This is a genomic window from Duganella qianjiadongensis (assembly GCF_009857915.1).
Classification (GTDB): domain Bacteria; phylum Pseudomonadota; class Gammaproteobacteria; order Burkholderiales; family Burkholderiaceae_D; genus Rugamonas; species Rugamonas qianjiadongensis.
Genome location: NZ_WWCM01000009.1, coordinates 1 through 115343 on the forward strand (window position 1 = coordinate 1; position 115343 = coordinate 115343).

Annotated in this window: 97 protein-coding genes and 2 rRNA genes (1 of these 99 running past the window's edge); 63 read left to right on the forward strand and 36 right to left on the reverse strand. The window is 61.7% G+C overall.

Translation table 11 applies throughout. From position 1 onward, the window contains the following. From GTP27_RS13730 to GTP27_RS13745, 4 genes are all read left to right on the forward strand, one after another. A 23S ribosomal RNA gene (locus GTP27_RS13730) occupies positions 1-192 on the forward strand; the annotation flags it as partial. 138 nt (positions 193-330) lie between these two features. Then, positions 331-443 (forward strand): 5S ribosomal RNA (rrf, locus tag GTP27_RS13735). Between the two features lie 167 nt (positions 444-610). Then, a complete protein-coding gene (locus GTP27_RS13740) occupies positions 611-1900 on the forward strand; it encodes a L,D-transpeptidase Cds6 family protein (RefSeq protein ID WP_161039748.1) in 1290 nt (429 codons plus the stop codon). Then, a complete protein-coding gene (locus tag GTP27_RS13745; RefSeq protein WP_161039749.1) occupies positions 1900-3147 on the forward strand; it encodes a L,D-transpeptidase family protein in 1248 nt (415 codons plus the stop codon). Before GTP27_RS13740 ends, GTP27_RS13745 begins: the two co-directional genes overlap by 1 nt. Before the next feature lie 51 nt (positions 3148-3198). On the opposite strand, the gene GTP27_RS13750 is transcribed toward GTP27_RS13745, so the two are convergent. Then, positions 3199-3714, reverse strand: coding sequence for an acyloxyacyl hydrolase (locus GTP27_RS13750; RefSeq protein WP_229633875.1), 516 nt, complete (start codon positions 3712-3714; stop codon positions 3199-3201). Positions 3715-3860: 146 nt separating this feature from the next. Here GTP27_RS13750 and GTP27_RS13755 point away from each other — a divergent pair, with 146 nt between their 5' ends. Next, positions 3861-4757: an NAD(P)-dependent oxidoreductase gene (locus GTP27_RS13755; protein ID WP_286173223.1), complete on the forward strand. Its 897-nt coding sequence runs from the start codon at positions 3861-3863 to the stop codon at positions 4755-4757. A 3-nt stretch (positions 4758-4760) separates the two neighbouring features. Here the strand turns inward: GTP27_RS13755 and GTP27_RS13760 are convergent, their stop codons facing one another. After that, entirely contained in the window at positions 4761-5954 is a 1194-nt protein-coding gene (locus tag GTP27_RS13760) for a M20 aminoacylase family protein (RefSeq protein WP_161039751.1), read from the reverse strand. A gap of 137 nt (positions 5955-6091) precedes the next feature. Here GTP27_RS13760 and GTP27_RS13765 point away from each other — a divergent pair, with 137 nt between their 5' ends. From GTP27_RS13765 to GTP27_RS13780, 4 genes are all read left to right on the forward strand, one after another. Next, complete coding sequence (locus GTP27_RS13765) at positions 6092-8173, forward strand: molybdopterin-containing oxidoreductase family protein (protein ID WP_161039752.1); 2082 nt, start codon at positions 6092-6094, stop codon at positions 8171-8173. Positions 8174-8182: 9 nt separating this feature from the next. After that, on the forward strand, positions 8183-9319 hold the full coding sequence (locus tag GTP27_RS13770; RefSeq protein ID WP_161039753.1) for an aminopeptidase: 1137 nt from the start codon (positions 8183-8185) through the stop codon (positions 9317-9319). A gap of 189 nt (positions 9320-9508) precedes the next feature. Then, entirely contained in the window at positions 9509-11200 is a 1692-nt protein-coding gene (locus tag GTP27_RS13775; RefSeq protein ID WP_161039754.1) for a long-chain-fatty-acid--CoA ligase, read from the forward strand. Between the two features lie 3 nt (positions 11201-11203). After that, positions 11204-12874: a long-chain fatty acid--CoA ligase gene (locus tag GTP27_RS13780; protein WP_161039755.1), complete on the forward strand. Its 1671-nt coding sequence runs from the start codon at positions 11204-11206 to the stop codon at positions 12872-12874. A gap of 58 nt (positions 12875-12932) precedes the next feature. Here GTP27_RS13780 and GTP27_RS13785 read toward each other — a convergent pair whose 3' ends face one another. Then, positions 12933-14504, reverse strand: a complete 1572-nt coding sequence (locus GTP27_RS13785) for an alkaline phosphatase D family protein (RefSeq protein ID WP_161039756.1) — start codon at positions 14502-14504, stop codon at positions 12933-12935. A 28-nt stretch (positions 14505-14532) separates the two neighbouring features. Next, positions 14533-14982, reverse strand: a complete 450-nt coding sequence (locus tag GTP27_RS13790; protein ID WP_155436619.1) for an acyl-CoA thioesterase — start codon at positions 14980-14982, stop codon at positions 14533-14535. A 61-nt stretch (positions 14983-15043) separates the two neighbouring features. Between GTP27_RS13790 and GTP27_RS13795 the strand changes: the two genes are divergently transcribed. Together GTP27_RS13795 and GTP27_RS13800 are read left to right on the forward strand one after the other, a co-directional pair. Continuing rightward, on the forward strand, positions 15044-16909 hold the full coding sequence (locus GTP27_RS13795) for an ABCB family ABC transporter ATP-binding protein/permease (RefSeq protein ID WP_161039757.1): 1866 nt from the start codon (positions 15044-15046) through the stop codon (positions 16907-16909). Positions 16910-16919: 10 nt separating this feature from the next. Then, positions 16920-18347, forward strand: a complete 1428-nt coding sequence (locus GTP27_RS13800; protein WP_161039758.1) for a M20/M25/M40 family metallo-hydrolase — start codon at positions 16920-16922, stop codon at positions 18345-18347. Positions 18348-18416: 69 nt separating this feature from the next. Here GTP27_RS13800 and GTP27_RS13805 read toward each other — a convergent pair whose 3' ends face one another. Further along, the gene (locus GTP27_RS13805; protein WP_161039759.1) at positions 18417-19670 is read right to left on the reverse strand and encodes a dicarboxylate/amino acid:cation symporter; all 1254 of its coding nucleotides are present in this window, start codon (positions 19668-19670) and stop codon (positions 18417-18419) included. A gap of 216 nt (positions 19671-19886) precedes the next feature. Here GTP27_RS13805 and GTP27_RS13810 point away from each other — a divergent pair, with 216 nt between their 5' ends. From GTP27_RS13810 to GTP27_RS13835, 7 genes are all read left to right on the forward strand, one after another. Next, positions 19887-20612, forward strand: coding sequence for an amino acid ABC transporter ATP-binding protein (locus GTP27_RS13810; protein WP_161039760.1), 726 nt, complete (start codon positions 19887-19889; stop codon positions 20610-20612). A gap of 82 nt (positions 20613-20694) precedes the next feature. Then, entirely contained in the window at positions 20695-21747 is a 1053-nt protein-coding gene (pyrC, locus tag GTP27_RS13815) for a dihydroorotase (RefSeq protein ID WP_161039761.1), read from the forward strand. Positions 21748-21750: 3 nt separating this feature from the next. Then, positions 21751-22551, forward strand: coding sequence for a DUF3025 domain-containing protein (locus tag GTP27_RS13820; protein WP_161039762.1), 801 nt, complete (start codon positions 21751-21753; stop codon positions 22549-22551). A gap of 33 nt (positions 22552-22584) precedes the next feature. Beyond that, complete coding sequence (locus GTP27_RS13825; RefSeq protein ID WP_161039763.1) at positions 22585-23601, forward strand: Gfo/Idh/MocA family protein; 1017 nt, start codon at positions 22585-22587, stop codon at positions 23599-23601. A 68-nt stretch (positions 23602-23669) separates the two neighbouring features. Next, complete coding sequence (locus tag GTP27_RS13830) at positions 23670-24887, forward strand: MFS transporter (protein ID WP_161039764.1); 1218 nt, start codon at positions 23670-23672, stop codon at positions 24885-24887. Further along, positions 24884-25006 (forward strand): hypothetical protein, encoded by a 123-nt coding sequence (locus GTP27_RS24060; protein ID WP_267874321.1) that lies wholly within the window; start codon positions 24884-24886, stop codon positions 25004-25006. Before GTP27_RS13830 ends, GTP27_RS24060 begins: the two co-directional genes overlap by 4 nt. Positions 25007-25127: 121 nt before the next feature. After that, complete coding sequence (locus GTP27_RS13835) at positions 25128-25586, forward strand: cache domain-containing protein (protein WP_161039765.1); 459 nt, start codon at positions 25128-25130, stop codon at positions 25584-25586. Between the two features lie 3 nt (positions 25587-25589). Here the strand turns inward: GTP27_RS13835 and recG are convergent, their stop codons facing one another. Then, positions 25590-27680 (reverse strand): ATP-dependent DNA helicase RecG, encoded by a 2091-nt coding sequence (gene recG / locus GTP27_RS13840; protein WP_161039766.1) that lies wholly within the window; start codon positions 27678-27680, stop codon positions 25590-25592. Between the two features lie 116 nt (positions 27681-27796). On the opposite strand from recG, the gene queA reads away from it, so the two are divergent. From queA to GTP27_RS13870, 6 genes are all read left to right on the forward strand, one after another. Beyond that, positions 27797-28831, forward strand: coding sequence for a tRNA preQ1(34) S-adenosylmethionine ribosyltransferase-isomerase QueA (gene queA / locus GTP27_RS13845; RefSeq protein WP_161039767.1), 1035 nt, complete (start codon positions 27797-27799; stop codon positions 28829-28831). 2 nt (positions 28832-28833) lie between these two features. Beyond that, on the forward strand, positions 28834-29973 hold the full coding sequence (tgt, locus tag GTP27_RS13850; protein ID WP_161039768.1) for a tRNA guanosine(34) transglycosylase Tgt: 1140 nt from the start codon (positions 28834-28836) through the stop codon (positions 29971-29973). Between the two features lie 126 nt (positions 29974-30099). Further along, complete coding sequence (yajC, locus tag GTP27_RS13855) at positions 30100-30435, forward strand: preprotein translocase subunit YajC (protein WP_161039769.1); 336 nt, start codon at positions 30100-30102, stop codon at positions 30433-30435. A 63-nt stretch (positions 30436-30498) separates the two neighbouring features. Beyond that, positions 30499-32361, forward strand: a complete 1863-nt coding sequence (gene secD, locus GTP27_RS13860) for a protein translocase subunit SecD (protein WP_161039770.1) — start codon at positions 30499-30501, stop codon at positions 32359-32361. A 15-nt stretch (positions 32362-32376) separates the two neighbouring features. Continuing rightward, the gene (gene secF, locus GTP27_RS13865; RefSeq protein WP_161039771.1) at positions 32377-33399 is read left to right on the forward strand and encodes a protein translocase subunit SecF; all 1023 of its coding nucleotides are present in this window, start codon (positions 32377-32379) and stop codon (positions 33397-33399) included. A gap of 69 nt (positions 33400-33468) precedes the next feature. Continuing rightward, positions 33469-34164, forward strand: coding sequence for a helix-turn-helix transcriptional regulator (locus tag GTP27_RS13870; protein WP_202416789.1), 696 nt, complete (start codon positions 33469-33471; stop codon positions 34162-34164). 6 nt (positions 34165-34170) lie between these two features. On the opposite strand, the gene GTP27_RS13875 is transcribed toward GTP27_RS13870, so the two are convergent. Both GTP27_RS13875 and GTP27_RS13880 read right to left on the reverse strand, forming a co-directional pair. Then, the gene (locus GTP27_RS13875; protein WP_161039772.1) at positions 34171-34452 is read right to left on the reverse strand and encodes a hypothetical protein; all 282 of its coding nucleotides are present in this window, start codon (positions 34450-34452) and stop codon (positions 34171-34173) included. After that, positions 34449-34922: a MarR family winged helix-turn-helix transcriptional regulator gene (locus tag GTP27_RS13880; RefSeq protein ID WP_161039773.1), complete on the reverse strand. Its 474-nt coding sequence runs from the start codon at positions 34920-34922 to the stop codon at positions 34449-34451. Before GTP27_RS13880 ends, GTP27_RS13875 begins: the two co-directional genes overlap by 4 nt. A gap of 78 nt (positions 34923-35000) precedes the next feature. Here GTP27_RS13880 and GTP27_RS13885 point away from each other — a divergent pair, with 78 nt between their 5' ends. From GTP27_RS13885 to GTP27_RS13925, 9 genes are all read left to right on the forward strand, one after another. Beyond that, positions 35001-35915 (forward strand): DMT family transporter, encoded by a 915-nt coding sequence (locus GTP27_RS13885; RefSeq protein WP_161039774.1) that lies wholly within the window; start codon positions 35001-35003, stop codon positions 35913-35915. 11 nt (positions 35916-35926) lie between these two features. Continuing rightward, a complete protein-coding gene (locus tag GTP27_RS13890) occupies positions 35927-36871 on the forward strand; it encodes a GlxA family transcriptional regulator (protein WP_161039775.1) in 945 nt (314 codons plus the stop codon). Between the two features lie 152 nt (positions 36872-37023). Next, positions 37024-38271 carry an acetylornithine/succinylornithine family transaminase gene (gene astC, locus GTP27_RS13895; RefSeq protein WP_161039776.1) on the forward strand — a complete coding sequence of 416 codons (1248 nt, stop codon included), beginning with the start codon at positions 37024-37026 and terminating at the stop codon, positions 38269-38271. Positions 38272-38380: 109 nt separating this feature from the next. Beyond that, entirely contained in the window at positions 38381-39418 is a 1038-nt protein-coding gene (locus GTP27_RS13900) for an arginine N-succinyltransferase (RefSeq protein ID WP_161039777.1), read from the forward strand. Between the two features lie 12 nt (positions 39419-39430). Next, positions 39431-40480: an arginine N-succinyltransferase gene (gene astA / locus GTP27_RS13905; RefSeq protein ID WP_161039778.1), complete on the forward strand. Its 1050-nt coding sequence runs from the start codon at positions 39431-39433 to the stop codon at positions 40478-40480. Position 40481: 1 nt separating this feature from the next. Further along, positions 40482-41945, forward strand: coding sequence for a succinylglutamate-semialdehyde dehydrogenase (astD, locus tag GTP27_RS13910; RefSeq protein WP_371865933.1), 1464 nt, complete (start codon positions 40482-40484; stop codon positions 41943-41945). Between the two features lie 9 nt (positions 41946-41954). Continuing rightward, the gene (gene astB / locus GTP27_RS13915) at positions 41955-43292 is read left to right on the forward strand and encodes an N-succinylarginine dihydrolase (RefSeq protein WP_161039780.1); all 1338 of its coding nucleotides are present in this window, start codon (positions 41955-41957) and stop codon (positions 43290-43292) included. 130 nt (positions 43293-43422) lie between these two features. After that, positions 43423-48126 (forward strand): NAD-glutamate dehydrogenase domain-containing protein, encoded by a 4704-nt coding sequence (locus GTP27_RS13920; RefSeq protein WP_161039781.1) that lies wholly within the window; start codon positions 43423-43425, stop codon positions 48124-48126. Positions 48127-48136: 10 nt separating this feature from the next. Beyond that, positions 48137-49150, forward strand: coding sequence for a succinylglutamate desuccinylase (locus GTP27_RS13925; protein ID WP_161039782.1), 1014 nt, complete (start codon positions 48137-48139; stop codon positions 49148-49150). 7 nt (positions 49151-49157) lie between these two features. Here GTP27_RS13925 and GTP27_RS13930 read toward each other — a convergent pair whose 3' ends face one another. Further along, positions 49158-50108, reverse strand: a complete 951-nt coding sequence (locus tag GTP27_RS13930) for a LysR family transcriptional regulator (protein ID WP_161039783.1) — start codon at positions 50106-50108, stop codon at positions 49158-49160. A gap of 109 nt (positions 50109-50217) precedes the next feature. Here GTP27_RS13930 and GTP27_RS13935 point away from each other — a divergent pair, with 109 nt between their 5' ends. The 10 genes from GTP27_RS13935 to GTP27_RS13980 all read left to right on the forward strand — a co-directional run bounded on the left by GTP27_RS13935 (position 50218) and on the right by GTP27_RS13980 (position 62484). Further along, positions 50218-51756 carry a class I adenylate-forming enzyme family protein gene (locus GTP27_RS13935; RefSeq protein WP_161039784.1) on the forward strand — a complete coding sequence of 513 codons (1539 nt, stop codon included), beginning with the start codon at positions 50218-50220 and terminating at the stop codon, positions 51754-51756. 162 nt (positions 51757-51918) lie between these two features. Next, the gene (locus GTP27_RS13940; protein WP_161039785.1) at positions 51919-54303 is read left to right on the forward strand and encodes a TonB-dependent receptor; all 2385 of its coding nucleotides are present in this window, start codon (positions 51919-51921) and stop codon (positions 54301-54303) included. 63 nt (positions 54304-54366) lie between these two features. Beyond that, positions 54367-55251, forward strand: a complete 885-nt coding sequence (locus GTP27_RS13945) for an alpha/beta fold hydrolase (protein ID WP_161039786.1) — start codon at positions 54367-54369, stop codon at positions 55249-55251. Positions 55252-55262: 11 nt separating this feature from the next. Continuing rightward, positions 55263-55763, forward strand: a complete 501-nt coding sequence (locus GTP27_RS13950; RefSeq protein WP_161039787.1) for a MaoC family dehydratase — start codon at positions 55263-55265, stop codon at positions 55761-55763. Next, positions 55744-56949 carry a substrate-binding domain-containing protein gene (locus GTP27_RS13955; RefSeq protein WP_229633878.1) on the forward strand — a complete coding sequence of 402 codons (1206 nt, stop codon included), beginning with the start codon at positions 55744-55746 and terminating at the stop codon, positions 56947-56949. Before GTP27_RS13950 ends, GTP27_RS13955 begins: the two co-directional genes overlap by 20 nt. Positions 56950-56961: 12 nt before the next feature. Then, positions 56962-57738, forward strand: coding sequence for an ABC transporter ATP-binding protein (locus tag GTP27_RS13960; protein ID WP_161039788.1), 777 nt, complete (start codon positions 56962-56964; stop codon positions 57736-57738). Beyond that, positions 57731-58456: an ABC transporter ATP-binding protein gene (locus GTP27_RS13965; protein ID WP_161039789.1), complete on the forward strand. Its 726-nt coding sequence runs from the start codon at positions 57731-57733 to the stop codon at positions 58454-58456. The genes GTP27_RS13960 and GTP27_RS13965 overlap by 8 nt, the downstream gene beginning before the upstream one ends. A gap of 20 nt (positions 58457-58476) precedes the next feature. Continuing rightward, complete coding sequence (locus GTP27_RS13970; protein ID WP_202416798.1) at positions 58477-59499, forward strand: branched-chain amino acid ABC transporter permease; 1023 nt, start codon at positions 58477-58479, stop codon at positions 59497-59499. A gap of 36 nt (positions 59500-59535) precedes the next feature. Continuing rightward, positions 59536-60639 (forward strand): branched-chain amino acid ABC transporter permease, encoded by a 1104-nt coding sequence (locus GTP27_RS13975; protein WP_161039791.1) that lies wholly within the window; start codon positions 59536-59538, stop codon positions 60637-60639. Between the two features lie 369 nt (positions 60640-61008). Beyond that, a complete protein-coding gene (locus GTP27_RS13980; RefSeq protein ID WP_161039792.1) occupies positions 61009-62484 on the forward strand; it encodes an APC family permease in 1476 nt (491 codons plus the stop codon). Positions 62485-63020: 536 nt separating this feature from the next. On the opposite strand, the gene GTP27_RS13985 is transcribed toward GTP27_RS13980, so the two are convergent. Then, a complete protein-coding gene (locus GTP27_RS13985; protein ID WP_229633880.1) occupies positions 63021-63260 on the reverse strand; it encodes a hypothetical protein in 240 nt (79 codons plus the stop codon). 224 nt (positions 63261-63484) lie between these two features. On the opposite strand from GTP27_RS13985, the gene GTP27_RS13990 reads away from it, so the two are divergent. Beyond that, positions 63485-64774, forward strand: a complete 1290-nt coding sequence (locus tag GTP27_RS13990; protein ID WP_161039793.1) for a GGDEF domain-containing protein — start codon at positions 63485-63487, stop codon at positions 64772-64774. A 14-nt stretch (positions 64775-64788) separates the two neighbouring features. Here GTP27_RS13990 and GTP27_RS13995 read toward each other — a convergent pair whose 3' ends face one another. From GTP27_RS13995 to GTP27_RS14005, 3 genes are all read right to left on the reverse strand, one after another. After that, positions 64789-65703 (reverse strand): EamA family transporter, encoded by a 915-nt coding sequence (locus tag GTP27_RS13995; RefSeq protein WP_161039794.1) that lies wholly within the window; start codon positions 65701-65703, stop codon positions 64789-64791. A gap of 45 nt (positions 65704-65748) precedes the next feature. Next, positions 65749-67938: an FUSC family protein gene (locus GTP27_RS14000; RefSeq protein ID WP_161039922.1), complete on the reverse strand. Its 2190-nt coding sequence runs from the start codon at positions 67936-67938 to the stop codon at positions 65749-65751. Positions 67939-68114: 176 nt separating this feature from the next. After that, complete coding sequence (locus GTP27_RS14005) at positions 68115-69803, reverse strand: M14 family zinc carboxypeptidase (RefSeq protein ID WP_161039795.1); 1689 nt, start codon at positions 69801-69803, stop codon at positions 68115-68117. 205 nt (positions 69804-70008) lie between these two features. On the opposite strand from GTP27_RS14005, the gene GTP27_RS14010 reads away from it, so the two are divergent. Then, positions 70009-70791 (forward strand): hypothetical protein, encoded by a 783-nt coding sequence (locus tag GTP27_RS14010; RefSeq protein ID WP_229633882.1) that lies wholly within the window; start codon positions 70009-70011, stop codon positions 70789-70791. Positions 70792-70854: 63 nt separating this feature from the next. On the opposite strand, the gene GTP27_RS14015 is transcribed toward GTP27_RS14010, so the two are convergent. From GTP27_RS14015 to purB, 6 genes are all read right to left on the reverse strand, one after another. Next, positions 70855-71421: an NADPH-dependent FMN reductase gene (locus GTP27_RS14015; protein WP_161039796.1), complete on the reverse strand. Its 567-nt coding sequence runs from the start codon at positions 71419-71421 to the stop codon at positions 70855-70857. 118 nt (positions 71422-71539) lie between these two features. Then, positions 71540-73696: a S46 family peptidase gene (locus tag GTP27_RS14020; RefSeq protein WP_161039797.1), complete on the reverse strand. Its 2157-nt coding sequence runs from the start codon at positions 73694-73696 to the stop codon at positions 71540-71542. A gap of 166 nt (positions 73697-73862) precedes the next feature. Further along, a complete protein-coding gene (locus tag GTP27_RS14025) occupies positions 73863-74429 on the reverse strand; it encodes a YceI family protein (RefSeq protein WP_161039798.1) in 567 nt (188 codons plus the stop codon). A 21-nt stretch (positions 74430-74450) separates the two neighbouring features. Further along, positions 74451-75002 (reverse strand): YceI family protein, encoded by a 552-nt coding sequence (locus GTP27_RS14030; protein WP_161039799.1) that lies wholly within the window; start codon positions 75000-75002, stop codon positions 74451-74453. A gap of 27 nt (positions 75003-75029) precedes the next feature. Then, on the reverse strand, positions 75030-75551 hold the full coding sequence (locus GTP27_RS14035) for a cytochrome b (RefSeq protein ID WP_161039800.1): 522 nt from the start codon (positions 75549-75551) through the stop codon (positions 75030-75032). A 159-nt stretch (positions 75552-75710) separates the two neighbouring features. Continuing rightward, on the reverse strand, positions 75711-77087 hold the full coding sequence (gene purB / locus GTP27_RS14040) for an adenylosuccinate lyase (RefSeq protein ID WP_161039801.1): 1377 nt from the start codon (positions 77085-77087) through the stop codon (positions 75711-75713). Positions 77088-77231: 144 nt separating this feature from the next. Here purB and GTP27_RS14045 point away from each other — a divergent pair, with 144 nt between their 5' ends. From GTP27_RS14045 to GTP27_RS14070, 6 genes are all read left to right on the forward strand, one after another. Continuing rightward, positions 77232-77843 (forward strand): glutathione S-transferase N-terminal domain-containing protein, encoded by a 612-nt coding sequence (locus tag GTP27_RS14045; RefSeq protein WP_161039802.1) that lies wholly within the window; start codon positions 77232-77234, stop codon positions 77841-77843. A 1-nt stretch (position 77844) separates the two neighbouring features. Continuing rightward, positions 77845-78897, forward strand: a complete 1053-nt coding sequence (locus tag GTP27_RS14050; RefSeq protein ID WP_161039803.1) for a LacI family DNA-binding transcriptional regulator — start codon at positions 77845-77847, stop codon at positions 78895-78897. A gap of 289 nt (positions 78898-79186) precedes the next feature. Next, positions 79187-81040: an alpha-amylase family glycosyl hydrolase gene (locus GTP27_RS14055; protein WP_161039804.1), complete on the forward strand. Its 1854-nt coding sequence runs from the start codon at positions 79187-79189 to the stop codon at positions 81038-81040. A 5-nt stretch (positions 81041-81045) separates the two neighbouring features. Further along, a complete protein-coding gene (locus GTP27_RS14060; RefSeq protein ID WP_161039805.1) occupies positions 81046-81987 on the forward strand; it encodes a PfkB family carbohydrate kinase in 942 nt (313 codons plus the stop codon). Further along, entirely contained in the window at positions 81984-83291 is a 1308-nt protein-coding gene (locus GTP27_RS14065) for an MFS transporter (RefSeq protein WP_161039806.1), read from the forward strand. Before GTP27_RS14060 ends, GTP27_RS14065 begins: the two co-directional genes overlap by 4 nt. Before the next feature lie 493 nt (positions 83292-83784). Next, positions 83785-86301: a TonB-dependent receptor domain-containing protein gene (locus tag GTP27_RS14070; protein WP_161039807.1), complete on the forward strand. Its 2517-nt coding sequence runs from the start codon at positions 83785-83787 to the stop codon at positions 86299-86301. Between the two features lie 192 nt (positions 86302-86493). Here GTP27_RS14070 and GTP27_RS14075 read toward each other — a convergent pair whose 3' ends face one another. The 7 genes from GTP27_RS14075 to GTP27_RS14105 all read right to left on the reverse strand — a co-directional run bounded on the left by GTP27_RS14075 (position 86494) and on the right by GTP27_RS14105 (position 95767). Next, positions 86494-87999: a tryptophan halogenase family protein gene (locus tag GTP27_RS14075; protein ID WP_161039808.1), complete on the reverse strand. Its 1506-nt coding sequence runs from the start codon at positions 87997-87999 to the stop codon at positions 86494-86496. A 66-nt stretch (positions 88000-88065) separates the two neighbouring features. After that, complete coding sequence (gene galE / locus GTP27_RS14080) at positions 88066-89079, reverse strand: UDP-glucose 4-epimerase GalE (RefSeq protein ID WP_161039809.1); 1014 nt, start codon at positions 89077-89079, stop codon at positions 88066-88068. 37 nt (positions 89080-89116) lie between these two features. Further along, a complete protein-coding gene (locus GTP27_RS14085; RefSeq protein WP_229633884.1) occupies positions 89117-90148 on the reverse strand; it encodes a LacI family DNA-binding transcriptional regulator in 1032 nt (343 codons plus the stop codon). After that, on the reverse strand, positions 90145-91308 hold the full coding sequence (galK, locus tag GTP27_RS14090) for a galactokinase (protein WP_161039810.1): 1164 nt from the start codon (positions 91306-91308) through the stop codon (positions 90145-90147). The genes GTP27_RS14085 and galK overlap by 4 nt, the downstream gene beginning before the upstream one ends. A 4-nt stretch (positions 91309-91312) precedes the next feature. Continuing rightward, positions 91313-92371 carry a UDP-glucose--hexose-1-phosphate uridylyltransferase gene (locus tag GTP27_RS14095; RefSeq protein ID WP_161039811.1) on the reverse strand — a complete coding sequence of 353 codons (1059 nt, stop codon included), beginning with the start codon at positions 92369-92371 and terminating at the stop codon, positions 91313-91315. Beyond that, positions 92368-94554 carry an alpha-galactosidase gene (locus tag GTP27_RS14100; protein WP_161039812.1) on the reverse strand — a complete coding sequence of 729 codons (2187 nt, stop codon included), beginning with the start codon at positions 94552-94554 and terminating at the stop codon, positions 92368-92370. The genes GTP27_RS14095 and GTP27_RS14100 overlap by 4 nt, the downstream gene beginning before the upstream one ends. Positions 94555-94615: 61 nt before the next feature. Next, positions 94616-95767, reverse strand: a complete 1152-nt coding sequence (locus GTP27_RS14105; RefSeq protein ID WP_161039813.1) for an ABC transporter ATP-binding protein — start codon at positions 95765-95767, stop codon at positions 94616-94618. 319 nt (positions 95768-96086) lie between these two features. Here GTP27_RS14105 and GTP27_RS14110 point away from each other — a divergent pair, with 319 nt between their 5' ends. From GTP27_RS14110 to GTP27_RS14120, 3 genes are read left to right on the forward strand one after another with little or no spacing between them, the layout of a single operon-like run. Continuing rightward, complete coding sequence (locus tag GTP27_RS14110; RefSeq protein WP_161039814.1) at positions 96087-96995, forward strand: carbohydrate ABC transporter permease; 909 nt, start codon at positions 96087-96089, stop codon at positions 96993-96995. Positions 96996-97022: 27 nt separating this feature from the next. Continuing rightward, entirely contained in the window at positions 97023-97940 is a 918-nt protein-coding gene (locus GTP27_RS14115; protein ID WP_161039815.1) for a carbohydrate ABC transporter permease, read from the forward strand. Next, on the forward strand, positions 97940-99307 hold the full coding sequence (locus GTP27_RS14120) for an ABC transporter substrate-binding protein (protein WP_229633886.1): 1368 nt from the start codon (positions 97940-97942) through the stop codon (positions 99305-99307). Before GTP27_RS14115 ends, GTP27_RS14120 begins: the two co-directional genes overlap by 1 nt. 50 nt (positions 99308-99357) lie before the next feature. On the opposite strand, the gene bfr is transcribed toward GTP27_RS14120, so the two are convergent. From bfr to GTP27_RS14135, 3 genes are all read right to left on the reverse strand, one after another. After that, positions 99358-99831: a bacterioferritin gene (gene bfr / locus GTP27_RS14125; RefSeq protein WP_161039816.1), complete on the reverse strand. Its 474-nt coding sequence runs from the start codon at positions 99829-99831 to the stop codon at positions 99358-99360. Between the two features lie 141 nt (positions 99832-99972). After that, positions 99973-100653, reverse strand: a complete 681-nt coding sequence (locus GTP27_RS14130; RefSeq protein WP_161039817.1) for an energy transducer TonB — start codon at positions 100651-100653, stop codon at positions 99973-99975. 10 nt (positions 100654-100663) lie between these two features. Continuing rightward, entirely contained in the window at positions 100664-100882 is a 219-nt protein-coding gene (locus GTP27_RS14135) for a (2Fe-2S)-binding protein (protein WP_161039818.1), read from the reverse strand. A gap of 275 nt (positions 100883-101157) precedes the next feature. Here GTP27_RS14135 and GTP27_RS14140 point away from each other — a divergent pair, with 275 nt between their 5' ends. From GTP27_RS14140 to GTP27_RS14150, 3 genes are read left to right on the forward strand one after another with little or no spacing between them, the layout of a single operon-like run. Then, on the forward strand, positions 101158-101424 hold the full coding sequence (locus tag GTP27_RS14140) for a FeoA family protein (protein WP_161039819.1): 267 nt from the start codon (positions 101158-101160) through the stop codon (positions 101422-101424). Between the two features lie 3 nt (positions 101425-101427). Then, positions 101428-103329, forward strand: a complete 1902-nt coding sequence (gene feoB / locus GTP27_RS14145) for a ferrous iron transporter B (protein WP_161039820.1) — start codon at positions 101428-101430, stop codon at positions 103327-103329. A 1-nt stretch (position 103330) separates the two neighbouring features. After that, on the forward strand, positions 103331-103630 hold the full coding sequence (locus tag GTP27_RS14150; RefSeq protein ID WP_161039821.1) for a DUF6587 family protein: 300 nt from the start codon (positions 103331-103333) through the stop codon (positions 103628-103630). On the opposite strand, the gene GTP27_RS14155 is transcribed toward GTP27_RS14150, so the two are convergent. Continuing rightward, positions 103608-105257: an FMN-binding glutamate synthase family protein gene (locus GTP27_RS14155; RefSeq protein ID WP_161039822.1), complete on the reverse strand. Its 1650-nt coding sequence runs from the start codon at positions 105255-105257 to the stop codon at positions 103608-103610. The two genes, GTP27_RS14150 and GTP27_RS14155, sit on opposite strands and share 23 nt — an antisense overlap. A 115-nt stretch (positions 105258-105372) precedes the next feature. Here GTP27_RS14155 and GTP27_RS14160 point away from each other — a divergent pair, with 115 nt between their 5' ends. The 3 genes from GTP27_RS14160 to GTP27_RS14170 all read left to right on the forward strand — a co-directional run bounded on the left by GTP27_RS14160 (position 105373) and on the right by GTP27_RS14170 (position 107365). Beyond that, entirely contained in the window at positions 105373-106044 is a 672-nt protein-coding gene (locus GTP27_RS14160; RefSeq protein ID WP_161039823.1) for a glutathione S-transferase family protein, read from the forward strand. Positions 106045-106123: 79 nt separating this feature from the next. Then, entirely contained in the window at positions 106124-106909 is a 786-nt protein-coding gene (locus GTP27_RS14165; protein ID WP_161039824.1) for a 5'-3' exonuclease, read from the forward strand. 15 nt (positions 106910-106924) lie between these two features. Continuing rightward, the gene (locus GTP27_RS14170) at positions 106925-107365 is read left to right on the forward strand and encodes a response regulator (RefSeq protein ID WP_161039825.1); all 441 of its coding nucleotides are present in this window, start codon (positions 106925-106927) and stop codon (positions 107363-107365) included. A gap of 27 nt (positions 107366-107392) precedes the next feature. On the opposite strand, the gene mnmA is transcribed toward GTP27_RS14170, so the two are convergent. Together mnmA and GTP27_RS14180 are read right to left on the reverse strand one after the other, a co-directional pair. Further along, positions 107393-108499: a tRNA 2-thiouridine(34) synthase MnmA gene (mnmA, locus tag GTP27_RS14175; RefSeq protein WP_161039826.1), complete on the reverse strand. Its 1107-nt coding sequence runs from the start codon at positions 108497-108499 to the stop codon at positions 107393-107395. Positions 108500-108619: 120 nt separating this feature from the next. Then, positions 108620-109117: an NUDIX hydrolase gene (locus GTP27_RS14180; protein WP_161039827.1), complete on the reverse strand. Its 498-nt coding sequence runs from the start codon at positions 109115-109117 to the stop codon at positions 108620-108622. Between the two features lie 315 nt (positions 109118-109432). Between GTP27_RS14180 and GTP27_RS14185 the strand changes: the two genes are divergently transcribed. From GTP27_RS14185 to GTP27_RS14195, 3 genes are read left to right on the forward strand one after another with little or no spacing between them, the layout of a single operon-like run. After that, positions 109433-110545: a Re/Si-specific NAD(P)(+) transhydrogenase subunit alpha gene (locus GTP27_RS14185; RefSeq protein WP_161039828.1), complete on the forward strand. Its 1113-nt coding sequence runs from the start codon at positions 109433-109435 to the stop codon at positions 110543-110545. A gap of 11 nt (positions 110546-110556) precedes the next feature. Then, a complete protein-coding gene (locus GTP27_RS14190) occupies positions 110557-110877 on the forward strand; it encodes an NAD(P) transhydrogenase subunit alpha part 2 (protein ID WP_161039829.1) in 321 nt (106 codons plus the stop codon). Then, a complete protein-coding gene (locus GTP27_RS14195; protein WP_161039830.1) occupies positions 110874-112352 on the forward strand; it encodes an NAD(P)(+) transhydrogenase (Re/Si-specific) subunit beta in 1479 nt (492 codons plus the stop codon). Before GTP27_RS14190 ends, GTP27_RS14195 begins: the two co-directional genes overlap by 4 nt. 62 nt (positions 112353-112414) lie before the next feature. On the opposite strand, the gene GTP27_RS14200 is transcribed toward GTP27_RS14195, so the two are convergent. The 4 genes from GTP27_RS14200 to GTP27_RS14215 all read right to left on the reverse strand — a co-directional run. Then, positions 112415-113044, reverse strand: a complete 630-nt coding sequence (locus GTP27_RS14200) for a dihydrofolate reductase family protein (RefSeq protein ID WP_161039831.1) — start codon at positions 113042-113044, stop codon at positions 112415-112417. A gap of 87 nt (positions 113045-113131) precedes the next feature. After that, positions 113132-113560, reverse strand: a complete 429-nt coding sequence (locus GTP27_RS14205) for a hypothetical protein (protein ID WP_161039832.1) — start codon at positions 113558-113560, stop codon at positions 113132-113134. Between the two features lie 369 nt (positions 113561-113929). Beyond that, positions 113930-114442 (reverse strand): arsinothricin resistance N-acetyltransferase ArsN1 family B, encoded by a 513-nt coding sequence (locus GTP27_RS14210; protein WP_161039833.1) that lies wholly within the window; start codon positions 114440-114442, stop codon positions 113930-113932. 12 nt (positions 114443-114454) lie between these two features. Next, positions 114455-115343: the 3' portion of an FAD-dependent monooxygenase gene (locus GTP27_RS14215; RefSeq protein ID WP_229633909.1), read on the reverse strand. The gene runs 209 nt beyond the window's last position; the window shows 889 of its 1098 coding nt (coding positions 210-1098); its start codon lies beyond the right edge, outside the window; the stop codon is at positions 114455-114457.

The window sequence follows — 115343 nt, forward strand, 5'->3', positions numbered from 1 at the left end:
TTGCCGGGTAGCTAAGTCTGGAAGAGATAACCGCTGAAAGCATCTAAGCGGGAAACTTGCCTTAAGATGAGATTTCCCAGAGCCTTGAGCTCTTTGAAGGGTCGTTCGAGACCAGGACGTTGATAGGCTGGGTGTGGAAGTGCAGTAATGCATTAAGCTAACCAGTACTAATTGCCCGTACGGCTTGTCCCTATAACCTTAGCAGGATATAGGTAAGAAGACCGTTAAACGTTGTTGAGACAACTTCATTACCCCAGCATTAAATGCTGATTACTTACTATTCCAGATTCTGAGCAACGTTCGTGTGAACGCGGCTCGTACAAGTCAAAGCTTGATGACCATAGCAAGTTGGTCCCACCCCTTCCCATCCCGAACAGGACCGTGAAACAACTCTGCGCCGATGATAGTGCTGCAACCAGTGTGAAAGTAGGTTATCGTCAAGCTAGTTATTAAGAGAACCCCCACCGCCATATGCGAATTGATCGCGTACAGTGCAGGTGGGGGTTTTTGCATTTGTGTAGCAAAAAACACATGGTGTTTACACTCTAGATTTTGAGTTAGAGAAACTAAGGGTGTACCATGTGGACTTTCGTGCTTGCTTTCTATCCTGATGAAAAATAAGACAGCGCTGTACCGTGCTCTCAGTGCCGCTGGCATGGTGGCATCCCTCTGTATGTTTGCGCCGGCCTACGCCGACGAGATTGCCGATGTAGGTAAGCTGGCCAAGGCTGGCAAGGTGGTAGAAGCGCTCAGTAAAGCCAACGAATACCTCGCGAAACATCCTGCCGATCCGCAAATGCGCTTCATGAAAGGCGTGCTGCTGACGGAGCAGAACAAGTCTGAAGAGGCGATTGCTGTCTTCACGAAACTAACCGAAGATTACAAGGATCTGCCGGAACCGTATAACAATCTGGCAGTGCTGTATGCCGCTAGCGGCCAGTACGATAAGGCCCGGATTGCGCTGGAAAAAGCTATCCGCACCAATCCCAGCTATATGACGGCCTACGAGAATCTGGGCGACGTGTATGGCAAGATGGCCAGCCAGGCTTACGATAAAGCGCTGGCACTGGGTGCCAATAATACGCCGGCGAAATCGCGCCTGACTTTGCTGCGCAGTTTCTCCAGCACTACCGGCGTGAAAGGTAGTGTGCCGGAACTGCCGCCAGCCGCACCGGCACCGGCTCCGGCCGCTGCACCAGCGCCGGCACCGGCCACGCAGGTTGCCCAGGCCGGCCGCCCAGCTGCGCCACCGCTGATTTCCCAGATTCCTGCTGATAGCGGCAAGAACACCATGCTGGCGCGTATTCCTGCGCTGTCGGTGACACCGCCACCAGCTGCCGCCGCTGCCAAACCGGCGCCTGCACCAGTACCGCTTCCCGTGCCTGCGCCAGCGCCGGCTGCCGCCAAGCCGGCTGTTCCGGTGCCGCTGCCTGTGCCGGTTCCGGCGAAACAGGAGCCTGCCAAGCCTGCCCCTGCGCCCGCCAAGCCTGAACCGGCGAAAGTTGAGCCGCCCAAGCCAGCCAAGCCTGAAGCTCCTAAGCCTGCTAAACCGGACACCAGCGATCGTGATGCGGTGCTGGCACAGGTTAATGGATGGGCTAAAGCCTGGGCTGCCCAGAATGTGGATTCCTACCTCGGTTACTATAGCCGTGATTTCGAACCACCTAAGGGTATGACCCACAAGGCATGGGCGGAAGAGCGCCGTAGCCGCATCGAAGGCAAAGGACGTATCCGGGTGGAAGTGGCTTCGCCGGAAGTGGTCATCACCGGAAATACGGCGAAAGTCAGCTTCCGCCAGACCTACGAATCGGATCGGCTGACGGCAAGAAGCCGTAAAGTGCTCGTGCTCACCAAAAATGGTGGAAAATGGCAGATCAAGCAGGAGTCTTCGGGTAGCTGATGTCATATTCAAGATTTAAAACTTCGTGGCGGACGCGCATTGCGCTGTCCGTCGTTTTTTTCGGCCTGCTGGCTGGCGAGTTCAGCTACGCCGCCAGAAAGCCCGTGCGGGCCGTTGCGCCCGCCAAAGCGAATCCGGAAACCATGCTGGCCGAGATACACAAGGATCTGGCCCAGCATAATCTGCGTGCTGCACAGCAGAAGGCCGATGCGCTGGTGGAGGCGTATCCCACCTTCCGCCTCGGCCATCTGATCCGTGGCGATATCCTGCTCATGCATACCCGTCCCGTTGCGGCGCTAGGGGCGGCCGCGATGGTGCCGACGGCGCCAGTCGGCACGGATGCCAAACTGGCTGACCTGCGCCGTGAAGCCACGGTGCGCATGCAGGCCGAGCCGGGCCGTCCGTCGCCCACGCTGCTGCCGCGTGCGCTGCTGCAGTTGCGCAAGGACCAGCGCCACGCGCTGATCGTCGATGCTAAGCATTCGCGCCTGTACCTGTACGAGAACCGTAACGACCAGATCCGCTTGCTGCAGGACTTTTATGTGAGCCAGGGCAAGCTGGGCATTAACAAGCTCAAGGAAGGCGATATGCGCACGCCTGTCGGCGTGTATAACATCGTAGGTCGTCTGCCCGGTGTGAAGCTGCCTGATCTGTATGGCAAGGGCGCGCTGCCGCTCGATTATCCGAATGACTGGGACAAGGTGCAGGGCCGCGGCGGCTCGGGTATCTGGGTACACGGGGTGCCGAACGAAACCTTCAGCCGTCCTCCGCTGTCCACCGACGGTTGCGTGGTGGTGAGTAATGATGATCTGAATCTGCTGACCCGTATCGTGGAAGTGGGTAAGACACCGGTGCTGATCGGCGATCAGGTGGAGTTTGTCAGCAAGGAGCAGCTGGAGCGCGATCTGCGGGTGGCCAGTTCGCTGGTGGAGAACTGGCGCCGTGATGTGGAGAACCGCGACGAGACTGCTCTGCGTTCGCTCTATTCGGTGCGCTTCAAGTCCAGCAATGATGGCGACCTGAATACGTGGCTGGATAAGAACCGTTATCTGCCCGGGGTCAAGAATATCAGCGTGACGGTGACCGATTCCGCATTCTTCCGCCAGCCTAGTCAGGAAGAAATGATCGTGAGCAGTTTTACCCAGCAGATAGTGGCCGGTAAATTCCGCCATGCCGTGCGCAAGAAGCAGTACTGGGCGCGCGAAGGCAAGAACTGGAAAATTGTCGCCGAGTCGAATCTGTCCTGATAAAAAAAATCCCCTTGAGACCAAGGGGATTTTTGTTTGTGGCGGCTGCGCTTAGAAGTGGTATGCAGCTTTCACTTCGAGGAAGTTCACGCCCGTATTCGGCTTCTTGTAGCCGCCGTTGGAGAAGTGCTGGATTTTGCCGGCGACTTCCCAGTTGTTGTCGAACACATAGCCTACACCGATGTGGTCACCGAACTGGAAGTGGGTGGACAGACGGTAGGTATCGTTGTCGTACAGCTTGGATAGGCGGTGCACGCCGATGCCGCCTTCGTAGTACAGGCCCTTCTTGTTGTCATTCTCGAAGCGGAACACAGGCGTGAAACCGACATCCCATAGGTGGGCGGTATTGCCCGAGATATTCTTGTACTGGCTTTCCTTCCATGCGCCGGCGCTCAGTTCCCAGTAACCGCTCAGGTGGGTGCCGTTCGACTGGAACCAGCGTACATCCCAGTCTTTGGCGGCGCTCAGGCGCACCATCTGTACTTTGGCAGCACTGCCATAGTCAATCGAAACGGAATCGACCAGCTGGTCATTGGCGGCGTATGCACCCTGCATAGCCAACAGCATGGCGACAGACGCCAAAACTTTTTTCGTGAACATAGTATCCTTACTGAAGTGATGCTGTATCTAAAATTTATACGGCTACGAAGATTGTACCGGTGTTTGCAGAATAATTCCGGTGCCTCCGCAATTGTTGATTTCAGGAGTAGGTTTTGGCGACAGATATTGCCTTCCTAGGCATAGGTTTGATGGGGGATCCCATGGTGCGGCGGCTGCTGGCCGCCGGTCATGCGGTGACGGTCTGGAACCGCACGGCGGCCAAGGCACAGCCGCTGGCGGCGGCAGGAGCTACAGTGGCGCCGGATCTGGCCAGCGCCGTGCGTGGTGCTGGCATGGTGATCTCGATGCTGGAAGCCGGACCCATCGTCGGCACGGTGATGCGTGATGCCTTGCCGGCACTGGCACCGCACGCGCTGTGGGTGGATATGAGTTCGACCCGTCAGGACGAAGCGCAGGCCTTCCATGCACTGCTGTCGGCACAGGGACGACGCTTTATCGATGCGCCGGTTTCGGGCGGCGTAGGCGGCGCCGCGGCCGGTACGCTGGCCATCATGGCGGGCGGCACGCTGGCTGACTTTGACGAGGCCACGCCGGTCTTGCAGGCGATGGGACGTCCTACGCTGGTGGGGCCGGCCGGAAGCGGGCAGGTGGCCAAGCTGTGCAACCAGCTGATCGTGGGCGCCACCATCAACGTGGTGGCGGAAGCTTTGCTGCTGGCACAGGCGGCGGGGGCCGATCCGGCGGCCATGCGCGCGGCCATACGCGGCGGCTTTGCCGAGAGCAAAATTCTTGATGTACATGGCCAGCGTATGCTGGAACGGAATTTTGTCGCCGGTGGTCAGGTCAAGACCCAGCTGAAAGACCAGCAGAACATTCTGGCCGCCGCCCAGGCGGCGGGCTTGCAGTTGCCGATAACCGAACTGGTGACGCAGCGCTACCAGTCGCTGGTGCAGACCGTACCGCAGGCCGACCATGCGGCCGGGCTGCTGGGGCTGGAAGCGATCAATCCCGGCGTGCGTCTGGGCGACGCAGCGGACCGCTTAGCCTAAGGTTCAGACTGGCGCCAGCGCTTTTTCCACCAGCTTGACCCAGAAACTGGCGCCTATCGGCAGCAGGTTGTCGTTGAAGTCGTAGCTGGCGTTATGCAGCACGCAGGGGCCGAGGCCGTGACCACCGTCGCGGTGCTCGCCCTCGCCATTGCCGATGAAAACGTAGCAGCCCGGTTTGGCCTGCAGGAAGAAGGCGAAGTCTTCCGCGCCCATGGTCGGTTCGACCTGATCGTCGACATTTTCCGCGCCCACCACTTCCTTCATCACTTCCACCGCAAAGCGGGTCTGCTCGGCGTGGTTGACCAGCGGCGGGTAATTGCGGCGGAACTTGAAGTCCACTTCGGCGCCAAAGGCGGCCGCCGTGTGCCGGGCTACTTCGCCCATGCGCTGCTCTATCATGTCCAGCACGGGCTGGGTGAAGGTGCGCACCGTGCCGACCAGATTGGCTTCATCGGGGATAACGTTGGTGGCGCTGCCAGCGTGAATCTGGGTAATCGACAGCACGGCCGTATCAAGCGGGCTCTTCTGCCGGCTGATGATGGTCTGCCAGCTTTGCGCGATCTGCACGGCGATCATCACGGGATCGATGCCTTTGTGCGGCTGGGCCGCGTGGGCGCCTTTGCCTTTGACGGTGACGTAGAACTCGTTACTGGACGCCATCATCGGGCCTGCCGTCACGCTCATGGTACCGGCGGCGGCGCCGGGCCAGTTGTGCATGCCATAAATCGCATCCATCGGGCATTGTTCGAACAGGCCGTCTTCTATCATGCGGCGCGCACCGGCCCCGCCTTCTTCGGCCGGCTGGAACACCAGATACACGGTGCCGTCGAAATTGCGGTGCTCGGCCAGATATTTGGCAGCACCGAGCAGCATGGCGGTATGGCCATCGTGGCCGCAGGCGTGCATCTTGCCTGCATGGCGCGAGGCGTGGGCGAAGGTGTTGATTTCCTGCATAGGCAGTGCATCCATATCGGCGCGCAGGCCGATGGCGCGGCTGGATGTGCCGTGCTGGATGATGCCCACCACGCCCGTCTTGCCCAGACCACGGATGACGGGTATGCCCCAGGCCGTCAGCTGGGCGGCGACGATGTCGGAAGTGCGCTGCTCTTCGTAGCAGAGCTCGGGATGGGCGTGCAGGTCACGGCGGATCTGCTGTATTTCCGCTTGAAATGCAATGATGGGATCAACTAATTTCATCTGCGTCTCCAGTGTTGGGTTCGCCTGCCTCGTGGGCAGCGAGAACAGCCATTGTAGCCCTTGTCAGGCAAACAAATCCAGCAAGCCCAGAATCGGCTACGATACGGGTTTCGCATGCTGTAATCCGGATGAAAGACATGACAAGCACACAAGTTGTTCGCGCCACCTGCCCACACGATTGCCCTGACACCTGCGCCCTGCTGGTGACGGTGGAAGACGGCGTGGCCACGGCCGTCAAAGGCGACCCCGACCACCCAACCACGGCCGGTGTGCTGTGTACGAAGGTATCGCGCTACACCGAGCGCACCTATCACGAAGAGCGTTTGCTGTACCCGCTGCGCCGGGTGGGCAAAAAAGGCGAGGGCAAATTCGAGCGCATCAGCTGGGACGAGGCGCTGGACACCATCGCCAGCCGCCTCGGCAGCATCGCCGCACGCGATCCGCAAGCCATCCTGCCGTACAGCTATTGCGGCACCATGGGGCTGGTGCAGGGCGAATCGATGTCGGCCCGTTTCTTCCACCAGCTGGGCGCCTCGCTGCTGGACCGCACCATCTGCGCCACGGCAGGCTTTACCGGCTACAAATACACCATAGGCGCCACCATAGGCACCGATCTCGAACAGTTCCAGAATGCCAAGCTGATCCTGATCTGGGGCGGCAATCCTATCGCTTCGAATCTGCACTTCTGGACCCGTGCGCAGGAAGCCAAGCGGCGCGGCGCCAAGCTGATCGCCATCGATCCCTACCGTTCGCTGACGGCTGAGAAATGCCACCAGCACATTGCGCTGCTGCCGGGTACGGATGCAGCGCTGGCACTGGGGCTGATGCATGTGCTGATCGCCGAAGACCTGCTCGATCATGATTACATCGCCCGTTACACCGTGGGCTTTGAAGAACTCAAGCAGCGCGTGGCGGAATGGACGCCCGAGCGTACCGCCGAGACCTGTGGCATCACGGTTGCCGAAGTGGTAGAACTGGCGCGCCTGTATGGCGGCATGGCCAAAGCGGGCGAACCGGTGGCGATCCGCACCAACTACGGCGTGCAGCGCGTGCATGGCGGCGGCATGGCGGTGCGTAACCTGACCTGTCTGCCAGCTCTGGTGGGGGCATGGCGCCATGCAGCCGGTGGCGTGCAGCTGTCGGCCAGCGGCGGCTTCCCGACCAATAAAGGGGCGCTGCAGCGGCCCGACTTGCTGGCAAAACAGCCGCGCACCATCAATATGACCACCATAGGCGACGACCTGCTGCGTCCAGGTTCGGCGGAGTTCGGTCCGGCAGTGGAGGCGGTGATCGTGTATAACGCCAATCCGCTGGCGATTGCGCCGGATTCGTCCAAGGTGATGGCAGGCTTTGCCCGCGAGGACCTGTTCACCGTGGTGCTCGAACACTTCCAGACCGATACGGTGGACTACGCCGATATCGTGCTGCCCGCCACCACCCAGCTGGAGCACGTGGATGCGCACAGCGCCTACGGCCACTTGTACATGATGGCCAATAACGCGGCGATTGCTCCGCTGGGCGAAGCCAAGCCGAATACGGAAGTGTTCCGTCTGCTGGCGGCGCGCATGGGCTTTACCGATCCCTGCTTCAAGGACAGCGACGACGAGCTGGCGGCCATGGCCTTCAACCGTCAGGATGCGCGTGCCATCCACTTCGACTGGGATGCGCTCAAGCAGAAGGGCTGGCAGAAGCTGAATATGCCCGATGCGCCGTTCGCCGAAGGCGGCTTCCCTACGCCATCCGGCAAATGCGAGTTCTATTCGGCCAGCATGGCGGCCGACGGGCTCGATCCGCTGCCTGCTTACATCGCACCGTATGAATCGGTGGCCAGCAATCCGGAGCTGGCCCAGCGCTATCCGCTGGCGATGATTTCTCCGCCAGCCCGTAACTTCCTCAACTCGACCTTTGTGAACGTGAAGAGCCTGCGTGCGGCCGAAGGCGAGCCGCATCTGGACATCCATCCGGACGATAGCGCGGCACGCGGCATCAGCGATGGCGAGATGGTGCGCATCTTCAATGACCGCGGCAGTTTCATCGCCAAGGCCCGCGTCACGGATAAAGCCCGTGCCGGTCTGGTGGTAGGGCTGTCCGTGTGGTGGAAGAAGCTGGCGCGTGACGGCAAGAACGCGAATGAAGTGACCAGCCAGCGCTTGACCGACATGGGCCGTGCGCCGACGTTCTACGATACACTGGTCGAAGTCGAAAGAGTCGCCACCTGAAGGTGAAGTATGTGCCAGCCTGCCCACCGCCCAGTCCGCGCCAGACCATGGCTGGCAAGGTGGCGGCTGGGGCTGTTACTGCTGGGGCTGGCTGGATGCGCCCAGTTGCAGTACTACGTGCAGGCGGCGCAGGGCCAGTATGCGCTGTGGTCCGACGCCCGCCCCATCGAGGACTGGCTTGGTGATCCCGCCACTGATCCCAAACTCAAGGCAAGGCTGGAAAAAGCCCTGCTGATACGCCGCTTCGCCGTGCAGGAACTGGGCTTGCCGGACAATGCCAGTTACCGTAATTACGCCGCACTGAGCCGCCCGTTTGTATTGTGGAATGTGGTGGCCACCCCCGAGTTTTCGCTGCAACCCTTGCGCTGGTGTTTTCCCATTGCCGGCTGCGTCAGCTATCGCGGCTATTACAGCAAGGACGATGCTCAGGCGTTTGCGGCCACCTTGCGTCAGGAAGGCAACGATGTGCAGGTAGGCGGCGTGCCCGCTTATTCCACGCTGGGCTGGTTCAGCGATCCGCTGCTATCGACCTTCATCCATTATTCCGATGCCGAACTGGCGCGCATGATTTTTCATGAACTGGCACATCAGGTGGCCTACGTGCCCGGTGACAGCACGTTTAACGAAAGCTTTGCCACGGCGGTGGAGGAGGCCGGGCTGGAACGCTGGCTGGAACTGTATGGCAATGAGGCGATGCGCGCCGCCTACGTCCAGTACAATGCGCGCCGGCAGGAATTTCTTGCCTTGCTGCTAATGCACCGCAACATGCTGGAACAGCTGTATGGGGAAAAGAGCAGTGCGCACCACAAACGGGTCCGCAAGGCGCGTATCTTTGCGCACCTGCAAAATGAATACCAGCAGCTGAAAATCAGCTGGGGCGGCTATGCCGGTTATGACCGCTGGTTTGCCCAGCCGCTCAGTAATGCCCACCTGAGTGCGGTGGGAACTTACCACGAACTGTTGCCTGCATTCCGCAATCTATTAAAGCAAGAACGAACGTTCGTTCGATTTTATGTTGCAGTGCAAAATCTAGCTGCGCTGGATTTGCCCCAGCGCCAGCAACGCTTGCAGCAACTGAGTCCACCTGTAATGCTGCATGCCGACATCGCGCCGCAATCGGTTTCAGGGACGGAACAGTCAAAATGATGCTGCGACGCAGCATAAAATACCGGTTAGAAGGGGTGTTCAAATATGGTTAAATGCGCTTGCGTCTGAGCTTGCTGCCCGATAGCATCGACATAAGTAGGCTGCGGAAGTGCGCATAGACGACACACCGGCCTGTCCTGGCCCTGTGCGCCGGACCCCTTATAACGATCACGAGACACGAGGCACAGCATGGAAAAGATCTGGTTGAAGTCCTACCCGCCCGGCATGCCAACGGAGATAGACACGAGTCAATACCGTTCGCTGGTGCAGCTGATGGAAGAGTCCTTCCACAAATACGCTGACCGCAAGGCCTATGTCTGCATGGACAAATACCTGAGCTATGCCGAAGTGGATCTGTATTCCAAGCGTCTGGGCGCTTGGCTGCAGAGCCGTGGTCTGAAAAAAGGCGCGCGCGTGGCCATCATGATGCCCAATGTGCTGCAATATCCGATCGCCATTGCGGCCATCCTGCGCGCCGGTTATACCGTGGTCAACGTCAACCCGCTGTACACGCCGCGTGAACTCGAACACCAGCTCAACGATTCCGGCAGCGAAGCCATCATCGTGCTGGAGAACTTTGCCACCACGCTGGAACAGGTGCTGACGCGCACACCCGTCAAACACATCATCGTGGCCAATATGGGCGAGATGCTGGGCGGTTTGAAAGGCATGCTGGTCAATTTCGTGGTGCGCAACGTCAAGAAACTGGTGCCGCCCTATTCGCTGCCGAATGCCGTGCGCTTCAAAGATGCGCTGGCGCAGGGCGCCGGCATGAAGCTGACGCCGGTGGCGCTGGAGGCCAGCGATCCGGCTTTCCTGCAGTACACCGGCGGCACGACGGGCGTTTCCAAGGGCGCTACGCTGACCCACACCAATGTGGTGGCCAATTTGCTGCAGACGGAAGCATGGTCGGTGCCGGCGCTGGGGGGCATGAAGGAACAGATTTCCATCGTCTGCGCGCTGCCGCTGTATCACATCTTCGCGCTGACGGCCTGTGCCATGTGGGGCACCCGCGTGGGCGCACTGAATATCCTGATTCCGAATCCGCGCGATATCGGCGGCTTCATCAAAGAACTGCACAAGTACAAATTCAATATGCTGCCCGCCGTGAATACGCTGTATAACGCGCTGGTTAACCATCCCGGCTTCGGCGCGCTGGACTTCTCCGGTCTGAAGATCTGTAACGCGGGCGGCATGGCGCTGCAGAAGACGGTCAATGACAAGTGGCTGAAAGTGACGGGCGTGCCGATTATCGAAGGTTATGGCCTGTCCGAGACGTCGCCGGTGGCCACCTGCAACCGTGCCGACAGTCCGGCCTTTACCGGCACCATAGGCCTGCCTGTGCCATCGACCGATATCGCCATTCTCGATGATGATGGCAAGGAAGTGCCGCTGGGCCAGTCCGGTGAAATCGCCATCCGTGGCCCACAGGTGATGGCCGGCTACTGGAATCGGCCGGATGAAACCGCCAAAGTCATGACGCCGGACGGCTACTTCAAATCGGGTGATGTGGGCGTGATGGACGAGAACGGCTACGTGCGCATCGTCGACCGCAAGAAAGACATGATCCTGGTGTCCGGCTTCAACGTGTATCCGAACGAACTGGAAGCCGTGATTGCGGCCCACCCCGGCGTGCTCGAATGCGCCTGCATCGGCGTGCCGGACGAACACTCGGGCGAGGCCGTGAAAGTGTTCGTGGTGCGGCGCGACCCGAATCTGACGCAGGAAGCGCTGATGGCCTACTGCAAAGAACAATTTACCGGCTATAAAAAGCCGAAATATATCGAGTTCCGCGAGGAGCTACCCAAAACCAATGTCGGGAAAATCCTGCGGCGCATGCTGCGCGATGAAGCGCCCGGCCAGAACCAGAAAGCTGCATAACAAATGGAAAAGATTTGGCTTAAATCCTACCCTGAAGGCGTTCCTGCCGAGATCGACGTTAACCAGTACCGCTCGGTGACCCATTTGCTGGAAGAAGCTTTCAGCAAGTACGCCGACCGCAATGCGTATGTGTGCATGGACAAATTCCTCACCTATCGCGAACTGGATAAGCTGTCGCAGCAGATGGGCGCCTGGCTGCAAAGCAAGGGCCTGCATGCAGGCGCGCGCGTGGCCATCATGCTGCCGAACGTGCTGCAGTATCCGGTAGCGATGGCGGCCATACTGCGTGCCGGCTATGCGGTGGTGAATGTCAATCCACTGTACACCCCGCGCGAACTGCAGCACCAGCTGGTGGATTCCGGTGCGGAAGCCATCATCGTGCTGGAAAACTTTGCGACCACGGTGGAGCAGGTGGTGGCGCACACCAAGGTCAAGCATGTGATCGTGGCGACCATGGGCGATATGCTGGGCACTTTCAAAGGCGCGCTGGTAAATCTGGTAGTGCGCAAAGTGAAGAAAATGGTCCCGGCATATTCGCTGCCGCAGGCCGTGTCGTTCAAGCGCGTGCTGGCCGAAGGCGCGCGCCTGAAGCTGGAAGCGGTCAAGCAGGGCCACGACGACATCGCCTTCCTGCAGTACACGGGCGGTACCACGGGCGTATCCAAAGGCGCCGTGCTGCTGCACCGTAACATCATCGCCAACGTGTTGCAGAACGAAGCATGGCTGCAGTTCAAGCAGCAGAGCGAGCAGCTGGTGTTTGTCTGCGCGCTGCCGCTGTACCACATCTACTCGCTGACGGTGAGCGCCTTCATGGGCACGCGCATGGGCGGCCTGAATCTGCTGATTCCGAATCCGCGCGATATCCCCGGTTTCGTCAAAGAGCTGGCCAAGTACCGCGTGGCCGTGTTCCCTGCCGTGAATACGCTGTACAACGCGCTGCTGAATAATGCCGAATTCGCCAAGCTGGACTTCTCCTCCTACTCGGTCTGCAACGGCGGCGGCATGGCGGTGCAGCAGGCAGTGGCCGACCGCTGGCTCAAACTCACGGGCACGCCGATTATCGAAGGCTATGGCATGTCCGAAACCTCGCCGGTGGCTACCGCCAACCGCGTCGATATCAAGGAATTCACCGGCACCATCGGCCTGCCGATTCCATCGACCGATGTCTGCATCCTCGACGACGACGGCAATGAACTGCCGCTGGGTCAGGCAGGCGAGATCGCTATCCGTGGTCCGCAGGTGATGGCCGGCTACTGGAACCGTGCCGACGAAACGGCCAAGTCGATGACGGCCGATGGCTTCTTCAAGACGGGCGACGTAGGCGTGATGGACGAACGCGGTTTCACCCGCATCGTCGACCGCAAGAAGGACATGATCATCGTATCCGGCTTCAACGTCTATCCGAACGAAGTGGAAGGCGTGATTGCTTCCCATCCGGGCGTGCTGGAAGTGGCCTGTATCGGCGTGCCGGACAAGCACTCGGGCGAAGCCGTGAAGCTGTTCGTGGTACGCAAGGATCCGGCCCTGACGGCGGAGCAGCTGCTGGACTTCTGCAAGCATGAGCTGACGGCCTACAAAAAGCCCAAGTACATCGAATTCCGCGACGAGCTGCCCAAGACCAACGTGGGCAAAATCCTGCGGCGCCAGCTGCGTGACGAAAAAGCCGCTGCTTAAGCTGCCGCGCTGCCCTAAAAATCGCCTGCTTCGTCAGGCGATTTTTTTTACCCATTGCTTAGGTGCGGATCAGGCCGTGACGGCCATTCTGGACGAGGAAGCTGGCGCAGGTGCGGATGGCGCTGTCGGCCTGATGGACGTCGTCCAGTGCAAGGAACAGCGTGCTGCACTCGCTCGGGGTGAGGTGCAGCAGCATGAAGCCGCGCTTGTCGCTGCGGCCGTAGCGCAGGCTGTGGTTCATGCTGACGTACTGCTCGGTGCGGGCTTGCGGACGCGAGGAGGATGTCACCGAGGTGCCGACGAATTCGGTGGCGATCACGGGATTGGCGGGCGAGCGTGGCCGCGTGGGCAGGCGGTTGAGTTCCGCCGCAAAGAAGCTGTGCACGTCGCCGCCGAGGATGAGCGGATTGCTGGCGCGGCTGTTGTGCAGGGCGTCGAACAGGCGCTGGCGCGCCGCCGGATAACCATCCCAGCCATCGGTCCAGTAGCGGCCATCGTCGTCGTGCAGCAGCGGCACCTGACTGTTGGGCGCCATCAGCGTTTGCTGGGCGAGGATGTTCCAGCGTGCGTCGGAGCTGGCCAGCCCCTGTTCCAGCCAGCGCTGCTGCTCCGGCCCCAGCATGCTGCGCGCCGGATCGTTGAGGGCCTTGCAGGCCCGTTCCAGCACGGAGCTGGAACCGCCACGGCCAGCCGGTGTGCAAGGCTGGTAGGCGCGATACTGGCGATCGTCGAGCACGTGGAAGCGCGCCAGCAGGCCCCAGTCATAGCGCTGGTACATGCGCAGGTTGGCAAAGTCTGCCGGTGGCAATCGCAGCGGCATGTGCTCGTAAAAGGCCTGATAGGCGGCGGCACGGCGTGCCATGAAGTCGGGCGCGAGGCGCTCGTCGCGGTCGTTGGCGTAGTCGTTGGCGACTTCGTGGTCATCCCATGTGACGATCCAGGGCGCGGCCAGATGGGCGGCCTGCAGGTCGGCGTCGCTTTTGTACTGGGCGTAGCGGGCACGGTACTCGGCCAGCGTAAAACTCTCGTTGCTGCGCACGGCGCTGGCCGGATGCTGGCGCTGGTAAGGTCCCCACTCGTAGATGTAATCGCCGAGAAAGGCCACCAGATCGGGCGCAGCGGCGGCGATATGGCGGTGCGCCGCATAGCTGCCGAATTCCCAGTGTTGGCAGGAAGCTACGGCCAGCTTGAGTTGGGCGGGCATGCTGCCAGCCGCCGGTGCCGTGCGGGTGCGTCCCACCGGGCTGACGGCATCGCCCAGCATAAAGCGGTACCAGTACCAGCGCTCCGGTGCCAGCCCCGTGACATCGACGTGGACACTGTGTGCCAGCGCCGGTGCGGCGCTGGCCGTGCCTTCGGCCACGATGCGGCGGAACTGCTCGTCTTCGGCCATCTGCCAGCGCACCACATAGGCTAGCGGCGGCGTGGCGGCAGCGTTGAAGGGATCGTGCAGGATACGGGTCCAGATCACCACGGCATTCGGCAGCGGCGAACCGGAAGCCACGCCGAGACTGAAGGGGTAGTTGCTGGCGCTGGCAGGCATGGCACTTGCATTGCCTGTCAGGCAGCCCGCTGCCAGCGCGCCCAGACGGGCGCCGGTCAGCAGAAACTGGCGGCGCGGACTGTCCATGCTGGTGCAGGGCGGGGTGGAATGGCGCTTAAGGGTGCAGCAGGGTTTCGATAGGCGGCACTTTGCGCGGCTTGCGGTCCGAATCGGTGGCCACATAGGTCAGGGTGGCTTCGGTCACCTTGACGGTGTCGGCCTGCAGGCGGTTGCGCTCGGCATACACCTCGACGTTGACGGTGATCGAGGTGTTCCCCACGCGGACGATGTCGGCGTAGAAGGACAGCAGATCGCCCACGAACACAGGATTTTTGAACACAAAGGAGTTCACCGAAATGGTAGCAACGCGGCCATTGGCGCGGCGGGTAGCTGGCAGCGAGCCGGCAATGTCGACCTGCGCCATGATCCAGCCGCCGAACACGTCGCCGTAGACGTTGGCATCGGAGGGCGCGGGCATCATGCGCAGTTCCGGCATCTTACCGGCGGGCAGACCGCGGTTGATGGTTTGAACGGCAACGGCTGGGGTATTTTCTGGGGTGGTCATCGCAAAATCTCTTGAAGGGCTACAATTAACGGGATTGAACCATAAAACGCCGACCTTCGCCATGCGCCGCTATTCTAATTCCTCGCCCGCTCCTTCGTCCGCTAGCCCGACTGCCGCTACCCGTAGCGATATGGCTACCATCAAGACTCTGCTGCCCTATCTGTGGGTGTACAAATGGCGTGTGCTGCTGGCGCTGGGCTGCCTGGTGGGCGCCAAGCTGGCCAATGTGGGCGTGCCGGTGGTGATGAAGAGCCTGATCGACCAGATGAGCGTATCGCCCAGCCATCCGCAGGCGCTGCTGGTGCTGCCGCTGGGCGCACTGGTGGCATATGGCGTGCTGCGCGTCTCTACCACCCTGTTCACCGAGCTGCGCGAGTTCCTGTTTGCTCGCGTCACCCAGCGTGCTGTGCGCACCATTGCGCTCAAGGTGTTCCGCCATCTGCATGCGCTGTCGCTGCGTTTCCACCTGAACCGCCAGACGGGCGGCATGACGCGCGATATCGAACGCGGCACGCGCGCTGTGGGCTCGCTGATTTCCTACACGCTGTTTAACATACTGCCCACGCTGGTGGAGATAGCGCTGGTGCTGGGCTATCTGGTCACGCACTACGATATCTGGTTCACCCTGATTACCGTGGTCGCGCTGGTCACATATATATCGTTTACTATCTTTATTACCGACTGGCGCACCCACTTCCGTCGCGCCATGAACGATCTCGATTCCAAGGCCAATACCAAGGCCATCGATTCGCTGCTCAATTACGAAACGGTCAAGTATTTCGGCAACGAGGACTATGAAGCGAAGCGCTACGATGAAGGGCTGCAGCGTTACGAATCGGCGGCAGTGAAATCGCAGACCTCGCTGTCGCTGCTGAATACAGGCCAGTCGCTGATTATCGCCACGGCGGTGACGCTGATCCTGTGGCGCGCCACGCAAGGCGTCATCGACGGCAAGATGACGCTCGGTGATCTGGTGCTGGTGAATGCCTTCATGATCCAGCTGTATATACCGCTTAATTTCCTCGGCGTGATCTACCGCGAAATCAAGCAGAGTCTGGCCGATATGGAGAAGCTGTTCTCGCTGCTGGAGCAGAACCGCGAAGTGGCCGATGCAGCCGATGCGCAGGCCTTGCAGACCCATGGTGCCGAAGTGCGCTTCAATCATGTGGAATTCAGCTACGATCCGAAACGCCAGATCCTGTTCGGGGTGGATTTCACTATCGCTGCCGGCACCACCACCGCCGTGGTCGGACATAGCGGCTCGGGCAAGTCCACGCTGTCGCGCCTGCTGTTCCGCTTCTATGAAGTCAATCAGGGCAGCATCACCATCGACGGACAGGATCTGCGTGCCATCACGCAGGACTCGCTGCGTCACGCTATCGGCATCGTGCCGCAGGATACGGTGCTGTTCAACGACACCATCGAATACAACATCGCTTACGGTAAGCCCGGGGCCACGCGCGAGCAGATCGTGGCCGCAGCGCGGGCCGCTTCCATCCACGATTTCGTCGAGAGCCTGCCCGACGGTTACGCCACCATGGTGGGCGAGCGCGGCCTCAAGCTGTCCGGCGGGGAGAAGCAGCGCGTGGCGATTGCCCGCACTTTGCTGAAAAATCCTGCTATCCTGATTTTCGATGAAGCCACCTCGGCGCTGGACTCCAAGGCCGAACAGGCAATCCAGCAGCAGCTGAAGGACATCGCCCGCAACCGCACCACCATGGTGATTGCGCACCGTCTGTCCACGGTGGCCGACGCCGAGCAGATACTGGTACTAGACCACGGACGCATCGTCGAACGCGGCACCCATCAGAGCCTGCTCGCCGCCAACGGCCTGTATGCGCAGATGTGGCAGCGCCAGCAGGCGTCAGCCGAAGAAAGCCCCGCCTCGCCTGTCAGCGACGTGGAACAAGCAGTCTCACTAAAATAAGGATGCCAAGATGAAGAAGTCCCTTTCGATGCTGGGAGCAGCTAGTCTGCTGATGGCCTGCGTGCAGAGCGCGTGCGCCGGTTCCGATCCGGGCGAGCAGCAGTTCCGCGCGCTCTACAAGGAGCTGGTGGAAACCAATACCACGCTGTCCTCCGGCAGCTGCACGCTGGCTGCGGAGCGCATCGCCGCGCGGCTGAAAACGGCGGGCTTCCCTGACGCGGACTTGCATCTGTTTGCCGACCCGGCCCATCCGAAGGAAGGTGGTCTGGTCGCCGTGCTGCCGGGCAGCGACCCGAAAGCCAAGGCTATCCTGCTGCTGGCGCACATCGACGTGGTGGAAGCCAAACGCGAAGACTGGACCCGCGACCCGTTCACGCTGATCGAGGAAGACGGCAAATTCTTCGCCCGTGGCGTGGTGGATGACAAGGCGCAGGCGGCCATCTGGGCCGACACGCTGGTGCGCTTCAAATCGGCAGGCTATGTCCCGCACCATACGCTGAAAATGGCGCTGACCTGCGGCGAAGAGACTGCCGGTGCCTTCAACGGCGCCGAGTGGCTGACCAAGAACCGCCGCGAACTGATCGATGCAGGCTTCGCGCTGAATGAAGGCGCTGGCGGCGAACTCAATGCCGCTGGCCGCCGTGTCTCGATGACCGTGCAGGCCGGCGAAAAAGTGGCACAGAACTACCGCCTCGAAGTGACCAACCGTGGCGGCCATAGTTCGCGCCCGCAGAAGATCAACGCCATCTACCAGCTGGCCGGAGCGCTGAAAAAGATCGAAACCTTCAGCTTCCCTAACCAGCTCACGGACGGCAGCCGTGGCTATCTGAAAGGCATGGCCAGGATACAGGCAGCAGAAGGCCATCCCGATGTAGCCAAGGCCATGCTGGCGGTAGAGAAGAATCCGAAAGATGCCAGGTCGGTAGCGCTGCTCGATAGCCGCGACATCAGCTGGGCCACCATGCTGCACACCACCTGCGTGGCGACTATGCTGGACGCCGGCCATGCTACTAACGCCTTGCCGCAGCGTGCCCGTGCCAACGTCAACTGCCGCATCTTCCCCGGGGTGTCGCAGGAAGAGGTGCGCCTTGCGCTGGTTAAAGCCATCAACGATCCGGCAGTGAAAGTGGAGACGCTGGAAATCCGCGGCGAGAATTCGGCGCCGCCGGAACTGACCCGCGCCATCATGGAGCCGGTAGAAAAACTGACGGCGAAAATGTGGCCCGGCGTGCCTGTGCTGCCTATTCTGCAATCGGGCGCAACGGACGGCCAGTTCCTTAATGCCGCCGGTATTCCCACCTATGGCATCAGCGGGATATTCCTCACGCCGGATCTGGGTAATATCCATGGCCTGAACGAGTACATCGGCGTGCAATCGCTGATGGAAGGCCGCGCCTTCCTGCATGAACTGGTGCGCTCCTATGCTGGCCAGCCGTAAGCACACGCTCTGAAGGCGGAAACGACAAAGGCCGCATTTGCGGCCTTTGTTATTGGTGCGGATTAGCGATTAGCGCGCGCGTACCAGATCGGTTTCGCCCGGCGCCGCCAGTTCGCCTTCCCACTTGGCCACCACTGCGGTAGCCACGCCGTTACCGATCACGTTGGTAGCGGAACGGGCCATGTCGAGGAAGTGGTCGATACCGAGCAGCAGCAGCATGCCCGCTTCCGGAATATTGAACTGGCCCAGCGTCGCGGCGATTACCACCAGCGAAGCGCGCGGCACACCGGCCATGCCTTTGGAGGTCAGCATCAGCACCATCATCATGGTCATCTGCTGGCCCAGCGACATTTCGATGCCGTAGGCCTGGGCGATGAACACGGTGGCGAAGGTGCAGTACATCATCGAGCCATCGAGGTTGAACGAGTAGCCGATAGGCAGTACGAATGCGGCCAGACGGTTACGCACACCGAAGCGCTCCAGACCTTCCAGCGTTTTCGGATAGGCTGCTTCGCTCGATGCGGTGGAGAAGGCCAGCAGGGTAGGGCTGCGCAGTTCGCGCAGCAGCGAGAAGATGCGGCCTTTGAGGAACAGGAAGCCGATGATGACCAGCAGCAGCCACAGCATGGCAATGCCGAAATAGAATTCGGCCATGAACACGCCGTAGGTGGACAGCACACCCAGACCGTTTTTGGCGATTACGCCCGACACGGCAGCGAATACGGCGATCGGAGCGAACTGCATCACGTAGCCGGTTACTTTCAGCATCACGTGGGCCACGCCGTCGAGCGCGTCGATCATCACTTTGGCCTTGTCGCCCACGGCAGCAGCGGCGGAACCGAAGAACAGCGAGAAGATCACGATCTGCAGGATCTCGTTCTTGGCCATGCCGTCCACGATAGACGCTGGCACGAGGTGGGTGACGAATTCTTTCAGCGTCAGGCCCGAGGTCACCAGATCGACTTTGCCGGTGGCGGCGGCCATATGGCCCAGCAGCGCGTCGCCGGGACGGAAGATGTTCACCAGTACCAGACCGAGGCTGAGCGACATCACCGAAGCGACGAAGAACCAGCCCAGGGTTTTCAGGCCGATACGGCCCACTTCCGACGCATCGCCCATTTTCGCAATGCCGCACACCAGCGTGGAGAACACCAGCGGGGCGATGATCATTTTAATCAGGCGCAGGAACAGGGTGGTAATCAGCGCCATGTAATCGGCAAACTCCACCGGTTTGGCCATGTTGACGTTGGCAAGGTAGCCGGCAAAGATGCCGAGCGCTAGGCCCACGAGGATGTAAGTGGTCAGTCGGCTTTGTTTCTGCATGTTGTGTGTTCCCTGTGGTAGTGTCTCTCTGTGCCTGCGCAGAGGGCGGGGTGACCGCCGCATAAAGGTTCTGGCGCGGGCTGCAGCTGGTATTTTATGGTCCGGCTGATGAAACTATTGGCAAGTTTGGCAGTATCCTTGTGGTCGTAAGTGCTGTCAAGCGCTTGCAGCGCCGCATCCACAGCCGCTGGTGCGGTTTTTTTAAGCAGCTCAAATATGATCGAAATTAACAACGTCAGCAAGTGGTATGGCCAGTTTCAGGTACTCACGGACTGCTCGGCACGGGTAGAGAAGGGCGATGTGATGGTGATCTGCGGGCCGTCCGGCTCGGGCAAATCCACTCTGATCAAGACCGTGAACGGGCTGGAACCGGTACAGCAGGGCGAAATCCGCGTTGACGGCGTCAAGGTCAATGACAAGGCTACCAAGCTGTCGGCGCTGCGGGCGCGGATAGGCATGGTGTTCCAGAATTTCGAGCTGTTTCCTCATTTGTCCGTGCGCGACAACCTGACGTTGGGGCAGATCAAGGTGCTGGGGCGTACCCGCGAGGAAGTCGTGGCACGCGGGCTGCACTATCTGGAGCGGGTGGGGCTGCTGGCCCAGCAGGATAAATTTCCCGGCCAGCTGTCCGGCGGCCAGCAGCAGCGCGTGGCCATCGCCAGAGCGCTGGCAATGGATCCGATCGCCATGCTGTTCGACGAACCTACATCGGCGCTCGATCCGGAGATGATCAACGAGGTGCTCGATGTGATGGTGGGACTGGCGCAGGACGGCATGACCATGCTGGTGGTGACCCACGAAATGGGCTTTGCGCGGCGCGTGGCCAACCGGGTGCTGTTCATGGATCAGGGCCGGATCGTGGAAGACAGTAGCAAGGAAGCCTTTTTCACCGCGCCGCGCTCCGCGCGTGCGCGCGAGTTTCTGGCCCGGATAGTGCACTGAGCGGGGCTGCGCTCTGCCAGTTAGGGGGCGGGTAGGGGTAAAATGGCGGAATTCGCCACTGTTAGCCTGAAAGCGCGTCCATATGTCCGACCTCGAAACTACCCAAGACAGCATCACCATCACCCGTCCAGACGACTGGCATTTGCATCTGCGCGACGGCGCTACGCTGGCCAGCGTGCTGCCGCACAGTGCGCGCCAGTTTGGCCGCGCGATCGTGATGCCAAATTTGAAACCTCCGGTCACCACCACGGCTGCTGCCGAGGCTTACCGCAGCCGGATTCTGGCCGCGCTGCCGGAAGGGATGGCCTTCGATCCGCTGATGACGCTGTACCTGACCAATAACACGGCGCCGGATGAAATCCGCCGCGCTCAGGAAAGCGGCATCGTGCACGCGGTGAAGCTGTATCCGGCTGGCGCCACCACCAATTCGGACGCGGGCGTGACGGATCTGGCCAATTGCTACAAGACGCTGGAAGTGATGCAGGAAGTGGGCATGCCTTTCCTCGTGCACGGCGAAGTGACCGATCCCGAGATCGACCTGTTCGACCGCGAGGCCGTGTTCATCGAGCGCGTGATGCGCCCGCTGCGGCGTGATTTCCCTGCGCTGAACATCGTGTTCGAGCACATCACCACCAAGCACGCAGCCCAGTATGTGGCTGAAGCGGAAGGCCCGATTGCGGCGACCATTACCGCGCACCACCTGCTGTACAACCGCAACGACATCTTCAAGGGCGGTATCCGTCCGCACTACTACTGCCTGCCTGTGCTGAAACGCGAAGAACACCGTCTGGCGCTGGTGACGGCGGCAACCAGTGGCGACGAGCGCTTCTTCCTCGGCACCGACTCGGCGCCGCACGCACAGGGCGCCAAGGAAGCTGCCTGCGGCTGCGCCGGTTGCTATACTGCGCTGCACGCCATGGAGCTGTATGCGGAAGCCTTCGAGCGTGCCGGTGCGCTGGACAAGCTGGAAGCGTTTGCCAGCTTCAATGGCCCGGCCTTCTACGGCCTGCCACGTAATACCGGCACTATCACGCTCAAGCGCGAGCAGTGGACGCTGCCGCAAACCCTGCCGCTGGCCGACCAGCAGGTGGTGCCGCTCAACGCCGGCGAAACCATCAACTGGAAAATGGTTTAAAGCGTGCAGTCGGCAATCGACTGGTCGCGTCCGTGGTATGACTCGATCCGCACGGCGGCTGGCTTCCTGTCGGCCGAAGTGCCCTTTATGGATACGCTGAACCAGCAGGCGGCTGCGCTGGGCCTGCGTAACCATCAGGGACTGCCGACCCATTTCGTCCCGCAGGCAGCGCTGCCCGACGGCACTGCCTACGAAGCTTTTATCGGTGCCACAGGCGGCGTGCCGACGCGCGAGAATCTGCACGACTTCTTCAATGGACTGGTGTGGCTGACTTTTCCCCGCATTAAAGTGCAGCTGAACGCCCTGCAGGCAGCGCAGATCGCACGTGACGGCGTGGGCAAGTCGCGCGGGCCGGCACGCGATGGCGCCACCATCTTCGACGAGAACGCAGCCCTGCTGGTAGTGCGCGATAACGCCGCCGGCCATGCGCTGGTGACGGCCTTGCGCGAGCACCAGTGGCAGACGGCTTTCCTCGATATGCGCGCGCATTTCGGGCCGGATGCGCAAGTCTGGCTGTTCGGCCACGCGCTGATGGAAAAGCTGGTAGCGCCGCGCAAAGCCATTACCGCACATACCCGCGTGGTGTGGGCCGATGACGAATTCTTCACGCTGGACCACAGCGGACGGCGCCACTGGATAGACGCCAGGGTAACGCAGGAGCTGGCCGAGCATGGCCTTAGCACGGCGGACTTCATGCCCATGCAGGCACTGGGCGTGCCGGGCTGGTGGCCGCAGCAGGATGCCGGCTTCTATGGCGACACCAGCGTGTTCCGCCCCAAACGCCAGAGTGAAACTCCTCCTTAAATAGCGCCGCAGCGGCGGCAGAAAGAGCACAGCATGACGCAAGGCGCCACTACTCCCTTTATCCGCTGGGGCATACTCGGCACCGGCAAGATAGCCAGGGCTTTTGCTGCCGCGCTGCAGATCACGCCGGACGCAAAACTGGTGGCGGTGGCTTCGCGCAGCATGGAAAGTGCTGCACCTTTCGCGCAGGAGTTCGGCGCTGAACGTGCGCACGGCAGCTATCAGGCGCTGGCCGATGATCCCGAAGTCGATGTGATCTACATCGCCACGCCGCATCCCATGCACCACGAGAATGCGCTGCTATGTCTGCATGGCGGCAAAGCCGTGCTGGTGGAAAAATCGTTCACCATGAACCGCCGTCAGGCGGAGGAAGTGATTGCACTGGCGCGCAGCAAAAAGCTGTTCGTGATGGAAGCGATGTGGACGCGCTTCATCCCTGCCATGGTGGAAGCCAGACGTATTATCGAGAGTGGCGAAATCGGCGTGCCGGCCAATGTCAGCGCCGATTTCGGTTTCACCGCCAATTTCGGCCCCGAGCATCGCGTGTTCAATCCTGTGCTGGGTGGCGGGGCGCTGCTCGATCTGGGCATCTATCCGCTGTCGATGGCGGCCTACTTCCTCGGCCCTGTCGCGGCTGTGCAGGCGCAGGCGGAAATGACGGCGAGCGGGGTGGATATGCAGACCGTATTCACCCTCAAACATGAGCAGGGCGGCGTCTCGACCTGCTCGTGCAGCCTGCGTTCGCGCAGCCCCACCGAGCTGGTTATTTCCGGCAGCAAGGGCTATGTGCGCCTGCATGACCGCTTCCACAACACCAGCACCCTGAGCGTGGTGCTGGTGGATGGCAGCAGCCGCAGCGAACGTACCTTGCAGTTACCGATTGCGGGCAATGGCTATACCCACGAAGCACAGGAAGTGGGGCGCTGCCTGCGTGCCGGCCTGATCGAGAGTCCGGTGATGTCGCACGACGAAACGCTGGCCATCATGGGCACGCTGGACGAGATCCGCCGCCAGATCGGACTGGTCTACAGCGCCGATTCCGCAAACTAGGTAGAATTCTGAGTCCGGCTCAGGGTCTGCGCTGTGCAGGCCCTCCCGTCACTTATCGGAAAGCTATCATGTCGCTAGATCACCGCGCCCCCTCCCTGAAAACAGTGTTAATAGCGACTGGCGTGGTGCTGACGCTGGCCATGGGCGTGCGCCACGGTCTGGGCTTCTGGATGCAGCCCATTTCACAGGCGAATGGCTGGACGCGCGAAACCTATTCGCTGGCGCTGGCGCTGCAGAATCTGATGTGGGGCGTGTTCGGCCCCTTCGCCGGCATGGCGGCGGACCGTTTCGGTACTATGCGTGTGGTGATTACCGGCGCAATCAGTTATATGGCGGGCCTGCTGTGGATGGCGCTGGTGCAGGATGCCACCCTGTTCGTGGCCGGTTCCGGTGTGCTGATCGGCTTCGGTCTGGCCTGTACCGCCTTTGGTGCCGTGAGCGGCATCATCGGCCGCGTCGCGCCGGTGGAAAAGCGTTCATGGGCTTTCGGTATTTCCGGTGCGGCCAGCTCGTTCGGCCAGTTCATGATGATGCCCGTCGAGCAGCAACTGATTTCTGCCGCAGGCTGGCAGCAAGCCTTCTTCCTGCTGGCGGGACTGGTGGTGCTGGCCATGGTGCCTATGGCTTTCTTCCTGCGCGAACCGCGCGTGACCCATCACCACGGCCCGCAGCAGAGCGTACGCGAAGCGCTGGGCGAGGCCTTCGGCAACCGCTCTTTCCTGTTCCTGATGATGGGCTATTTCGTCTGCGGTTTTCAGGTAGTGTTCATCGGCGCGCACTTGCCGGCCTACCTGAAAGACAAAGGCATCATGGACCCTAGCGTGGCCGTGATGGCGCTGGCGCTGATCGGGCTGACCAATATTATCGGTTCCTACTATGCGGGCAAGCTCGGTGGCCGTCTGCCCAAGCGCTACCTGCTGTCGTCCATCTATCTGACCCGTTCCGTGGTGATCAGCCTGTTCCTGCTGGCGCCTCTGTCGCCCTACTCGGTGTATATCTTCTCGGCGGCGATGGGGCTGATCTGGCTGTCCACGGTGCCGCTCACTAACGGCATCATCGCCGGTATCTTCGGGGTGAAGCACATGTCCATGCTGGCCGGCGTGGTGTTCTTCTCCCATCAGGTGGGCAGCTTCCTCGGCGTCTGGCTCGGTGGCTATCTGTTTGCACGTCAGGGCAGCTATGACATCGTCTGGGGCATCGCGATTGCGCTCGGCGTGATGGCTGGCCTGATCAACCTGCCGATTAACGAACGTACCTTGCAGCGCGATGCGCTCAAGGCGGCATGATGCTACGCCTATGGCTGCTGCGCGCGGCCGGCGTGGCCGTGCTGGCGCTGGTGTTCATGGCGTATCTGCAGCCCTCCTTTCTGCTCGATCTGGCCAACCGCTTCTACATGTGTTTTTGATAGTCACTGCTTTGGCAGTTTCGCCACAGTTAAGTGAACAGTTGGCGGATTAGTGCTAGTCTGAGGTTTCCATAAACGTGGCGTGACGGCGGGTTCATGTCGCAAAAACAAAGGAGACATCATGGCAAAGTTATTCAAGCTGATGGCGCTGGTTTTGCTGGCGCTGGGACTGCATGGTGGTGCGCAGGCGCAGGAGCGTGGTACGGCCGATCAGGCGACGGCCATGGTGCGCAAGGCGGTGGACTATCTGAAGGCGAATGGCCGCGACAAGGCCTTCGCCGCATTTAACGATCCCAAAGGCCAGTTCCGCGACCGTGATCTGTACATCATGGTGTACGACATGAAGGGCTTCAATTTGGCGCATGGGGCCAATCCCAAGCTGATAGGCAAAGACCTGATGCAGCTGCGCGATGCCAATGGCACCCTGATGATCAAGGAGTTTATCGAGGTAGCCAAGAACAAGGGCAGCGGCTGGATTAACTACCAGTGGCCGAATCCGGTTACTTCGGTGGTCGAGGCCAAGTCCACCTATGTGGAAAAATACGACGACCTGATCGTCGGCTGCGGTATCTACAAGTAAGCCCTAAACTTTAAGGAACTCTTCGCGCCCGCCTAGCCAGCGGGCCAGATGGGCTTCCACCGTGGCGGCTTTTTCAGGCGTGTTGGCGTGCAGCAGATCGTGCGCCACGTCGCGCGCCTGATCCACCAGCCAGCCATCCGTTTCCAAGTCGGCAAAGCGCAGCATGGCCTGACCCGACTGGCGCGCGCCGAGGAATTCACCGGGGCCGCGGATTTCCAGATCGCGCCGCGCAATCTCGAAGCCGTCGGTGGTTTCGCGCATCGTCATCAGGCGCTGCCTGGCGACGCCACCCAGCGGGCTCTGATACAGCAGCAGGCAGACGCTGGCAGCCGAACCCCGTCCCACCCGCCCGCGCAACTGGTGCAGCTGCGACAGGCCGAAACGCTCGGCATGCTCGATCACCATCAGCGACGCATTCGGCACGTCCACGCCCACTTCGATCACGGTGGTGGCCACCAGCACCTGCATCTGGTTGGCGCTGAAGGCATCCATCACCTGCTGCTTCTCTAGCGGCTTCATGCGGCCATGCACCAGCCCCACGTTCAGATCGGGCAGGGCTTCGGCCAGCAGGGCGTGGGTATCGGTGGCGGTCTGCAGCTGCAGCGCTTCCGATTCTTCGATCAGCGGGCAGACCCAGTAGATCTGCCGGCCTTCCAGCGCCGCTGCGTGCACCCGTTCTATCACTTCGTCGCGGCGGTTCTGGTCGATCACGCGGGTGACGATGGGGCTGCGGCCCGGCGGCAGTTCGTCGATGACGGACACTTCCAGATCGGCGTAATAAGTCATGGCCAGCGTGCGCGGGATCGGCGTGGCCGACATCATCAGCTGGTGCGGGATGGCGCCTTCCTGCCCTTTGTTGCGCAGGGTAAGGCGCTGGCCCACGCCGAAGCGGTGCTGTTCGTCGACGATGACCAGCCCCAGATTGGCGAAGTTGACGGCGTCCTGGATCAGCGCATGGGTGCCGATCACCAGCTGGGCTTCGCCCGATTCGATCAGCGCATACGCGGCCAGCTTGTCCTTTTTCTTCAGGCTGCCCGTCAGCCACGCCACTTTCACGCCCAGCGGTTCCATCCACGCAGCGATCTTGCGGAAGTGCTGGTCGGCCAGTATCTCCGTCGGCGCCATCAGCGCCGCCTGAAAACCGCTATCGATGGCCTGTGCCGCAGCCAGTGCCGACACCACGGTCTTGCCGCTGCCTACATCGCCCTGCAGCAGGCGCTGCATGGGGTAGGGATGGCGCAGGTCGTGGCGGATTTCGCCCAGCACGCGCTGCTGGGCGCGTGTCAGTTTGAACGGCAGCGCAGCTTCGAAGCGGGCCGACAGGTCGCCCGTCACCGTCAGCGCTGCTGCGCCCTTGGCACGGCGCGCACGCTGGGCGCGTTTGAGCGACAGCTGCTGGGCCAGCAGTTCGTCGAACTTCATGCGCGTCCAGGCGGGATGGGAGCGGTCGGCCAGCGCGTGCTCGTCCACCTGCTGGGGCGGGTAGTGCAGCAGCTTCACGGCCGGCTCGAAATCGCTCAGCTGCATGCGCTGGCGTAGCTGAGCGGGCAGGGTGTCGCTCCAGTCTATGCGTTTCATGGCGTCGCCGATGGCGCGCCGCAGTATGGGCTGGGACAGGCCCTCGCCTGCCGGATAGACGGGCGTGAGCGAAGTCGGCAGCGGTGCGCCTTCGTTGATCACCTTGTAGGCAGGGTGCACCATCTCGGCGCCGAAAAAGCCATGTTTGAGTTCGCCGCGGGCGCGCACGCGCGTGCCTTCGGCCAGCTGCTTCACCTGACTGCCGTAGAAGTTCATGAAGCGCAGCTGCAAATCGCCCGTGGCGTCAGCGATATGCACGAGCAGCTGGCGGCGCGGCTTGTAGGCGATCTCGTTCTTGACCACCACCCCTTCCACCTGCGAAGTCTGGCCGCCATGCAGACAGGCTTCTTCTATGCTGACAACCTGCGTTTCGTCCTCGTAGCGCATGGGCAGATGCAGCACCAGATCCATGTCCGTGTGCAGGCCCAGCTTGGCCAGTCTGGCCTGCGGGCTGACGTTTTTGCGCGCGCCTTTGGCGGCGGCGCCGGGACTAGGTTTGGGGCTTGCAACAGGCATATTCGAGCAATTTTCGGGCGCTAGCGTAAAATAGAGGGTTGGCCGCCAGTATTGTAAGGCTAGCACCGGTTTTGGGCCTACCCGTATTTTCGTCAACAGTTTCCAGAAGTTCGTATATGTACACGCTTTCCGATTTCGATTTTAACTTGCCGCAAGAGCGTATTGCGCAATTCCCCCTGCCTGATCGCAGTGCTTCGCGCCTGCTGCATCTCGATGGCGAACAGATCATTGATCGCCAGTTTGCCGATATCGTCGATCTGCTGCAGCCGGGCGATCTGCTGGTGATGAATGATACCCGTGTGCTGAAAGCGCGCTTCTACGGTGTCAAGGAAAGCGGCGGCAAGATCGAAGCGCTGGTCGAGCGCGTGCTGGATTCGCGTACAGTGCTGGCGCAGGTGAAAGCCTCGAAGTCGCCCGGCCCCGGCGTGAAAATCCGGCTGGCCGACGCTTTCACTGTGACGGTGGGCGAGCGTGCCGGCGAGTTCTTCACGCTGCATTTCGATGGCGATGTATTCGAGCTGATCGAAGCCTATGGCCGTCTGCCGCTGCCGCCCTACATCGAGCACGCGGCCGATAGCTTCGATGAAAACCGCTACCAGACCGTGTTCAACAAGGTACCCGGTGCGGTGGCTGCACCGACCGCCGGTCTGCACTTTGACGAAAAGCTGCTGGCAACCCTGAAAGCCAAAGGCGTGAACTTTGCCTTCGTTACCCTGCATGTGGGCGCCGGTACGTTCCAGCCGGTGCGCAACGAAGTGCTGTCCGAGCACAAGATGCATACCGAGTGGTACACCATGCCGCAGGAAACCGTGGACGCCGTGCGCGCCGCCCGCGCCGCAGGGCGCGATGTGGTAGCGGTGGGCACCACCAGCCTGCGCGCGCTGGAATCGGCTTCGCAAAGCGGCCAGCTGGAAGCAGGCAGCGCCGATACGGCCCTGTTCATCACGCCCGGTTACGCATTCAAGACCGTCACCCGCCTGATCACCAACTTCCACCTGCCGAAATCGACCCTGCTGATGCTGGTGTCGGCCTTCGCCGGTTTTGAACCGATCCGCCAGGCCTATGCCCATGCGATCGCTAATGAATACCGCTTCTTCAGCTATGGCGACGCCATGCTGCTGACCACCCAAGCGCGTGCAAATAAAGGATAACCATGCTGGAATTTAAATTACTCAAGACCGATAGCAGCGGTCTGACCAAGGCCCGCCGCGGCACGCTGAAACTCAACCATGGTGTCGTGCAGACGCCGATTTTCATGCCAGTGGGCACTTATGGCTCGGTCAAAGCCATGTCGCCGCTGGAACTGAAGGAAATCAACGCCCAGATCATCCTCGGCAATACCTTCCACCTGTGGCTGCGCCCCGGCAATGATGTGATGGCCAAGTTTGGCGGCCTGCACGACTTCATGGGCTGGGACAAGCCGATACTCACCGACTCGGGCGGTTTCCAGGTGTTCTCGCTGGGCGCCATGCGCAAGATCACGGAAGAGGGCGTGCACTTCAATTCGCCTATCAATGGCGACAAGCTGTTCCTCTCGCCCGAGATTTCCATGCAAATCCAGCGCGTGCTGAATTCCGACATCGTCATGCAGTTCGACGAATGCACGCCGTACAAGATAGGCGAGCGTCCGGCCACCCTCGATGAAGCGGCCAAGTCGATGCGCATGTCGCTGCGCTGGGCCCAGCGTTCCTACGACGAATTCCACCGTGGCGAGAATCCGAACGCGCTGTTCGGCATCGTCCAGGGCGGCATGTTCGAAATGCTGCGCGACGAATCGCTGGAAGGTCTGGAAAAGATCGACTTCCCCGGTCTGGCTATCGGCGGTCTGTCGGTGGGCGAGCCGAAAGAAGACATGATGCGCATACTGGCTCACGTCGGCCCGAAACTGCCGCCCAACAAGCCGCACTACCTGATGGGGGTGGGGACGCCGGAAGATCTGGTGGCCGGCGTTTCCAACGGGGTGGACATGTTCGACTGCGTGATGCCGACCCGGAATGCCCGTAACGGCTGGATCTTCACCCGCTTTGGCGACATCAAAATCAAGAATGCCCGTTACAAGGATGACAAGGAACCGCTGGACGCCAGCTGCACCTGCTACGCCTGCCGTAACTTCTCGCGCGCCTATCTGCACCACCTGAACCGCACCCAGGAGATACTGGGCGCCCGCCTGAACACCATCCACAACCTGCACTACTACCTCGACATCATGCGCCAGATGCGCGATGCACTGGACGAGGACCGTTTCCACGCATGGACGCTGCAATTCCATGCCGACCGCGCGCGTGGTGTTTAAACAACAACTAATTTGCGGATGCGTCTTGTAAAAAGATTTATCCCTCCCATATGGCCAGAAGTCCTAGCGCCTTCCGGCCAGTGCTAGAATACAGCGCTATTTTTTTAACTATTATCGGAGTCACCTGTGTTCATTTCTAACGCATACGCCCAATCCGCTTCCCCGCTCGACGCACTCGGCCTGGGTGGCAACATCGGTAGCTTCCTGCCGCTGATCCTGATGTTCGTTGCGATGTATTTCCTGATGATCCGTCCTCAGCAAAAGCGCATGAAAGAACAGAAAGCCATGATGGACGCGCTGGCCAAGGGCGACGAAGTCGTCACCGCTGGCGGCGTGCTGGGCAAAGTGGTCAAAGTGACCGATCTGTACGTGACGCTGGAAGTATCGAACGGCACCGAACTGGTGGTGCAGAAAAACTCCGTCACCATGCTGCTGCCTAAGGGCACGCTGAAAACGCTGTAATTGCTACGGCCCGCTGTGACGCGGGCCGTGTTGCATCCAACGCCACACTACAACGTTGAAATTATGAATCGCTATCCTCTCTGGAAATACATACTGATCCTTGCGGCTGTGCTGCTGGGCGCACTGTTCACCGCGCCCAACTACTTCGGCCAGTCGCCTGCGGTTCAAGTGACGAGTGGTAAATCCACCGTCAAGATGACGGCCGATATGGTGGCCAAAGTGGACGATGTGCTGAAAGCGGCCAACATCGCCAACAACGGCATCGCCTTCGATGGCAGCGGCACCTACGCCTCCGTGCGCGCCCGCTTTGCCGACCCCGATGTCCAGTTCCGCGCCAAGTCCGTGCTGGAAAAAGGCCTGAATGCCGATCCTAGCGACCCGACCTATCTGGTGGCGCTGAATCTGCAATCGGATACGCCTAAATGGATGCAATCGCTGCACGCCTTGCCGATGTACCTCGGTCTGGACCTGCGCGGCGGCGTGCACTTCCTGATGCAGGTTGATACCAAGGCTGTGCTGAACAAGCGCGTGCAGGGTATCCAGGCGGCGGCCCGCAGCCAGCTGCGCGACAAGAACGTGCGCCACGCCGGTATCGACCGCGTCGGTGACAACATCGAAATCCGCTTCCGCGACGATGCCACCCGCCAGAAAGCCAAGGACGTGCTGGCCAGCCAGCTGGGCGACCTGTCGTTTGTCGACAGCGGCGAAGGCGATGCGCTGAAAACCGTGGTGAGCCTGAAACCGGCTGCCCTCAAGCAGACCATAGACGATGGCGTGAAGCAGAATATCTCCACCCTGTCCAAGCGTGTGAACGAACTCGGCGTGGCCGAGCCGGTGATCCAGCAGCAAGGCCCTGACCGTATCGTGGTGCAGCTGCCGGGCGTGCAGGACGTGGCCCGCGCCCGTGCCGTGATCGGCCGTACCGCCACGCTGGAAGTACGCATGACGGATAACTCGATCACGCCGGGCACCGAACTGTCGTCGGCCATTCCGTTCAACTCCGAGCTGTTCACCGTGGGCCGTAACGTGCCTGTGGTGCTGAGCAAGGACGTAGTCATCACCGGTGATTACATCTCCAGCGCCGTCGCCAGCTTCGACCAGAACCAGCAGGCTGCTGTCAGCATCACCCTGAATGGCGACGGTGGCCGCAAGATGCGCGACCTGACCCGCGACAACGTGGGCAAGCGCATGGCCATCGTGCTGTTTGAAAAAGGCAAACCGGAAGTGCTGTCGGTGGCCACCATCCAGAGCGAATTCGGTAGCAGCTTCCAGATCACCGGTATGGGCAATGCCGAGAACTCGGCCGAACTGGCCCTGCTGCTGCGCTCCGGCGCGCTGTCGGCACCGATGGAAGTGATCGAAGAACGTACCATCGGCCCTGCGCTGGGTGCGGAGAACATCGCCAAAGGTATGCACTCCACCATCTACGGTTTCGCTGCGATTGCCGTGTTCATGCTGGTCTACTACATGATGTTCGGCTTCTTCAGCGTGCTGGCGCTGGGCGTCAACCTGCTGCTGCTGGTGGCGCTGCTGTCGCTGATGCAGGCCACGCTTACTCTGCCCGGCATGGCCGCGATTGCGCTGGCGCTAGGTATGGCGATCGACTCCAACGTGCTGATTAACGAACGGGTGCGGGAAGAACTGCGCTCCGGCGCTTCGCCGCAGGCAGCCATTGCTGCCGGTTTCGAGCGCGCCTGGGCCACCATTATCGACTCCAACGTGACCACCCTGATCGTTGGTCTGGCACTGTGGGCCTTCGGTTCCGGTCCCGTGCGCGGCTTCGCTGTGGTACACACGCTGGGTATTCTGACCTCGATGTTCTCCGCCGTGTTTGTGTCGCGCGGTGTGGTCAACCTGTGGTACGGCCGCAAGAAAAAGCTGCAAAGTATCGCTATCGGTACCGTCTGGGTACCGGATCAGAAATAAACAGGGGCTGCAAACATGGAATTTTTCCGCATTAAAAAAGACATCCCGTTCATGCGCCACGCGCTGGTGTTCAACGTCATTTCGGCGTTGACCTTCGTCGCGGCCGTGTTCTTCCTGCTGCATAAGGGATTGCACCTGTCGGTGGAGTTCACCGGCGGTACGGTGATGGAACTGCGCTACCAGCAGGCCGCGAATCTGGAACGGATACGCGGCACGCTGGAAAAGATAGGCTACGAACAGCCTGAAGCGACCAGCTTCGGCACGGCGCATGACGTGATGCTGCGTCTGCCGGTGGTGAAGAACGTGTCGCCGAAAGACGCTTCGGCACAGGTGTTCGACGCGCTGTGCAAAGCTGAAAGCGGCGGCCTGAAAGACATCGACACGGTCACCGCCAAAGGCGAGCACGTGGTCAAGCAGAGCTGCGCCGACACGGCCGGCGCCGAAGCGGTATCGCTGCAGAAGGTGGAGTTCGTCGGTCCGCAGGTGGGCGACGAGCTGACCGAGAACGGCCTGAAAGCACTGGCCGCCGTGGTAGTGGGCGTGATGATCTATCTGGCCATCCGCTTCGAGTGGAAGTTTGCGGTGGCTGCGATTATCGCTAACTTGCACGACGTGGTGATCATTCTGGGCTTCTTCGCCTTCTTCCAGTGGGAATTCTCGCTGACCGTGCTGGCCGGTGTGCTGGCCGTACTCGGTTACTCGGTGAATGAATCGGTGGTGATTTTCGACCGGATCCGCGAGAACTTCCGCAAGCAGCGCAAGGCTTCGGTGCATGAAGTGATCGATAACGCGATCACCTCGACCATCTCGCGTACCATCATCACCCACGGCTGTACCCAGATGATGGTGCTGTCCATGCTGTTCCTGGGCGGCCCGACGCTGCACTTCTTCGCCATGGCGCTGACCATCGGTATCTGCTTCGGTATCTATTCTTCAGTATTCGTGGCAGCTGCCGTGGCCATGTGGCTGGGCGTGAAGCGTGAAGACCTGATCAAGCCGGTCAAGGAAAAAGACGAGACCGATGGCGCAGTGGTGTAAGCGCTAACGGTTGCAACGATCCCCCGCTGAGCGCGCAGTTCAACGGGGGATTTTTTATTCGGGGTCTGTATGAGTCGCAGTGGGCGATTGTTTCTGCTGATGGATGCCTTGCGTGCTTACCGCCATCCGGTAACGGCAGCGCGGCTGGCCGAGCAGCTGGGTGTATCGGAGCGCACCATCTATCGCGATATCAGGACGCTGGGGGAGCTGGGCGCGCCGCTGGAAGGCGAGGCCGGTATCGGCTACCGGCTCAAGGCGGGCAGCTTTCTGCCGCCGCTGATGTTCGGCGTGGATGAAATCGAGGCGCTGGTGCTGGGCGCGCGCTGGGTCAGGCGGCAGGGCGATGCGGGGCTGGCGGCTGCGGCCCAGAGTGCGCTGGCCCGCATCGCTGCCGCCACGCCGCGGGATTTGCGCGACGATATGGCCGAGACCAGCCTGTGGGTGCCGCTAGGCGACGACGCCAGCGCCGTCAGCGATGTGCATGTGCAGCCGGTGCGCGAGGCGATCCGCTACCAGCAGCGGCTGCAGCTGTCTTACTGTGACGAGCAGGGACGCGCGAGCGAGCGCATGGTGTGGCCGTTTGCGCTGGCATTTTTCGAGGGCAAACGGCTGCTGGCCGCATGGTGCGAGATGCGTTCGGCCTACCGGCATTTCCGCATCGACCGCATACTGGCCGTGCAGACGCTGGCAGAACGCTATCCGGTCCGGCGCGGCGTGCTGCTGAAAAGCTGGCGCGCCGAGCTGGGGATACGCGAAGAGTCGTGAAGGGAATTACTCTTCGCTGAAGATGGCATCGTAGCCATCCTGCGGGTCGTCGTAGTCTTTTAGTTCATCGATCAGATCCAGTTCGCCCAGTTCTTCTACTGCGTTCATGAAGCTGTTCGGTTTGGTCGCGCCGATCAGACGGTAGATTTCGCCGTCTTCATTGCGTATGCCGATCAGCAGTTTTTCCATGCGCACTTCGTCTTCCGTGGCCGGATTGAGCAGCAGGTTGCCGATGATGTGTTTGTCGAATTTGGCTGGCTTGACGCCATCGATCAATGTCGTTTTCAAAAGTTTTCCTTGGTTGAGTCAGGGGTGGACGGGCATTCCTGCAAACTGGTCGTGATGGCGGCCTTGAGCATGCTCAGACTGGCTTCGAGGGCGCGGAACTCTTCCTCGCTGTAGTGGGCAAAAGCTTTGCCGCTTTGCTGCACCACCTGCGGGAAGGCGCAGGCAAAAGTGCGCTCGCCTTCTGCCGTCAGGCGCACGAAGAAGGAACGCTTGTCGCAATCGCTGCGCTGGCGCTCCACCAGTCCTTTCTGTTCCAGCCGTTCTATCACTCCCGTCAGCGTGCCCTTGGTAATCAGCGTCTTTTCTCCGAGGTCCTTGTAGGACATGCCGGCGGTGTTGCCCAGTGTGGCGATGATGTCGAACTGGGCATGTGTGAGACCACTCTGGCGTACATAACAGCCAGAGAGGCGCTCATAGCCCTGCATACATTCGGCCAGCAGCCGGATGCTCTTCAAGAATCGTTCACCCATAGGCCATGATTATAGCCGCATCGCCAACTGAAACGCTGCAGCGTACAATGTTGGCTCCGTTCATTTGGATTGCCAGAGATGTCACAACACCTGCGAGGCATTAGCGCTTTACTCATCGTTACCCTGGTCTGGGGCACGACTTTCCCTGCAATGAAGGACATGACCGGTTATCTGTCGGCCAGCTGGATCGTGCTGTGCCGCTTTGCCTTGGCCAGCTTGCTGCTGGCGCCATTTCTGTGGCGCGCCCGCTTGCGCGACCTCGGCTGGGGGGCGCTGGCGGGGATGGTGTTGTTTCTGTGCTACGTATTCCAGATCGAAGGGCTGGCGCTGACCAGTTCCAACCGCAATGCTTTTGTCACCGGCCTGAATGTGATGGTGCCGCCCCTGCTGGGCGTGCTGATGGGGGCGAAGCTGGAGCGTCGCATCATGCTGGCACTGGTGCTGGCGCTGGCCGGTCTGTTTGCGCTGTGCTGGGAAGGCAGCTTTACGTGGGGCCGGGGCGACACGCTGGCCATGCTGTGCGCGCTGTTCTTCGGCATCTACGTCAAGCTGATGGAAACCACCACCCGCAAGGTCGAGCGCCTGATGACGCTGACGGCGGCGCAGATCGTTACCGTGGCCCTGTGCGCGGCCATCTGGCTGCTGCTGCGCGAAGTGCCGCTGGGTAGTGCCGAGCGCGCCGAAGAATTGCCGAACTATATAGCCTACATCAGCACCGGCCTGCAGACCTATGGCTGGAATCTGCTGTATCTGGGCGTGGTGGCGACGGCGGCGATCATCTCGCTGCAGACCTGGGGCCAGAGCCACAGCAGCGCCAACGAAGCAGCTGTGATCTATGCCTTCGAACCGGGCTGCGCTGCCATCTTTGCCTATTTCTGGCTCGGCGAAACGCTGGCGTGGAATGGCCTGCTGGGGGCCGGCTTGCTAATCTCCGGCATGATCGTCAGCCAGTGGAGCACCGAACGTCCTGCCGCTGCGCTGGCACCGGAGTAAACTGGCGGCCCATGTCGTTCGAAGCTCTCGCCCCTCTGGCGCAACAGCGCCCCCTGCGCATACTGCTGGTGAATGCAGGGGAGGCGGACGCCATCAGCTGGGCCGGACTGGTGCAGCCGCTGCGCCTTGCCGCTGCCGCGCTGGGGCGCGATGTGCTGCATCTGGAAACCATGTCGCCCACCCAGGTGGTGCTGGCCCAGCCGGGCTGGCATATCGCCCTGCTGGTGGCCGACGAACAGCAGGCGCCGCTGGCGCCGGAGCTGATCCGTGCCGTGATCGAGCGCTGCCGTTCGGCCGACTACTGGGGTGGTGTGGGCGCGGGCGTGCTGTGGCTGGCGGCGGCTGGCGCCATGGCCGGTGTACGCATTGCCCTGCCATGGTCGCTGTATGCGGAAACGGAGAGCTTTAGCGAGCGCGCCGTGCTCACACCGAATCTGTTTGCGCTGGACGGGCGCCATTTCAGTTGCTGCGGCGGGGCTGCCAGTATCGACTTTTCGCTGACCCTGGTCGAAGCTCTGTTCGGCGCTACCGTGCAGGCCAATATCAAGGAAAGCCTGTGCGTGGAACGGGTGCGCGGCCATGACGAGCGCCAGCGCGTGGCCCTGCAGGCCCGCTTCGGCGCCTTGCAGCCGCGGCTGTCCGAGGCAGTGACGCTGATGGAAACCAATCTGGAAGAGCCCCTCTCGACGGATGATATTGCCAATCTGGTGGGGCTGTCGCGCCGGCAGCTGGAGCGCCTGTTCAAGCAGTATCTGGGCAGCCTGCCGTCGCGCTACTATCTGGAGCTGCGTTTGCAGCGCGCCCGTCAGTTGCTGCTGGAAACTAATCATTCCATCGTGCAGGTAGGGCTGATGTGCGGTTTTTCCTCCGGTTCGCACTTCTCCACCGCGTTTGGCGCCCTGTTCGGCAATACCCCGCGCGAGGAGCGCCAGCGCAAGCTGGCACCGCCGGCCTAGCGCGCCTGCTTGCTGGTCTTTCTGGCAAGTTTATTCGCGCGGGCAAAAGTGAAAATCCTTGTCGCCATTAGAAAAGAGTTTTAGCATTCCGCTTTTTATAATGGGTCCACGCGGTGCTGTGCCGCACTGACCCAACATTGATAGGGATTGCCATGAACGCCAAGCTAGATTCAACCATCGCCAACCGTCCTGTAACGCGTCAGACTTTTGACGAAGTTCTGGTGCCGACTTATGCACCAGCCGCGATGGTGCCAGTGCGAGGTGCTGGTCTGGATCTGTGGGATCAGAATGGCAAGCACTATCTGGATTTCACCTCCGGCATCGCCGTCGCTGCGCTGGGCCACTGCCACCCTGCTGTGGTGGATACCCTGACCCGTCAGGCCAATACCCTGTGGCATCTGGGCAATGGCTACACCAACGAGCCCGTGCTGCGTCTGGCCAAGGCCCTGACGGAAGCGACGTTTGCTGATCGCGTATTCTTCTGCAACTCCGGCGCCGAAGCCAACGAAGCCGCTTTCAAGCTGGCCCGTAAATACGCCCATACCAAGTTCGGCCCGCACAAATCGCGCATCGTGTCCTGCCTGCAGTCGTTCCACGGCCGTACTCTGTTCACCGTGTCCGTTGGCGGCCAGCCTAAATACACCGAAGGTTTCGAGCCGCTGCCGCCATCGATCGACCACATCGTGTTCAACGATATCGACAGCGCCCGCGCTGCCATTGGCGATGACGTCTGCGCCGTGGTGGTCGAGCCGCTGCAGGGCGAAGGCGGCGTGATGCCGGCTGATCCGGCCTTCCTGAAAGAACTGCGCGAGCTGTGCAACAAGACGGGCGCATTGCTGATCTTCGACGAAGTGCAGTGCGGCATGGGCCGTACCGGTGATCTGTACCACTACATGACCTACGGCATCACCCCGGACATCCTGACCTCGGCCAAGGCGCTGGGCAATGGCTATCCTATCGGCGCCATGCTGACCACCAATGAACTGGCGCAGGCGCTGAGCGTGGGCACCCACGGCACCACCTACGGCGGCAACCCGCTGGCTACCAGCGTGGCGCTGACCGTGCTCGATACCATTAACCAGCCAGCCTTCCTGGCCCGCGTAAAAGAAGCCAGCGCCAAGCTGCGCGCGGCCATGGAGAAACTGGTGGCGGACTACTCGCAAGTGTTCGCGCAAGTACGCGGTGCCGGTCTGCTGCTGGGTCTGGTGGTGACGGATGGCTGGAAAGGCCGCTCGAAAGACATCCAGCGCGCTGCCGAAGGCAATGGCCTGATGGTGCTGATCGCCGGCATGGACGTGCTGCGTCTGGCCCCGGCCCTGATCGTCAGCGACGAGCAGATCGCCGAAGCCGACCGCATCCTGCGCCTGTCGCTCGATCAGATGATCAAAGCAGCCGCCTGATAGGCAGCATGTAGCAACGGCGGACTGGTTCCGCCGTCTTTCATTTAAGCCCGGCGTTACGTTGCCGGGCTAATTCATATTGCACTGTGCACCGCACGAAGGAGTCCACATGTATGTAGTTCGTCCGGTCGAGCTGACGGATATTGCTGCCCTCGAAGCGCTGGCGGCGGTGAGCATGCCGGGTGTGCACACCTTGCCGAAGACGCGCGAGAAAATCGTCGCCATGGTGGAGCGTTCCATCGCTTCGTTTGCGGCCCATGTCGATATCCCCAGCGAAGAAGCCTATCTGCTGGTGCTGGAAGCGCCGGGCGAGCCGGGCATCGTGGGGACGGCAGCGATTTTCGCAGCAGCAGGTTCCAACGGCACCTATTTCTCCTTCCGTAACGACGTGATCCAGCAGGTATCGCGTGACCTCAACATCAGCCACAGCGTGCATGCGCTGACGCTGTGCTCGGAGCTGACCGGCTATTCGCAGCTGTCGAGTTTCTATGTGGGCGAGCGCGAACACGGCACGCCGGAAGCGGCGCTGCTGTCGCGTGCGCGGCTGATGTTTGCCGTGCTGGCGCCGCACCGCTTCTCGGACCGCTTCTTCGTGCCGCTGGCCGGCGTGACCGATAGCACGGGCGGTTCGCCGTTCTGGGATGCGCTGGGCCGCAAATTCTTCAAGATGGACTTCCTCGATGCCGAGCGGGTGATAGGCGGTGCGCGTAACCGCACGCTGATCGTCGAGCTGATGCCGCACTATCCCGTGTACGTGCCGCTGCTGCCCGGTGATGCGCAGGCCGCCATGGGGCAGATCCATCCGTCCGGCGAGCTGGCCTTCAATCTGCTGACGGCAGAAGGCTTCGAAGCGGACGACTACATCGATATCTTTGACGGCGGGCCCATCCTGCAGGCGCACAAAAATTCGCTGCGCACCTTCAGCGGCGCCTTGCAGCGGCGCGTGGCGCTGGCCGACGAGTCGCCCGACCGTGGCCGCGAGCCGCAAGTGCGCTATGCCGTGGCGGCTGCCGCCGAACATCAATTCCGTGCAGTGATTACTCACTGTGCGGCGCTGGAATCGCAAGTCAATGTGGCGCTGTCGGCCGATGTGCAGGAAGCCCTGCGCGTGACCGAAGGCGATACCGTGATCTGCGTCCGTATCTAAGGTGGAAATCCTATGCTAGTTGTACGCGCTATCACCGCTAACGATCTCGATGCCCTGTATGTCATGGCGACGCAGGTGGGCAGCGGCATGACCACCCTCAAGCCCGACATGAAGATGATGAGCGACCGGCTGGCCGTGGCCGTGGCCTCGTTCGCGGAAACCATTGCGCCGGAAAAGCGCGACTACATGTTCGTGATGGAGGACACCGACAACGGCCGCATCGCCGGGGTGTGCGCCATCAAGGGAGCGGTGGGTCTGACGGAACCGTTCTATAACTACCGCATCGGCACGCTGGTGCATTCCAGCCGCGAGATCGATGTGTTCACCCGCATGGAAACCCTGTACCTGTCGAACGATCTGACGGGTAGTACGGAACTGTGCTCGCTGTTCCTGCATCCCGACTACCGCACCGGTAACAACGGCAAGCTGCTGTCCAAATGCCGCTTCCTGTTCATCGCCCAGTTCCCTCACCTGTTCACCGAGAAGCTGATCGCGGAAATGCGCGGCTATCAGGAGGAGAGTGGCCGTTCGCCGTTCTACGAAGGTCTGGGCCGCCATTTCTTCAAGATGGAGTTCGATCACGTCGATGCGCTGACGGCCGTGGGCAAGAAGTCCTTCATCGCCGAGCTGATGCCGCGCCAGCCCATGTACGTCGATTACCTGCCGCAGGATGCGCAGGACGTGATCGGCAAGGTGCACACCTCTACCGCGCCGGCGCGCCGCCTGCTGGAGCAGGAAGGCCTGTACTTCGAAGGCTATGTGGACATCTTCGATGCCGGCCCTGTGCTGCAGGCGCGCGTGTCGGAACTGCGCGCCATGCGCGAAAGCATGCTGGCTGAAATCGGCCCCGTAATGGCGGGCGAAATCGCCTGCGCGCCGCAGACCGATCCTATGCTGATCTCGAATACCAACCTGAGCGACTTCCGCATGATCCTGTCGCAAACGGCACCCGTCAACGGCGCGATCGCGCTGCCGGAAGACGAACAGAAAGCGTTGCATTGCCAACCCGGCGATAGCGTGCGTACCTTGACACTCAATCCGAGGAAGAACCCCCATGTCTAATGTGCTGAGTAATTTCATCAACGGCGTCTGGAGCGCCGGTAGCGGTGCCGAACTGGTCACCATCGATCCATCGAATGGCAAGCAGACCTGGGCCAGCCGAGCATCGACTGCACAGGATGTGGAGCAGGCTTGCGCCGCTGCGCGCGCCGCTTTCGAAGCATGGGCGCTGACGCCGCTGGAACAGCGCATTGCCGTGTGCAGCCGTTTCCGCGACCTGCTCAAGCAGGAAGCCGAAGCGCTGGCGCTGCTGATCGCCGAGGAAGTGGGCAAGCCGATGTGGGAAGCCCGCACCGAAGTGACCACCATGGCCAACAAGATCGATATCTCGGTACAGTCGTATGGCGCCCGTACCGGTGAATCCCACGCCAAGGTGGCCGATGGCGAAGCCGTGCTGCGTCACCGTCCGCACGGCGTGTTCGGCGTGTTCGGCCCGTACAACTTCCCCGGCCACCTGCCCAATGGTCACATCGTGCCAGCGCTGATCGCCGGTAACACGGTGGTGTTCAAGCCTAGCGAATATGCGCCCCGCACTGCCGTGAAAACCGTGCAGCTGTGGGAGCAGGCTGGCGTGCCGAAAGGCGTGATTAATCTGGTCAATGGTGCGCGCGATACGGGGGTGGCGCTGGGCCAGAATGCGCATCTGGACGGTGTGCTGTTCACCGGCAGCTGCCAGACCGGCAGCGCGCTGCACAAGCAGTTCGGTGGCCAGCCGGGCAAGATGCTGGCGCTGGAAATGGGCGGTAATAATCCGCTGGTGGTGTGGGATGTGAAGGACATCGACGCGGCCGTGTTCATGGCGATTTCGTCGGCCTTTATTTCGGCCGGCCAGCGCTGCACCTGCGCCCGTCGCCTGATCGTGCGTGACGGTGCGGAAGGCGATGCCATCGTGGCCCGTCTGGTTGATGTGGCCAGCCGTCTGACCATCGGCGCTTCGGCAGCGGAACCGGCGCCGTTCATGGGCCCGGTGGTGTCGGCCGCAGTAGCCAAGCGTCTGGTGCAGGCGCAGGCTGACATGATCGCCAAGGGCGGCAAGAGCCTGCTGGAAATGCGCCAGCTGGACGAGAACACGGGCTTTGTTTCGGCCGGTATCGTCGATGTCACCAACGCGCAGGGCATTCCTGACGAAGAATGGTTTGGCCCGTTGCTGCAGGTGATCCGCGTGGCCGATTTCGACGCCGCCATGAAGGCTGCCAACGCCACCGAATTCGGTCTGGCGGCAGCGCTGATCTCGAACGACGAACAACTGTGGAAGACTTTCCAGGTACGCGCCCGCGCCGGCATCGTCAACTGGAACCGTCCGACCACGGGCGCAGCCAGCAGCGCGCCGTTCGGCGGCGTGGGCAAATCGGGCAACCATAGGCCGAGCGCCTATTACGCCGCCGACTACTGCGCCTATCCGGTCGCCTCGATCGAAAACAATGTACTGGAAATGCCGGCCAAGCTGTCGCCCGGCATGCACTTCTAAGGAGCTGGCATGAGCGCACGCGAATTCAACTTTGACGGTCTGGTAGGTCCATCGCATAACTACGCCGGTCTGTCGTTCGGTAACGTGGCATCGTTTAACAACGTCAAGAGCGCCTCCAACCCCAAGCTGGCTGCTCTGCAGGGACTGGCCAAGATGCGTGCGCTGGCTCAGCGCGGTTTTGCTCAGGCGCTGCTGCCGCCGCAGGACCGGCCGAATTTCCGCTTGCTGCGCAGTGTCGGCTTTAGCGGCAGCGATGCCGAGGTGCTGGCGCGCGCTGCTAAGGAAGCACCGGTGCTGCTGGCCTGCGCCTATTCTGCGTCGCCCATGTGGACGGCGAATGCCGCTACTGTCAGCCCGTCGGCCGATACGGCCGATGGCCGCACCCATTTCACGCCGGCCAATCTGAATAACAAGCTGCACCGCGCCCATGAGCACAGCCAGTCGGCCCGCGCGCTGCGCGCCATTTTCAAGGACGAGCAGCATTTTGCCGTCCATGATGCCTTGCCCGGCACGCCAGCATTCGGCGATGAAGGCGCGGCCAATCACACGCGCTTGTGCAGTGCACATGGCGATTCCGCAGTGGAGCTGTTCGTGTACGGCCGTTCGGAGTTCGATGTAGCCGTGCCTGCACCGCAAAAATATCCGGCCCGCCAGACGCTGGAAGCGTCGCAGGCGGTGGCCCGTCTGCATGGTCTGTCTGCCGGCCGTACCGTGTATGTCCAGCAGAATCCCGAGGTGATCGATCAGGGCGTGTTCCATAACGACGTGATCGCTGTCGGTAATGCCAATGTGCTGTTCTATCACGAGCAGGCTTTTGCCGATACCGCCAATAGTCTGGAGCAGCTGCGTCAGGCCATGGATGGCGTGGGCGCCAAGCTCAATGCCATCCGCGTCGATACGGCGCAGGTGTCGGTGGCAGACGCTGTGGCCAGCTATCTGTTCAACAGCCAGTTGCTGAGCAAGGACAACGGCAAGATGGCGCTGGTGATCCCGCACGAATGTCAGGAAAACGCCGCCGTGGCAGCCTATCTGCAAGAGCTGGTGGCTAGCGGCGACGCCGTCGATGAACTGATCCACTTCGATCTGCGCCAGTCCATGCGCAATGGCGGCGGGCCTGCCTGCCTGCGTCTGCGCGTGGCGCTGACAGATGCCGAAGCGGCTGCCATGCATCAGGGCGTAGTGATGACGGAAGCGCTGTACCACACGCTGGTGGCGTGGGTAGAGAAGCATTACCGCGACCGGCTGGAACCGGCCGATCTGGCCGATCCTGCATTGGCGATTGAAGTCCACACGGCGCTGGAAGAACTGAGCCGCATCCTCGGTTTACCGGGGCTGTATGATTTGTAATACAGGGTATTGCCCCCATCTAACATTTGACGTCTATTTAGTGTTTAATGACACTCAACCCTAGCCGCGCAGCCATAAGCCGGTGCGGCCCTGCAAGCAAAAATACTCATAACGTATTGGAGAAGCAACAATGAAACAAATGTCACAAGACCTGCGTGCACAGACTCTGGAACTGGTGCATGCCCGCCAGCCTGCTGCCGCCAGCACCCACGTTGTAGCGCTGATCAGCGCATGGCTGGGCGCACTGGATGACGAAGATCTGACCGGCACTGCGCCTGCCAGTCTGGCGCCGGTATTGTGGGATGGTTTCACTCAGGCTGCCCAGCGTCGCGGCAGCGCCGCGCAGATAGCGCGCCTGCGTTATGACGATGGCCGCGGCGGCATGGCCACTGCGCTGCTGATCCTCAATGACGACATGCCGTATCTGGTCGATTCGATCGTGATGGCGGCGCGCAAACTGCGCGTGGGCGTGAACGCGGTGCTGAACGGCGTGCTGGCAGTAGGCCGCAATGCCGATGGCGCGGTGACTGCCGTAGGCCAGAGCGGCGACAAGCTGGAATCGTATGTACTGTGTCTGCTGACGGAAGACTTGCCGGAAGCGGAGCTGGGCATGCTGGTGGAGCGGCTAGAAATGGTGTCGCGCGATGCCGCCGTGGTGCGCCGCGATACGGCTGCCATGCTGGCGCACTTCGAGCGCATCGGCGCCGAAGCCGCTGCGCAGGGCGAAGAAGGCAGGGAAGTGGCGGCCTTCCTCGACTGGGCCCGCACCGAAGGCTTCGAACCTTTCGGCTATGCCTACTATCAGGTGAAAGCCGGCGTGCGCGAACTGGAGCGCGATATTCCTAGCCGTATCGGCGTGCTGCAGGATACTTCCCATCCAGTGTATGGCACCTGTCTGGCCAATATTCCGGGCGACTTCGACACGCTGTCGAAACGCGCCAACGCCCTGTCCATCGTCAAAGCCGACGTGGAAGGCACGCTGCACCGCGAACAGCAACTGGACTTCATCGGTGTGCGCCACACGGACGCGCAAGGCGCGATTCTGGGCGAATACTGCTTCGTCGGTCTGTTCACCCGCGCCGCTACGGCCACTCCGCTGAACCGCCTGCCGTTCGCCCGTGGCCGCGTCGCCAAGGTGCTGAGCATCGCCGGTGTGCGTCAGGAAGGCTTCCGCGCCGAGAAATTCATCGAGATTCTGGAATCGCTGCCGCGTACCGAAGCGCTCGAAGCGGAAACCGAATGGCTGGCCGAAGTGTGCGGCGCCGTGGTGTCGCTGTACAAGCAGCCACGCACCAAAGTGTTTGCCCGCCGCGACGTATATGCCCGTCACCTGAATGTGCTGGTGTATCTGCCGCGCGAGCGCTACAGCGCCAGTGTGGCTTCGGCGCTGGCTAAAGCGCTGCAGGCCAGCTCCGGCGCCAGCCATGTCAGCTCGCAGACGCTGGTGGCCGATGGCCCGCTGGCCCGCGTCTACCTGATTGCCCACGCTGCCCGCTATCCGCTCGATCTGGAAAGCGATATCCAGCAGCCGCTGCTGTCCGTGCTGGACGGCTGGCATGACCAGTTCTCGGCACAGGCCGATGCGGTGGCCGACGTGGCACTGCGCGCCAGCCTGCGCCGCATGTGCGCTACCTTGCCGGTGGATTACGTGGCCACCACCACGCCGCAGGCTGCCTTCCTCGATCTGGGCGTGATCCTGCGCCGCAGCGATATGAACCGCGTCAATGTGCGCGTGCAGATCGCTGACAGCGGCACCACTATCCGTCTGTATTCGGTGGAGCGCGTACCAGCGCTGTCGGCGATCCTGCCGGCACTGCATAACGCCGGTGTGCTGGTGGACCGCGAACAGACCCACGCGCTGCGCGTAGATGGCCAGCGCCATTACGTCACCAGTCTGGCCGTGGACGCCGCCAGTGCCCAAGCACTGGCACACGACGGCATCGTCGGCGTGACGGAAGAACTGCTGGCAGCACTGCTGAACAACGAAGCCGAAGATGGCCGCCTGAATGGTCTGGTGGTGCTCGGTGGCCTGAGCGTGCGCCACATCCAGCTGGTGCGTGCCTACATGAGCTACTGGCGCCAGACCGGCAGCCGTTTCTCGGTGCGCTACATCGCCGAAACCCTGCGCAAGCAGCCGGTGGTAGTCAAGCAGCTGGTGGATGCCTTCCTGCAGCGCTTCGACCCCGCCAACGACGAAGCCACCCGTGCCGCCGCGCTGGAATCGCTGGCCGCCATCAAGAGCCGTCTGCCTGCCATCAACCACGCCGATAGCGAAGAAGTGCTGGGCGCCATGGCCGATCTGATGGGCGCTACCGTGCGTACCAACTACTTCCAGAACGGCCAGCAGGGCGACAAGATCATCTTCAAATTCGATACCAGCAATCTGGCGCTGGTGCCGGAGCCACGTCCGTTCCGCGAGATCTTCGTGTTCTCGCGCCGCTTCGAAGGCGTGCACCTGCGCGGCGGCCCTGTGGCCCGTGGCGGTCTGCGCTGGTCCGACCGGATGGAAGACTACCGCACCGAGGTGCTGGGTCTGGTGAAAGCGCAGATGGTGAAGAATGCCGTGATCGTGCCAGCCGGCGCCAAGGGCGGTTTCGTCTGCAAGCAGATGCCGAAAGACGCTGTGCGTGAAACCATCGCGGCGGAAGGCGAAGCCGTGTATCGCCTGTTCATTGCCAGCCTGCTGGAAGTGACCGACAACCGCGTGCTGGGCAAGATCGTGCCACCGGCGGACACCGTCTGCTACGACGGCAATGACCCGTATCTGGTGGTGGCTGCCGACAAGGGCACGGCGACCTTCTCCGACATCGCCAACGGCATCGCCGTGCAGCGCGGCTTCTGGCTGGGTGATGCGTTTGCATCGGGCGGCTCGAACGGCTACGACCACAAGAAAATGGGCATTACTGCCAAGGGCGCATTCGAGGCGGTGAAGCGTCACTTCTACGAAATGGATCACGATATCCACGCCGAGCCGGTCACCATGGTGGGTGTGGGCGACATGTCGGGCGACGTGTTCGGTAACGGTGCGCTGCTGTCGCGCAAACTGAAAATCGTGGCTGCTTTCGACCACCGCCACATCTTCCTCGATCCGAATCCGGACATGGAAAAATCGTTCAACGAGCGTGCCCGCATGTTTGCGCTGCCACGTTCGTCGTGGGAAGACTACAGCAAGGATCTGATCTCGGCTGGCGGTGGGGTGTTCCCGCGTAGCGCCCGTTCTATCGAACTGTCGGCGGAAATCCGCGCCGTGCTCGATATCGAAGAAACCGCACTGGCACCGGAAGAACTGATGCACCGCATCCTCAAGGCGCCGGTGGACCTGTTCTACAACGGCGGTATCGGTACCTACATCAAGGCTTCCACGGAAACCCACGCGCAGGTGAAAGACCGCGCTAACGACAATATCCGTGTCGATGGCAACCAGTTGCGCTGCAAGGTGGTGACGGAAGGCGGTAACCTCGGTGCCACCCAGGCCGGCCGTATCGAGTTTGCACTGACGGGCGGCCGCATCTTCACCGACGCGATCGACAACTCGGCCGGGGTGGACTGCTCCGACCACGAAGTGAACGCGAAAATGTGGCTGGACGTGGAAATGAATGCGGGCCAGCTCAGCGAAACCGAGCGTAACCGCGTGCTGAACGACATGACGGCCGATATCGAACGTCTGGTACTGCGCGATAACACGCTGCAGACCCAGTTGCTGGTGCGCGAAGCACAGGCGCAGGGCGATGCAGCGGTGCAGGATGGCTATGCTGCCCTGATCGCCAGTCTGGAAGAAGAAGGCGCGCTGTCGCGTGAACTGGAACAGCTGCCTTCCGTGGCCGAACTGGCACGCCGCAAGGCCGATGGCCGCGGCCTGACCACGCCGGAACTGGCAGTGGTGATCGCCAACGTGAAGAACCGCTACAAGCGCATCCTGTCGGCACTGCCGCTGACGGATCTGGGCTGGGCCGAAACTGTGCTCACGCCTTACTTCCCTGATCTGCTGGTGGCCACCCGCTCGGCACTGGCGCACCCGCTGGCCAACGCCATACTGGCGACCGTGCTGGCGAATGAATCGGTGAACCGCTGCGGTCCGCTGATGCTGCGTCAGATCGCTGCCGAACATGGTGCGAGCGAGTCCGATGTAATACTGTCCTGGGGGCAGGCATGGGCGGCACTGAATCTGGCACCGGTGTTCAATACGCTGGATGCCGACGCGCTGAAGATTCCGCGTGCAGTATCGATCAAGGTAGACGGCCGCACCCGTGTGCTGCAAAAAGCCGTGATCGAAGGCGTGCTGGCAGTGCCGCCAGAGCAGCTGCGTGCTGGCGTGGCGGAACTGAGCAAGCTGTTTGCCCAGCCGGAAACGCTGGCCAGGATCGGTGCTGCCGAAGGCTCGGCCGACGCCGAATCGACCGCCGGCCTGCGTGCCGAGTTCGTGCAGGCATGGCAGGCGGTGGATGGCATCGAAGCCATTGCTGCCTTCGTATTTGCCGCGCTGGCCGTGCAACGTCCGCAAGGCATGGACCTGCCAGCGTTTGTACAGGTAGGCATGGCGCTGCGTGCACAGGTGGGCATCGATACGCTGGAACGCGGCCTCAAGCTGCCAGCGCTGAACCGTTCACAGGAACAGCTGCGTAGCTATGCACAGAACGCGTTGCGCCGCACCCAGCAGCGTTTGCTGGCGCAGGTACTCAAGCATGCCGATAGCAGCCATAGCCCGGCCGAAGCGGTAGAGCTGGTGGTGAATGCGCTGGACCTGTCCGGCTTTGCGCTGGCCAGCGATCTGGAAGAGGCCATGCTGGATGTGTGGGCGCTGTCGGAAGCGACGGCCGCACCTCTGGCGGCTTAAGGCAGGTGCAATGAGTCAGATCAGTACTGCGCTGCCAGCGGCAGTGCGCGCCCTCGCTGAAGCCGATTTCAGCGTGGTCGCGCAGCGTTTCACTGCCGCCGGATATGCCGTCGGCCAGCCGGCGGACGGCATCCTGACCATCCAGGCTGCTGCGGCAGCCGCTGCACAGCGGCCTGCCGTGCTGCTCTCGGTGGGCGTGCATGGCGACGAGACGGGGCCGATCGAAGTGCTGGCTTATCTGCTCGATCAGCTATCGCTCGATGTGGCAGCTCGTCCGGCAGCACTGGCCGTCGATCTGATGCTGTGCGTGGGGAATATCGATGCTATCCGCGCCGGCAAGCGCTTTATCGATGCAGATCTGAACCGCATGTTCCGCACCGAACGCGGCACGCTGGCCGGTACGGCAGAAGCAGCGCGTGCCGATGTGATGGTGGCGGCAACCAGTGCTTTCTTCCAGCACGCCGGTGCGGTGCGCTGGCACCTCGATCTGCACACGGCCATCCGTCCTTCCGTGTATCCCGCTTTTGCTATCGTGCCGGAGCTGATTGCGCAGCAGCCGCGCCAGCTGCTGCTGCAATGGCTGGGCCATGCCGGTGTGGGGGCCGTCATCATGAATCCCGCTTCGGTGGGCACTTACAGCTACTACTCGGCCGAATACCATCAGGCCGCCGGAACGACGATAGAACTGGGACGTATCGGCACGCTGGGCAATAACGACATCGGCCAGTTCGCCGACGCTTCGGCGGCACTCGATGCGCTGCTGCGTGGCGTGGCGCCGGCCACGGTTGCGCGCCAGCCGCATATCTTTGCCACCGCGCGGCAGATCATCAAACTGAGTGACAGCTTCCGCATGGCGTTTGGCCGCGAGACGCACAACTTCACGGCCATGCGTCAGGGCGAGGAGATTGCGCGCGACGGCGATACCGTCTACACCGTGCAGTATCCGGAAGAGCTGGTGGTATTCCCCAACCCCGATGTGCGGGTGGGCCTGCGTGCCGGCCTGATGGTGCACCGGATAGGGTAATCGTCGATCAGACGTTGATGGCTACCGGCTCCATGCGTGGCTCCTGCGTATAGTGCGACGGCAGGAACAGCTGGTCCTTCTGGCTTTCCACCGTGGCACGCAGCCAGTCCCACACGGTACGCACGCGCTTCTGTCCATACAGGTCGGATGGCGCCACCAGCCATAGCGTGCGGTGGGCATACACGATTTCCGGCAGCACCGGCACCAGATCGGGATATTTGCGCGCCGCGTACGGCGGTGCCATCACCAGCCCTATGCCGGCATTGGCGGCCTCGCATTGCGCCAGCATGCCGGTGGCGCAGAAGCGCCGCTTCGGCACGATGCCGATTTCATCCAGATAGTTCAAGCCTGTGCTCATCAGCTGCGTCTGCACGTAGTCGATGAACAGGTGCTCGGCCAGATCTTCCTTGCGCGTGATGGGCGCGAATCTGGCCAGATAGCTGCGCGAGCCGAACAGGTAGTAGCGGAAGCAGCTCAGGCGCGTGACCATGTAGCGGCCCGTTTCCGGCGCGTCCAGCGTGATGCTGAGGTCTGCCTCGCGGTTGGCCAGATTGGCAAAGCGCGGCAGCAGCAGCAGATCGAGATGCAGCTCGGGATTGACCGTCACCAGCTCCTGCACACGCGGTGCCACCAGTACGGAGCCCAGTAGTTCGGGCGATCCCAGCCGCACCACGCCGCGTGCGCCCTGCATTTTGCCAGCCAGCTGTTCGAGCGCCGACATGGCGGCCGTTTCCATCAGCTCCGCATGCGGTACCAGTGCGCGGCCCTGCTCGGTGAGTTCGTAGCCTTCGCGCCGGTGGTCGAAGAGCGGCGTGCCGAATTCGTGTTCCAGCCTTTGTATGCGGCGCGCCACAGTGGTGTGGTCTACCGCGAGCCGGCGCGCAGCGCCAGTCAGGGTGCCGGCACGGGCCAGCTCCAGAAAGTAGCGCAGGTCAGTCCACTCGGGCAGTTTATTCATGTGATTGATTGTGCAACAACGCACAATGGGTTGGCAAGAATTCCCGTTTCCGGCGTGGTTACTTGTCACTAAAATCCGCACACATTGAATTCCCGACCTAGAGGATGTTATGGATGCCTTGTGTATTGCCGGCCTGCTTGCGCACCATGCGCGCTATCAGCCGGAAGCGGTGGCGGTGGTGTTTGGCGAGCAGCGGCTGAACTGGCGCGAGTTTGCTGTACGTTGCGGCCAGCTGGCTCAGGCCATGGCGCAAGCCGGCGTGCAGCCGGGTGACCGCGTGGCCACAGTGCTGGGCAACTGTCTGGAACTGCTGACGATCTACTGGGCCTGTGCCGATCTTGGCGCGGTGGCGGTGCCGCTGTCGCCGCTGTTGCAGTGCAGTGGGCTGCAATCGCTGCTGCAGGATGCGGCACCCAAGATCGTGTTTGCCAGCGAGGCGACGCAGGCGGACGTGAGCGCGGCCATCGCGGCGCTGCATGCACCGGTGCAGCTGGTGTGCGTTGCAGCAGTGCCTGCCGCGCATAGTTATGCGGGCTTTGTTGCGGGCTGCGCACCCATGCAGCAGCGCCCGCACATTACGCCCGAACATCCGTGCAACATCATGTATACCAGCGGCACGACGGGGCAGCCGAAGGGCATCCTGCTCACGCACAGGGTGCGCGCGCACTACGCGGCGCTGATGGCCAGTATCTTCCGTCTGACGGCGGAATCGGTGGTGCTGCATACGGGCGCCATCGTCTTTAACGGCGCCTACGTGATGATGATGCCGGCCTTTGCCCAGGGCGCGCGCTATGTGCTGCACGGCGCGTTCGACGCGCGGGCTTTCGTGGCCACGGTGGCGCGGGAAAAGATCACCCACACCATGCTGGTGCCTTCGCAGATTGCGGCCATACTCGACCTGCCTGATCTCGATCCGCTTCAACTGGTTTCATTGCAGGTGGTGCTGTCGCTAGGCGCACCGCTGCCGCTGGCGCGCAAGCAGTCGCTGGAGTCCCTGTTGCCGGGACGGCTGCATGAACTGTACGGACTGACCGAAGGATTTATCACGGTGCTGGACCGGCGCGACACGGCGCGCAAACTGGGTTCGGTGGGTGTGCCGCCGCCGTTCTTCGAGCTGCGCATCGTGCGTGAAGACGGCAGCGAGGCCGCTGTGGGCGAAACGGGCGAGATTGCAGGGCGCGGCCCGCTGCTGATGTCCGGCTACTACGGCCAGCCCGGACTGACGGCGCAGACCATACGCGATGGCTGGCTGTACTCGGGCGATATCGGCCGCATCGATGCGGATGGCTATCTGTATCTGGTCGACCGCAAAAAGGACATGATCGATAGTGGCGGGGTGAAAGTCTATCCGCGCGATATCGAGGAAGTGATTGCAACCCACCCCGACGTGGCGGAAGTGGTGGTGTTCGGTGTGCCGGACGAGAAGTGGGGCGAGACCCCGTTCGCTGTGGTGCAAATGAAACAGACATTCGCTCATGTCTGCACTGCCGAGCAATTACGTGACTGGATTAATGTGCGCGTTGCCGCACGGTATCAACGAGTCAGCGCGGTTGCGCTGGTCAGCAGTTTTCCCCGTAACGCCGCAGGAAAAATTCTGAAACGCGAACTGCGCGCGCCGTACTGGGAAGGCCGTGAGCGGGCAATTTAATAATTGCGTTAATGCATCACGGAAACGTCAGAGGGAGCTGTGCATTTCTGCACACATGCCGTGCATTGCTTCATCTTTATCTATGTTGTCATAACGGGCACACTTCAGCGCAATGCCCGACATGGTGCATATAAATACTAAAAAATATCTGGAGGAGATGCTATGCGTTTTTCTAAACAAGGCACGCTGGTGCTGCGTCGTTCCGTTGCAATGATGGTGGCCGCTTCGGCCATTTCCGGTCTGGCTGCCGGTCAGGCTTTTGCTGCCGCCGCTGCTGCTTCCGCTGATGCAGCCGACGTCGCTGCCGATCCTGCTGCAGCACCTGCTGCCAGCGAACCGGACAAGGTAATCGTTACGGCGCGCCGCCGCGCCGAGCTGATACAGGACGTGCCGGGTTCGGTCACGGCCATCTCCGGTTCGGCGCTGGAAAAAGCCGGCATCCCCGATATCACTGGCCTTGCCGATGCGCTGCCGAACACCACGCTGAAAACCTCGCGTGCTACCAACACCACGCTGACCGCCTTCATCCGCGGTATCGGCCAGCAGGATCCTGTGGCCGGTTACGAGCAGGGCGTGGGCATTTACCTCGACGATGTGTATCTGGCCCGTCCGCAAGGCGCGCTGACCGATATCTACGATCTGGACCGCATCGAAGTGCTGCGTGGCCCGCAGGGTACGCTGTACGGCCGTAACACCATAGGCGGCGCCGTCAAATACGTTACCCGCCGTCTGGCCAAGGACAATACGCTGGATATGAAAGGCACCATCGGCAGCTACAACCAGCGCGATCTGGTGGTGAAAGCCAGCGGCGAGATTTCCGACATGCTGCGCATAGGCGGCACGGTGGCTACCTTCAATCGTGACGGCTACGGCAAGAACGTGCTCAATGGCCTCGACAACTATAACAAGAAAGTGGTGGCTGGCCGCGTGAGCGCCGAACTGACGCCATCGGCTGCGCTGTTCATCCGCCTGTCGGCTGACCGCACGGTGGACGATTCGCTGCCCAAGCAGGGCTATCGCCTGACGGCCGGGCCGGCACCGGGCAATGATGCGCCACTGTCCGGTGATTATGATACCCGCGCCAATCTGTACACGGTGCTGGGTCATCAGCAGCAGGTAACTACCGAAGGCGGCAGCCTGCTGGTGGACTACGCGATCGATCCTACGCTGTCGTTCAAGTCGATTACCGCTTATCGCAGCAGCAAATCGTATGCGCCTATCGATTTCGATTCGCTCAATACGCCGCTGTTCGAAGCGCCAGCGATTTACACCGACCGTCAGGCCAGCCAGGAATTCCAGCTGACTTACACCGGCTCGCGCTGGCAGGGTGTGGCTGGTCTGTTCTACATGAAGACCAATGCCTTCAATGAATTCGACGTGCTGTACAACGCAGCCGGCGGCTTGTCGCTGTACACCCGCGACGATATCGACAGCAAGACGTGGGCAGCGTTTGCCGATGCCAGCTACAGCGTTAGCGACGATTTCAATATCAACATCGGTGGCCGCTATACCAACGACGAGCGTGAAGCGGCGATCTACAAGCGCACCTATCTGGGGCTGAAAGGCTCGCCTACGCTGGGCAATCCGGCTGCGGCAGGTCTGGCAGCCAACACCGACATGGGCAAGGGCGATCTGAATCGTACCGATACCAAGTTCACGCCCAAGCTGGGTGTGGGCTGGAAGATCGACCGTCAGAATAATATGTATGCTACCTACTCGGTAGGTTTCAAAGGCGGCATGTTCGATCCGCGTATGGATCTGGCAGCATCGGGCGGCCCGAATACGGCAGCCTCGCTGCAGAAGCGCCAGGGCGTAGACCCGGAAGTGGTGAACTCGTATGAACTGGGTCTGAAATCCAATCTGAACGGCGGCCGCCTGCAGACCAATGTGGCGGTGTTCTATAGCGACTACAAGAACGTGCAGATACCCGGCTCGATTCCTACCTTTGCAGCGGACGGTAGCGTGAACGGCTTCGCTGGTACGCTGACCAATGCCGGCAAGGCCAAGATCACCGGTCTGGAACTGGAAGCGATTGCCCGTGTAACGGACCAGTTCACCGTGAGCGCCATGTTCAGCGCCATCGATGCCAAGTACAAGGAGTGGATGGTTGCCAACGGCAAGTCGCTGGCTAACGTGGCCGATCAGGCCGAGTTCCAGAATACGCCCAAGACTGCGGCCAATCTGAGCGCTACCTACGACTGGCCATTTGCTGCCTTTGGCCGTAACGGTACGCTGTCGCTGAATAACACTGTGTCCTACAAGAGCAAGGTGTATCAGAGCGAGATGGTGCGCATGACCGGCGTCGCTTCGATCGATGCTACCGTGCCGCAGAATCTGATGCTGGCGCAGGAAGGCTACGGTTTGTGGGATGCCGGCCTGGTGTGGACCAGCAGCGACCGCAAACTGCAGCTGGCGCTGAATGGCCGCAACCTGCTGGATAAACGCTACAAGGTTGCCGGTTATGCCTTCGGCGGCTTCTTCAATACCGTGACCACCTTCTACGGTGATCCACGTACCGTGAAAGCTACACTGTCGGTGAAGTTTTAAGTAAGGGACGGCGCACGGCGCGCGAGCGTCGTGCGCCGTTTTTGTTTTTCTGCACGGAGTCTTATGATTACTTCCCAACTTCCCTACGTCGAGCGGAGCTGGCGTAGCCACGATGGTCTGCGGCTGATGGCGCGCGACTATGCGCCTGCGGCCGGACCGGCACGCTGCCCCATCGTCTGCATCCATGGCCTGACGCGCAACAGCGCCGATTTCGACATGGTGGCGCCATGGCTGGCAGCGCAGGGCCGCCGCGTGCTATCGGTGGATATCCGTGGCCGAGGCAAATCCGAATACGATAGCAACAGCGATAACTACAATCCGCTGGTGTATGCGCGCGATGTGGCGCAATTGCTGGAAGAGCTGGGCATAGCCCGCGCCGTATTCATCGGTACTTCGATGGGCGGCATCATCACCATGACCATGGCGATGCGCTATCGTCACCTGATCGCAGCCGCTGTGCTGAACGATGTGGGCCCGCAGCTGTCGCAGCGCGGCCTGTCGCGCATTGCCGGCTATGTAGGCACCAGTGAGCCGGTCGATACATGGCAGGCTGCCGCTGCGGCCTGCAAGGGCATCAATGCCGTGGCTTTTCCGCACTACACCGACGCCGACTGGCTGCTGTGGGCGCACCGCACCTTTGGCCAGAATGCCGACGGCAGCTTCCGTCCGCAATATGATCCGGCGATCGCCATTGCCATCAAACGGGGCAAGATCAAAACCAGTTCGCTGATGGCGCGCTGGGCCTTCCGCCGGCTGGCGCGCAAGGTGCCGACCATGCTGCTGTATGGCGGCATTTCGGACCTGATCGAAGCGCCGCAGATTGCGGCCATGCGTGCCGATGCACCGCAGATGAAAGTGGTGGAAGTGCCCGGGGTAGGGCATGCGCCCATGCTGGACGAGGTGGAGGCGCAGGCTGCGCTGAGCACTTTCCTCGCCGTTGTGCCATGAGCGGGGGCGCGATGATCGCACCCGATCATGTGGCGCGCGTGCAGGCGCGCATAGGCGAACGTCTGTGGCTGTCGGACTGGGTCTGCATCGAGCAGTCACGCATCGACGGTTTTGCTGCTGCCACAGGGGACCACTACTGGCTGCACACCGATCCGCAGCGGGCGCGCCGTGAAAGCCCGCTAGGCAGCACCATTGCACACGGCTTCCTCACCATGTCCATGCTGGCGCCAAGCTGCCTGCATGCGCTGCTCGATGTGCTGGGTGCGGACGAGGTGCTCAATTACGGTGTGGAGAATTTGCGCTTTCTTGCGCCAGTGCTGTGCGGCGCGCGCGTGCGCAGTTCCATCGTACTGCGCTCGGCCGTGGCCAAAGCCGGCGACCGTGTGCTGGTAGGATTAGACTGCAGTGTCGAAATAGAAGGGCAGGAGCGGCCAGCTTTAGTAGGCCAGTCGCTGATGCTGATTCACTTTTCCAATCAAACAGGAGTTACCCATGCCGCACAAGCTGCGTAATACCGTCTGGGCTGCCATCAGCCTGCTGGCCTGCACCGCGCTGGCACAGGCTGCGCCACTCAAGGTCGCGCTGATCACCAGCAAGAGCCATCCCGCATTCGAAGCCTATGCACGCCAGACTGAAGCCGGTTTCATGCTGGGTCTGGAATATCTGACGCAAGGGACGATGACGGTGGAAGGCCGCAAGATCGTGGTCATCAGCAAGGATGATCAGGGCAAGCCGGATATGGCCAAAGCACTGCTGACGGAAGCTTATGTGGACGATGGCGCCGACATCGCCGTTGGCACTACGACGTCCGGTGCGGCGCTGGCCATGCTGCCGGTGGCAGCGGAAATGAAGAAGGTGCTGGTGGTGGAAGCGGCCGTCGCCTCGGACATTACGGGAAAATTCTACAACCGCTATATTTTCAAGACGTCGCGCAACTCCTTCCATGACGCCTGTGCCGGCGCTGCCGCCACCATGGCGCCTGCCAGTCTGGCGTTTCTGGCACAGGACAATGTGTTCGGCAAGGATGGCATTGCCGCTGCGCGCGACTGTCTGACCAAGATGGGCAGTAAGGCCAAGGTAGTGCATGAGGAATATGCGCCGCCCGCCAGCACGGATTTCACTGCTGCGGGCCAGCGCCTGATCGACGCGCTCAAGAAAGCACCTGAGCCGCGCTTCCTCGTCGTGGCCTGGGCTGGCAGCAGCCCGGTCAACAAGCTGGCCAATCTGCAGCCGGGCCGCTACAACATTACGCTGGTGCCGGGCGGGAATCTGCTGCCCGTGATGAAGGGCTGGAGCGCTTATGCCGGTTCGGAAGGCTCGTTGTACTACTACTACGATTTCCCGACCAATGCCATGAACCGCTGGCTGGTGGCCGAGCACAAGAAGCGCTTTGCCGGTACTCCGCCCGACTTCTTTGTGGCCGGTGGCGCGGCCGCAGCGAGCGCTGTGGTGCAGGCACTGCACGCAACCAAGGGCAGCAGCGATACGGAAAAGCTGATTACGGCGATGGAAGGCATGAATTTCGAAACGCCCAAGGGCACCATGACCTTCCGCAAGGAAGACCATCAGGCCATGCAGCCCATGTACCACTTCCGCATCAAGGCCAAGGACAAGCAGAAGAACGAGTGGGACCTGCTGGAACTGGTGCGCGAGATTCCGGCTAGCCAGCTGCCTATCCCTATCAACAACAAGCCTTAACTGTTCAAGCACATGAGTGATAGCCACCGCGTCACCCTTGCCACCGAGGGCCTAGGCATCCGCTTCGGCGGGCATCAGGCCGTGCAGGACGTGACGGCCAGTTTCCGCGCCGGCGAGCTGACGGCCATCGTCGGCCCCAATGGCGCGGGCAAGACCACCTATTTCAATCTGATTTCGGGCCAGCTAGCCGCCACCAGTGGCAGTGTGCGGCTGCATGGGCAGAACGTGACGTCGTTCAGTGCGGCGCGCCGTACCCGCCTCGGTATTGGCCGCGCCTTCCAGCTGACCAATCTGTTCCCGCAGCTGAGCGTGCAGGAGAATATCCGGCTGGCCGTGCAGAGCCGCGCCGGAGTGGGCATGCGCATGTTTTCCGTCTGGTCGGAGCAGAAGCAGGTGAACCAGCGCACGGCGCAGATACTGGAGCAGGTGGCCATGGGGCCGCTGCGCGAGCAGATTGCCGCCACGCTTTCGCACGGCAACCAGCGCAAGCTGGAAGTGGCCATGCTGCTGGCGCTCGATCCCGAAATTTTCATGTTCGACGAACCGACTGCCGGCATGAGTGTCGATGAAGTGCCCGTCCTGCTGGAATTGATACACCAGATCAAAGCCATGCGCGACAAGACGGTGCTGCTGGTCGAGCACAAGATGGATGTGATCGGTGCGCTGGCGGACCGCATCATCGTGCTGCATCAGGGCTGTCTGATGGCGGATGGAGATCCGGCCGAAGTCATGGCGCTGCCGCTGGTGCAGCAGGCCTATCTGGGATCGACGGGAGTGCGGCATGAGTGAGCCCCTACTGAAACTGAGCGGGGTGCACACCCATATCGAGCAGTACCATATTCTGCATGGCGTCGATCTGGCAGTGCCGCGCGGCGAACTGACCGTGCTGCTGGGCCGTAATGGCGCAGGCAAGAGCACCACGCTGCGCACCATCATGGGCCTGTGGCGTGCTTCGGCCGGCAGCGTGAAGTTTGACGGGCGCGAGCTGGCTGGCATGGAGACGCCCGAGATTGCGCGTTTGGGCATCGCCTATATTCCCGAGAATATGGGCATCTTTGCCCAGCTCACCGTGCAGGAGCATTTGCAGCTGGCCTGCCGTAGCGGCAAACCGGATGGGGCGCGGCTGGAGTGGATCTTCGGTATCTTCCCCGCGCTTAAGCGTTTCTGGCACCAGCCGGCCGGCACCCTGTCGGGCGGGCAGAAACAGATGGTGGCGATTGCCCGCGCCATCATCGAGCCGCGCCGCCTGATACTGGTGGATGAACCGACCAAAGGGTTGGCGCCGGCCATCATCGACCATCTGGCTGAAGCGTTTGTGCAGCTCAAGGCCAGTGCCACCACCATCCTGCTGGTGGAGCAGAACTTCGGCTTTGTGGCGCGGCTCGGTGATTCGGTGGCCGTGATGGATGGCGGCGTGATCGTGCACAGCGGCCGCATGGCCGACCTGGCGGCCGATCAGGACTTGCAAACCCGTTTGCTGGGGCTCTCGCTCGCAGCACATCAATAGAGAGGAACACGATGACGGCTATGCCTGCTGCCGCTGCTACCACTGCTGCGGCCGAGATGATGTTGCCGCGTAAGCGCATCGATTACCAGCCGTGGTATGTGCTGGCGGCGATACTGCTGCTGACCTTCCTGTGGGTGGGCGACAGCGCGACGTGGCTGACGCTGACCGTGGCCGGGCTGGCCATGGGCATGCTGCTGTTTATTATGGCCAGTGGCCTGACCATGGTGTTCGGCCTGATGGGCGTGATGAACTTCGGCCATGGCGCATTTATTACGGTGGGGGCCTATGCAGCCACGCTGGTGCTGCTACGCCTTGGCGATTGGCTGCAGGCCGATGCCATCGGCCTCAATGCTGCAGCGCTGGGGCTGGCGCTGCTGGCCGCTGTAGCAGTGACCGCAGCGCTGGGCTGGATCTACGAAAGGCTGATTATCCGACCCGTCTATGGCAATGCGCTGATGCAGATTCTGATTACCTTTGGTGCGGCGACCGTGCTGCAGGAACTGGTAACGGCGATCTGGGGCGCCGAACTGATTCCGCTAACCCGTCCCGCCGCGTTCGATGGCGCTTGGGTGTTCGGTGATGCCGTGATCGAAAAATTCCGCGTGCTGTGCGCAGCGGCGGGCCTGCTGGTGTTCGGCGCGATGATGCTGATCCTGCACGGCACCCGCATCGGCCTGCTGGTGCGTGCTGGCGTGGCGAACGGCGAAATGGTGCAGGCACTCGGCTACCGCGTGCGTACGCTGTTCGTCGGCGTGAGCGTGGCCGGTGCGGCGCTGGCTGGCATGGGGGGGCTGCTGTGGGGGCTGTACCGGCAGGAGCTGACCACCAGCATAGGCGCCAGCAGTCTGGTGTCGATACTGATCGTCATCATCATCGGCGGCATGGGTTCCGTGGGCGGTTGCTTCCTTGCTTCGCTGCTGGTGGCGCTGGCCAGTAACTATGTGGGCTTCCTCGCGCCGAAGGCGGCGTTGCTGTCCGAAGTGGGACTGATGCTGGTGGTGCTGGCATGGCGTCCGCGCGGGCTGTATCCGCTTACTCATTGACTATGCATTGACTCTGCACTGAAATCGAAGACGACTATGAGCATCCATCTGCTATCGAATGAACTGCCGCGCAGCCGGCGCCTGAGCTGGGCGCTGACGCTGATCGTGCTGCTGCTGGCGCTGGCGCCTTTCCTGTTCCCCGGCGCGCGTGCCATCAATGCAGCGGCGACCATCTGCATATTCGTCGTGCTTACGGCATCCTATGATCTGATGCTAGGCTATACGGGGATTATCTCGTTTGCCCACACCATGTTCTATGGCGTGGGCGCTTACGGGGTGGGGCTGGCGCTGCTGCATCGCGGCCCCAGTTTCAGCTCCGTGCTGATCGGGCTGGGGGCTGCCATGCTGGTATCGCTGGCGCTGGCGCTGCTGATCGGCGTGTTCTCGCTGCGCGTGCAGGCTATCTTCTACGCCATGGTGACGCTGGCGATTGCCAGCTGCGTGAGCGTGATGGCCAGCCAGTTCCCCGAGTGGACGGGCGGCGATGATGGCCTGACCATTCCTGTGCCGGAGCTGCTGAGCCCTGCCTTCCGCCTGCTGGAAGAACCGCTGTTCGATAAGCTTATCAATGGCAAGGTGATTACTTATTATCTGCTGTTCGTGTTGGCGCTGCTGGCCTTCCTGCTGATGCTGCGCATCGTCGCCTCGCCGTTCGGGCGGGTGCTGCAGGCTATCCGCGAGAACGAGTTCCGCGCCGAGGCCATCGGCTATCACACCGCTGCCTACCGTACGCTGGGCAGTGTGCTGGGGGCGCTGGGCGCCACGCTGGCGGGCGGCATGCTGGTGCTGTGGCTGCGCTATCTGGGACCGGATACCACGCTGTCCTTTGCCATCATGCTCAATGTGCTGTTAATTACCTTTATCGGCGGACGCGGCACGCTGTATGGCGCGGTGCTCGGCAGTGCGCTGTATATCGTGGCGCAGACCTATCTGATCGATCTGATGAAGTGGGCCAGTGCAGCGCTGGTGCAGGGGGCGGCGGGGCAATCCGGCTCGGCGCTGGAGCCGGTGATGGCGCTGCTGGCGCGGCTGGTGCATGCCGACCGCTGGTCGCTGTGGATGGGAGTGCTGCTGGTGCTCTCCGTGTACTATTTTCCGACAGGAATCGTCGGGCGTCTGCGCGCCCGACGCGGAGTCTAGTGGATAGGGCGGGCCGGGTAGATTAGACGCGGATCAGCACGGCGGCCACCGTAGCGGCCAGACCCAGCAGAACTACAGCGGCGCCAGCCATTACCGGCGTCACGCGGCGCGAGACGGTGGGGATTTTTTTGATGGGCATGGCAGGCTCCTCGAAACGGGTAAAAAGTGACTGTAGATTAACGATTGTATTGCTGCCAATCTAGACATTACGCTGTATCAAAAGTAAGCAGGTGTAACCGGCAATGCACAGTGGTGGTGCGGGATAAAAGTGAGTTGTTTTTTAACACACACAAACTTTAGAGTCGCGGGCGGGAACAGCCTATAATCGCTAAGTTTTTTGCCCGTACCAACCTCCCACAAGGAATGCCTGTGAACCAAACGCTGGTCCAGAAACTGACCCGTACCAAGCCGGTCAGCCATCATCAAGAATCTGCTCCTACCAGTAGCAATAGTCTGCATCGGTCGATCGGCCTGTTTCCCCTTACCATGATCGGGGTAGGCGCCACCATCGGCACCGGGATTTTCTTCACCATGGTGGAAGCTGTGCCCAAGGCTGGCCCGTCGGTGGTGCTGTCCTTCCTGATCGCTGCCATTACGGCGGGGCTGACGGCGCTGTGCTATGCCGAACTGTCGTTCCGCATTCCTGCGTCCGGTTCGTCGTATTCGTTTGCCTATGCCACGGTGGGCGAGTTCCTCGCCTTTATCATGGCGGCCTGTCTGCTGCTTGAATACGGGCTGGCGGCCAGTGCCACGGCGATCGGCTGGTCGGATTATCTGAATAATTTCCTTAATAATGCCTTTGGCTGGCATATTGCCGATGCCTTGCGTTCGCCGCTGATCGTTTCCACGCCCAAGGGCATCGAAATCCATAGCGGGAATATCAATCTGCCGCCCATGCTGCTGGTGACCCTGTGCTGCATCCTGCTGGTGCGCGGCGCCAAGGAGTCGGCCACGACCAATGCCATCATGGTGCTGATCAAGCTGGCGATTCTGATCTTCTTCGTGGTGATCGCGTTTTCCGGCTTTGATATCAACAACTTCCATCCTTTCTTCAGCCCCGATAATGGCGCGCACTACACCGGCATGGCCGGGGTGACGGCGGCGGCAGCGACGGTGTTCTTCTCGTTTATCGGTCTCGATACGGTGGCGACGGCGGGCGAGGAAGTGCGCGATCCCAAGCGCAATGTGCCGATCGGCATACTGGCCGCACTGGGCATCGTCACGCTGTTCTATATGCTGGTGGCGGTAGCGGCCATGGGCGCCCAGCCGGCGTACAAATTCGCCGGTCAGGAAGCGGGGCTGGCCGTGATTCTGCAGAATGTGACGGGGCAGACCTGGCCAGCGCTGGTGCTGTCGGCGGGCGCGGTGATTTCTGTGTTCAGCGTGACGCTGGTGACGATCTACGGCCAGACGCGGATACTATATGCGATTTCCAAGGATGGCCTGATTTCGCCATCGTTTAACAAGGTGAGCGCCCGTACCGGTTCGCCAGTGCGCAACACGCTGATTGTGTGCGCGGTGGTGGGGCTGGTGGCCGGCTTTGTCGATGCCACCTTCCTGTGGGATATGGTCAGCATGGGCACGCTGACGGCGTTTATCGTGGTGTCGCTGGCAGTGCCGGTGATGCGCCGTCGTGCTATGCAAGCGGGCGAGCCTGCGGTGGCGGGCTTCCGCGTGCCGTTCGGCCCGTATGTGGTGCCGGGGCTGAGCATCGGCGCCTGCCTGTATCTGATGTTCGGTCTGTCGATGACCACCTACACCATCTTCGTTATCTGGATGAGTGCGGCGATCGTGACCTATCTGCTGTATGGCATGCGCCATTCGCGGCTGAATAAGGCCGGTTGATAAGGATGTAGATACTGCGAAGCGCAAGCGCGACGTAGTGGCGGGGCGCAGGTCTGAGCGTGGTGATCACGGATCAGGTCTTGCGCCCCGTTTCGCGTAGTTTGCGCCGCAAACGGATATTGTCTGCCAGTAGTGAAACGAGTGTAGCCAGTATCAGAATAGGGGCGGCATACGTGTCCAGATAGTGCCAGTAAACCCATGCAGCCCCGGCACAGCCTAGTCCGCAAATCAGTAGCCAGATCTGATCTTTCATATTTGAGGTTTGCCGAGCAATGTATTCAGTCGATGTTTTTTGTTTTACCACCATCGATGCATAGGCTGCGCACGAATTGCGCAAACAGAAAAGCCGTTCAGTTTGCACTGAACGGCTTTTCTGTTTGCGGGGCCGGCCTGCAAGGGCCGGCGCTGCGCTTACTCTTCGGTCTGTGGCTCGGCGCCCAGATACAGACGCAGCAGCAGGCCGGACAGAGCGATGGCAGCAGGCAGGTTTTCGATGATGGTCAGCATAGTTTTTCTCCGTAGAAAATTGACTTCAATTAACCGCGCGACGCCATGAAGCGCAACTCGGCCGACAGGTTAGGGGAATGGCGCTCGCAATCCTGAGCCAGGCTGTGCAGCCATGCGGTCGAGACTGGCTGCGCGACGACCGTTTCGACAGCAGCGCTACGCGGCTTCACAGCCAGCAGTGCGGCCAGCAACTGGCGCGCAGCGCTTGCCACGTTGCTCAGATAGCCGGTGTGGGCGAATTCGGTGTAGGTCAGTTTGCTCGTGCTCATGATTAGCTCCATATCTTCGTTTGTTGCAGTGCAGTATGGGGCTAGTTCAGTAATAAATAAACTTTTGATTTATGATACTTGGCATAAATAAAGCATATAACTGGTGGGTTTTCCCTATGAAAAAGTAGTGCCGCACGGCTATTTTTTAAGCTGAAAAATTTTCTCCAGCGACCCACCGTACGGGTATGATTGCTGCCGGATTGACAATAATTTGGCGGGAAACCATGTCCTTACGCACCAAACTTATGCTGGCTTTGCTGTTCACGGGACTGGCTTCGGTGGCCATGGTGGGCGGACTGGCGTCGTATGGCTTGGGCAAGAAGGTTGATATTATCCGGCGTCAGGCCGCTGCAGAGCATTTTTACAGCGCAGTGAGTGATTACTTACGTCCTTATGGCAGCTGGCAGGCGGCCAATCAGGCCGAGCCATTCGATCTGTATATGCGGCGCGTACGTCCGGCACCGGCTGACCATCTGCCGCCGCCCGAACTGCTGCGAGATCGCCGTGGTCCGCCGCCCCCGCGCGCCGATGGTGATGCGCCCTTCCACTTCATACTGGCCGATCAGGATTTCGCCGTGCTGCTGGGCGCGGGCGTGTACCGGCCCGGCGAGCCCTTGCCGCAGGCGGCGCGGCGGGATGCGCGTCCGGTGATGGTCAACGGCAAGGTTGCGGCCTATATTTCGCCGGAAGGCGTGCTCACCCCGAGCAAGGAAGAGCAGCAGTATCTGGACGCCATGAACGAAGCCCTGTGGGCGGGCGTCAGCGGTGCAGCCTTGCTGGCGCTGGCGCTGGGCGTGCTACTGAGCCGTGGTCTGAGCCGGCAGCTGCGGCATCTGATCAGCGCCGTGCGCGCCATCGAGCAAGGCAGCTTACGCCAGAACGTGCCGGTGGAAGGGCACGACGAAGTGGCTTTGCTGGCGCGCGCTTTCAATGAAATGAGCGCGCAACTGGCACGCAGCCACGAAGCCTTGCAGGATTCCCACCGTACCATCAGCACGCAGGCCGATCAGCTGCGCGAGCTCAGTGTGCGCGATGCGCTGACCGGACTGCATAACCGGCGTTATTTCGACGAGCAGGCGGCCAGCCTGTATCGCCATGCGCTACGCTATCAGCGGCCATTTGCCGTGGTGATTGCCGATATAGATTTCTTCAAGCGCATCAACGACCAGCACACCCATGCTACCGGCGACGCCGTGCTGCGGGCGGTGGGCGAAATCTTCCGCGCGCACATGCGCGAGAGCGATCTGGTGGCACGCTATGGCGGCGAAGAGTTTGTGATGGCCTTCCCCGAAACCGGTCTGGCGCAGGCGGCGGCGTTGTGCGACAAGCTGCGTGAGCTGATTGCGGCGCATCCGTGGCAGGAGCTGAATCCGCGACTGGCGGTGACGATCAGTATAGGGGTGGCGGCCGATCTGCAGGCCGGCAGTGCGGAAGCGATGCTGCAGCAGGCCGACGCCATGCTATACCGCGCCAAGCAGGATGGCCGCAACCGGGTCTGCTCGCTCGCGGCCTGAAGTAGCAGGCGGGTTCAGGATTTGAGCCAGCGGCCGCCGAACATGGTGCACAGCAGGGCGGCCACGATCAGGCTGATGCCAGCCCATTGCCAGCCGGTGATGACGTCGCCCAGCGCGATCATGCCTGCCGCGATGCCGACTACCGGCACGCCCAGACTGAATGGCGCGACGCGGTTGACGGGATGGCGTTTCAGCAGTCGGGTCCACATGGCGTAGCCGAGGATGGTAGCCATCCAGCCCAGATAGGCCGCGGACATCCACGTGGCCAGCGGCGCTTGTACCCAGTGCCAGCGCGTTTCCGGCGCATCGAAGGCCAGCGTCAGGCCGATGAAGGGCAGGATGGGCACGAGGCTGCACCACACCATGAAGTTCACCACATCGAATTGCGGGGTGTGGTGCTGGGCGCGGCGCACCACGATATTCGAGGCGGCCCACATGGCTGCTGCCGACAGGCACAGGACGAAACCGGCAGCATTGGTGCCGCCCGCATGGCCGCTGCCCAGATAGTTCATGGCAAAGCAGATCAGTCCCAGTGCAGCCAGCAGCAGGCCGTATTTGAGGGCGCGGCTGGCGCGTTCGCGCAGCAGGGCAAAACCGAAGAAGGCGGTAAAGAATACCTGGGTCTGCAGGATCACCGAGGCCAGCGCGGCCGACATGCCGACCCGCAGCGACAGGAACAGCAGGCCGAACTGGCCCACGCCCTGACACAGGCCGTAGGCGATGATCCAGCGGGCCGGCATTTTGGGCGGGCGCAGGAACAGGATCAGCGGCAGCACGGCAAAGATGTAGCGCGCAGCACCTAGCTGGAACGGTGTGAGGTCGCGCAGACCTATCTTCATGGCGACGAAATTGGTGCCCCAGATGAGGACGACGAGCAGGGCCGATAACAGATCGTTACGGCTGAAAGAAGCGGGCGTTGCAGCAGTCATGCGACCAATAGTAACAGTCTGGCGCAATCTTTGCTGGCGCAGGCCTTATTCTACGTCGCGCAGAATGGCGGCGCTGTGCACCACGATCTTGGCGGCATCGGCTTGCAGCAACCGCACGCGGCGCTGTACCAGCGGCCAGCCGGACCAGTGGATGTTGTCGTCCTGACCAGTGCCGGCGACTGGTGCAATGTGGCTGGCGGGCGGCTGATGCTTGCCGCTTGCCGTGCCCGAACGCTGGCTGTTACCCGCGCCCTTGCTGATGGCCCGCTGCAGGATGTCGCTCACTTGCGCATGGCTGTGCTCCAGCATGGCATTGAGTGCCTGCTGCGGGATCTCCCTGACGTGACGGCGTACGATGGCGCGCAGCGCCGCCACGTGGGCCACCAGCAGGTAGTTCTGCACGATGAAGAGGTTGATGTCTTCCACGGCGCGCTGTTTGCTGGCCGGTTCGTCCAGCATGCGTACCAGTGCGCTATTTAAGGCGGCGAGGCTGTCCATCAGGCGTTTGCGTTCGATGCGGTAGGCAAAATCGTCCGAGCCTTTACCCTGTAGCAGATCGGCGCTGGCCTGCATGTAGCGCAGGCTGACGCTGAGCACTTCATGGACCATCCGGGGCAGCGACTGGTACTCCCAGTTGGCCAGCACGAAGCTGAAGGCTGTCGCCACGGCCGCACCGACGAAGGTGTCGACCAGCCGTTCGATGATCAGTTCGTGGTTGCCCGGTGCGATCAGGTGCATCTGCAGCAGGATCATCACGCTGACGGCGATGGCGGCATAGCGGTAGCGCAGGTAGATGAAGGTGGGCGTGGCCACGGTCGCCAGTATCAGAAAGCCCAGTATCGCCGCCGGATAGTTGAGGTACTGGATGATGAGCGCCGTGATGACGCAGCCGATGACGGTGCCGACGATGCGGTCGCTGCGGCGCTGCTTGGTCATGCTGAAACTGGGCTTGAGGATGATGACGATGGTGAGCACGATCCAGTAGCTGTGCGCCGCATACGGCAGCCACGAGGCGATAGCCAGCCCCACGGTAATCGCCATAGCCACCCGCAGCGAGAAGCGGAAGATGGGCGATTCCAGACGCAGGTGCGACAGGATCATGCGCAGTTCGTACTTCTGCTGCGACAGGAAGGGCCCCATATCGGCATCCACCCAGAACGGCGTGCTGTCGGCCACCTTCTGGCTGGCGGCGTGCAGCTCGCCTATCATCTGGATGATGGCGCGGATCTTGTTGCGCTGGGCGCGCAGCACAGCCAGCGCTTCATGTGCGGGCTTGCCCTCGCTGACGCGCTGCTGCAGGGCGGCCAGCTCTGCTTCCACCGCAGCCAGCTCGGCGTGGTAGCTGATTTCGGGGTAGGACGGCTTGTCGCGGGTGACATCGTAGGCCACTGATTCGATATCGCGTGCCGCCTTGTAGGCCAGATCGTGCAGGGTTTTCAGCACGGGGCTATCGGCCAGATGCAGGCGTAGCTGGGCGTAGTCGGTGTGGGTAGAGAGAATCAGCTCATACAGATCGAGCATGCAGACGTGGGTCTGCACCACGATGGCGTCCTTGCGATTTTGGTGGCTGCGCAGGATCAGGTCGCGCGCCGCCTGCTGACGGTCGGCCAGCAAGCTCTGATGGCGTACCAGTTTGTTGAACTGTTCGCTCAGGTTGTAGCGGCTGTCGTAGAAGTCGGCCTTGATGTCGATGTAGGCGGCCAGTTCGAACAGGGCTTCGGCCAGCACCTGCTGTTTGATGCGGTGGCGCAGCAGCCACGAGATGCCCATGGCATAGGCCAGATAGGCCAGTGCACCCAGTGTGAACAGGCCGGTATGGATGAAGGCCTGACGGGCCGTCAGCGCGTGTTCCATCGACATGGTCATGATGAACAGCGTGGCCAGTTGCAGCGGCATGGATTTTTTGCCGTACACGATCATCATGCAGGCGAGGAAGCTGATGGCCACCAGCATCGTCATCAGGAGCCAGTGCAGCGGCGCGCTCAGGCTGATGAGCAGCGTCACGGCGCTACACAGCAGTACCGAGGCGCTCATCTCGTTGAACTTGTGGCGCAGGGGGCTGGGCATATCCATCAGCGCCGTGCAGAGCGCGCCGATGCAGACCGTCATGGCGGTTTCCAGACTGGCGAACTGCAAAGTGAACAGGGTGACGCCTACCAGCCCGGCGGCAAAACGCAGGCCGAGATAAAAGTAATGGCTATAGAAGAACGTGCGCAGGTTGAGTGCGTAGTGCATGGCTGTGGTCTTGTGGGCAGCGGGCATGCACGCGGCGGGATCGCCGCAGCGTACATAAGGTCTAATCATGGCAGGCGCGGCGGCCGGGTAGGCCCTGCCGCGCTGCGGGTATTTCTGCTGCGATGATGCTTGCTGCTAGCCGCAAGCGGGTGCGGGCTAGCAGGCCGTGACGGACTTTAGAACACCGACAGCACCGGATAGCGGCGCCATTCCGGTTCGGCGTGGCGGGCGCCGTTTTCGAAGATGAAGTCGAGTACCTTGCTCTGGTCCGACAGCAGTTCCGGATGGGCGGCTTTCCATGCCTCGAACCTGGCTTTCAGTTCAGGCTCGCTGGCCAGCATGTCCAGCGCCAGATCTTCGAACACGTAATCGGAATAGGCTTCCTTCTTTTCCAGTACGCTGTTGAAGAAGCCCCAGCGGAAGAAGGAATCGTGGCCTTGCGGTTCCAGAGTTTCGACGGCGTAGCGGGCTTTGTCCTGCTTGAGCGGCACGAAGTAGTCGCCCGGCTGCACGGTAAAGCTGCCGGTGCGCGCTTCGACTTCCACCTCGTCATGGTACATATGGCCTTCGTAGGCATTCGGGCGCGAGCGTACCGATTTGATGTGGTAGTACTGGGCTTCGATGGTGGAAGCTTCGTCGAAGCGGGCCATTTCCACGCCGTTCCATTGCAGGCGCTCGATGGCTTCACGCCATGCCTGCGGAATCACGTAGCCCTTGGGGGCGCGCACGGTGGTATCGGGGATGAAGCGGTTGTAGTAGGCGATATCCTTTTCCCACGGCTGGCTGCGGTCGTAGGACAGGCGCATATAGTTACCCAGCTTGCTAGGGCTGCGCACGGCCGCATAGCCTTTGAAGCGGAAGGTCGAGGGCTGGCTTTCGTCCAGCTGCCAGTGCACGGCCCATGCGCTGGCAGCGGCAGCCTGCGCGCGTGCTTCGGCACGCAGGGCGCGGATCTGTTCACCGTACTGCACGGTGAAGGCCAGCGTGACATCAACCAGCGCGCGCATCGATGCGTAGCGGTCCTTGAAAGGCTTGAGCATGTGGGTTTCCGGCATGAAGCCGATCACATGGTGCAGGGCGGCGTAGCCGGTCGAGAAGCGCGGCACTTCGAGGAATTCGGCGATGCCGTCGTCCGGCGAGTCCTTGACCGGATTGACGTAAGGGCAGGTAGGCCAGCCGCGTGCTTCCATCTGCTGATAGATATGGGGCAGCATGGTGTCGCGCAGGAAGGGGCCCAGACCGTAGCCCAGCTTGTCGGCCTGGGTATGGATCAGGGTCATGGTGTACGGGTAGTCGGCGCCGTTGGAGGTGTGGGTATCGACCATCACGTCCGGGTCCCAGCTGGTCAGCAGTTGGTTGAAGATCTGCGCGTTGAGCGTGTCGCACTTGACGAAGTCGCGGTTCAGATCGAGGTGGCGGCTATTGCCGCGGAAGCCGAACTGCTCGGGGCCATCCTGATTCACCCGCGACGTATTCGAGCGGTTATGCGCGCCGTCGACGTTGTACAGCGGGACGAACAGCAGCACGGTTTTGCCCAGCGCCGCCAGCAGTTCCGGCTGGTAGCACAGGTCGCGCACCATGGCCATGCAGGCATCGACGCCTTCCGGTTCGCCCGGATGGATGCCGTTATTGTTGAAGAATACGGGACGGCCCGTAGCCTTGATGATGTTGCGGTCGAATTCGCCGTCTGCGCTCACCACGCCGGCGTGCACCGGTATGCCGCCATCGGAAACGCCGATCTGTTCGAAACGCAGCACTTGCGGAAAACGCTGGGCTAGCGTCTGGTAGAACGCTATGCATTCCGACCACAAGGTGGTTTGATTCTGATTGCCTGATTCATAGGGCGTGGGCATTTCTGGGTGCATGGCAGGTCTGGATCTCGGGGTAGTGGGAAAAAACGCGCTGGCCAGCCTTGTGAGCCGGATGGAGCGCTGCTGCGGGCGGAATTGTATCATTCGTGCCCACTTTTTGAGCGACGCCAGGGCAGCGTGCGGGGAAGGTTGCTCTGCTTCAATATTGAATGTTTGCCGAGGTGGTGTACTGGCGGTCCGTACCGACCGGGAGCGCAACATGGGCACGATCATGGCATATATCAGGACATGGCGGCAGCAGATGGCGCAGGCCTATGGCTGGCGTGCGCTGGGCGTGCTGGCGCTGCTGGTGTTCGGCTGCCGGCTGGGCGTGGCGCAAGTGGGGCCGCGTTATGTGCTGGCGCTCGATAGCGCGCCGCTGCGGTCTGCGCCGCCGCCGGCAGGGCAGGTACAGCTGGCCGGCAAGGGGCTGGCGCTGATCAGCTTTCAGGGGCTGCGCATACTGGCATTGGGGGCGGATGCGGAAGCCTATAGCGCCGAGGCGATGGCGCAATGGCCGCAGGCCGACCTGCTGGTGCTGACACCGGCAGCGAGCGGGCGCTACGAAGGTTTTGCGCCGCTGTCTGCGCGGGGCGGATTGCCCGTGATCGTGGTGGCCGACGAGCGCGCACCGGCTGTGGCAGCTGCACCACTGCCTGCACTGTATCCCATGCAGTTATGGGATGCGCTGCATCTGAATAAGGGACCTGTACGGCTGCGGGTGACGGCTTTGCCGGGTGGCGCCGGTAGTAGCGAGCTGGCAGGCTTCATGCTCGACATGGGAAACGGGCGGGCTAGCTACCGGCTCTACGTGAGCTGTTTGCCGCTGGCGCAGAGCGACGCGCAGGCGCTGGGGCAACGCCTGCCGGGGGCCGATCTGGTTCTGCTACCGCATGGGCAGACGCCGCAATTGCTGGCGTTGCGCGGCCTGACCGCGGCAGGCGAGACCGTGCCGGTCGCCCTGACGGCTGCCGGCCATCATTTCAAGCCGGTGCGGCGCTAGAGTGCCGGAGGTTCTAGTGCCGATTAGAGCGTTCTAGACTCGAATAGATCGATCTGGATCGTTTTAGACTTTCGAGGTCTTCGCGACCCATGCTGCATAGGCGTCGATGATCTTCTGCAGGAACTGGCGGCTGCTGTCGTTGTTGATTTTGCCGTTGTCGTCGAGCAGTTTGGTAGCGCCGCCGATATAGGCTTCCGGCTGCTGCAGCAGCGGCATATCGAGGAACACCATGCACTGGCGCAGATGGTGATTGGCGCCGAAGCCGCCCGTTGCGCCGGGCGAGACGCTGACGATGGCAGCCGGTTTGCCGCTCCAGATGCTGCTGCCATAAGGGCGCGAGCCCACGTCGATGGCGTTCTTCAGGGCGGCGGGCACGGAGCGGTTGTATTCGGGGGTGACGAACAGCACGCCATCCATGCCGCTCATCTGCTGGCGGAAGGTCTGCCATGCCTGTGGTGCGGTGGCGCCGTTTTCTTCCAGATCCTGATTGTAGAGCGGCAGTTCACCGATCTCCACGATCTGCATGGACAGCGTTGCGGGCGCCATGGCCATCAGCTCGTGGGCAAATTTGCGGTTGATGGAATCCTTACGCAGGCTACCCACGATCACAGCGATTTTTTTAGCAGACATGGCAACTCCTCGAAGTGTGGAAGGGAGCCCACATAGTAGCGCAAACTGCGCGGGCAGGCCGGACGCAAAAAAACCACGCCGCGTTGCCGGGGCGTGGTTTGGGGGAAGTGCATCAGGCTTATTCTGCGTTCATTTCTTTGAGCAGATTGTCAGCGTGATCCACGTGCTTCATGTTCCACAGGATGTAGCGCAGGTCCACCTGAATGTCGCGGGTGTTGGCCTTGTTGAAGTCCCAGTCGGAGATGATGGAGTCCAGCGTGCCGTCGAAGGCCAGACCGATCCACTCGCCCTTGGCGTTCAGCGCAGCCGAACCGGAGTTGCCGCCGGTGATGTCGAGCGTGGCCAGATAGGCGACCGGCACCGATTTCAGGATAGGGTCGACGTATTTGCCGAAGTCCCTGGCCTTGATGGCAGCCAGCTGGGCTTGCGGTGCATTGAACTCGCCCTGACCGGTGGCTTTGGCGGCGACGCCGTTGACGGTGGTGAAGGCGGTCCAGGTGGTGCCGTCGGCGCCGTGGTCACGGCCGGCGATTTTGCCGAAGGTGACGCGCAGGGTGCTGTTTGCATCCGGATACACGGCCTGACCTTTGCTCTGCATGAAGGCGATCTTGGCTTTCATGTAGTTGGCATAAGCCTGCTGCAGTTTGCCGCCCAGTTCTTCTTCGTCCGCCTCTTCTTTCATGCCCGGCTCGTACAGGGCCACGGCAGCCTGAATGAAGCTGTCGTTGCTGGCTTTGAACTCGGCCGGGGTTTTGCCTATCCAGCTGCTGCGTTCGGCGGCGTCGCCGAGTTTGCTGCCGGCGTAGAGTTTTTCCAGCGCGGCTTGCAGTTCGGCCTTGCTCATGCCGTCCTTGATGCCGATGGCGGCGTCGAAGGCGGCATTGCGTTCTGCCGCTGGCTGGGCGGCGTATTTGCTCAGGCTATTGATCACCAGTGCCTGATCGACCTTCTCGTCGTAGTTACGCACCAGCGCTGCCACCGACGCTTTGATACGCGGCACATCGCGCACCTGATAGCCGACTTTGCGCTCGGCGTCCGGCTTGGTGTTCTCGTTGGCCAGACGGTACAGCATGCGTGCGGTGTTCAGCAGGCGTGGCTTGGACGAGGACAGGAAGTAATCGCGTTTGGTTTCGGCGTCGCGCTGGGCGATCAGCTTTTCTACCAGCTCGATGTCGCCCGCATATTCGGCCTTGCGTGCAGGGTTGGCGTTAATCCAGTTTTTCAGCGCTTCGTGCTCGGCGGTTTTACGCTTGAGCATATCGCTGCCGGCGTAGGAGTCCAGCATGCCCTGACGGTTCTTGTAGTAGTTGTTGATGCTGGCTACCTGCGAAGCGTATTTGAGGGCGGTGTCCTTGTTGTCCTTGGTGGTGTCGGCGATGATGGCCAGACTCTCCGCCGACGATTTTACAAACGCCGGATAGCTCCAGTCGAAGGTGAACGCCACTTCCGATGGCAGGCGGTGGCGGTTGGTGCGGCCGGGGTAGCCCAGTACCATCACGAAGTCGCCTTCCTTGCTGCCTTTCTTGGCCAGTTTCAGGTAGTGCTGCGGGATGTAGGGAACGTTGTCCTTGCTGTAGTCGGCCGCTTTGCCATCCTTGCTGACGTAGGCGCGGTAGAAGCCATAGTCGCCCGTGTGGCGTGGCCACATCCAGTTATCGGTGTCGCCGCCGAATTTGCCCACGCCGGCTGGCGGTGCATGGACCAGACGCACGTCGCGGATTTCCAGCTGTTTGATCAGATAGTATTCCAGACCGCCGTAGTAGGACGAGACGGTGCAGCGGTGGCCGGCATCCTGTTCGCAGGCTGCCTGTATCGCTTTGATGTTCTTTTCGATTGCATCGCTACGCTTCTTGCCGCTCAGTTTGGCGACCTCGGCAGTTACCACTTGCTTGCTCACATTGGTCACGGCTTTGGTGACGAAAATGCGGCTGCCCGGTGCGGCCGGCAGTTCTTCCCCCAGATTGTGGGCGAGGAAGCCGTTAGCCAGCAGATCGCGCTCCGGCGTGGAGTTGTGTGCCACGCTGCCGTACACGCAGTGGTGGTTGGTGGCTACCAGACCTTGCGGCGAAACGAAGGAAGCCGAGCAGCCGCCCAGGCTGACGATGGCGCCCATGGGGAATTCGGTCAGTTTGGTCAGGGTGGCGGGATCGAGTTTCAGGCCGGCGGCTTTGAGTTGCTTGGCTACTTGTGGCAGCTGTTGCGGCATCCACATGCCTTCGTCGGCATGGGCTGCGCTTGCGCTCAGGATGGCAAGCGCGATCAGGGTCTTTTGCATTTTTATCGGATCCTAAAGGGGATAGAGGGCACAACGGCGCGAGTATAGCAAAATCGCTAATCCGTGAAATACATAGCAGTGTTGATTTTTTGTAACAACAAAAAAGGGCAGGGCACGCGCAGTCTGCACTGCGGCGTGGCCTGCCCTGTGGCTGGTGGTACCCTGATTAGTCGGCTTTGATGGCCTCGATCTGGATGGCCAGACGCACTTCCGGCGCAAAGGCCGGAGTGCCGTAGTTCAGACCGAAGTCGGTGCGTTTGAATTCGGCGGTGGCGTTGGCGCCGCAGACTTCACGCTTGTAGCGCGGGTGCATGATGCACTTGAAGCGGTCCACCGTCAGGCTGACCGGCTTGGTCACGCCCAGCATGGTCAGTTCGCCTTCCACGCCTACCAGCTGCTCGCCGTCGAACTTGAAGTGCTTGCTCTTGTAGCTAATGGTTGGGAATTTCTCGATGTTGAACATGTCCGCGCCTTTGGCGTGGGTGTTCATTTTCTCGAAACCGAAGTCGATCGAATCGGCCTGGATGGTGACATCGAGTGTGCCGGTTTTGGCGGCGCGGTCCATGGTCACGGTGCCGCTGGTCTTGTCGAATTTACCGCGCCACATGGACAGGCCCATGTGATCTGCTTCGAAGCTCGGATAGGTGTGCGAGGGATCGATGTTGTAGCTTGCCGCGATGGCCGAAGTGGCCGAAGCTGCCAGCAGGGTCGCGATAATGATCTGTTTCTTCATGCAGTAAGTCTCCTAGTGGGTTTATTGCGCAGTGACGTGGAATTTGATGGTGACATCGTCGGCGACCATGCTGGTGTCTTTCCATTCGCCTTCGCCGATGTTGTAGCTCAGGCGTTTGATAGGCAGCGCACCTTCGAAGATCTGTTTGCCGCCTTCGGTCTTGACGGTGAGCGGGAAGGTCACATCGGCCGTTTTACCTTTGATGGTCAGCTTGCCCGTGACATTGAGCTTGCCGGCACCGGCGCTCTTGATGGCGGTGGAGACGAAGCTGGCTTTGGGGAACTGGGCCGCGTTAAACCATTCTTTCTTGGTCACTTCCTTGTTGTACTCGGGATCGCCCAGATCGAAACTGGCGATAGTGATTTCCACGCTGGCCTTGGCAGCATCAGGCTTGGCAGCGTCGTAGTCGATGCTTGCGCTGAACTGCTTGAACTTGGCCTCGATAGGCACGTTCATCTGCTTGAAGGTGGCGCTGACGGTCGATTTGGCCGGATCAGTTTTCAGCGCGGCGGCGCTGGCGGCGAGAGTGATGCCCAGCAGCGTAACGAGGGCGATTTTAGGCAGGGTTTTCATGGGAGGCTCCGTGGTCAGTATCTAGGGTTAGGGCAGCATGCGTTTGAGCGTGGCGTCGCGGTCGATGAGATGATGCTTGATGGCGGCCAGTGCGTGCGCTGCCACAGCGCCTGCCATCGTCATGGTCAGAACATAGTGAACGGTCTTTAAAACGGGCTTAAGTGCCGGATCGGGACCGATCACGGCGGGCATCTGGAACAGGCCCAGATATACCACGGGCACGCCCGCTGCGTAACTGTACAGATAGCCGGAAACAGGCACGGCAAACATCAGCAGATACAGCAGGTGGTGCATGCCTTCGGCCGCCACATGCTGCCAGCGCGGCATGGGCAGCGCGGCCGGCGGTTTATTCGACAAGCGCCAGAGCAGGCGGATGGCGGCCAGACCCAGCACCGTCACGCCCAGCCATTTATGCCAGGAGAAGTATTTGAGCTTGGTGGGGGTAAAGCCGGGAATATCGACCATGGTCACGCCGAGGCAGAAGGCGGCGATGATCAGTAGCGCGATCAGCCAGTGCAGGGCGATGGCCGTTTTGGTGTAGCGTTGCATAACAGTTGCTCCGGAAAATAGTACGTGTTAGGACTAATATACCAAAGAAATGCGCAGCGTGCAGAGCCCATGAAAAAAGCCCCCGCAACGGTGGTCGCGGGGGCTAGTGTATAGCAAGTTGTTGTCGTACTTGCTAGAAGGCTACTTTTATCGGCGCGATCAGATGGCTTTGGCCAGCTGGGCGGCGATGCCGGTGTAGTTGGCCGGGGTCATGGCCAGCAGCAGATCTTTGGCTTCCTGCGGAATGGCCAGACCGGTGATGAACTCGCGCAGGGCGTCTTTGGAGATGCCTTTGCCACGGGTCAGTTCTTTCAGCTGCTCGTAGGGGTTGGCGATGCCGTAGCGGCGCATCACGGTCTGCACCGGCTCGGCCAGCACTTCCCAGTTGGCATCCAGATCGGCGGCCAGACGCTGCGGGTTGACTTCCAGCTTGTTCAGGCCGCGCAGGCAGCTGTCGTAGGCCAGCAGGGTGTAGCCCAGACCCACGCCGATGTTACGCAGCACGGTGGAATCGGTCAGGTCGCGCTGCATGCGCGAGACCGGCAGTTTTTCCGACAGGTGTTTCAGTACGGCGTTGGCCAGACCCAGATTGCCTTCCGAGTTTTCGAAGTCGATAGGGTTGACCTTGTGCGGCATGGTGGACGAACCGATTTCGCCCGCTTTCAGCTTCTGCTTGAAGTAGCCCAGCGAGACATAGCTCCAGATGTCGCGGTTCAGGTCCAGCAGGATGGTGTTGGCGCGGGCGAAGGCGTCGAACAGTTCGGCCATGTAGTCGTGCGGTTCGATCTGGATGGTGTAAGGATTGAACACCAGACCCAGACGCTGCTCGATCACGGCCTTGGAGAAGGCCGGCCAGTCGAACGACGGGTAGGCCGACAGGTGGGCGTTGTAGTTGCCCACAGCGCCATTCATCTTGCCGAGGATTTCTACCTGCTCGATGCGCACGATGGCGCGCTGCAGACGGGCTACCACGTTGGCCATTTCCTTGCCCAGGGTGGTCGGGCTGGCGGTCTGGCCGTGGGTGCGCGACAGCATGGGCAGGTCAGCGTTGGCCAGCGCGATTTCCTTCAGCTTGGCGGTGACGTTGCGCAGCGACGGCAGCATGACCTGATCACGCGCGGCTTTCAGCATCATGCCGTGCGAGGTGTTGTTGATGTCTTCCGAAGTGCAGGCGAAGTGGATGAATTCCGACGCTGCCACCAGTTCCGGCACGTCCTTGACCTGTTCCTTGAGCCAGTATTCCACGGCTTTGACGTCGTGGTTGGTGACGGCTTCGATTTCCTTGATGCGGGCCGCATCGCTTTCGCTGAAGTCGCTGGCCAGCTTGTCCAGCAGGGCGTTGCCGGCCGCCGAGAATGGCTGGATTTCGGCAAAACCGGCTTGCGACAGTGCTTGCAGCCAGGAAATTTCTACTTTGACGCGGTGGTGCATGAAGCCGGCTTCAGACAGGATGGGGCGCAGCAGATCGGTTTTGCCGGCATAGCGGCCATCGAGCGGCGACAGGGCCGACAGCGTGGAGTAAGGAGTAGTGGTCATGGTGGACTAGGAGGCGGGGGGGTTAAGATAACAACAATGCATACAGCGCGGAAATGCGCAAAACGTGATTTTACCATTGGCCGCCGCTCATCCCGTCGATCCGCCGATGTTATACTGAAGTCTGATCGACCACTTTAAGCATTTATGAAACTCATCGGTTCCCTCGCCAGTCCTTATGTGCGCAAAGTACGCGTAGTGCTGGCAGAAAAAAAGCTGGATTATCAGTTCGTGCTGGAAAACGTGTGGGCTGCCGACACGACCATCGATCAACTCAATCCGCTGGGCAAAGTGCCTAGCCTGATCATGGAAGATGGCGATGTCCTGATCGATTCGCGCGTGATGGTGGAATATCTCGATACCCTGACGCCGGTCTGCAAGCTGCTGCCGCCCAACGGGCGCGAGCGGGCCGACATCAAGTGCTGGGAAGCGCTGGCCGATGGCGTGCTCGATGCGGCCATACTGGTGCGGCTGGAACGCACCCAGCGTCCGCCCGAGCTGCAGAGCGAGCAGTGGATAGAGCGCCAGATGCGCAAAGTGCACAAGGGGCTGGAAGTGGTCGCCGCGCGGCTGGGCGAATCGCCTTATTGCGCCGGCATCCATTATTCGCTGGCGGACGTGGCGGTGGGCTGTATGCTGGGCTGGCTCAGCTTCCGTTTCCCTGAAATCGACTGGCGCGGCAGCCATCCGAATCTGGCGCGCCTGTACGATAAACTGTCCGAACGCCAGTCTTTCAAGGATACGATACCGCAAGCCTAAGATGAGTGCCAACACGCCACCTGACAATTCCTCCACGCCTACCCAGCAGCGCCTGCAGATGGCCGATATCGCCCGGCTGGCCGGCGTGTCGACGTCCACCGTGTCGCGGGCGCTGGCCGGCAGCAAGCTGGTCAACGAGGAAACCCGCACCCGCATCATGGAGCTGGCGCGTTCGCTCAAGTACACCATCAATATCGGTGCGCAGAACCTGCGCCTGAAGCAGAACCGCACCATCGGTGTGGTGATCCCTTACGATTCGGCCACGCGCCAGCATCTGTCCGACCCGTTCTTCCTGTCCATGCTGGGCAGTCTGGCCGATGCGCTGACGGAGCAGGGCTTCGATATGCTGGTGTCGCGCGTCGATGCGGAGGAACTCGATGCGGCCGCTGCGCCGTTCGATACGGGCCGGGTCAGCGGCATCGTGCTGATCGGCCAGTGGCGCCATCATGACCAGCTGAACCAGCTGGCGGCACGCCATGTGCCCATCGTGGTGTGGGGTGCGCAATTGCCGCAGCAGCTGTATTGCACCGTGGGAGGCGACAATGTCTCTGGCGGCGATCTGGCAGCGACCCATTTGCTGCAGCAGGGGCGCCAGCGTATCGCCTTCTTCGGCGACATCAATCTGCCCGAGGTGGCGCTGCGCTACGAAGGCTATTGCCGTGCGTTGCAGCGGGCCGGTCTGGCCGTCGATCCGGCCTTGCAGGTGTCAGTGGCCTTCCTGCCCGATAGCGGCCGCCAGGCTGTACAGGAACTGATGCGGCGCGATGTGCGCTTTGATGCGATCTTTGCCGGCAGCGACTTGCTGGCCATGACGGCCATTAATACCCTGCGCACGCTGGGGCTCGATGTGCCGCGCCAGATTGCCGTGGTGGGTTATGACGACATCGAACTGTCGAGCTACTTCCATCCGCCTTTGTCGACCATACGCCAGCCTATCCGCGCAGCAGGGCGGGCGCTGGTGGCTGCCCTGCTGGAACTGATCGAAGGCCGTCCTGCGCCATCGATGCAGTTGCCGACCCAGCTGATGGTGCGGGAAAGCAGCAACTGCGTCTGACCCCGCCCTAGCATCTTTTTTTGCTGCTGCGCAACACAGACAGCAGCGATTTTTCCCCTGTACCGTCTGGTTTTACCGCTCCTGTTCTCGCGCAACAGGGCGCCGGATGGCATATTGCATCGCGCAATGCAATCGATTGCATAAATTTTTGTTCGGCTTCATAATGCAGCAATTGCCTGCCATCAAGGGCAAAGCAACGACAACATTGTGAAGACGATCATGGAACTATCTTTGCCCCTCGCATGCCTACCTGCCGCCCGCGGCCACTTCCAACCGGGTGGTTCGAACTATGTCTGCTGAGCTGATGACAGACCGCCTGCTGGCGGCTTTGCCGGAACATCTGCAAGCCCAGGCGGCGCAACGGCTGGCCGTAGCAGCCCCCACGCTGCAGCGGCTGCTGGCTGGCCTGTATGGCGGGCGGGCCGACTTCGATAGCTGGTATGGCGCCCTGATGGCCAGTCTGGGGACGCTGTATGCGGCACGCCCTGAGGCCCTGCGGGCGCTGGATGCCGAGCGTGCGTCCCGGCCGGACTGGTTCCTCAGCCAGCAGATGCTGGGCTATTGCAGCTATGTAAATAACTTCGGCGGCACGCTGGCTGGCGTGCGCGAACAGATTCCGTATCTGCAGGAACTGGGCGTACGCTACCTGCACCTGCTGCCTTTCCTGCGCGCGCGCGCCGGCGAAAACGATGGCGGCTTTGCCGTCACCAGTTTCGATGATGTGGAACCGGCGCTGGGTAACAACGCCGATCTGGAAGCGCTGACCATGGCGCTGCGCGGCGCCGGCATCAGCCTGTGCTCGGACTTCATCCTGAATCACGTGGCCGACGACCACCTGTGGGCCCAGGCCGCCCGGGCCGGTGATGCCGCTGCGCGGGCGATGTTCCATATCTTCCCCGACCGCACCATGCCGGACCAGTACGAAGCGACGCTGGGACAGGTCTTCCCGCAGGTGGCACCGGGTAACTTCAGCCATGTGGCGGCTGCTGGCGGCTGGGTCTGGACCACCTTCTATCCGTATCAGTGGGACCTCAACTACGCCAATCCGGCAGTGTTTGCGGAAATGGCGCTTGCCCTGCTGCGGCTGGCCAATCGCGGGGTGGAAGTGTTCCGCCTCGATTCCACTGCCTTCCTGTGGAAGCGCGTGGGTAGCAACAGCATGAACCAGCCGGAAGCGCACCAGTTGCTGCAAGCCCTGCGCGCCATCGTCGATATCGTCGCACCGGGTGTGCTGCTGAAAGCCGAAGCTATCGTGCCGACGCGCGAACTGCCGGCCTATCTGGGTAGCGCCAGCGCGGCGGAATGCCACATCGCCTATCACAGCAGCCTGATGGCGGCGGGCTGGGTGGGGCTGGCCGAACAGAATACCGAAGTGCTGCGCGCCGTGATTGCCAATACGCCGGAGCTGCCGCCCGCAGCGACATGGCTCAGCTATGTGCGCTGTCATGACGACATAGGCTGGAATGTACTGCGCGCCGAAGCGGGCGCCGATAGTGCAGCGCGGCTGGCGCGGGTGGCGCGTTTCTTCAGCGGTGCGGAAGGCAGCTATGCACGTGGCGCCGCGTTCCAGAGCAGTGATCCGAATGCCGCTCATGGCAGCAACGGCATGGCCGCTGCGCTGACCGGCCTGCAGTCGGCACAGACGGAACAGGAGCGCGAGCTGGCCATGCGCCGCATGCTGCTGCTGCATGGCCTGGCGCTGAGCTTTGGTGCGCTGCCGGTGCTCTACATGGGGGACGAGCTGGCGATGGAAAACGACGAGAGCTATCTGCAGCGTCCCCAGCATGCGATGGATAGCCGCTGGCTGCAGCGGCCCCGCTTCGACCGCCAGCGCTGGCTGCAGCGCCACGAAGCTGCTACGCCGGCCGGGCGCATGTATCAGGGGCTGACGGCGCTGGTCAAGGCACGCCAGACGCGTGCTGCACTGGCGGCGCATGCCCCGCGCACGCTGCTGGCCGATGCGCCGGCTGGCGTGCTGGCGCTGGCACGCGGCGATGGCTTCCGCGCGCTGATGAACTTCAGCGCCGAAGCTCAAAGCTACCCGCTGGCGGGGCGCTGGACTGACTGCATCAGTGGCGCCATACTGGACGGCACAATAACCCTGGCGCCATACGCGCTGCACTGGCTGGAACGCGGAGACTAATAACCATGAGACGACAAACCATCGCCGTGTTCGGCGAAGCACTGGTAGATGATTTCCTGACCGAGCAGGTCGTGGGCGGCGCGCCGTTCAATGTGGCGCGCAATCTGGCGGCCTTCGGTGCCGCTACGCTGATGATTACCCGGGTGGGGCAGGACCAGAACGGCGTGCTGCTGCGCAGCGAGTTCTCGCGCTTCGGCATGAGCGAGGCCGGTCTGCAGAGCGATCCGGTGGCGCCGACCGGGCGGGTGGTGGTGGAGCGTAACGATGGCGGCCACCGCTTCATCATCCTGCCCGATCAGGCTTACGACTATGTGGAAGCTTCCGCCGCGCTGACGGCTCTCAAGCAGGCGGCACCGGCTACCATCTATTTCGGCACCATGGCGCAGCGTCATCCGTGCTCGCGCGGCACCCTGCGCGCGCTGCTCGAAACCACGCCGGCACAGCGCTATCTGGACCTGAATGTGCGCGAGGGTCAGGTGACCGAACGCTGCGCTTTCGAATCGCTGCATCTGGCCGATGTGCTGAAGGTGAACGAGGATGAGCTGAAAGACCTGTTCCGCTGGTACACCCACACCCAGCCCGGCACCAGCGCCATGGATAGCAAGGAAATGATCGATGCCTGCTTCAATCTGATGCGCACTTTCAGCCTGCAGGGTATGATCGTCACGCTAGGCGAACGGGGCGCCATGCACTTCAGTGCCGATGGTGTGGTGACCACCAGCACGCCAGCTGCCGCACCGGCGCAGATTGTCGATACGGTGGGCGCAGGCGATGCGTTTTCTTCCGTGTTCCTGTATGGCCAGACGCAGGGCTGGCCGCTGGCGCTGACGCTGGACCGTGCCAATGCCTTTGCCGGCGCCATCTGCGGCGTGGCTGGCGCCGTGCCTAAGGATCTGGCGTTTTACAAACCGTGGCTGGCGGCCTGGCAGCAGGGAGCGCAGGCATGAAGCCGCGCCTGTCGTTCTGGCAGATCATCAATATGAATATCGGTTTCTTCGGTATTCAGTTCAGCTTCGGTCTGCAGCAGAGCAGCATGAGCCCGATCTACAAATACTTGGGCGCCGACGAAGCCAGCCTGCCTTACCTGTGGCTGGCCGGCCCCATGACAGGGCTGCTGGTGCAGCCGCTGATCGGCGCCATGAGCGACCGCACGGTCACGCGCTGGGGCCGCCGCACGCCCTATTTCCTGATCGGCGCCATCCTGTGCAGTCTGGGCCTGCTGGCCATGCCGTTCAGCCCCACGCTGTGGTTCGCGGCCAGCCTGCTGTGGATACTCGATGCGGCCAACAATGTGACGATGGAGCCTTACCGCGCTTTCGTCAGCGACAAGCTGGACCCGTCGCAGCATAGTCTGGGCTTTCTGACCCAGAGCGCGTTTACGGGGCTGGGCCAGACGCTGGCCTATCTGACGCCGTCGCTGCTGGTATGGGCCGGCATGAACAAGGATGCCGTCAATAGCCACCACATTCCCCATATCGTGATCGTGGCATTTCTGATCGGCGCGGTGTTCTCCATCAGCTCCGTGCTGTGGACGTTGAAAACCACGCCGGAACTGCCGCTCACGCCAGCCGAGCTGGACGCCATCCGCGCCCAGCCCAGCGGCTGGCGCCATACGCTGGCCGATGTGGCCAGCGCCGTGCGCGAAATGCCCGACACCATGAAGCAGCTGGCCTGGGTCAAGCTGTTCCAGTGGTACGCCATGTTCTGCTACTGGCAGTACATCATGCTGTCGCTGGCCACCACTATTTATGGCACTACCGACCCGGCTTCCGCAGGCTTCCGCGATGCGGGCCTGCTGACCGGTCAGGTGGGGGCGTTCTATAACGCGATAGCCTTTGTGGGGGCGCTGGCCATGGTGCCGTTCACGCGCCGTTATGGCCCGCAACGCAGCCACAGTGTCTGCCTCGCGCTGGCCGGTGCAGGCATGCTGCTGATCCCGCAGATTCACAATCCGCTGCTGCTGTTCATACCCATGGTGGGCATCGGTCTGGCATGGGCCAGCATCATGGGCAATCCGTATGTGATGCTGGCCGGCTGCATCCCGCCCGAGCGCACCGGCGTCTATATGGGTATCTTCAATATGTTTATCGTGATTCCGATGATTATCCAGATCTTCACGCTGCCGCTGTACTACCAGAGTCTGCTGGGCGGCAATCCGGAAAACGTGATCCGGCTGGCAGGTGTGCTGATGCTGTGCGGTGCGCTGGCCGTGCTGAAGGTCAAAACGCGTGTACTGGCAGTTTCCCATTAACATACGCCGGCAGTATTTTTCACGCCTGATAAACGGCCAGCCCTGATGGGCTGGCCGTTTTGTTTTGACGGCGCCGCAGATTGTCGGTTGTGCCGCAAGTGCTGTTTTCAGTCCTGACGCCGGGTTCTCTGGAAATAGATTGCAAACGATTGCATTAATTTTCAATAAAGCGTTGTTTTACGCCGACAGACAAGGCATGGACATAAGCGTAGTATGATTCGAGAGGTTTGCATGATTTCAATAAAAATTTCATTTAAATGCTCTTTTTTGAGCGATTTTTTGTGTTTTTGTAGGCTGAATTCGGGTTTCTTTACAATTTTTCCGTATGTTTTTGGCATTATTGGCAGTGTCTAAAGGTCGAAAAGTTACTTTCAAAAACAGAAGTAAGTTTATGAAAACGATTGTAATGAGGCCTTTGCATTGCTAGAATTTGTTATGTCAGATATCGGTCAGAACCGGTAAGTGGCTAACACAAAACCTATTAGGAGATAGAATGAACTCGTTGAAGAAACGCGCCATCTGCGCTGCTGTTAGTTCCATCTTTGTCGCAGGTGGCGCTGCGCAAGCCCAGGATGCTGCTCAAGCAGCTGGCAAGACGTCGAGCGAGCTCGACCTGAATCAGGTGATCGTGACCGGTACCTCGCAGGCCAAATCGAAAATGCGCAGCTCGCTGTCGGTTACCGACATCGACGCGGAACAGATCAAGAATCTGGGTGCCCACAACGAAACCGAAATCATGTTGCTGATTCCGGGCATCCGTACCGATGCCGGCGCCGGTCCTGGCGGTAACGCCAACATCACCGTACGCGGCCTGCCTATCTCCTCGGGCGGTTCGAAATACGTACAGCTGCAGGAAGATGGTTTGCCGACCGTACAGTTCGGCGACATGAACTTCTCGAACAATGACTACTGGACCCGTTTCGATAACAGCGTCGATCACATCCAGACCCTGCGCGGCGGTTCTTCGGCCGTGTTTGCATCGCAGGCGCCGGGCGCTGTGCTGAACTACATCAGCAAAACCGGCAAGGAAAAAGGCGGCTCGATCGGCGTGACGCGCGGTCTGAACTACAACGAGACCCGGGTGGATGGCGATGTCGGCGGCCAGCTGGCACCGGACCTGTACTTCCATCTGGGCGGCTACCACCGTCAGGGCGAAGGCGCGCGCCACGCCACTGCCAACGCTCTGAACGGCTACCAGCTCAAGGGTAATATCACCAAAGAATTCAACGGCGGCAAAGGCTATGTGCGCGCTAACTTCAAGGTGCTGGACGAGCATGCACCGACCACGCCGCAGGCCTTCCTGCAGGCGAGCCAGAACGGCAGCTCGGTCGGCGGCTTCTCGCTGCTGCCTGGCTATGACGGCAGCCGCGATTCGCAGTACTCGCGCTACAACTCGTCGGTGACCAGCATCGATCCGCTGACCCGCACCGTGAGCAATGCTTCGCTGACCGACGGTATCACCTCGAAGTCGAACTCCTTCGGTCTGGAGTTCCACAACGAACTCGATAGCGGCTACACCGTTGATAACAAATTCCGTATGTCGCGCAACTCGGGCGCTTTCAATGCCCAGTTCTGGAACGTCATGACGCTCGATAACATGCTGAGCGGTTTCGGCGCCGGCACCACGGCCAAGTACTACAACGGCCCGCAAGCTGGCCAGACGGTCACCGCCGCCAACCTGCAAACGGGGCTGGTATCGCAAGGTGCTGCCATCAACGTGACCACGCCGGATATGGGCAATCTGGTTAACGACCTGTCGGTATCCAAGCAGTTCAAACTCGATAGCGCAACGCTCGATCTGCGTGCCGGTCTGTTCAATTCGCGTCAGAACGTGGTACAGCGCTGGTCGATCAGCGAGCGTCTGGTACAGGCCAGCCAGGACGGCGCCGTGATCGATGCCTTCGATCGCAGCGGTGCAGCGCTGACCACTGCCGGTCTGACCGGCTACAACAACCAGTGGGGCGGCTGCTGCGCGCGTGACGTGGATGCCCACTTCACCACCACGGCACCTTATCTGGGCCTGAACATGACGGTGGGCGATGTCGATCTGGACGCCGGCGTACGTCGCGAGTCGTTCTCGGCTGATGGTAGTTATGCTGCCGGCAGCCGCAAGACCTATGACGTCAATGGCGACGGCGTGATCAGCGCAGCGGAAAAGAACGTCTACCTGATCGATCCGACCGCACAGCGCGGTCTGGTCAATTACACCGTGCGTTACAACAACTACTCGCTGGGTGCTAACTACCGCGTCAATAACAACCTGAGCACCTTCGTCCACTACAGCGAAGGTAACCGTGCGATTGCTGACCGTCTGCTGTTCTCGGCTAACATCGATGCAGCTTCGGGTTTGCTGACCGCTGGTGGTGCAACGGCTGCGGTGGCTCCGGTTAAACAGAGCGAAGTGGGCGTGAAATACCGCGGCCGTGCCGATGGCATGTCCTACGGCTTGTCGGCGACCTACTTCCACTCGACCACCAAAGAGTTTGATTACGACCAGACCCGTCAGGATGATCCGGCCAAGCCTAACTACCAGGGTCCTAAGCTGAACGTCGTGGGCTACAAGTCGGATGGTGTGGAAATGGAAGCCGCCGGTTCGGTGGGCAACTTCGCGCTGAACGTCAACATGGTGTACTCGACCGCGCCATTCACTTCGAATCTGGGCAATCCTAGCGTGATCGGTCTGGAATCGAGCGGCGTACCGAAATTCCGTTACACCATCTCGCCACGCTACTCGTTCGAGAAAGCTGTGATCGGCGCCACCATCCGTGGCCAGACCAAGGTCTTCGCCGATGGCGGCAATACCACCACCATCGACGGTCACTATGTGGTCAACGGTTTCGTGAACTACGATTTCGGCGGCGGCATCACCGGTTCGTTCAATGTCAGCAATCTGTTCGACAAAGTCTACCCGACTGCAGATGGTGGCTTCGTCGCCGGTTCGAAGAAAGTGTTTGGCGCAGGTCTGGAAACTGGCCGCACCTTCAGCGCTTCGCTGCGTTACAACTTCTAAGCGGGTACAAGGCGCCGCCCGAGCAGCAACAGGCGGCGCGTGGCAAAGCTAGTATGAAAACTGCCGGGAGGCTTGCTCCCGGCAGTTTTTTTTTGCTTATTGATGCTGCAACGTAGGCGGAACTGGAACAGGAGATCAGGACGGGGAGAGAACAGCGTGGGCACGGCGGCCCACGCTAGGGATGCGCTGCGCTCAGGCGGCAGCGCAGTGCTGGCGGATGTAGTCGGCGTGGCTAGGCATGGCGGTGGCGGCGCGCACCATGGCCTGACGCTGCTGTTCCAGCATGTCGCGGTTGGCGCCGCCACGCAGCGACAGCAGCGGGTCGGTCTGCTGCGGGATGTTGTTCTGACCGATGTGCACGGCCAGCCATGAGGCATTGCCGAACAAATCCATGCCTTCCGTGACCAGCCGGCCATAGCGGCGGAAGTGGTCGATCTTGTACTGCAGCGTATCGGGAATCGACATGGCGCTGCAATAGCGCCACAGCGGCGCATCGTCGCGGCTGGTGAGCTTGTAGTGCAGGATCAGGAAATCGCGGATGCGTTCGAATTCGTGCACGCCGATGCGGTTGTACTCGGCGGTGACCAGCGGATCGAAATCACGGTTAGGGAACAGCGCCAGCAGGCGCGAAATACCGGATTGCACCAGATGCAGGCTGGTCGATTCCAGCGGTTCGAGGAAGCCGCTGGACAAGCCCAGCGCCACCACATTGCGATGCCACAGCTGCTGGCGGCGCCCGGTGGTAAAGCGTAGCGGGCGCGGCTCGGCCAAGGCCTTGCCATCCAGATGGGCCAGCAGCGTGCTGGCCGCCTTGTCGTCGTCGAGGAACTGGCTGGAATAGACATAGCCGTTGCCGATGCGGTGCTGCAGCGGGATGCGCCACTGCCAGCCGGCCTCGCGCGCCGTCGAGCGGGTATAAGGCAGCAGGCTGGGGCTGGAAGCGCAAGGTACGGCCATGGCGCGGTCGCAGGGCAGCCAGTGACTCCAGTCGTCATAGCCTACGCCCAGCGTCTGGCCGATCAGCAGGGCGCGGAAGCCGGAGCAGTCGAGGAACAGATCGCCCTCCACTGTGCGCCCATCGAGCAGACACACGCGGCTGACGAAGCCATCTTCTGGCCGTAAATCGGCGTGGCTGATACGGCCTTCCACCCGCGTGACGCCGCGTGCTTCCGAGACTTCGCGCAGATAGCGCGCGTACAGACCTGCATCGAAATGGTAGGCGTAATCGTAGGAGGACAGCACCGAACGGGGATCGCGGCTGGGCGGGGCGAAGCGGTCGCGGCTAGCGGCGGCCCAGGCCATCGAATACTGGTCGAGCGCGGGCATGCCGGGCTGCTGGCAAGCCTGTAGCCAGTGCTGGTGCAGCGGCAGCAGATCGAACTGGATGCCATGCGGTCCGAACGGGTGGAAATAGCGCTTGCCCTGTTGCGCCCAGTCGACAAATTCGATGCCCAGCTTGAAAGTGCCCTGGGTGCGCTTGAGGAAATCCGTTTCGTTGATGCCCACCATCTGGTTGAAAGTCTTGATGGGCGGGATGGTGGCTTCGCCTACGCCTACCGTGCCGATTTCTTCCGACTCCACCAGCGTGATGGCGCAGTTGCGGCCAACGGCAGCCGATAGCGCAGCAGCGGCCATCCAGCCGGCCGAGCCGCCGCCGACAATGACGATGCTGCGCAGTTTGCGGGGATCAGTTTGCATAAATTTCTCCTAAGCGTGGAACGCTGGACGGTGGTTGATTATTGCGACAAATTCCGCAGGGCGCAATCACTGGTAGCCCTCAGGATTGCTACTCTGCCAGCGCCACGTATCGGCGCACATCTGCTCCAGCGTACGGCGCGCCTGCCAGCCCAGCAATTGCCGGGCTTTGCCGGCATCGGCATAGCACTGGGCGATATCGCCGGGGCGGCGTGGCGCAATCTGATAGGGCAGTTCGCGCCCGCAGGCTGCGCTGAATGCCTTCAGCACTTCCAGCACGCTGTAGCCACGGCCCGTGCCGAGGTTGACGGTAAAGCTGTCGGCGCCATCGAGCAGGTGGCGCAGTGCGGCGACATGGCCTTCGGCCAGATCCGACACGTGAATGTAATCGCGCAGGCCGGTGCCATCGGGTGTGGGATAGTCGCCGCCCCAGATGTTGAGGAAGGGACGCTTGCCGCCTGCTACCTGTGCCACATAAGGCATCAGGTTATTCGGTACGCCCTGCGGGTGCTCGCCTATGCTGCCGCTGGGATGGGCACCCACCGGATTGAAATAGCGCAGCAGCGCAGCACGCCATGCCGGCTGGGCTGCCAGCAGGCCCGCTATCATGCTCTCGGCCACCACTTTGCTGCAACCGTAGGGGCTAGTGTGCTGTAGCGGGAAGTCCTCGGTAATCGGCACGCTGGCAGGATCGCCGTACACGGTAGCGCTGCTGGAGAACACCAGCTTGCGGCATCCGGCTTGCTCCATCGCCTGCATCAGCCGTATCAGGCCGGTGATGTTGTTGTCGAAGTATTTGAGCGGCTGGGCAACGCTTTCCCCTACCGCTTTGTGGGCAGCGAAATGGATCACTGCCTGTACCTGATGCTGTTCCAGCAGACCGCGCAGCAGCGCCACATCGGCCACGTCGCCGCGCGCGTGCAGTACGGGCTGGCCAGTCAGCTGTTCCAGCCGTGCCAGCACAGCCGGATGGCTATTCGAAAAATCGTCAAGAATGATGGGACGGTAGCCGGCTTCGCACAGCGCCACATAAGTGTGGCTGCCGATGTAGCCGGCGCCGCCGGTGAGTAGGATGGAAGTCATGGTTGGTAGCAGCTAGAGTGGGTGGTTACAGATCGCATTAAAGGGTACGCACGCTGTGGCGCTGCACCAGCGGGCAGTCAGTCTGGATCAGGCGGCGGCGCGGCGGGGCCTTGCTGGCGGCTTGTTCCAGCAGCGTTTCCACGGCAGCGTAGCCCATGTCGTAATTCGGTAGTTCCATGGTGGTCAGCGGCGGATGGGTGTGGCGCGAGATTTCCTGATCGTCGTAGCCCATCACGGAAATATCCTCGGGCACGCGCAAGCCCAGCTGCTTGACGGCTTCCAGCGCACCGAGCGCCATCAGATCGTTGGCGCAGAAAATTGCGCTCGGTGGCTGCGGACTTTGCAGCAACGCCATGGCGCCGTCGAAGCCGGTGCCGGACATCCAGTCGCCTGCTTTGACCAGTGCCGGGTCGTAGCTGATGCCGGCGGCGGCCAGCGCGCGCCGGTAGCCGCTCAGGCGCTGCTGCGCCGCCATCATCCACGCTTCGCCATTGATAAAGCCGATACGCCGGTGGCCCATGCTGAGCAGATATTCGGTGGCCGCCTGACCGCCGGCCAGTTCGGCAGGCAGCACGCTGGGCAGCTTTTGCGCCGGGTCCTGACAGTTGAGCAGCACGGTGGGCAGCTCCAGCAGGGCAGCCGGCACCTGTACCTGCCGTGTGAAAACGGTGGAGTAGATCCAGCCCAGCAGGCCGGGCTGGGCTTGCAGACAGGCGATCGCCGCCGCTTCCTGTTCGGGCTTGCCGCGCGTAACCACCAGCTGCACGGTGTAGCCGTGCTGCCATGCGGCGTCGCGCGCGCCATCGAGGCTGACGACCGGATGGGGGCTGGTGGAAATCTCGTCAACCAGATAGCCGATGGTGGTGGGCTGCGCTTCGCGCGCCGGAGCTTTTTGCTGGGCTTGCGGCAGCTGGTAATTGAGTGCCTGTGCAGCCGCCAGCACCCGGCTGCGGGTCTCGGCCGACAGACGCGCGCTGGTGACGTGATTGAGCACCATCGACACGGTCGATTGCGACACGGCCGCCGCCTTGGCGACGTCGGTCATGGTGGTGCTGCGCCGGCGTGTCATGGCAGGATGGCCGCACCGGCAGCGGGGTAGCACACATGCACCACGGCCTGCTCGCCTTCTGGCGAGCGGTAGTGGGCCAGCACATGTTCGCGCACGGCAGCAACGCGCTCGGCTGGCAGCAGCGCCACGGCGCAGCCGCCAAAGCCACCGCCCGTCATGCGGGCGCCGCCCTGCGGGCCGATGGCCTGCTGCAGCAACGCGACCAGCTGGTCGATGGCCGGCACGGTGATGGCGAAATCATCGCGCATCGATACATGCGAGGCGGCCATCAGTTCGCCCATGCGTTGCAGATTGCCGCTAGCCAGTGCCGCCACGGCCTGCTCGGCGCGCGCGCTGTCGGTAATGATGTGGCGCGCCCGTCGGGCAATGGTGGCGTCCAGCGTGGCGCTGTACTGCTCCAGTAAGGGCAGGCTGGCGTCGCGCAGCTTGGATACGCCCATGGCCAGCGCGGCTGCTTCGCACTGCTGGCGGCGCAGATTGTATTCGCCGTCGACCAGACCGCGCCGTACCTTGGATTCGACGATCATGATGGCCACGCCGGCCGGCATGGGTACGGGTGTGCTGGCCAGCGAGCGGCAGTCGATCAGCAGGGCGTGCCCGGCTTGCCCGCAGGCTGAAATCAGCTGGTCCATGATGCCGCACTTGCAGCCGACAAATTCGTTTTCGGCGCGCTGGGCCAGCCGGGCCAGCATCTGGTTATCGAGCTGGTCCAGCCCGAATAGCTGGCGCAGCGCCACGCACAGTGCGACTTCCAGCGAGGCCGAGGAGGATAGCCCGGCTCCCAGCGGCACATTGCCGGCGATGGCCAGATTGACGCCGCAGGCCGGCATGCCGGCAGCGCGCAGTACGCTCAGCACACCCCGCACGTAATCGGGCCAGCCGCCTTGCGGGTGATGGGCGATGGGCAGTGCGGCGCCGAACTGGTCGCCGGCGTCGGCGAAATCGGCTGCCACTACATGGATCTGGTCATCGTCACGTTTGCCGGCGGCGACCAGTGTGGCGAAATCGAGTGCGCAAGGCAGCACATAGCCGTCGTTGTAGTCGGTATGCTCGCCGATCAGGTTGACGCGTCCCGGCGCCTGCGCCACCACCGCGGGCGCGCTGCCGTAAGCCTTGCTGAAGGCGGCCAGCACGCGCTGCTGTTGCAGAGTATGCGGCATGTTGTCAATCCTCCAGATAGTGGCGTGCAGGCAGGGCACGCAGCCGCTCGGCGGCTTGCTCCGGCGTCAGATCGCGCTGGGCTTCGGCCAGCAGTTCGAAGCCGACCATGAATTTGCGCACCGAGGCCGAACGCAGCAGAGGTGGATAGAAGTGTGCATGCAACTGCCAGCTGGGGGCGGCTTTTACTTGGGCCCTGGCTTCATCGTGATACGGCGCGCCATGCCAGCCCATGGAATACGGGAAGGAGCACTGGAACAAGTTGTCGTAGCGCGCCGTCAGCTCGCGCAGTGCCAGCGCCAGATCGTCGCGCTGGGCGGGCGTGAGCTGCTCCATGCGCTGCACGGCAAAGCGCGGCAGCAGCAGGGTCTCGAACGGCCACGTGGCCCAGTAGGGCACGATGGCCAGCCAGTGTTCGGTCTGCACCACGATGCGCTGGCCGGCGCGCAGTTCCGCGTCGACCAGATCGAGCAGCAGCGGGCGGCCATGTGCGAGGTAGTAGTCGTGCTGGCGCTGGTCTTCCTGCTGCGCTTCGTTGGGCAGAAAATCGCAGGCCCAGATCTGGCCGTGCGGGTGGGGATTCGAGCAGCCCATGGCGGCGCCCTTGTTTTCGAATACCTGCACCCAGCGCCAGAGTCGGCCCAGTTCCGTGGTCTGTTCGGCCCAGGTGTCGACTACCTGCCGCACCGCGGCAGGAGACAATTGCGGCAGGGTGTGGCTGTGGTGGGGCGAATAGCAGACCACGCGGCTGGTGCCGCGTGCAGGCGCCAGTGCAAACAGCGCATCGTTCTGGGTGGCGACTTCGGGCACGCTGCCCATCAGGGCGGCGAAATCGTTATCGAAGACATAGGTGCCCTGATAGTCGGGATTGGCGGCACCGGTCACGCGGGTATTGCCGGCGCAGAGATAGCAGCTGGCGTCGTGTGCGATGGTGGCGACCGGCTGCGGCGCTTCCTGCTGCCCCTGCCACGGGCGCAGGGCGCGGTGCGGCGAAACCAGCACCCACTCACCCGTCAGGGGATTGCGGCGGCGGTGCGAATGTTCGGTCGGGCTGAAGTGGGTCATACGCTCTCTTTCATACGGTGCAGATGGACGATAAAGGCGGTTTCCGCCATGGCGCGCGGCAGCGGCATGCCTTCCTGTGCCAGCCATGCGCCGTCGAGGCTGACCTTGCCGGGCTGGCGCAGCGCTTCGAAGTAGGGGGCGCTGCCCTGATACAGCGCTGCTTCCGGCAGCGCTTGCGGCGTCACCAGTGTGAGCTGGTAGCGGCTGGCCGCGTCGAGCATGGGCAGTTTGGCGGGGCGCATGTAGCGGTTGGCGCTAGGCTGGCAGCGGTAGCACAGCAGCAGGAAGTCCTGCCCGTCGGTGCTGCCGTGCAGCTGCCAGACCACGCCGTCGCCAGCCTCGCCTTGCCATACGGGGCCGCCGTGCAGCAGGTGGCGCCATTGTTTGTAGAGGGTGATCCAGCCTTGCAGCTGGGCGCGCTGCTCGCTGTCCAGCAGGCGCAGGTCGAATTCGATGCCGAGGTGGCCGGGCAGGGCGACTGCGCCGCGGAAGGCCATGGCCTGGCTGCGGCCGGTGGAGTGGGCCGGTGCCGTGCCGATGTGCGAGCCCATGATCTCGGGCGGGAAGAACTGCAGGAAGCCGCGCTGGATAGGCACGCGCGACATGGCGTCGATGCAGTCGCTGGTCCAGACGCGGTGGCTATGGCGCAGCACGCCGAAGTCGATGCGGCCGCCGCCGCCCGAGCAGCTTTCGATTTCCAGTGCCGGATGGGCGGCGCGCAAGCGCGCCATCAGCGCATACACGGCATGCACCTGGGCGCGATAGGCTGGCTGGCCCTCGCGTCCGCCGGCGCTGCACAGGTCGCGGTTGTGGTCCCATTTGATATAGCTGATGGGCAGTTCGCTCAGCAGGGTATGCATGCGCTCGAACAGGTAGTCCGACACTTCGGGCCGCGAGATATCGAGCACCAGCTGGTTACGGGCTGTCAGCACGGGACGGCCATCGAGCTGCAGCGCCCAGTCAGGATGCAGGCGATTCAGTTCGCTGTCGGGATTGACCATTTCCGGCTCGAACCACAGGCCGAATTCCATGCCTAGCCCGGTCACGTGTTGCGCCAGTGGCGCCAGCCCGTCCGGATATTTGCCCGCATCGGGCCACCAGTCGCCCAGCGCGGCGCGGTCGTGGTGGCGGCCATGGAACCAGCCGTCATCGAGCACATAGCGTTCGATGCCGACGGCGGCTGCCTGATCGGCCAGTTCGATCAGCTGGTCGAGCTGATGGTCGAAGTAGAAGCCTTCCCACGTGTTCAGGTGCACCGGGCGGGGCCGCATGCTGCCGCCCTGCCATGGCAGGCGGGCGCGCAGTTCGGCGTGGAAGTTGGCGGCCACGCCGTTCAGGCCGCGGGTCGACAGGGTGGCGATCAGCTGCGGCGACTGCAGGCTCTGGCCTGCTGCCAGCAGGCCTTCGCCCGGTGCCAGCCATTCGCCCAGCTGCCACTGGTATTTACCGTCATGCAGCCAGTCGATGCGCTGCTGGTGGTTGCCCGACCATGCCAGATGGGCGCCAAAGGCCAGTCCCTGATGTTCGGTGGTGCCGGCGGTGGTCACCACGGCGCCGGGGAAGCAGTCGTGCGAGGTGCGGCCACGGCGGCTTTCGCGGCTCCAGCTGCTGCGGCTCAGCGTATCGGTCTGCAGCAGGAATTCGTGGTTGTGCTGCCCCGCATAGCTGCGTACCGTCTGCGCCGTTTCCGGCAGGGGCAGCGTGCCGGCGGCCAGCCACTGCACCTGCAGCGTGCTGCTGCCCAGATTGCATAGTTCGGTGGACATCAGCAGCACATCGCTGGCCGGATCGAGTTCCAGCGAGACGGACAGGCGCAGCTGCGCCACCTCGTCATGCAGGTGCAGCTTGACGGCGCGGGCCGGAGTCAGCCACTCGACTTCGCAGCGGGTGATGGCCTGAGCGAAGTCGCGCCCGTCGCGATGGGCGAGCAGCGCGCTCTGGCCGAACCAGCCCATGCCGAAGGTGGGTGCCAGCGTGAGCGGCTGGTCAAAGTCCAGATTGAACGAGGGCAGGGGACGGGTCTGGCGCAGAGGCCAGCCGGGGCTGGTCTGCTCAGGCAGACGCGGCCCCCAGTAGCGCCACAGTGGCGCTTCATCGGCATGCAGTTCGAGGATCAGGCTGACCTCGCGCCCATGCAGGCTGAGAAATTCGGCAGGGCTGTCTGGCAGCGGCGGGTGGTTCATGTGCAGTCTCCGTTGTGGCGCTGATCTGTGGTGGCATAGCGCGTTAGTGGTTCGGGGTGGTTCAGGCCAGCAGCAAGGGTTCGTCGGTGACGTCCACTGTGCGGCGGGCGGCCCAGCCATCGGCATCGAACAGGTGCAAATGCTGCGGCGCCAGCTGCACCGGCACGCGCTGACCCGGCGGTGCGTAGGCGCGGCCGTCGGCCTTGATTACCATGGGCGGCACGCCGCTGCCTGCATGCAGGTAGAGATAGGTGGCGTCGCCGAGGCGTTCCTGCCACTGCACTTCGCGGCTCAGGTGCTGCAGGGCGGTGCCGGCATGGGCGTGCTCGGGCCGTATGCCCAGCGTCACGGCGCTGCCTGCGTGCAGATGGCGCGCATCGACATGGGCTTGTAGCACGGTGCCGCAGGCATCGAGCTTGACGCTGGCCTGCTGGCCATCGCTATGCAGCAGCTGGCCGGGCAGGAAGTTCATGGTGGGCGAGCCGATGAAGCCGGCCACGAACTGGCTGCGCGGGTGGTGGTAGAGCTCCAGCGGTGTGCCGCTCTGGGCAATGCTGCCATGGGCCGCGGTGGCGGCACCGGCATGCAGCAGCAGGATGCGGTCGGCCAGCGTCATGGCTTCCACCTGATCATGGGTGACATAAATGGCGCTGGCGCGGCCATAGTTGCGGTGCAGCCGGGCGATTTCGAAGCGGGTCTGGGCGCGCAGCGCGGCATCGAGGTTGGACAGCGGTTCGTCGAACAGGAATACGCCCGGTTCGCGCACGATGGCGCGGCCGATGGCCACGCGCTGGCGCTGGCCGCCGGACAGGGCTTTGGGTTTGCGTTCGAGCAGCGCTTCCAGCTGCAGCACGCGCGCTGCTTCCTGCACCTTGCTGGCAATGATCTCGGGCGCCACTTTGTTGAGTGTCAGGCCGAAGGCCAGATTCTGCCGCACCGTCATGTGAGGGAACAGGGCGTAGCTCTGGAACACCATGGCGACGCCGCGCTGGGCGGGCGGCGTGTGGGTCATGTCGCTGCCGCCGATTTCGAGCTTGCCCGAGCTGATGTCTTCCAGTCCGGCGATGGAGCGCAGCAGGGTGGATTTGCCGCAGCCGGAAGGACCGATGAAGACGCAGAACTCGCCATCGGCAATATTGAAGTTGACGTCCTTGATGACAGGGGCCGCGCCCCCATAGGCTTTGCAGATAGAGTGCAGGGCAACGCTGGCCATGGTGCTCGCTTCCAGAAAAAGTGCTGCAGGGTGGGCGTGAGTGCAAATATTAGCACTCTATTTCATCAAATTGCAATCGTTTGCATTTGATTTATTTTCAGTGTTTCCCTCATGCGACAGAGCATTTAACTTGTGCTGCAGTGCGAAAAATAAAATTTGCAAATATTTTCAAATACGAGATGCAAACGATTGCAATTGACCTTGTTCAGCGCTACCATGGCTGGCGAACTGTGCGCAACGACGCGCGACGCTAGCACTGGCTCCTCATCGCAGAGTGAGCCTTAGCTTGTTGTACCATGCAAAAAAACAGGAGACACGCATGTTCACCTCTTCCGGGGGCCGTCACTGCCTGAGCCCGACACGGCGCGCCGAAACGCTGGCCGGCTGGGCGCTGGTATTACCGGCCCTGATAGGTTTTACGCTGTTCTATGCGCTGCCCACGCTGCGTGCCCTGCAGATCAGTTTTACCGACTGGAACCTGCTGCGTCCGTCCAGCTACGTGGGGCTAGCTAACTATGCTGCCTTGCTACATGACGGCAAGTTCTGGAACGGCATGCGTCTGGCTGGCTATTATGTGCTGCTCAATATTCCACTGCAGACCGTGCTGGGACTGGGACTGGCCGTGGCCATGGAGCGCCTGAGCAAATCGCTGTTCGTCAAATCGGTGGTGCTGCTGCCCTATTTGCTGTCGAATGTGCTGGTGGCGATGGTGTGGTTGTGGATGCTCGATCCCGTCATGGGGCTGGTCAACAACGGCATGGCCGCGCTGGGTCTGGAGCGGCAGGCCTTTTTCGGCGATGCCGATACCGCCATGCTGACGGTGGCCGGTGTGAACGTGTGGCGCCACATGGGGCTGGTGGCCATGCTGTTTCTGGCCGGACTGCAGAATATTCCGCGTTATCTGTACGAAGCAGCGGCGCTGGAAGGGGCCAGCGAATGGCGCATGTTCCGTTCGATTACCCTGCCGCTGCTGCGGCCCGTGATGGTGTTCGTGCTGGTGACCAGCGTGACGGGCTCGTTCCAGATTTTCGATACCATCGCCGTGACCACCAATGGCGGCCCGCTGGATTCCACCCGCGTGATCGTGCACTACATCGTGCAGAACGCCTTCAGCTTCTACAAGATGGGCTATGCCTCCGCCATGTCGATGGTACTGGCCCTGTGCATGCTGGTGTACACGGTGATCCAGATGCGCATCCTGAATGCCAACGAGAGCGATCTGGCCTGAGCCAGCGCCACGATAAGGAAAGTAGCGATGAACTTCCCTCTGGTTTCTGCCCTGCTGGGGCCGCAGCAGCAACGCATGGGCGCGGGCCGCATGCTGGCATGGCTGGCGCTGGCTGCCATGCTGCTGGTGACTTTGCTGCCGCTGTGGTTTGTGCTCAAGACGGCGCTGCTGCCCCATGCCGACCTGTTCCAGCATTCGTCTGACCTGATGCTGCATCAGCCCACGCTGGCCAATTTCGCGCGCGTGCTGGGCCTCTTGAGTCCGGAAGAAAATCTGCGGCTGGGCGGTTCCGGCGCCGACATCAACTTTGCCCGCGCGCTAGGCAATTCCCTGCTGTTCACCAGCATCGTCGTGGTGCTGCAGATCAGCAGTTCGGCCATGGCCGCCTATGCGTTTGCACGTCTGCGCTTTCCCGGCCGGCAGTGGCTGTTTGCCCTGTTTATCGGCTCGATGATGGTGCCCGGCGTGGTCACGCTGATTCCGAATTTTGTGCTCATCAAGGAGCTGGGCTGGCTCAATAGCATGGCTGGCATGGTGGCGCCGTTCTGTCTGATGCAGGGCTTTTCCATGTTCTTTCTGCGCCAGTTTTTCCTGTCGATACCACGCGATCTGGAAGAGGCTGCCGTGCTTGACGGGGCCGGCCATATTTTCGTGTTCTGCCGCATAGTGTTGCCGCTGTCGGTAGCGCCGCTGGCCACGATTGCCATGCTCACCGGCATCAATACGTGGAATGAATTTTTCTGGCCCTATCTGGTGGCACGCGACGAAGCCATGCAGGTGCTGCCGGTGGCGCTGCAGACCTTCAAGGCCCAGTCGCCCCAGGGACAGCCGGACTGGACTGGCCTGATGGCGGCCGCTTCGATCGCCGTGCTGCCTACCCTCGTGCTGCTGGCAGCGTTTGGCCGGCGGGTGGTGGAATCGGTACAGTTTAGTGGAGGTAAATAATGGCGATGCGCGTGCAAACCGGGGTATTCCAGCGCTATGGCCGCAAGCTGTGCCGGCTGGCCATGGCGGCGGCCGTTGCCGCTATAGCAGGCGTGATGTCCGCTGCCAGCGCCGTCGAAGTCAAATACATGTTGTGGGATTCGATGCAGGCCCCTGCCTACCGCCAGTGCGCGGCCGACTTCAGCCGCAAGCATCCGGGCATCACCATCAAGCTCATGCAGTATGGCTGGGATGACTACTGGACGGCCGTGTCCATGGGTTTTATTTCCGACACGGCCCCCGACGTGTTCACCAATCATCTGTCGAAGTCGTCCGAGTTCGTCAAGAACGGGCTGCTGCTGGATCTGACGCCGTATATCCGGCGCGATCAGGTGGACATGGGCCAGTTTGCACCGGCGCTAGTGCAGATCTGGGGCCGCGGCGGCAAGCAGTACGGCATGCCCAAGGATTTCGACACCATAGGCCTGATCGTCAATCTGGCGCGCGCCCGCGCGGCCGGCGTCACGCTGGCTGAATTGCAGAACATGGACTGGAACCCTGTCGATGGCGGCAGCTTTGAACGGATAGTGCGGCGCCTGACGCTGGACCGGCAGGGCCGCAATGCCAGCAGCCCCGCTTTCGATGCGCGCAATGTGGCCGTGTATGGCTACCAGAATCCCGGTAGCGGCGGCATGATGGGCCAGACCGAGTGGAGCCATTTCGCCGTCAGTACTGGCTTCCGCTATCAGGATCAGCCGTGGTCGCAGCCGTTCTACTACGACGACCCCAAGTTGGCGCAGACGCTGGACTGGCTGGCCGGCCTGTCGGCAAAAGGCTTGTCGGCACCCTACCAGTTCACCCGCAGCATGGGTTCCGACGCCATGTTCGTGGCCGGTAAAGCGGCCATGATTCCGCAGGGCTCGTGGATGATTACCTATTTTGCCGCCAATGCGAAATTCGAGAATGCCTGGGTGCCTTTGCCGCGCGGACCGCAGGGCCAGCGTGCCACCATGCTCAATGGTCTGGCCGATTCGATCTGGAGCGGCTCCAGAGTGAAAGAGCAGGCCTGGCAGTGGGTGAAATATCTGGGCTCGCGCGATTGCCAGCAAGTGGTGGCGTCCTACGGTGTAACGCTGCCCGCCATACAGGGCATGCCGGAACTGGCGGTGGCCGCGATACGCAGCAAGACAGGTGCGGATGCAGGGGCTTTCCTGCAGATGGCGCGCGAGCATACTTTTCTGGCGCCCATCACCGATAACGCGGCGCAGATCGATGATGTGATGAAGGGGGCGATGGAGGCTGTGCTGCTGGGACGCCAGCGTGCCGCTCCGGCACTGAAAGCCGCCAACGAGCAGGTTAACCAGCTACTGGCGCCGCCGCGCCGCTAGCACCGGCAGCGCAAACAACAAGGCCAGCTGCGAAGCTGGCCTTGTTGGTTTTACTCGTCGTGCATCTGGCTTTGCAGATAGTTCTGGATGCCGACTTTCTGGATCAGATCGAGCTGGGTTTCCAGCCAGTCGATATGTTCTTCCGTATCGTCGAGTATCTCCAGCAGCAGGTCGCGCGACACATAATCGGCGGCCTGTTCGGCGGCGGCGATGCCGGCTTTGACGGTGATCTGCGCGCCCTGTTCCAGCGCCAGATCGGCGCCCAGCATTTCTTCCGTATTCTCGCCGATCATGATCTTGTGCATGGCTTGCAGATTCGGCAGGCCGTCCAGCATCAGGATACGGTCGATCAGCTTGTCGGCGTGCTTCATCTCGCCGATGGACTCGTCGTATTCCTTCTTGGCGATGCGGCTCAGACCCCAGTGGCGGTACATGCGTGCATGCAGGAAATACTGGTTAATGGCGGTCAATTCGTTGGTCAGCTGCGCATTGAGCTGCTTGATTACTTCCGGATCACCTTTCATGGCGTTCTCTCTTATCGTGGTGGAGGAATACGCCTATTTTGCCACGTTGCAGGCAAGTTGGGGCCAGCCTTTAGCCAGCCTTAAGGAAGCTGTAACAAAGCCGCAAAAGTGATTTCGATCAAGTGGCTGGCCGCGCCCGGATCAGCCCAGCTGGAAATTGATAGGGACGAGGGCGTAGACAGCGATGGCTTTGCCGTCTTCGACATAGGGTTTGTAGAGGGCGCGCATGACGGCCTGACGGCCTGCTTCGTCCAGATTGGCATAGCCGGAGGATTTCTGCACCACCACCTGTTCGGCCTGGCCTTTTTCGCCGATCAGCACACGCAGCATCACCACGCCCGTTTCGCCCAGGCGGCGCGAGCTATGCGGGTAGATGGCTTGCGGCGCGCGCAGGTATTCCACGCTGGAGACGGTTTTCGGCGCTGCTACCGGCGTACTCGCTACGGCGGCCACGGCCACACTGGCGCTGCTGGCCGGCGCTTCGGCGCTGCGGGCAGGTGTGGGCGCTACGCTGATGGTGGGCTCGCTGGCGGCGATTGCCACTGGTGGCAGCGGCGGCACGGTGACCTGTGCCACCGGCACCGGCGTGCTAGGCGGCACGGGCGGCGCAGCCGGTTTGACCGGCTCGGCAGCGGCAACGAAATTGATCGTGACGACATTCGGCAGCACGGCATGGGCAACCTGACGCAGCATGCCGGTATGGAATAGGTAGAACATCAGCGCATGGCCGGCCACGATGGCGGCCATGGGCGCCAGCTTGCGCCAGCGAGCCTGATCGTCGCTGGCGGACTGGCCGTAGTGATCGAAACTGAGGGTCTGCATGGCGCCCTCCTTAATTGCTGCTGACGGCCTGGCGTTGCAGCACCGTCTCTTGCAGCGGGCTGCTCTGTGCCAGCGTCTTGTTCAGCAACTCGCTCGCGTAATCAAAGCACTGGCCGCAGCAGGTGGCCACGCCCAGATCGCGCTGCAGCGCTGCGATGGAGTCGGAGCCCAGCTCGATGGCCATGCGGATTTCGCGGTCGGAGATGTTGTTGCAGACACAGACGATCATGGTATTACCTTCAGTCCTGAGTTCGATTGAGACAGTGCGGCAGACGCGATGCCTGTCTGGCACTATTGCATTTCGTTCACTTAATGCGAATCATTATCATTTCCGGTAGTTTGCCTCAGTTTTCTGCGGCATGCAAGCGCAAATAGAAGTAATTCGCATTACCGTTTATAATAGTCCCATGTATTTCCGCCTGGAATAAGCTCTTAACGGGGACAGGGCCAGAGCCGGAAAACCGCTGCGGCACCTGCCCGGCGGCGTTTTGAACGGATTTCGCTATGACGCATGCTGTTCCTCTGATTACTCTCGATACGCTGGCGGTGGGCGCCAAGGCCACCGTGGTCCACATTGCGCCCGGCAATCCGCAGGATGATGGCGCCACGCTGGCGCGCCGGCTGATGGAGCTGGGCTTTGTGCCGGGTGAACAGATCCGCATGCTCAAGCGCGGTATGCCCGGTGGTGAGCCGCTGGCGATCAAGGTGGGCAATGCCACCTTCGCACTGCGCCGCTTCGAAGCGGCACTGGTATCAATTCAACCGGAATAAGTTATGGCTGTCGTCGAAACCCGGGCGGCGGCTTCCGCCGCTGCCACCGCTGCGCCCATGGTGGCCTTGCTGGGCAATCCCAATTGCGGCAAGACCGCGCTGTTCAACCGCCTGACGGGCGCGCGCCAGAAAGTGGCCAACTACGCCGGTGTGACTATCGAGCGTAAAGAGGGCAGTTTCACTTCGCCCGATGGCCGCGCCTATCGCATACTGGATCTGCCCGGTGCTTACAGCCTGTCGGCGCATACGCCTGACGAAGCCATCACGCGCGACGTGGTGGCCGGCAAGCGCAACGGCGAGGCCGTGCCGGACGTGCTGGTGTGCGTGGTGAATGCCACCAATCTGCGCCTGAACCTGCGGCTGGTGCTGGAGATTAAGCGTCTGGGCCTGCCCATGATACTCGCGCTGAATATGGTCGATGTGGCGCGCAAGCGCGGCATCGTGATCGACGAAGCGCGGCTGGCACAGGAACTGGGCATGCCGGTGGTGGCCACGGTGGCCGTGCAGGCCGGTGGCGAACGCGCGCTGGTAAAGGCGCTCGATGCGATGGCGCTGACGGAAAAAGTCACGCCCCAGCCGCTCACTGCCATCGATACCGTGAGCGTGGAAGACACCCAGCGCGAAGTGCGCCGCATACTGGCGCTGGTGTGCCACGAGAAGGATGACCGCGGCAACCTGAGCGAGAAGATCGACCACATCGTGCTGCATCCGGTGCTGGGCCCTATCATACTGGCGGTGCTGATGTTCTGCGTGTTCCAGGCCGTGTTCAGCTGGGCCACCGTGCCGATGGACCTGATCAAGGATGGCGTGGATGCGGTAGGCAGCATGGTCAAGGGCGCCATGGCCGATGGCCTGCTGCGCAGCCTGCTGGTGGAAGGCATACTGGGTGGCGCCGGCAGCGTGCTGGTGTTCCTGCCGCAGATTCTGATTCTGTTCTTCTTCATACTGGTGCTGGAAGACTGCGGCTATCTGCCGCGTGCTGCCTTCCTGCTCGACCGCCTGATGGGCGGCGTGGGCCTGTCGGGCCGCGCCTTCATTCCGCTGCTGTCGAGCTTTGCCTGCGCCATTCCCGGCATTATGGCCGCGCGCACCATCCAGAATCCGCGCGACCGTCTGGTGACCATCATGATCGCGCCGCTGATGACCTGCTCGGCGCGGCTGCCCGTGTATGCGCTGATCATCGCCGCCTTCATTCCCGAGCGCGAAGTGGCCGGCTTTATCAGCCTGCAGGGGCTGGTGCTGTTCGGCCTGTACGTGACGGGCATAGTCTCGGCCATGCTGGTGGCTTATTTGATGAAGCGCAGCATGGGCGCCAACCGCCAGCAGCCGCTGATGCTGGAACTGCCGTCCTACCACTGGCCGCATCTGCAGAATCTGGCACTGGGCCTGTGGGAGCGCTGCAAGATCTTTATTTCGCGCGTGGGTACCATCATCCTGACCCTGATGGTGCTGCTGTGGTTCCTCAGTTCCTTCCCCGGCGCACCGGAAGGCGCGACCCATCCGCCTATCTATTACAGTCTGGCCGGCATACTGGGACGCGGTCTGGAATACATCTTCGCGCCTATCGGCTTCAACTGGCAGATCTGCATTGCGCTGGTGCCGGGACTGGCCGCGCGTGAAGTGGCGGTGGGCGCACTGGGCACCGTGTACGCGCTGTCGCAGAGCGGCGATGAACTGGCCCAGTCGCTCACCCCTATCATTGCCGGTTCGTGGACGCTGCCGACGGCGCTGTCGCTGCTGGCGTGGTATGTGTTTGCACCGCAGTGCATGTCCACCCTGTCGGTGGTGCGGCGCGAGACGAACAGCCTGCGCTATCCGCTGCTGATGGCGGGCTATATGTTTGCACTGGCCTACAGTGCGTCCTTCCTGACCTATCGCGTGGCGCTGCTGCTGGCCGGAGGCTGAGATGCTACAGAATCTGATTGTTGTCCTGATCGTGGTGCTGGCGCTGCTGCATTTCTGCCGGCGCTACCTGCCGGCAGCGCTGCGCCGCCGCTGGGCCGATGCGCTGGTCCGGCGTGGCGTGGATGGTCGTTTGCTGGCACGCCTGTTCGGCCTGCGTGAAGGTTGCGGCGATGGCTGCAGTAGCTGCGGCGGTTGCGATAGCGGGCCGCAGGGTAAAGACGGCGGCTCCGCCGGATCGGGTAGTAGCGGCGCAGCGGGCAAGCCGGCTGCCCGCGTCATCATGCTGCATGTGCAGCGCTGAGCGGCTGGAAGGATTCCGCCTGCGCCATCGGCCAGTACAGGCCGAACACTGGCGGCAAGCGGTGTAGCTGTGCGGGGTCGAGCAATTCCCCCTCATCCAGATAGGGCAGCAGAGCCGAGGCCAGTTTGACCTGATTCGGCGAGATGCGCCGCACCAGATGGTGGGGCCGCAATTGCGAGGGATGGGTGAGACCGGCAGCAGCAATCAGCTGCGCCAGCGCTTTCAGGGTATTCTCGTGATAATTGGCCACCCGGCGCATTTTGTCGGGCACCACCAGCGCCTGCTGGCGCTGGGCATCCTGCGTGGCCACGCCAGTCGGGCAGCGGTCGGTATGGCAGCTTTGCGACTGGATGCAGCCGAGCGCGAACATGAAGCCGCGCGCCGCATTGCACCAGTCGGCGCCCAGAGCCAGCATGCGGGCGATATCGAAAGCGCTGATGACTTTACCCGAGACGCCGATGCGGATACGTTCGCGCAAGCCTGCTCCCACCAGCGTGTTATGCACCAGCAGCAGCGCTTCCTGCAAAGGCGTGCCGACGTGGTCGCAGAATTCCACCGGCGCTGCACCGGTGCCGCCTTCGCCGCCATCGACCACGATGAAATCCGGCGTAATGCCGCTGGCCAGCATGGCTTTGACGATGGCGAAAAATTCCCATGGATGGCCGATGGCCAGTTTGACGCCGGTAGGCTTGCCGCCGGACAGAGTGCGCAGGCGCTCGATAAAGGCGAGCATTTCGAGCGGCGTATCAAATGCACTGTGGCGCGCGGGCGAGACGCAGTCTTCACCTAATGGCACGCCGCGGGTGGCGGCAATTTCTGGGCTGACTTTGGCCGCCGGTAGTACGCCGCCGTGGCCCGGCTTGGCGCCCTGCGACAGTTTAAGTTCTATCATCTTCACTTGCGGCGTCGTGGCGTTGGCGATGAAGTGGCTTTCCGAGAAGTGCCCATCTTCGCCGCGGCAGCCGAAGTAGCCGGAGCCGATCTCCCACACCAGATCGCCGCCGTGCTGGCGGTGGTAGGGGCTGATGCTGCCTTCGCCCGTGTCGTGCATGAAGCCGCCCGCTTTGGCGCCGCCGTTCAGCGCCAGTATCGCATTGGCCGACAGGGCGCCAAAGCTCATGGCCGAGATATTGAACACGCTGGCCGAGTAGGGCTGGGCGCGCCGGCAGGCCGGATGCGCGCCGATCTCGATGCGGAAATCGTGGTGCTGTTCCGCTGCGGGGCTGATGGAGTGGTTGATCCATTCGTAGCCGCCGGCATACACGTCAAGCTGGGTGCCGAACGGACGCTTGTCGGTTTCCATCTTGGCGCGCTGGTAGACGATGCTGCGCTGGTTGCGCGAGAACGGCTCGGCCACCGTGTCGTCCTCCAGAAAATACTGGCGGATTTCAGGCCGTATGGATTCGAAGAAGAAGCGCAGGTGTGCCAGTAGCGGGTAATTGCGGCGCAGCGCGCGGCGGCTTTGCAGCAGATCGGACAGGCCGACGCCCGATAGCATTAGCAGCGCAAGCGTCAGCCACCATGGAGCCGCGAACCAGAGCGCCAGCGGCAGCGCCAGCAAGACGGCGTGCAGAGCCAGATAGCGCGGCGAAAGCAAACGGCTAAAGAATAGCGAGACTGGCTTCATGGGCACTCCGGTAGGCGGCAATGAGCCCAGTGTACTGTGCTGCACGGGCTCTGGCTAGCCATGGTAAGCTGCCACGGTTGCGGCGCACGGCCGTGCTTTTTCTGGATTGCTGACTATGATCGTCGTACACCATCTGAATAACTCCCGTTCGCAGCGGGTGCTGTGGCTGCTGGAAGAACTGGGCCTGCCATACGAAATCGTGCGCTATCAGCGCGACCCTAAAACCATGCTGGCGCCGCCCGAACTGCGCGCCATTCACCCGCTGGGCAAATCGCCGGTGATTAGCGATGGCGGGGTGGTGGTGGCCGAATCGGGCGCGATTGTCGAATACTTGCTAGAGACTTACGGGCAGGGCCGGCTGCAGCCTGCGGCCGGTACGCCGGAGCAGCGCCGCTGGACCTATTTCCTGCACTACGCCGAAGGCTCGGCCATGACGCCGCTGCTGATGAAACTGGTGTTCGACCGGGTCGAGAGCAGCCCCGCGCCGTTCTTTGTCAGGCCTATTGCCAAGGCGATCGCGCGCAAGGTACTGGGCAGCTATGTGCTGCCGCAGATCGCCAGCCATCTCGATTATCTGGAAGCGGAGCTGGCGCAGCGGCCATGGTTTGCCGGCACCGAATTCAGCGCCGCCGATATCCAGATGAGTTTTCCGCTGGAGGCCGCCGCAGCGCGCGCTGGCCTGAACGCCAGCAGGCCGCACCTGATGGACTTCCTGCAGCGCATCCATAGCCGTCCCGCCTTCCAGCGGGCGCTCGCCCAAGGCGGCCCGTATGACCTGCTCAAGTGAATCTGAACGGCGGCGCTTTGGGCGCCGCTGGCGCTACGTTACAATGGCGCCGTGATAGTCGCTGATTTTCCCCGCTGCCATGGCTAGACTGCTAGCCATCGATGGCCTCAACATCGTACGCCGCATGTACGAGGCCAGTCCCGAACCCGATAGTGCCGAGAAGGCGCTGACGGCGCTGCGCTATGCCCAGTCGTCGCTGCACAAGCTGCTGCGCCAGCATGCACCTACTCACGTGCTGCTGGCCTTCGACGCCGGCGGCAGCACCTGGCGCCATGCCTTGTATGCCGGCTACCGTGCCGGCCGTGCGCCCATGCCTGATGTGCTGAAGACGGCGCTGGCGCCATGGCAGGCGCAGTTGCAGGCGCAAGGCTGGCCGCTGCTGGCGATCGAAGGGGTGGAAGCGGACGATGTATTGGCCACGGCCGTGCAGCGCTGGCTGGCCGAAGGTCGCGGCGAGGCTTATGTGGCCAGCACCGATAAGGACCTGCATAGCCTGATCGCGCAGGGGGCCCTGCTGTGGGACCCGTTCAAGGGGGTGTGGCATGACGCCGCATGGGTGGAAGCCAAATGGGGTGTGGTGCCGGCGCAACTGGCCGACCTGCTGGCCCTGATGGGCGATCCGGCCGACTCGATACCGGGCGTGTCCGGCGTGGGCGTGAAGACGGCAGCCCGGCTATTGCGCACCTACGGTTCGCTGGAAGGCATACTGGCTGGCGCCGGCATTCTGCAGGACAGGCTGGGCGTAACGCTACGAAAAGAGAAGGAAATGCTGTATCTTTCCAGACAATTGGTGGAATTGAAAACCGACGTGCGGCTGGGCGTGAGCTGGAATATGCTGGCGTGGTCCGGCCCGGGCGGGGCTTAGAACAGGGTAGGCAAGATGTTAAAAGCAGTGATTATCGATACCAGTGCCGTAGCGCGCGGCTTGCTCAATACCGTGCTGGTGGAGGGCGGTTACGATGTGGTGGGGCAGGCGCACACCTGCGCCAACGGGCTGGCGCTGCTGATCAAGCACCAGCCGCAGCTGATCTGCATCTCGCGCGAACAGATAGAAAGCGGCGATGATATCGTGCGCGAAATCAAAACCAACTGGCCCAAGACGCTGATCTTCATGGTGTCGAGCGAGTTCGATGCGGCCACCATACAGGCGGCCCACGCGATGGGCGTGCACGGCTTCATCGTCAAACCGTTCAAGGCTGATACGGTGCTCAACACCATCCGCAACACCGTCATTACTATGGTCAAACGCCAGCGTGCTGCCATGGCGCGCGAAGCGGCGGCAGCCGAAGGCGACGGCAAGCCTGCCGACGGCGCCAGCTAATTCTCCGCTCAGGCCCGTGCGGCGCGTCTAGCCAGCCAGCGTGGAGCCGGCAATCAGGCCGCCGCCGAGGCAGACTTCCCCATCGTAGATCACCGCCGACTGGCCCGGCGTCACCGCCCATTGCGGTTCCATGAAGCGCAGCGCGAAATCGCTCTCGCCCTGCGGCGTGAGTTCGCAGGCCACATCGGCCTGACGGTAGCGGGTTTTGGCGGCTAACTGGCGCAGATCCGGCGCATGGCCGGCAATCCAGCTGGCCGTATCGGCCGTCAGGCTGGCCGATTGCAGCCACGGATGGTCGTGGCCCTGCACGATGTACAGCGTGTTGCTGGCCACGTCCTTGCGCGCCACATACCAAGCGTCGCTGCTGCCATCTTCCTTCTTGTAGGCCTTCAGTCCGCCGACGCCTATGCCTTTGCGCTGGCCCAGCGTGTAGAAGCTCAGGCCGACGTGCTCGCCCACCACGCGGCCATCGTCGGTCTTCATCGGGCCGGGACGGTAGGACAGGTAGCGGTTGAGGAATTCGCGGAACGGACGCTCGCCGATAAAGCAGATGCCGGTGGAATCCTTCTTGGTGGCGTTGGGCAGGCCCAGCTTGGCCGCGATCTGGCGCACTTCCGTCTTCGGAATTTCACCGAGCGGGAACAGGGTCTTGGACAGCTGCGCCTGATTCAGCCGGTGCAGGAAGTAGCTCTGGTCCTTGGTGTGATCGACCGCCTTGAGCAGCTCGAACTGGCCGGCGCGCTCGCGTACGCGGGCGTAGTGGCCGGTGGCGATCAGATCGGCGCCCAGTGTCATGGCGTGGTCGAGGAAGGCCTTGAACTTGATTTCGGCGTTGCACAGCACGTCGGGATTGGGCGTGCGGCCAGCCTGATACTCGCGCAGGAAGTCGGCGAACACGCGGTCCTTGTACTCGCTGGCGAAGTTGACGGCTTCGATATCCACGCCCACTACGTCGGCCACGCTGGCGGCATCGATCCAGTCCTGCCGGGTGGAGCAGTATTCGCTGTCGTCGTCATCCTCCCAGTTTTTCATGAACAGGCCGACCACTTCGTAGCCCTGTTCCTTGAGCAGCCACGCCGAGACCGAGGAATCGACCCCGCCAGACATACCGATCACGACTTTTTTCTTGCTCATATTATTTCCTGAAAACTGTTTATATCATTTATCTGCAGGGTTTTGCAGTCTTGCTGAATCAGCGCCAGCGCCAGCGGCAGCGGTCTTGCCGCTGCCGTGCTGCCTATCTGCGCGCTGCTGTCAGCCGTGGCTGCTGTCCGGCGCCGACAGGAAGACCGAAGCGTGGGTCTGCAGCAGCTCCAGCGGCGCGCGGCGGCCAGCCAGATATTCGTCCACGCACTGCAGCACGGTAGGGCTGCGGTGACGGTCGGCGCAGGCGGCCAGTTCGTCGCGCGTCAGCCACATGGTGCGCAGGATGCCATCGTCGAGCGGGCGGTCATGCTGCTGGCCCGGCACGCCGCAGAAGGTAAAGCGCAGATAGGTGACTTCTTCGCCCGTGCGGTTGGAGGTGTAGCGCGACATATACATGCCCACCAGCGCAGTGGGCGTGAAATCGTGTGCGGTTTCTTCCAGCGTTTCGCGGATTACTGCCTGTTCCAGCGATTCATGCGGGTCCAGATGGCCGGCTGGCTGGTTAATGCGGATGCCATCGCTAGTCTGTTCTTCGATAACGAGAAATTTGCCATCCTTTTCGACGATGGCGGCAACAGTGACAGAGGGTTTCCAGATACGTGGCATAGGCGATCCTTGAAAGAGCCGATATTTTAGCCTGTTCCGGCCGTTTAGGCGCTGCTCTGGCTGCGTGTCATAGAAGCGACATTGAAATAGCGCAAACTTTAGCGCAAAGAGTACTCTGGAGCAGGCTTCTTTGCGCTAGATTAAGTGTTTTAACAGCAATAGATGACATTTTGTAATAAATGTAGTGATAAATGCGGCATTTATTGATAAATACGTATTAAGTATGATGGGGCCATCGAGGGGGGAACTCTGCCGCGTGCAGCCCCGGCAATCCGTGTTAGATTCTAGTCAGTTTATTAATCTTTGGGAGGCAGCATGAGAATAGGCATACCGGCCGAGACGCGGCCGGGCGAAACCCGGGTTGCGGCGACGCCCGAAACCGTCAAGAAGCTGGCGGCCAAGCACAGTGTGATCGTGCAGGCTGGCGCTGGTCTGGCCGCATCGGTGACCGACGAGGCATATGTGGCAGCAGGTGCGCAGATAGGCACGGCGGCAGACGCCTACGCTGCGGAGGTGGTGCTGAAGGTGCGCGCACCGGATGCAGCGGAGCGCGGCCTGATGAAGGGCGGCACGGTGCTGATCGGCATGCTCAATCCTTTCGATGCGGAGAACAATGCCGCGATGGCGGCCGCCGGCCTGCAGGCATTTGCGCTGGAAGCCGTGCCCCGCATCACCCGCGCGCAGTCGATGGACGTGTTGTCCTCGCAGGCCAATATCGCCGGCTACAAGGCGGTGATGGTAGCGGCCAATACCTACCAGCGCTTCATGCCCATGCTGATGACGGCAGCCGGTACCGTGAAAGCGGCCCGCGTGCTGATCATGGGCGTGGGCGTGGCCGGTCTGCAGGCGATCGCTACGGCCAAGCGTCTGGGCGCCGTGATCGAAGCATCCGACGTGCGTCCGCCAGTCAAAGAGCAGGTGGAATCGCTGGGCGCCAAATTCATCGACGTGCCTTTCCTCACCGACGAAGAGAAAGAAATCGCGCAGGGTGTGGGCGGCTATGCCCGTCCCATGCCGGCCGACTGGCTGGCGCGTCAGGCGGCGCTGGTGCACGAACGCGCCAAGCTGGCCGACATCATCATCACCACCGCGCTGATCCCGGGCCGCAAGGCGCCGGTGCTGATTTCCGAAGATACGGTGAAAGCTATGAAGCCGGGCTCGGTGATCGTCGATCTGGCGGTGGCGCAGGGCGGTAACTGCCCGCTGTCCGTGCTGAACGAAACGGTGGTGCGCCACGGCGTGCACATTGTCGGCCAGCCCGATCTGGCCACGCTGGTGGCGGCGGATGCGTCGGCCCTGTATGCGCGCAATGTGCTCGACTTCCTCAAGCTGATCATCAATAAGGAAGACCAGCTGGTGATCGACCGCGAAGACGAAATCCTCAAGGCCACGCTGCTGTGCAGCGGCGGCGAACTGCTGAGAAAATAAAAGGAGGTTTTATGGAAGTGAGCCATACCATCATCAATCTGATCATCTTCGTGCTGGCCATCTATGTGGGCTATCACGTGGTGTGGACCGTGACGCCTGCGCTGCATACGCCGCTGATGGCGGTGACCAATGCCGTATCGGCCATTATCATCGTGGGTGCCATGCTGGCGGCCGCGCTGACGGAAGGTCTGGTGGGGCAGATTGCCGGCACCGTGGCCGTGGCGCTGGCTGCGGTGAACGTGTTCGGCGGTTTTCTGGTGACCCAGCGCATGCTGGAAATGTTCAAGAAGAAGGCGCCTAAGGCTGCTGCTAACAAGGGAGAGCAGGCATGAGCGGTATCTCCATGAATCTGGTCACCCTGCTGTACCTGATCGCTTCGGTGTGCTTCATACAGGCGCTGAAAGGTCTGTCTTCGCCTGCCACGGCGCGTGCCGGGAATGCCTTCGGCATGACGGGCATGGCTATCGCGTTTGTTACCACGGTGGCGCTGATCTTCAAGCTGCAGGCCATGGCCGCAGCAGCGGCGGCTGCGGGCCACGGCAGCGCCGGCGGCTTTACGCTGGTGGCGCTGGGCGTGGTGGTTGGCGGCGGTATCGGCGCCGTGCTGGCGAAAAAGGTCGAGATGACCAAGATGCCGGAACTGGTCGCTGCAATGCACTCGCTGATCGGTCTGGCCGCCGTGTGTATCGCGGTGGCTGCCGTGTCGGAGCCGCAGGCTTTCGGCATTGCGCAGGCTGGCGAGGCGCTGCCCTTCGGTAACCGCATCGAACTGTTCATCGGTACTTTTGTCGGTGCGATTACCTTCTCCGGTTCCGTGATCGCCTTCGGCAAGCTGTCGGGCAAATACAAGTTCCGTCTGTTCCAGGGCGCGCCGGTGAATTTCGCCGGTCAGCACCTGCTCAATCTGCTGCTGGCGCTGGCCATGGTGGGTCTGGGTCTGGTGTTCTGCTTCGATAGCGGCGCAACGCCGGCATGGCTGCCCTTCCTGATCATGACGGCGATCGCCTTCGTGCTCGGTGTGCTGATCATCATTCCTATCGGCGGCGCCGATATGCCGGTGGTGGTGTCGATGCTGAACTCGTACTCGGGCTGGGCGGCGGCAGGTATCGGCTTCTCGCTGAATAACGCGATGCTGATCATCGCCGGTTCGCTGGTGGGTTCGTCCGGTGCGATTCTGTCCTACATCATGTGCAAGGCCATGAACCGTTCGTTCTTCAACGTGATTCTGGGCGGCTTCGGCGGTGCGCCAGCGGAAGCAGGCAGCGGCGCAGCCAAGGAACAGCGTCCGGTCAAATCCGGTTCGGCGGACGATGCTTCGTTCATCATGGCCAATGCGGAAAGCGTGATTATCGTGCCGGGCTACGGCTTGGCGGTAGCACGTGCCCAGCACGCGCTGAAAGAACTGGTGGAGAAGCTGACTCACAAGGGCGTGAACGTGAAGTATGCGATACACCCGGTGGCAGGCCGTATGCCGGGCCACATGAACGTGCTGCTGGCAGAAGCGGAAGTACCGTACGATCAGGTGTTCGAGATGGAAGACATCAACGGCGAGTTCGGTCAGACCGACGTGGTGCTGATTCTGGGCGCGAACGACGTGGTCAATCCGGCTGCCAAAGATCCCAGCTCGCCGATTGCCGGCATGCCGATTCTGGAAGCCTACAAGGCCAAGAGCATCATCGTCAACAAGCGTTCCATGGCTTCCGGTTATGCCGGTCTGGATAACGAGCTGTTCTATCAGGCCAATACCATGATGGTGTTTGGCGATGCCAAGAAAGTCATCGAGGATATGGTGAAAGCAGTCGAGTAAAGCCCAGGTTGGCTTGCCGGCTGCAGGAGAACGGGACCCCGGGTGATCAGGGCCCCGTTTTTTTATGCGCGCACGTAGCGCAGGTGGGTGGCGTGCGTGCCGTTCAGTACGGAGTCGATGCGGAACTGGGATGCCGTCTCGCCCAGATTTTCAAACAGGCGACGGCCGCTGCCGAACAGGATGGGTGCGAGGGCGATTTCCAGTTCGTCGATGGCATTCAGGTTCAGATATTGCTGGATCACTTCGGGGCCGCCGGATATGCGGACGTCGCGTTCGCCGGCTGCTGCACGCGCCAGTTCCAGCGCGCGCTCAGGGCCCTCGTTGATGAAATAGAAGGTGGTGCCGCCGGGGCGCACCCAGGGTTCCCGTTTCTCGTGGGTGAGTACATACACGGGGGTGTGGAAGGGTGCCTCTTCCGGCCAGCTGACTTCGCCCTGATCGAACATGCGTTTGCCGAGGATGTTGGCGCCGGTACGTTCGAAGGTGTGGCGCACCATGTCGTTGACGGCGCCGGTTTCACCACCGGGACCGAAGTGCAGCTTGTCGCGGAAGTATTGCTGATTAATCAGCCAGGCCATCAATGCTCCCCATTTTGCGCCCCAGTTCTTGTAACTGGGGTCGTCCATGGTCATGCCTTCCGGCGCCATATAGCCATCGAGGCTCAGTCCGATGTTGACGAAAACTTTGCTCATGCTACGACTCCTGCTGAGTAGTTGGCGACCTGACAGAGTGTAGTGGAAAGTTGGGCGCTAGTTGCAGTTGTAGTCGAGCGGGACGGGCTATTTTTTCTGCAGTGATTCTGCGCGCAGGCGGCTGGCAATGGTGAAGTAGCGCTCGCCCGGCCGGCGGATGGACAGGTCTATCCAGGCATTCCGCATGCTGCGCGCAAATGAGCGGGCAAACTGGTTGGGGCTGACGGGGCGACCTTGATGGATGATCTGGTCGCCGATGACTTCAGCATAATTGTGTTCGCCATAGCTCCATGAGCGCAAAATGGTGCCTTCGGGCAGAAAGACGGTTTTCCATTGGTAGCCGCGCTGCCCAGCGGCAGCTGGTTCGGATGCCAGCCTGAGCTTTTCCTGGAGCCAGAATTCAAGGGCAGTGTTGATGGCGGCGCTAACGTCTGGTGACTGACCCTCGCGTTGCAATTGCTGTATGACGCGCAGCAGGGTGTCGGGGGACAGTTGGGCGATCACTGTGGTGAACACTCTGCGTTTTCCTCTTATTTGCTCTTATTTTCTCTGTTTCCCTCTTATTTTCTCTGCTTGCTAATATCAGCTTTTGTTTGAGATCAAACGAAAGGCTAAAAATGAGTTCTGGAAAAACGAAGCCAGCTTGGGATGAAAACGAAAGGCATAACTTATATGCAGAGAAAATAAGAGAAAAGCAGAGAAAATAAGAGGGTTTAAGAGGAAAACGCAGAGGGTTTACCACACGGAGCGGGAAAGAGCATACCCACCCTCTCTCGGTCCCAGCTCGCCGCGAGCTAGCTTGAGACTAACGCTGCAATGGAAATGCGTTCAGCTGGATTTCTACGTTGAATAGAAATCGAATCTCAATGCAGAGCGCGGGTATGGTTAAGGCATGCCGGAAAGCGCTGTGGCGAGCGACTTTTCCCAGTAGCCTACGTCGATCCAGCGGCCAAACTTGAAGCCAACTTCGCGAAACTGGGCGACCTTTTCGAAGCCCATCTTTTCGTGCAGCGCCACACTGGCCGCATTCGGCAGCGCGACACCGCCGATGACAAGGTGGTAGCTGCTGGCGCTCAGGCGTTCCAGCAATTGCTGATAGAGTGCCGTACCCAGTCCCTTGCCTGCTAGGTCAGGCGCCAGATACACCGAGCTCTCGACTGAAAAACGGTAGGCATGGCGGACGCGCCATTTGGTAGCGTAGGCATAGCCGACTACCACACCGTCTTCTTCCGCGACCAGCCATGGCAGGCCGCCACGCTGGACGTCGGCGATACGCTGCTGCATTTCGGTGACCGTTACCGCCTGCTCCTCGAAGCTGATGGTGGTGGTCAGCACATAGTGGTTGTAGATATCGACTATCGCTAGTGCGTCTTCGGCAATGGCGTCACGTATTTTCATTTTCTCTGCCTATTAGCGGCGGCCGTACATCAGCAGTTCGGCCAGCATATTGCGCGCTGGCGGTACAAGATCGATGGCGGTTAGTGTAAGCCCCAGCAAACTTTGCAGCGGCGACGTGCTGGCGAAGATGCGCGCCATGGTGTCGGTGATGCGCACGGTGGTCTGGCGATCCTGTTTGCGCAGCGCGGTGAACTGCGCCAGATGGGCAGGGTCGGCGCTCTGTGCCAGCAGCTTGGCCAGCACCGCCACATCGCGCAAGCCCAGATTGAGCCCTTGCCCTGCCACCGGATGCAGCGTCTGCGCTGCATTGCCGATAGCGACGGTGCGGGCCGTGCTGTGCGGGTCGGCGTTCAGTCCCAGCGGGAAGGCCAGGCGCGGCGTGGCGTGCACGAAGCGGCCCAGCCGGGTGCCAAAAGCGGCGCCAAGTTCGGTCAGGAAGCTGGCGTCATCGAGCGCCTGTACCCGTGCCGCCTCGTCGGGGCGCAGACACCATACCAGCGAATATTCGCCCTCGGCGCCGCCCTGATCCTGCGGCAGCAAGGCCAGCGGGCCCTGTTCCGTGAAACGTTCATAGGCACGCGCCGCGATGGGGCGCTCGGCGCGCACTTGTGCGATGACGGCGCTCTGCTGGTAGTCGCGTCGTTGCGAACGGCTGGCCTGATCGCTGAACAGGCCACCTTCGGCCTGCACCACGATGGCGGCGCGCACGGCGGGCACATCGCCAGCCAGCACCACGCGCACATGGTCGGCCTGTTCGTCGATGTTCTCCACGCGGGCCGGACGCAGCATGGAAATGCCGGCCTGCAGGCAGGCGGCACCCAGCGCCGTGACGATGTCGCCATAGCGGGTAACGTAGCCGAGGGCAGGCAGGCCGTGTTCGCTGCGGTCGATCAGGCTGCGG

Coding starts and splice junctions, on each gene's coding strand:
- GTP27_RS14180 (WP_161039827.1), bottom strand. CDS start 109,117: ATGCCACGTATCTGGAAACCCTCTGTCACTGTTGCCGCCATCGTCGAA.
- GTP27_RS14155 (WP_161039822.1), bottom strand. CDS start 105,257: ATGAAGCCAGTCTCGCTATTCTTTAGCCGTTTGCTTTCGCCGCGCTAT.
- GTP27_RS13870 (WP_202416789.1), top strand. CDS start 33,469: ATGAGTCGCAGTGGGCGATTGTTTCTGCTGATGGATGCCTTGCGTGCT.
- GTP27_RS13750 (WP_229633875.1), bottom strand. CDS start 3,714: ATGCTGTTGGCTATGCAGGGTGCATACGCCGCCAATGACCAGCTGGTC.
- GTP27_RS13945 (WP_161039786.1), top strand. CDS start 54,367: ATGATTACTTCCCAACTTCCCTACGTCGAGCGGAGCTGGCGTAGCCAC.
- GTP27_RS14065 (WP_161039806.1), top strand. CDS start 81,984: ATGAAGCCGCGCCTGTCGTTCTGGCAGATCATCAATATGAATATCGGT.
- bfr (WP_161039816.1), bottom strand. CDS start 99,831: ATGAAAGGTGATCCGGAAGTAATCAAGCAGCTCAATGCGCAGCTGACC.
- GTP27_RS14045 (WP_161039802.1), top strand. CDS start 77,232: ATGAAACTCATCGGTTCCCTCGCCAGTCCTTATGTGCGCAAAGTACGC.
- GTP27_RS14190 (WP_161039829.1), top strand. CDS start 110,557: ATGGAAGTGAGCCATACCATCATCAATCTGATCATCTTCGTGCTGGCC.
- recG (WP_161039766.1), bottom strand. CDS start 27,680: ATGCCTGTTGCAAGCCCCAAACCTAGTCCCGGCGCCGCCGCCAAAGGC.
- GTP27_RS13780 (WP_161039755.1), top strand. CDS start 11,204: ATGGAAAAGATTTGGCTTAAATCCTACCCTGAAGGCGTTCCTGCCGAG.
- GTP27_RS14060 (WP_161039805.1), top strand. CDS start 81,046: ATGAGACGACAAACCATCGCCGTGTTCGGCGAAGCACTGGTAGATGAT.
- GTP27_RS14035 (WP_161039800.1), bottom strand. CDS start 75,551: ATGCAACGCTACACCAAAACGGCCATCGCCCTGCACTGGCTGATCGCG.
- GTP27_RS14130 (WP_161039817.1), bottom strand. CDS start 100,653: ATGCAGACCCTCAGTTTCGATCACTACGGCCAGTCCGCCAGCGACGAT.
- GTP27_RS14075 (WP_161039808.1), bottom strand. CDS start 87,999: ATGCAAACTGATCCCCGCAAACTGCGCAGCATCGTCATTGTCGGCGGC.
- GTP27_RS14170 (WP_161039825.1), top strand. CDS start 106,925: ATGTTAAAAGCAGTGATTATCGATACCAGTGCCGTAGCGCGCGGCTTG.
- GTP27_RS13790 (WP_155436619.1), bottom strand. CDS start 14,982: ATGACCACCCCAGAAAATACCCCAGCCGTTGCCGTTCAAACCATCAAC.
- GTP27_RS13795 (WP_161039757.1), top strand. CDS start 15,044: ATGCGCCGCTATTCTAATTCCTCGCCCGCTCCTTCGTCCGCTAGCCCG.
- GTP27_RS14020 (WP_161039797.1), bottom strand. CDS start 73,696: ATGCAAAAGACCCTGATCGCGCTTGCCATCCTGAGCGCAAGCGCAGCC.
- GTP27_RS14095 (WP_161039811.1), bottom strand. CDS start 92,371: ATGACCCACTTCAGCCCGACCGAACATTCGCACCGCCGCCGCAATCCC.
- GTP27_RS13955 (WP_229633878.1), top strand. CDS start 55,744: ATGCCGCACAAGCTGCGTAATACCGTCTGGGCTGCCATCAGCCTGCTG.
- GTP27_RS13985 (WP_229633880.1), bottom strand. CDS start 63,260: ATGAGCACGAGCAAACTGACCTACACCGAATTCGCCCACACCGGCTAT.
- GTP27_RS14185 (WP_161039828.1), top strand. CDS start 109,433: ATGAGAATAGGCATACCGGCCGAGACGCGGCCGGGCGAAACCCGGGTT.
- purB (WP_161039801.1), bottom strand. CDS start 77,087: ATGACCACTACTCCTTACTCCACGCTGTCGGCCCTGTCGCCGCTCGAT.
- GTP27_RS13950 (WP_161039787.1), top strand. CDS start 55,263: ATGATCGCACCCGATCATGTGGCGCGCGTGCAGGCGCGCATAGGCGAA.
- GTP27_RS13990 (WP_161039793.1), top strand. CDS start 63,485: ATGTCCTTACGCACCAAACTTATGCTGGCTTTGCTGTTCACGGGACTG.
- GTP27_RS13775 (WP_161039754.1), top strand. CDS start 9,509: ATGGAAAAGATCTGGTTGAAGTCCTACCCGCCCGGCATGCCAACGGAG.
- galE (WP_161039809.1), bottom strand. CDS start 89,079: ATGACTTCCATCCTACTCACCGGCGGCGCCGGCTACATCGGCAGCCAC.
- secF (WP_161039771.1), top strand. CDS start 32,377: ATGGAATTTTTCCGCATTAAAAAAGACATCCCGTTCATGCGCCACGCG.
- GTP27_RS13890 (WP_161039775.1), top strand. CDS start 35,927: ATGTCGTTCGAAGCTCTCGCCCCTCTGGCGCAACAGCGCCCCCTGCGC.
- GTP27_RS14070 (WP_161039807.1), top strand. CDS start 83,785: ATGAACTCGTTGAAGAAACGCGCCATCTGCGCTGCTGTTAGTTCCATC.
- GTP27_RS14115 (WP_161039815.1), top strand. CDS start 97,023: ATGAACTTCCCTCTGGTTTCTGCCCTGCTGGGGCCGCAGCAGCAACGC.
- GTP27_RS13785 (WP_161039756.1), bottom strand. CDS start 14,504: ATGGACAGTCCGCGCCGCCAGTTTCTGCTGACCGGCGCCCGTCTGGGC.
- GTP27_RS24060 (WP_267874321.1), top strand. CDS start 24,884: ATGATGCTACGCCTATGGCTGCTGCGCGCGGCCGGCGTGGCCGTGCTG.
- GTP27_RS13740 (WP_161039748.1), top strand. CDS start 611: ATGAAAAATAAGACAGCGCTGTACCGTGCTCTCAGTGCCGCTGGCATG.
- GTP27_RS14150 (WP_161039821.1), top strand. CDS start 103,331: ATGCTACAGAATCTGATTGTTGTCCTGATCGTGGTGCTGGCGCTGCTG.
- GTP27_RS13925 (WP_161039782.1), top strand. CDS start 48,137: ATGAGTCAGATCAGTACTGCGCTGCCAGCGGCAGTGCGCGCCCTCGCT.
- GTP27_RS14140 (WP_161039819.1), top strand. CDS start 101,158: ATGACGCATGCTGTTCCTCTGATTACTCTCGATACGCTGGCGGTGGGC.
- GTP27_RS13900 (WP_161039777.1), top strand. CDS start 38,381: ATGTATGTAGTTCGTCCGGTCGAGCTGACGGATATTGCTGCCCTCGAA.
- GTP27_RS13880 (WP_161039773.1), bottom strand. CDS start 34,922: ATGGGTGAACGATTCTTGAAGAGCATCCGGCTGCTGGCCGAATGTATG.
- feoB (WP_161039820.1), top strand. CDS start 101,428: ATGGCTGTCGTCGAAACCCGGGCGGCGGCTTCCGCCGCTGCCACCGCT.
- astB (WP_161039780.1), top strand. CDS start 41,955: ATGAGCGCACGCGAATTCAACTTTGACGGTCTGGTAGGTCCATCGCAT.
- GTP27_RS14100 (WP_161039812.1), bottom strand. CDS start 94,554: ATGAACCACCCGCCGCTGCCAGACAGCCCTGCCGAATTTCTCAGCCTG.
- GTP27_RS14050 (WP_161039803.1), top strand. CDS start 77,845: ATGAGTGCCAACACGCCACCTGACAATTCCTCCACGCCTACCCAGCAG.
- GTP27_RS14195 (WP_161039830.1), top strand. CDS start 110,874: ATGAGCGGTATCTCCATGAATCTGGTCACCCTGCTGTACCTGATCGCT.
- GTP27_RS14025 (WP_161039798.1), bottom strand. CDS start 74,429: ATGAAGAAACAGATCATTATCGCGACCCTGCTGGCAGCTTCGGCCACT.
- GTP27_RS13805 (WP_161039759.1), bottom strand. CDS start 19,670: ATGCAGAAACAAAGCCGACTGACCACTTACATCCTCGTGGGCCTAGCG.
- GTP27_RS14085 (WP_229633884.1), bottom strand. CDS start 90,148: ATGACACGCCGGCGCAGCACCACCATGACCGACGTCGCCAAGGCGGCG.
- GTP27_RS13810 (WP_161039760.1), top strand. CDS start 19,887: ATGATCGAAATTAACAACGTCAGCAAGTGGTATGGCCAGTTTCAGGTA.
- queA (WP_161039767.1), top strand. CDS start 27,797: ATGTACACGCTTTCCGATTTCGATTTTAACTTGCCGCAAGAGCGTATT.
- tgt (WP_161039768.1), top strand. CDS start 28,834: ATGCTGGAATTTAAATTACTCAAGACCGATAGCAGCGGTCTGACCAAG.
- GTP27_RS14030 (WP_161039799.1), bottom strand. CDS start 75,002: ATGAAAACCCTGCCTAAAATCGCCCTCGTTACGCTGCTGGGCATCACT.
- pyrC (WP_161039761.1), top strand. CDS start 20,695: ATGTCCGACCTCGAAACTACCCAAGACAGCATCACCATCACCCGTCCA.
- GTP27_RS14160 (WP_161039823.1), top strand. CDS start 105,373: ATGATCGTCGTACACCATCTGAATAACTCCCGTTCGCAGCGGGTGCTG.
- GTP27_RS14010 (WP_229633882.1), top strand. CDS start 70,009: ATGGGCACGATCATGGCATATATCAGGACATGGCGGCAGCAGATGGCG.
- GTP27_RS14105 (WP_161039813.1), bottom strand. CDS start 95,767: ATGGCCAGCGTTGCCCTGCACTCTATCTGCAAAGCCTATGGGGGCGCG.
- astC (WP_161039776.1), top strand. CDS start 37,024: ATGAACGCCAAGCTAGATTCAACCATCGCCAACCGTCCTGTAACGCGT.
- GTP27_RS13835 (WP_161039765.1), top strand. CDS start 25,128: ATGGCAAAGTTATTCAAGCTGATGGCGCTGGTTTTGCTGGCGCTGGGA.
- GTP27_RS14005 (WP_161039795.1), bottom strand. CDS start 69,803: ATGCACCCAGAAATGCCCACGCCCTATGAATCAGGCAATCAGAATCAA.
- GTP27_RS14210 (WP_161039833.1), bottom strand. CDS start 114,442: ATGAAAATACGTGACGCCATTGCCGAAGACGCACTAGCGATAGTCGAT.
- GTP27_RS14135 (WP_161039818.1), bottom strand. CDS start 100,882: ATGATCGTCTGTGTCTGCAACAACATCTCCGACCGCGAAATCCGCATG.
- GTP27_RS13770 (WP_161039753.1), top strand. CDS start 8,183: ATGTGCCAGCCTGCCCACCGCCCAGTCCGCGCCAGACCATGGCTGGCA.
- GTP27_RS13930 (WP_161039783.1), bottom strand. CDS start 50,108: ATGAATAAACTGCCCGAGTGGACTGACCTGCGCTACTTTCTGGAGCTG.
- mnmA (WP_161039826.1), bottom strand. CDS start 108,499: ATGAGCAAGAAAAAAGTCGTGATCGGTATGTCTGGCGGGGTCGATTCC.
- secD (WP_161039770.1), top strand. CDS start 30,499: ATGAATCGCTATCCTCTCTGGAAATACATACTGATCCTTGCGGCTGTG.
- GTP27_RS13760 (WP_161039751.1), bottom strand. CDS start 5,954: ATGAAATTAGTTGATCCCATCATTGCATTTCAAGCGGAAATACAGCAG.
- GTP27_RS14120 (WP_229633886.1), top strand. CDS start 97,940: ATGGCGATGCGCGTGCAAACCGGGGTATTCCAGCGCTATGGCCGCAAG.
- GTP27_RS13965 (WP_161039789.1), top strand. CDS start 57,731: ATGAGTGAGCCCCTACTGAAACTGAGCGGGGTGCACACCCATATCGAG.
- galK (WP_161039810.1), bottom strand. CDS start 91,308: ATGCCGCATACTCTGCAACAGCAGCGCGTGCTGGCCGCCTTCAGCAAG.
- astA (WP_161039778.1), top strand. CDS start 39,431: ATGCTAGTTGTACGCGCTATCACCGCTAACGATCTCGATGCCCTGTAT.
- GTP27_RS14015 (WP_161039796.1), bottom strand. CDS start 71,421: ATGTCTGCTAAAAAAATCGCTGTGATCGTGGGTAGCCTGCGTAAGGAT.
- GTP27_RS13800 (WP_161039758.1), top strand. CDS start 16,920: ATGAAGAAGTCCCTTTCGATGCTGGGAGCAGCTAGTCTGCTGATGGCC.
- GTP27_RS13745 (WP_161039749.1), top strand. CDS start 1,900: ATGTCATATTCAAGATTTAAAACTTCGTGGCGGACGCGCATTGCGCTG.
- GTP27_RS13960 (WP_161039788.1), top strand. CDS start 56,962: ATGAGTGATAGCCACCGCGTCACCCTTGCCACCGAGGGCCTAGGCATC.
- GTP27_RS13885 (WP_161039774.1), top strand. CDS start 35,001: ATGTCACAACACCTGCGAGGCATTAGCGCTTTACTCATCGTTACCCTG.
- GTP27_RS13935 (WP_161039784.1), top strand. CDS start 50,218: ATGGATGCCTTGTGTATTGCCGGCCTGCTTGCGCACCATGCGCGCTAT.
- GTP27_RS13940 (WP_161039785.1), top strand. CDS start 51,919: ATGCGTTTTTCTAAACAAGGCACGCTGGTGCTGCGTCGTTCCGTTGCA.
- GTP27_RS14000 (WP_161039922.1), bottom strand. CDS start 67,938: ATGCACTACGCACTCAACCTGCGCACGTTCTTCTATAGCCATTACTTT.
- GTP27_RS13970 (WP_202416798.1), top strand. CDS start 58,477: ATGCCTGCTGCCGCTGCTACCACTGCTGCGGCCGAGATGATGTTGCCG.
- GTP27_RS14165 (WP_161039824.1), top strand. CDS start 106,124: ATGGCTAGACTGCTAGCCATCGATGGCCTCAACATCGTACGCCGCATG.
- GTP27_RS13920 (WP_161039781.1), top strand. CDS start 43,423: ATGAAACAAATGTCACAAGACCTGCGTGCACAGACTCTGGAACTGGTG.
- GTP27_RS13765 (WP_161039752.1), top strand. CDS start 6,092: ATGACAAGCACACAAGTTGTTCGCGCCACCTGCCCACACGATTGCCCT.
- GTP27_RS14055 (WP_161039804.1), top strand. CDS start 79,187: ATGTCTGCTGAGCTGATGACAGACCGCCTGCTGGCGGCTTTGCCGGAA.
- GTP27_RS14200 (WP_161039831.1), bottom strand. CDS start 113,044: ATGAGCAAAGTTTTCGTCAACATCGGACTGAGCCTCGATGGCTATATG.
- GTP27_RS13830 (WP_161039764.1), top strand. CDS start 23,670: ATGTCGCTAGATCACCGCGCCCCCTCCCTGAAAACAGTGTTAATAGCG.
- GTP27_RS14110 (WP_161039814.1), top strand. CDS start 96,087: ATGTTCACCTCTTCCGGGGGCCGTCACTGCCTGAGCCCGACACGGCGC.
- GTP27_RS13995 (WP_161039794.1), bottom strand. CDS start 65,703: ATGACTGCTGCAACGCCCGCTTCTTTCAGCCGTAACGATCTGTTATCG.
- GTP27_RS13975 (WP_161039791.1), top strand. CDS start 59,536: ATGAGCATCCATCTGCTATCGAATGAACTGCCGCGCAGCCGGCGCCTG.
- GTP27_RS13825 (WP_161039763.1), top strand. CDS start 22,585: ATGACGCAAGGCGCCACTACTCCCTTTATCCGCTGGGGCATACTCGGC.